This is a genomic window from Streptomyces cyaneofuscatus (assembly GCF_042718795.1).
Lineage (GTDB): Bacteria > Actinomycetota > Actinomycetes > Streptomycetales > Streptomycetaceae > Streptomyces > Streptomyces cyaneofuscatus_A.
Genome location: NZ_JBHXOX010000012.1, coordinates 1 through 115343 on the forward strand (window position 1 = coordinate 1; position 115343 = coordinate 115343).

The window sequence follows — 115343 nt, forward strand, 5'->3', positions numbered from 1 at the left end:
CGGAAGCTAAGCCTTTCAGCGCCGATGGTACTGCAGGGGGGACCCTGTGGGAGAGTAGGACGCCGCCGAACAATTTTTCCGGGAAAGCCCCGCACTGTATGGTGCGGGGCTTTTCTGCGTTCCAGGCCCGGACGCCGGCCCCTTGCCCCTTTCGACCGGCCGACCGCAGGGCCCTCAGGCTCGCAAACTCGTGCCGGCCGGGATTATGAACATCCTCGGATCCCGTGTATGGTTTACCTCGTTGCCACAGCGCAGCGAGGCCCCAATAGCTCAGTCGGTAGAGCGTCTCCATGGTAAGGAGAAGGTCTGCGGTTCGATTCCGCATTGGGGCTCAGAGAGAAAGCGAGAGGCCCCCGCCACTGGCGGGGGCCTCTCGCGTTTGTGGTCTCACATCAGGCGCGGGGTGGCTCCGGGACGCGCATGGCCAGGATGGCCATGTCGTCCGAGGCCGGTTCTGCGGCGAAGCGCTCCACGGCTCGCAGGATGCGTGCGGCGACCGCTCCGGCCGTCAGGCCCGTACAGGTCGACAGGACGTCCGCGAGGCCGTCGTCGCCGAGCATGCGGGTGCCCTCGCGGCGTTCGGTGACGCCGTCGGTGACGCAGAGAAGGACGTCGCCCGGGTTCAGGGTGACCTCCTGCTCGTACAGCTCCAGGTCCTCCAGGACGCCGAGCAGGGGCTGCGGTTCGGCCGCCGGCTCCACGGAGCCGTCCTGGCGCAGGCGGAGCGGCAGCGGGTGGCCGGCGCAGACCACCTTCAGGAGGGCGCTGCCGTCCTCCTGGGGCCACAGCTCGCCGTACAGGAGGGTCAGGAAGCGGCTGCGGGCGCCCTCGTCGAGGATCGCCGCGTTGAGGCGCTCCAGGACCGCCGGACCGGGGAAGCCCTCCTTGGCCAGCAGGCGCAGGGCGTGGCGGGCGAGGCCCGTGACGGCGGCCGCCTCGGGGCCCGTACCGCAGACGTCGCCGATGGCGAAGCCGTACGCACCGTCGTGGATCGGGAAGACGTCGTAGAAGTCTCCGCCTACCTCGTTGCCCTCGCCCGCGGCGCGGTAGATGACTTCGATCTCGACGTTCGGGACGTCGGGGAGGCCCGGGGGCAGCAGGCTGCGCTGGAGGGACTGGCTGATGGCCATGCGCTCCGAGTACAGGCGGGCGTTGTCCAAGGCCAGGGCAGCCCGGCGGGAGAGGTCTTCGGCCAGTTCCAGGATCTCCTGGCGGAAGTGGTCGTCCGAGGGCTTCCCGAGCGTCAGCATGCCGATCACGCGGTTGCGGGCGACCAGCGGCAGCACCACCGTCTCGCCGCCGACCGCCTGGGCCGTGGCGAGGATGGTGCGGGTGGCCGTCGACATGCTCAGCGGGGCGTCATGGGCCAGGCTGCGGGCGGAGGTGGACAGCGCCGCGCGGTGACCGGCCTCCGAAGGGGCCGCCCAGATGCGGGCGCCCGGCGTCGGGACCGGGTCGGGCGGGGCGATCTTGGAGAGCAGGGCCTTGAGGCCGTCGATGAGGTCCTCGTCCTCGTGGAGCACGTACGAGAGGTACGGGTCCGAGGACTGGTCCGCGATCGTGTAGACCGCGCACCAGGTGGCCAGGGTCGGGACCGTCATCTGGGCCATCAGCGCCAGCGTCTGGTCCCGGTCGAGCGTGCCGGCCAGCAGGTCGGAGGCCTCGACCAGGAAGGAGAGGGAGCCGCGGCGCAGCCGTTCCAGCTCGCCGAGGCGCGCGGACTCCACCGCCAGCGCGATGCGGTCGGCGGCGAACTGGAGGCGCAGGGCCTCCTCGTTCGAGTAGCGGCCCGAGGCCTCGGCCGCGACGCCCAGGGAGCCCGTCAGGCGGCCCTCGACCTTCAGCGGGACCGTGACGACCGAGCGCATCCCGGTGTCGGTGAGCAGCGGGACGGCGCCGGGGACGGCGGTGAGGTCCTCGTGGACGGCCGGCATCCGGGCGGAGCCGTACCGTCCTGTTCCGGCTTCGACGGGGACTCTCGCGAAGCGCTGGCGGGCCGAGGGCAGGCCCGTCGTGGCGCGGACCTCCAGCTCCGTCTCGTCGTCGGTGGCGAGCAGGAGGAAGGCCGCGTCGGCGTCGAGCATGTCGCGGGCGCGCTCCACCGTCCGCTGGAGCAGGCCGTCCAGGTCGTCGGGGGCGGGGGAGCCGATGAAGACCTCGAACGGGTCCGTGGAGCGGCTCTCGGACGAGGAGTCGGAGACCGGGGCGCGCACCGGGGACTGGAGGACCGCGCGTTCGTGGTCGCGGACGAGGAGACAGACCGTGGACGGTTCGCCGTCGGTGTCGCGGACCCGCAGGTGCGAGGCGTAGACGGGGGTGACGCGGCCGTCGGCGCAGCGGATTCCGTAGCTGCCCTCCCAGCGGGAGAGGCGCAGGGCGTCCGCGATGCCGGTGTTGGTGCCGGGCGTGTGCGGCCAGGCCACGAAGTCGGTGAGCTGCTTGCCGGACACCTCGTCCGCCCCGTGGCCGAAGAGGAAGGCCGCGTCGTCGTTCCATGCGGCGATCGAGCCGGAGTGGTCGATCTGGACGACGGCGACCCGTACACGCTGGTCCGCCACGGGCAGTAGCGCGGTAGGCAGGAGCGGTCCGGCGGACCGGATGCCGACCGGGCGCTCGGGGAGGTCCAGCTGAAACCAGACATGTTTGCGGGTGGGGGTGTATTCGACGCCCCAGCGGGAGGCCAGGGCGGCGCAGAGCAGCAGGCCCCGGCCGTTCTCGCGGTCCGGGGAGCCGAAGTCGAGTCCGCTGCTCTGGAGCGGGACCTCACGCTCCGGATAGTGGTCGGCGACCTCGACGCGTACGCCGTCCTCGGTACGGAGGCAGAGGACATCGGCCGCCGTCCCCGCGTGGACCACGGCGTTGGTGACGAGCTCGCTGGTGAGGACGACGGCGTCGTCGACGACATCGTTGTATCCCCACCCCTGGAGGGTGTCCCGGACAAAGGCGCGGGCGGTCGCGACCGAGCGCCCGACCGGTTCGAAGGTGGCGGCCGCGCGCGCGGTGATCACAGCACTCCCCATATTGGTGTCTCGTCGCTTCCCCGAGTCCTGTGCCCGTTTCTCGCCGCTTCGATTCGCTTGCCAGGCTAGACGTATCTCCAGGGTGCCGGGTACACGAGGGCCGAGATCGGGACAGGACGCCGCAGCAGTTGTGCGCGGGCGCACGAGTATGTCTTCCGGTAGGAGGGATGGGGTGCAAGCGGGGGAGGTTGCCCGCCGACCTGTTCCGGCCTGGTACGTTGCAACGATTTGACGTCCGCCCGGCCACCCGTTGACGGTGTGCCGTGGCGGTGGTCCACAGTGGAGCTGGGCAAGCTTCCGGATAGGCCCGAGCGAAACGGTCAACCCCTGCGGGAGGGACACGGTGGAGTCTGGCGTGGCGGCGCGGGGTTCAGAAACGCGTACAAAAGGCGGGCAGTCCGTGAAAAAGCAGCGCAATGGCACCGTCGAGGTCGACGCGGCAGCTCTGAACAGACTGCTGGCGGGACTCGCGGCGATGCGCGACGGCAATTTCCGCAGGCGGCTCACCGTCTCCGGCGACGGCGTGATGACGGAGATCGCGGCGGTCTTCAACGAGGTCGCCGACCGCAATCTCCACCTCACGGGTGAGCTGGCGCGGGTGCGGCGGGTGGTCGGGCGTGAGGGCAAGCTGACCGAGCGGCTGGAGACGGGCGCCTGCGAGGGCTCCTGGGCGGCCGCGATCGACGCCTCCAACGAGCTCGTCGACGATCTCGCGCGACCGGTCTCCGAGGTGGGCCGGGTGCTGTCGGCGGTCGCCGACGGTGACCTGGAGCAGCGGATGGAGCTGCGGTCGCACACGACGGACGAGACGGTACGGCCGCTGCGCGGCGAGTTCCTGAAGGTCGCGCGTACGGTCAACAACCTCGTCGACCAGCTCTCGGTCTTCACCGAGCAGGTGACCCGGGTCGCGGTCGAGGTGGGCACCGAGGGCAAGCTCGGGGGCCAGGCGCAGGTGCGCGGGATGTCCGGGTCCTGGAAGGACCTGACGGACTCCGTCAACACCATGGCGTACCGCCTCACCGCCCAGGTACGGGACATCGCGCTGGTGACGACGGCGGTCGCCAAGGGCGATCTGTCGCGGAAGGTCACCGTCCATGTGGCCGGCGAGATGCTCCAGCTGAAGAACACCGTCAACACGATGGTCGACCAGTTGTCCTCGTTCTCCTCCGAGGTGACGCGCGTCGCCCGTGAGGTGGGTACGGAAGGAGAGCTGGGCGGTCAGGCGACCGTGCCGGGCGTGGCCGGGGTCTGGAAGGACCTCACGGATTCCGTCAACACGATGGCGGGCAACCTCACCTCCCAGGTGCGCGGGATCGCCGAGGTGACGACGGCGGTCGCCAGCGGTGACCTGACGCAGAAGGTCACGGTGAGCGCGCGCGGCGAGGTCGCCCAGCTCGCCGAGACGATCAACCAGATGACCGAGACGCTGCGCACCTTCGCGGACGAAGTGACACGTGTGGCGAGCGAGGTCGGTGGCGAGGGGCTCCTCGGTGGCCAGGCGCAGGTGCCGGGCGCGGCGGGGACGTGGAAGGACCTCACCGATTCGGTGAACACGGTCTTCCGGAACCTGACCACGCAGGTGCGGGACATCGCTCAGGTGACGACGGCGGTGGCCAGTGGCGACATGTCGCAGAAGGTCACGGTCGACGTGGCCGGGGAGATGCTGGAGCTGAAGAACACCGTCAACACGATGGTGGACCAGCTCCAGTCGTTCGGTTCCGAGGTGACGCGCGTCGCGCGGGAGGTCGGCGTCGAGGGCCGGCTCGGCGGTCAGGCCGAGGTGCCGGGCGCCGCGGGGACCTGGAAGGACCTCACCGATTCGGTGAACACCGCCTTCCGTAACCTGACCGGCCAGGTCCGGGACATCGCCCAGGTGACCACGGCGGTCGCCAACGGTGACCTGTCGCAGAAGGTCACCGTGGACGTGGCCGGGGAGATGCTGGAGCTGAAGAACACCGTCAACACGATGGTGGCGCAGCTCTCCAGCTTCGCCGACCAGGTGACGCGGATGGCCCGGGACGTGGGTACCGAGGGCCGCCTCGGCGGTCAGGCACGGGTGGACGGCGTCTCGGGTACGTGGAAGGAGCTGACGGACTCCGTCAACTTCATGGCCGGGAACCTCACCTCCCAGGTGCGGCAGATCGCCCAGGTGACGACGGCGGTGGCCCGGGGTGACCTGTCGCAGAAGATCGACGTGGATGCCCGGGGCGAGATCCTGGAGCTCAAGAACACGATCAACACGATGGTGGACCAGCTCTCGGCCTTCGCCGACCAGGTGACCCGCGTCGCCCGTGAGGTGGGTACGGACGGCCGGCTGGGCGGCCAGGCGCAGGTGCCCGGTGTGGCCGGAGTGTGGCGCGATCTCACCGACTCGGTGAACGGCATGGCGGGCAACCTCACCGCCCAGGTCCGTAACATCGCGCAGGTCGCCACGGCGGTGGCGCGCGGTGACCTGTCGCAGAAGATCGACGTGGACGCGCGCGGCGAGATCCTGGAACTGAAGAACACCCTCAACACGATGGTGGACCAGCTCTCCAACTTCGCCGAGCAGGTGACGCGGGTCGCCCGCGAGGTGGGCACGGAGGGCATCCTCGGCGGTCAGGCCGAGGTGCAGGGCGTGTCCGGTACGTGGAAGGACCTCACCCAGTCCGTCAACGGCATGGCGAACAACCTGACCCTCCAGGTCCGTAACATCGCCGAGGTCACCACCGCGGTCGCCAAGGGCGACCTCTCCAAGAAGATCACCGTGGACGCCAAGGGCGAGATCCTCGAACTGGTCACTACCGTCAACACGATGGTCGACCAGCTCCTCAACTTCGCGGACGAGGTCACGCGTGTGGCCCGCGAGGTGGGTACCGAGGGCATCCTCGGCGGCCAGGCGCGGGTGCGCGGGGCGACCGGCATCTGGAAGGACCTCAGCGACAACGTCAACCTGATGGCCAACAACCTGACCAGCCAGGTACGGAACATCTCCCGGGTCTCCTCCGCGGTCGCCAACGGTGACCTGACGAAGAAGGTCACCGTGGAGGCGCGCGGCGAGGTCGCGGAGCTGGCCGACACCGTCAACACCATGGTGACGACGCTGTCCTCCTTCGCGGACGAGGTCACGCGCGTGGCCCGCGAGGTGGGTACGGAAGGTGAGCTGGGCGGTCAGGCCCGGGTGCCGGGAGTCTCGGGGACGTGGAAGGACCTCACCGAGTCCGTGAACTCGATGGCCTCCAACCTGACCGGCCAGGTGCGGCAGATCGCCACGGTCACCACGGCCATCGCCAAGGGCGACCTGACCAAGAAGATCGACATCGACGCCCGGGGCGAGATCCTGGAGCTGAAGAACACCATCAACACGATGGTCGACCAGCTCTCCTCGTTCGCCGACCAGGTGACCCGGGTCGCCCGCGAGGTGGGCACGGAAGGGCAACTGGGCGGTCAGGCGCGGGTCCGGGACGTGGACGGCACCTGGCGCGACCTCACCGAGTCGGTGAACGAGATGGCCGGGAACCTGACCCGTCAGGTGCGCGCCATCGCGGCCGTCGCCACGGCGGTGACCCGCGGCGATCTGAACCTGAAGATCGACGTGGACGCGGCCGGCGAGATCCAGGTCCTCCAGGACAACATCAACACGATGATCGCCAACCTGCGCGACACCACCCTCGCCAACAAGGAGCAGGACTGGCTGAAGGGCAACCTGGCCCGGATCTCCGGCCTGATGCAGGGCCGCCGCGATCTGGACGACGTGGCCTCGCTGATCATGAGCGAGCTGACGCCGGTGGTCTCGGCGCAGCACGGCGCGTTCTTCCTGGCCATGTCCCCGGGCGACTCGGACGAGGTGGGTCCGGACAACGCCGACGACAACGCGTACGAGCTGCGGATGCGGGGGAGTTACGGCTACTCCGCCGGGTCGATGCCGACCTCGTTCCGGCCCGGTGAGACGCTCATCGGGACGGCGGCCGAGGAGAAGCGGACCATCCAGGTCGACAACGTTCCGCCGGGCTACCTGAAGATCTCCTCCGGGCTCGGCGAGGCGCCGCCCGCGCATGTGATCGTGCTGCCGGTGCTCTTCGAGGGCAAGGTCCTCGGTGTGATCGAACTGGCCTCGTTCCAGCCGTTCACGCACATCCAGCGGGACTTCCTCAACCAGCTCGCCGAGATGATCGCGACGAGCGTCAACACGATCAGCGTCAACACCAAGACCGAGAAGCTCCTTGAGCAGTCCCAGGAGCTGACCGAGCAACTGCGCGACCGCTCGCAGGAGTTGGAGAACCGGCAGAAGGCCCTCCAGGCGTCCAACGCCGAACTGGAGGAGAAGGCCGAGCTGCTGGCGCAGCAGAACCGCGACATCGAGGTCAAGAACACCGAGATCGAGGAGGCCCGGCAGGTCCTGGAGGAGCGCGCCGAGCAGCTCGCGGTCTCGATGCGCTACAAGTCCGAGTTCCTGGCGAACATGTCGCACGAGCTGCGCACACCGCTCAACTCGCTGCTGATCCTCGCCAAGTTGCTGGCGGACAACGCCGAGGGCAACCTCTCGCCGAAGCAGGTCGAGTTCGCCGAGACGATCCACGGGGCCGGTTCCGACCTGCTCCAGCTGATCAACGACATCCTCGACCTGTCGAAGGTCGAGGCGGGCAAGATGGACGTCAGCCCGACCCGGATCGCCCTGGTTCAACTGGTCGACTACGTGGAGGCGACCTTCCGCCCGCTCACCGCGGAGAAGGGGCTCGACTTCTCCGTACGGGTCTCGCCGGAGCTTCCCGCGACGCTTCACACCGACGAGCAGCGCCTCCTCCAGGTGCTGCGCAACCTGCTCTCCAACGCGGTGAAGTTCACCGATACCGGTGCGGTGGAGCTGGTGATCCGGCCGGCCGGCGCCGATGTGCCGAACGCGATCCGGGAGCACCTGCTGGAGGCGGGCTCGCTGCGGGACGCGGACGCCGATCTGATCGCGTTCTCGGTCACCGACACCGGGATCGGGATCGCCTCCAGCAAGATGCTGGTGATCTTCGAGGCGTTCAAGCAGGCGGACGGGACGACGAGCCGCAAGTACGGCGGTACGGGCCTCGGCCTCTCCATCAGCCGGGAGATCGCGCGGCTGCTCGGCGGCGAGATCCACGCGGCGAGCGAGCCGGGCCGGGGCTCCACCTTCACGCTGTACCTGCCGCTGCACCGCGCCGAACTGCCGCCCCAGGGCTACCCGCAGGTGGGTTCCGGTTCGAGCGAGGGGCTGGGCGGCGGGTCCGAGAACGGGCAGGCTCCGCAGGGCGGTGACTCCGCCCCGTTCGGCGATCCGGCCAACTCCGCCGGGGTGTTCCGGCGGCGGCGCAAGGCCCTCGGGGACGCCGCCCGACGGCCCGCACTGCCCGCCGGGCGGCCGGTCGGCGAGAGCGCCCCGCAGGAGGAGTGGGTGCAGGGCAGCCCGGCCGGTACGGAGGAGGCTCCGGCGCCCCGGCGGACGTTCCGGTTCCGCGGGGAGAAGGTGCTCATCGTCGACGACGACATCCGTAACGTCTTCGCGCTCACCAGCGTGCTGGAGCAGCACGGTCTCGCCGTGCTGTACGCGGAGAACGGCCGCGAGGGGATCGAAGTCCTGGAGCAGCACGACGATGTGACGGTCGTGCTGATGGACATCATGATGCCCGAGATGGACGGGTACGCGACCACGACCGCGATCCGGCGGATGCCGCAGTTCGCCGGGCTACCGATCGTCGCGCTCACCGCGAAGGCGATGAAGGGCGACCGGGAGAAGGCGATCGACTGCGGGGCTTCCGACTATGTGACGAAGCCGGTCGATCCTGATCATCTGCTGGCGGTGATGGAGCAGTGGATGCACGGAGAGTGATGGAATGCTGAGCGAATCGGCGTGAGTTGTTGATCGGCTGTGCGCGAACGGGTGTGAACGCCCTGTATCCGGGGAACCTTCTGGTCTCCCACCGCGTTTGCGGTATGTGCACAGTGACATCGCGGTGACAGGGTGTGGTGACGGGCGGGGTGCGGCTACCATGACCGGCACAAGGACGGACGGCGTAAGGGAGTCGTCCTCTGGGGCGGCACCCGGTGCATTTCCGGGGCGAGGAGGACGGGCCATGGTGCAGAAGGCCAAGATCCTCCTGGTCGATGACCGGCCGGAGAATCTGCTGGCGCTGGAGGCCATCCTCTCTGCGCTCGATCAGACACTGGTGCGGGCATCGTCAGGGGAGGAGGCGCTCAAGGCGCTGCTGACGGACGACTTCGCGGTAATTCTGCTGGACGTCCAGATGCCGGGCATGGACGGTTTCGAGACCGCCGCCCACATCAAGCGGCGGGAGCGGACGCGGGACATCCCGATCATCTTCCTCACCGCGATCAACCACGGCCCGCACCACACCTTCCGGGGGTATGCGGCCGGCGCGGTGGACTACATCTCCAAGCCGTTCGACCCGTGGGTGCTGCGAGCGAAGGTCTCGGTCTTCGTCGAGCTGTACATGAAGAACTGCAAGCTCCGCGAGCAGGCAGCGCTCCTGCGGCTCCAGTTGGAGGGCGACGGCCACACGGGCGGCGAGCACGAGAAGGAGCCGGCCGGTCTGCTGGCCGAACTCTCCGCGCGGCTCGCGGCGGTCGAGGAGCAGGCGGAAGCCCTCTCCAAGCAGCTCGACGACGAGTCCGCCGACGCCGCGGCCGTCGCCACGGCGGCCCATCTCGAACGGAAGCTGACCGGCCTGCGCCGCGCGCTCGACGCGCTGGAGCCGGGCACGGGCGGCGGCGCCGGAATCCTGCCCGCTCAGCAGTAGGGCCTTCCGCCCGTCAGAACCAGGGCTTCCCGTCAGAACCAAGTCTTTTCCGTACGGATCCACGGATCAGGGGTGGATCGGGCCCGTGCGCGGAGGGCTCCTCGTCATGAGAGCGCGTCAGTTCCCGGTCATCCGGAGGCGACACGGTCGAGTGAACTGGTAGGCGAACGTGTTCACGGACGTCGACAACGGTAACCTCGGCACCATGGCCTCACGTACGTCCGGCAAGGGTTCCCAGGGCACGGCGGGCACCGCGAAGCGCGTCGGCCGTACACCGGGGCCGGCGAAGAAAGCCGCGCCCGCCAGGAAGACCGCCCCCAAGAAGTCGACCGCGCCCGCGAAGAGGGCACCCGCGAGGAAGGCGGCGGCCAAGAGGCCCGCGCCCAGACCCGCACCGTCCCCCACCAACGGCGTCTACCGGCTGGTGCGCGCCGTCTGGCTCGGCACGGCCCACGGCGTCGGCGCGGTGTTCCGCTCCATAGGGCGCGGTGCGAAGGGACTTGACCCCGCCCACCGCAAGGACGGCCTCGCACTCCTGCTCCTCGGCCTCGCGCTGATCGTCGCCGCGGGCACCTGGTCCAACCTCCAGGGGCCGGTCGGCGACCTGGTGGAGATGCTGGTGACCGGGGCGTTCGGCCGGCTCGATCTGCTCGCGCCGATACTGCTCGGTGCCATGGCCGTGCGGCTCATCCTGTATCCGGAGCGTCCCGACGCCAACGGCCGGATCGTCATCGGGCTCTCCGCCCTCGTCGTGGGCATCCTCGGCCAGGTCCACATCGCCTGCGGGTCGCCGGGCCGCGAGGACGGCACGGAGGCGATGCAGGACGCGGGCGGGCTGGTGGGCTGGGCCGCGTCGAAGCCGCTGATCTTCATGATGGGCGAGGTCCTCGCCGTACCGCTGCTCGTCCTGCTCACCGTCTTCGGCCTGCTCGTCGTCACCGCGACCCCGGTCAACGCCATCCCGCGCCGGCTGCGGCAGCTCGGCGTCCGCCTCGGCATCGTGGAACCGGCGTACGAGCCCGGCGAGGTGTACGAGGACGACGAGCGCTACGACGAGCAGTGGCGCGAGGCGCTGCCCGCCGGGACGCGGCGCGGCTCCGGACGCCGGCAGGCCCCGGACGCCGACGACGCCGTCTACGACCACGACCATGCCGAGGCCGACGCGCTCACCAAGCGCAGGCGGCCCCGCCGGCCCGCCGCTCAGCCCGCCATGAACCGGCCCCTGGACGCGGTGGACGTCGCCGCGGCCGCGGCCGCCGCGCTCGACGGCGCCGTGCTCAACGGCATTTCGCCCTCGCCGGTCGTCGCCGACCTGACCCAGGGCGTCTCGGGGGACCGGGACCGTACCGGCTCCACGCCCGTGCCCGGAGCGCGGGAGGCCGGACAGCACGGCGGCGCGGGCAAGGACCGGGCAGGAGCGGGCCAGGGCCGGGGGGATGCGGGCACGGCGGGGGCTTCCGCCTCCGGGCCCGTCGACCCCGGCGGCGTACCGGATCTGACCAAGCCCGCCCCCGAGCGGACCGGGGACCTGCCCGCCCGCGCCGAGCAGCTCCAGCTCTCCGGCGACATCACGTACTCGCTGCCCTCCCTCGACCTGCTGGAGCGCGGCGGCCCCGGCAAGACCCGCAGCGCCGCCAACGACGCCGTCGTCGCCTCGCTGACCAACGTGTTCACCGAGTTCAAGGTCGACGCCGTCGTCACCGGCTTCACCCGGGGGCCGACGGTCACCCGGTACGAGATCGAGCTCGGCCCCGCCGTGAAGGTCGAGAAGATCACGGCGCTCGCCAAGAACATCGCGTACGCCGTCGCCAGTCCGGACGTACGGATCATCTCGCCGATCCCCGGCAAGTCCGCCGTCGGCATCGAGATCCCCAACTCCGACCGGGAGATGGTCAACCTCGGCGACGTGCTGCGCCTCGCGGACGCGGCCGAGGACGACCACCCCATGCTGGTGGCGCTCGGCAAGAACGTCGAGGGCGGCTACGAGATGGCCAACCTGGCGAAAATGCCGCACGTCCTGGTCGCAGGCGCCACCGGATCGGGTAAGTCCTCCTGCATCAACTGCCTGATCACCTCGATCATGGTGCGCGCCACCCCGGAGGACGTCCGGATGGTCCTCGTCGACCCCAAGCGCGTCGAGCTCACCGCGTACGAGGGCATCCCGCACCTGATCACGCCGATCATCACCAACCCCAAGAAGGCCGCCGAGGCGCTCCAGTGGGTCGTGCGGGAGATGGACCTGCGCTACGACGACCTGGCCGCCTTCGGCTACCGGCACATCGACGACTTCAACCACGCCGTGCGCACCGGCAAGTGCAAGACGCCCGAGGGCAGCGAGCGGGAGCTGTCCCCGTACCCGTACCTCCTGGTGATCGTCGACGAGCTGGCCGACCTGATGATGGTCGCCCCGCGCGACGTCGAGGACTCCATCGTCCGCATCACCCAGCTGGCCCGCGCCGCCGGAATCCACCTGGTGCTCGCCACGCAGCGCCCCTCGGTCGACGTGGTGACCGGTCTGATCAAGGCGAACGTGCCCTCCCGGCTCGCCTTCGCCACCTCCTCCCTCGCCGACAGCCGGGTCATCCTCGACCAGCCCGGCGCGGAGAAGCTCATCGGCAAGGGCGACGGGCTCTTCCTCCCGATGGGCGCCAACAAGCCCACCCGTATGCAGGGCGCCTTCGTCACCGAGGACGAGGTCGCGGCCGTCGTCCAGCACTGCAAGGACCAGATGGCCCCGGTCTTCCGGGACGACGTCGTGGTGGGTACGAAGCAGAAGAAGGAGATCGACGAGGACATCGGCGACGACCTGGACCTGCTCTGCCAAGCCGCCGAGCTGGTCGTCTCCACCCAGTTCGGGTCCACCTCGATGCTCCAGCGCAAGCTGCGGGTCGGCTTCGCGAAGGCGGGGCGGCTGATGGACCTGATGGAGTCCCGGAACATCGTCGGCCCCAGCGAGGGATCCAAGGCGCGCGACGTCATGGTGAAACCGGACGAGCTCGACGGGGTGTTGGCCGTCATCCGGGGGGAATCCGCTCCGTAGGGGTAATCCACCCGTAAAGGTTTCGTGGGCAACCGTTTCGTGCGGTCGTACGTCAAGTTGGAGGGAGGGGAGGAACGATGCTCCTCCCTCCCGCCCAGCCCGTTGTCCCCCACCCTGTTCGGCCCACTCCAGGTTGCCCAGTCCTCGATCGGGGCACGGTCCCGTCCCCGCTCCGTCCGTGGAGCGGTCCCCGGGGCCGTCCGGCGAACCCGATGGCGTACAAAGCCGTCCCTCCCGGTTGCCCCTCCCTTTCGTACCCCCCCTAGACTGAACATCCAGCAGGTGGCTCACGCTCGAAAGGCGCCCCCGTGTCCATCGGCAACTCCCCCGAAGACGACCGGCCTTCGATCGGTCGTGCCCTTCAGCAGGCTCGTATCGCCGCAGGTCTGACGGTCGAGGAAGTCAGCAGCTCCACCCGGGTGCGCATCCCCATCGTGCACGCGATCGAGGAGGACGACTTCTCGCGCTGTGGCGGCGACGTCTACGCACGCGGCCACATCCGCAACATCGCCCGTGCCGTCGGCATCGACCCGGAACCCCTGGTCGAGCGTTTCGACGCCGACCACGGCGGCCGTCCCGCACCGACCCCCGCGGCTCCGCTGTTCGAAGCGGAGCGCATCCGTTCCGAACCGCGGCGGCCCAACTGGACCGCGGCCATGGTCGCGGCCATCGTCGCCGTCATCGGCTTCGTCGGCTTCACCTTCTTCAACGGCGGCGACGACAAGCCCTCGAACACCGCCCAGGTCGCGGAGGGCTCCAAGCCCGACAAGACCGCGGCCAAACCCACCACCACCAAGCCGGCTGCCCCCAAGCCCGTGCCGTCCGAGAGTGCCATCGCCGCCGCCCCCCGGGACAAGGTGACGGTCAAGCTCGACGCGAGCCAGGGCAAGAGCTGGATCTCCGTCAAGGACCACAACGGCCGGCTGCTCTTCGACGGGCTGCTGCTCGAAGGTGAGTCCAAGACCTTCCAGGACAAGGAGCGCATCGACCTCGTCCTCGGCAACGCCGGGGCGATCGAGCTCTTCGTGAACGGGAAGCAGCTCCAGGACCGTTTCGAGCCGGGTCAGGTCGAGCGGCTCACGTACACCAAGGGTGACCCCGAGGCCGGCTGACCCCGCGCCTCCCATCCCTTCGACGGGCGTCCGGCCTCGTGCCGGGCGCCCGTCGGCGTTCCCGGCGGGCTTTCCGCCTGTTACTCCCCGTAGCAGAAGAGAGCGCAGGCAACCCTGCTCGGCGGGAGGGCCACCGGGACGAAGTAGTCTTGAGTCCATGCCCGAACGCCGTACCGTCGCCCTTGTCACTCTTGGCTGCGCCCGTAACGAGGTGGACTCGGAGGAGCTTGCAGGCCGCTTGGCAGCGGACGGCTGGGACCTCGTCGAGGACGCCTCGGACGCGGATGTCGCAGTCGTCAACACCTGTGGGTTCGTCGAAGCCGCCAAGAAGGACTCCGTCGACGCCCTGCTCGAAGCCAACGATCTCAAGGACCACGGCCGCACCCAGGCCGTCGTCGCCGTCGGCTGCATGGCCGAGCGTTACGGCAAGGACCTCGCAGAGGCCCTGCCGGAGGCGGACGGCGTCCTCGGATTCGACGACTACGCCGACATCTCTGACCGGCTCCAGACCATCCTCAACGGCGGCATCCACGCCTCGCACACCCCGCGCGACCGCCGCAAGCTGCTCCCCATCAGCCCCGCCGAGCGGCAGTCCGCGGCGGTGTCCCTGCCAGGGCACGCCCAGGAGGCCGAACCCGCCCCCGCGCCCGCGGACCTCCCGGAAGGTGTCGCTCCGGTCTCCGGGCCGCGCGCACCGCTGCGCCGCCGGCTCGGCACCAGCCCCGTAGCCTCGGTGAAGCTCGCCTCCGGCTGCGACCGCCGCTGCTCCTTCTGCGCCATCCCCTCCTTCCGCGGCTCCTTCATCTCCCGCCGTCCCTCGGACGTGCTCCAGGAGACCCGCTGGCTGGCCGAGCAGGGCGTCAAGGAGGTCATGCTCGTCTCCGAGAACAACACCTCGTACGGCAAGGACCTCGGCGACATCCGCCTCCTGGAGACCCTGCTGCCCGAGCTGGCCGACGTGGACGGCATCGAGCGCATCCGCGTCAGCTACCTCCAGCCCGCCGAGATGCGCCCCGGTCTCATCGACGTCCTCACCTCGACGCCGAAGGTCGCCCCGTACTTCGACCTCTCCTTCCAGCACTCCTCCCCGAGCGTGCTGCGCACGATGCGCCGCTTCGGCGACACCGACCGCTTCCTGGAGCTCCTGGACACCATCCGGTCCAAGGCCCCCGAGGCCGGCGCCCGGTCCAACTTCATCGTCGGGTTCCCCGGTGAGACCGAGGCCGACCTCGCCGAGCTGGAACGCTTCCTCACCGGCGCCCGTCTCGACGCCATCGGCGTCTTCGGCTACTCCGACGAGGAGGGCACCGAGGCGGTCGGCTACGCGAACAAGCTGGACGCCGACACCATCGCGGAGCGGCTCGCCCACATCTCCCAGCTTGCCGAGGAGCTGACCTCGCAGCGGGCCGAGGAGCGCGTCGGCGAGACCCTCCAGGTGCTCGTGGAGTCCGTCGAGTCGGACGAGGACGGCGAGGTCGCGGTCGGCCGCGCCGCTCACCAGGCTCCGGAAACGGACGGCCAGGTGGTCTTCACCACACGCGAGGGACTCGTGCCGGGCCTTATGGTCGAGGCAAAGGCAGTGGGCACCGAGGGCGTCGACCTGGTGGCCGAACACCACGAGCTTGCGGAGGCGGCCAGATGACGGGAGCCCCGGCATCCGCGGCAGGCGGTCCCGGCGCGAAGCCGGTCCGCGGCGGCAAGCTGGGCACCGCGGCCGTCAACCAGGCCAGCCTCTGGAACATCGCCAACATCCTGACCATGGTGCGGCTGCTGCTCGTCCCCGGCTTCGTGCTGCTGCTGTTCCACAACGGCGGGTACGACCCGGTCTGGCGCTCCTTCGCCTGGGCGGCCTTCGCCGTCGCCATGATCACCGACCTGTTCGACGGTCATCTGGCGCGGGCGTACAACCTGGTCACCGACTTCGGGAAGATCGCCGACCCGATCGCGGACAAAGCGATCATGGGTGCCGCGCTGATCTCGCTGTCGATCCTGGGCGATCTGCCGTGGTGGATCACCGGGGTGATCCTCGCCCGTGAGCTGGGCATCACGCTGATGCGGTTCTGGGTGATCCGGCACGCGGTGATCCCGGCCAGCAGAGGCGGCAAGCTCAAGACCCTGGCGCAGGGGACGGCGGCCGGGATGTACGTCCTGGTGCTCACCGGACCCCTGGCCACCCTGCGCTTCTGGATGATGATGGTGGCCGTCGTCCTGACGGTCGTCACCGGTCTCGACTACGTACGCCAGGCCGTCGTCCTGCGCCGCAGGAGCATCGCCGCCGAGCGGGCCGCCGTGGGCCGGACCGCTGAGGCGCTGAACGAGGCGGCCGGGTCTCCTGGCGCCGGCGCCGGTGCCAGTGCTGGTACCGGTGCCCGTGTTGTGGACGCCGGTGCTTCCGGTGTGACGGATGCCGGTGCTCCTGGTGCGGCCGTGCGGGTGTCCGGTGGTTCGACGGCTGTGGAGCCCGCCGTGCGTGCGCGGGACGGCGCGGAGGCCGAGCGGTGACAGCCGCTGCCGCCGCTGCCGCCGCTGCCGCCCCCGCCGCCGCTGCCCGGGCGCTGGAGCTGCTCGTGGAGCGCGGTGAGACGCTCGCCGTCGCCGAATCGCTGACAGGCGGCCTGGTGGCGGCCGAACTCACCTCCGTACCCGGTGCCTCCCGGTCCTTCCGGGGATCGGTCACGGTGTACGCCACGGCCCTCAAGGGCGAGATCCTCGGCGTGGACGGGACCCTCCTGGCGGAGCGCGGGGCGGTCGATCCCGAGGTCGCGCGGCAGATGGCGGCCGGGGTGCGCCGTGCCCTGGGCGCGGACTGGGGCGTCTCCACGACCGGAGTCGCGGGCCCGGAACCGCAGGACGGGCAGCCCGTCGGGACGGTCTACGTGGCCGTCGCGGGACCTTCCGGCGTCGAGAAAGTGTCCGCTCTGCGATTGAATGGTTCCAGGGCGGACATCCGTAGAGAGAGTGTGCGAAGCGCCCTCGATCTGCTGGCCGGCGAACTCGGAGAGAATGCGCGGGCACAGGATACGGAACAGATCGGGGGGAATGGATGTTTGCAGCCCTGAGTGAACACGACATCGCTCCCCGCACGGCCGCAGCGCAAGGCGGTACGGTAGGGCGTGAAGGATGCGGCTACGCGGTCCGAGGAGGGAGCCACCGATGATTCTGCTCCGTCGCCTGCTGGGTGACGTGCTGCGTCGGCAGCGCCAGCGCCAAGGCCGTACTCTGCGCGAAGTCTCCTCGTCCGCCCGGGTCTCGCTCGGTTATCTGTCCGAGGTGGAGCGGGGGCAGAAGGAGGCATCCTCCGAGCTGCTCTCCGCGATTTGCGACGCGCTTGACGTACGGATGTCCGAGCTCATGCGAGAAGTGAGCGACGAGCTCTCGCTCGCCGAGTTGGCCGAGTCGGCAGCTGCCAGTGATCCGGTCCCAGTACCGGTTCGTCCCATGCTCAATTCCGTCTCCGTCTCGTCGGTCGCAGGAGTGCCGTCAGGACGGGTGACCATCAAGGCGCCCGCGGAAGCGGTGGACGTCGTCGCCGCCTGATCCGCGCGGCACAGTGCTCGACCGGAGTCCCGGTCGGCCCCACAGGGGTCGGCCGGGACTTTCGCGTATGCGGCGTTCGTCTGTCTCTTTGCGGCGCAGCCTTCGTGTGCCGCTTTCGTGTGTCGCTTTTGTGTGCCGCTTTGGTGTGTGAGGCGCGAGGAAGCGGGCAGACGGAGGTTGAGGCCAACATGACTGTTTTGTTTCTTTTGTGCCATCGTGAGTGGTGCGCCGAAACGGTCAGCGAAACGCCTGACGACGGTCAGCAGTACGCCTGACGGATGGGAGTTGTGCATGTCTGTGGTGAAGAGCCCGCTGTCCGAGAGTGATCTCAAGCTCGTCGGAGAAGCGCTGCAAGGCGCGCTGGTCGACCTGGTCGACCTCTCCCTCGTGGCGAAGCAGATCCACTGGAACGTGGTCGGCCCGCGTTTCCGGTCCGTACACCTCCAGCTCGACGACGTGGTGGCCACGGCCCGGCAGCACTCCGACACGGTCGCCGAGCGAGCCTCCGCGATCGGCGTCAACCCGGACGGCCGCTCCGCGACCGTCGCCAAGGAGACCGCCATCCGGCCCGTCTCCGAGGGCTGGATCAAGGACACCGACGCCGTGAAGGCGCTCGTCGACGCCCTGGGTGTGGTGATCGGCCGGATGCGGGAGCGCATCGAGGTGACCGACGCGCCGGATCCCGTCACCCAGGACATCCTGATCGCACTGACCGCAGAACTCGAGAAGCACGCCTGGATGTTCCAGGCCGAAAGTGCCTGAGCGGAAGGAATCGACATCGTGACCGGTGACAACGCCATGGACAAGCTCAAGGGCAAGGGCAAGGAGGCCGTCGGCAAGCTGACCGGCGACCGCCGCAAGGAGTCCGAAGGCAAGGCCGACCAGGCCAAGGCCTCGGCCAAGGACAAGGTCGACGAGGCCGGCGACCGCGCGAAGGGCGTCACGGACTCGCTCCGCGACGACAAGTAGCGGCCGTCGGCGCCTCGCGCCCCCTGCCCCCAGTGCCCCCGCCGGTCATCGGCGGGGGCACTCGGGGTTTGCGGGCAGGGCGCCCCTTCGGTCGTCCGTTCTGGATGCAGCGGGGTCGCTGCCAAGGGAAACTGCCCGAAAGGACGTCGGCCGCAGGAGGGCAGCGATGATACGGCGGTGGATACCGGCGCTGATCCTCGGGGGGTTGTGGTGGTGGGCGGTGCTGCGGCTGGTGCTGCAGCCGGAGCAGGCCGGTGCGGTGGAGGGGGCGGTGGCGGCGGGGGGCTGGGGGCTGAGCCTGCTGCCGGTCCACGTGGCGTCGGGGGTGTCGGGGCTTTCGGGGGCGTTCTCGGAGCGACCGTCGGGGGGTGGGCCGGCTCCGGGGCGGCTTGTGGCCGGGCTCACCAGGGCATGGCGACGCCGCCGTTCGGGCGGAGGATCTGGCCGGTCATGAAGGCCGACGCGTCGGATGCCAGGTGCAGCACGGTGTGGGCGACGTCCTCAGGTTCGCCGACCCGGCCCAGGGGCGAGATCCGGGCCATCGTGGCTTCTGTCCGTTGCTGCTGTCCGGCTCCGTGCCGGTCGGTCATCGGTGTACGGATCCAGCCCGGGGCCACCGCGTTCACCCGTATGGCGTACGGGCCCAGCTCGGTGGCGAGCGTCTTGGTGAGCTGGACGACGGCCGCCTTCGCCACGCTGTAGCAGAGCAGGCCCGCGCTCGCGGAGTCCACGGCGCCGGACGCCATCGTGATCAGCGAACCGGGCGCGGAGCGGGCGATCATGGTGCGGGCCACCTCCTGGCAGGCGTACAGCACCCCCCTGAAATTGACCGCCAGTACCCGGTCCAGGTCCGCGTCCTCTGTCTCCAGGACGCTGCTGGTGTGCATGATCCCGGCCACGGCGACCAGGGTGTCGATCTCTCCCGCCGACCGGACGGCCGCGCGGACCCCGTCCCGGTCGGTGACGTCGAGCGGGTGGGTGCGGGCCGCGCCGCCCGCGCTCGTGATCACCTCGTACGTCCTCCGCAGGCCGGTCTCGTCGCGGTCGGCGCAGTGGACCGTGGCTCCGGCCTCGGCCAGCAGCACGGCGCTCGCCCGGCCGATACCGCCGGCGGCGCCGGTGACGAATGCGGAGCGGCCCGTGAGGTCGTACGCGGCGTACGCGGAGAGGGGCATGACGGGACCGTACGACTGAATCTGACGGGGCGTCAACTAGTGTGCGGGCCTGGTGCTGTGCAGGGCGTCGGGCCCGATTGGCAGGCCGGGCACCAGTACGTGGGCCGGTCCTCCTGGTCGATCTTCCGGATCGGGGTGCCGCAGCGCAGGCAGGGGCGGCCTCCCCGGCCGTAGACGTAGAGGGGGTCCTGCACCCGGAGGGGCGGGAGCGGCCTTCCGGTGGGTGTGGGGGGCGGGGTGCTCGGGCGGGGGCGGCGTTCGGCTCGGATGGTGGTCGTGCGGGTGGGGCGGTCGCGGTTGGCGTCGAGGACGCGGTGGGCGAGGGCGACCAGCCGGGGGAGGGTTCCGTCGGGGAGGGCGCCCACGGGGAGCCAGGGCGTGACGCGGGCCAGGAAGCACAGCTCGCACTTGTAGACATTGCCGATGCCCGCGAGGTTGCGCTGGTCCAGGAGGGCTTCGCCGAGGGGGCGGTCCGGGGCGGCGAGGAGGTTTTCGACGGCACGGTCGAGGTTCCAGTCCGGGCCCAGCAGGTCCGGCCCGAGATGGCCGACGGCTTTGCCCTCCTCGCTGGTGCGGAGCAGTTCGAGGACGGGGAGGCGGTAGCCGACGGCGGTGTGGTCGGTGTTGGCCAGGACCGCGCGGATCTGGTGGCCGGGGCCGCCGCGCCAGCGCTCGCCCGGTGCGTAGATCCGCCAGGCCCCGTCCATCCGGAGGTGGCTGTGCAGGGTCAGCCCGCCTTCGACCCGGGTCAGCAGGTGCTTGCCGCGCGCGGTGACGTCGAGGACGGTGCGGCCGCTGAGGTCGGCGGTGGCGAACCGGGGGACGCGCAGGTCGGCGTGGGTCAGGACCCGCCCCGCCAGGGCTGCGTGCAGCCGGGCGGCGGTCTGCAGGACGGTGTCTCCTTCGGGCATACCTCCATGATGGGCCCGGCCGGCCCGCCTGGCTGCCGCCTGGCGGGTCAGGTTCTCCGGCCCTCACGCCCTCAGGCGCAGGCCTTTCGGGGTGGCGAGGAACCCGGCCGCTTCCAGGGTCCGGCCCAGGGGTGAGGTGAGGGAGGAGGCCCCGTTGGTCCGCTCCACCGTCACGGTGCCGAGCGCTCCGGCGCGGGCGGAGGTGGCCAGGGCCTCGGCGGCCGCCAGGAGCGCCGGGGACTCGGGGTCGGTGGGCCAGGCGAGCAGGGACTTGCCGCCGCGCTCCATGTAGAGCGTGAGCTCGCCGTCGACGAGGACCACCAGGGCCCCCGCCTTGCGGCCCGGCTTGTGCCCGGCGCCGTCCGGGGACTCCGGCCAGGGCAGGGCGGCGCCGTACGCGTTGGCCGGGTCGGCGGCGGCGAGCACCAGGGCCTGAGGGGCGGTGCCCGGGTCCCGGCGGTCGCGGGCCGTGGCGGCCGCGCGCAACCGGTCCACCGCCCCGTCCATCGCGAACTGGGCGGCTCCAAGACCCTCGACCACATAGCCCCGCCGGGCCTGGCCGCTGTCCTCGAAGGCGGCCAGGATGCGGTACGTCGCGGAGAAGCCGCCCTCCACCCCTTCGGCCTGCACCGCGCCGCGGGTGACCACGCCGTGCCGGTCGAGGAGGGTGCGGGCCAGGGCGTGGGCGCGGTGGGTCGGCTCCGGTTCGCGCGGGGGGAGCAGGGACCAGCGGCCCGAGACCGTCGGGGGGCCGGTGCGGGAGGCGGGGCGGGCGGCTGCGGTGAGGGATCCGTACCGCCCTCGGGGCACGTTGCGCCGGGCGCGGTGGGCGGTGGAGCCCGCTGTCCGGCCGGAGCCCAGGAGCGAGCGGAGGGGGGCGAGGGTGTCGTTGGTGAGCCGCCCGGACCAGGCCAGCTCCCAGAGGGCGTCGGCGAGCTGCTGGTCGGAGGCGTCCGGGTGGGTGGTGGCCCGGACCTGGTCGGCGATCTGCCGGAAGAAGAGGCCGTATCCGCCGGAGAGGGTGGTGAGCAGGGACTCGTGGAGGGCAGACAGCTCCAGGGGGTGCGGGGCGGGCAGGAGCAGGGGTGCGCTGTCGGCGGGGTAGAGGGAGAGCCAGCCGTCCTTGCCGGGCAGTGCTCCCGCTCCGGCCCAGACGATCTCGCCTGTCGTCGTCAGCTCGTCGAGCATCGCCGGGGTGTACCCCATGACCCGGCTCGGCAGGATCAGCTTCTCCAGGGCCGAGGCGGGGACGGGTGCTCCCTGGAGCTGTTCGACGGCACGGGCCAGCCCGTCGATGGACCGCAGGCGGTGGGAGCCGAAGTGCTGCCACTGGGGGAGGAAGGAGGCGAGTGCGGCGGGCTCCACCGGCTCCAGCTCCTGGCGGAGCGCGGCCAGCGAACGGCGGCGGAGCCGGCGCAGCACCGTGGCGTCGCACCACTCCTGGCCGATGCCCGCCGGGTGGAACTCGCCCTGGACGGTACGGCCGGAGGCGGCCAGCCGTTGCAGCGCGCCGTCCGTGACCGCTGTGCCGAGGCCGAACCGCTCGGCGGCCCGGGCGGCGGTGAACGGGCCGTGCGTCCGGGCGAAGCGGGCGAGGAGGTCGCCGAGGGGGTCCTTCACCGGCTCGGTGAACGCCTCGGGGACACCGACCGGCAGCGCGGTGCCCAGGGCGTCCCGCAGCCTCCCCGCGTCCTCGATCGCCGCCCAGTGGTCCGCCCCGGCGATCCGGACCTGGATGGCCCGGCGGGTCGTGGCCAACTCCGGTGCCCAGGAGGGGTCGGCGCCCCGCTCGGCCAGCTCGGCGTCGGTCAGGGGGCCGAGGACGCGCAGCAGATCCGCGACCCCTTCGACGTCCTTGATCCGGCGGTCCTCGGTGAGCCACTGGAGCTCCTGCTCCAGCTCGGTGAGGACCTCGGGGTCGAGCAGCTCGCGCAGCTCCGCCTGGCCCAGCAGCTCGGCCAGGAGGTGGGAGTCCAGGGAGAGCGCGGCGGCCCGCCGCTCGGCGAGCGGTGAGTCGCCCTCGTACAGGAACTGGGCGACGTATCCGAAGAGGAGGGAGCGGGCGAACGGGGAGGGCTCCTGGGTGGTGACCTCGACCAGGCGGACCCGGCGCGCTTCCAGGTCACCCATCAGTTCGGTGAGCCCGGGGACGTCGAAGACGTCCTGGAGGCACTCGCGGACGGCTTCCAGGACGATCGGGAACGAACCGAACTCGGAGGCCACCTGGAGCAGTTGCGAGGCGCGCTGGCGCTGCTGCCAGAGCGGGGTGCGCTTGCCGGGGGAGCGGCGGGGCAGCAGCAGGGCGCGGGCAGCGCACTCCCGGAAACGGGCGGCGAACAGGGCGGAGCCACCGACCTGGTCGGTGACGATCTGCTGCACCTCGCCCTGGTCGAAGACCACATCGGTGGCGCCGACCGGGGGCTGCTCGCTGTCGTACGAGAAAGGCTGCGGGGCCGGTCGGTCGTTCGCCGCGTCCGGCGCGTCCCCGGTGGGCGGGGCGTCGAAGTCGAGCAGGTCCAAGCCCATCATGTCCGCGTCGGGGAGCCGCAGCACGATCCCGTCGTCGGCGTGCATGACCTGGGCGTCCATCCCGTACCGCTCACCGAGGCGGGCGGAGAGCGCGAGCGCCCAGGGGGCGTGCACCTGGGCGCCGAAGGGGGAGTGCACGACGACCCGCCAGTCGCCCAGCTCGTCGCGGAACCGCTCGACCAGGATCGTCCGGTCGTCCGGGACATGGCCGCAGGCCCGGCGCTGCTCGTCCAGGTAGGCCAGGATGTTGTCCGCCGCCCAGGCATCGAGCCCGGCGGCGAGCAGCCGGAGCCGGGCGTCCTCCTCGGAGAGCCCGCCGATCTCGCGGAGGAACGCCCCCAGGGCGCGGCCGAGCTCCAGGGGGCGGCCCAGTTGGTCGCCCTTCCAGAACGGCAGCCTTCCCGGGACGCCGGGGGCGGGGGAGACGAGGACCCGGTCGCGGGTGATGTCCTCGATCCGCCAGGACGTGGTGCCCAGGGTGAAGACATCGCCGACGCGGGACTCGTAGACCATCTCCTCGTCCAGCTCGCCGACCCGGCCGCCGCCCTTCTTCGGGTCCGCGCCGGCCAGGAAGACCCCGAAGAGGCCGCGGTCCGGAATGGTGCCGCCCGAGGTGACGGCGAGCCGCTGCGCGCCCGGGCGGCCCGTGACCGTACCGCCGATCCGGTCCCAGACGACCCGGGGGCGCAGCTCCGCGAAGGCGTCGGAGGGATAGCGTCCGGCGAGCATGTCGAGGACGGCGGTGAACGCCGACTCGGGGAGCGAGGCGAAGGGGGCGGCCCGGCGGACCAGGGCCAGCAGGTCGTCCGCCTGCCAGCTGTCCAGCGCCACCATGGCGACCAACTGCTGGGCCAGGACGTCCAGCGGGTTGGACGGGATGCGGAGCGCCTCGATCGCCCCGGTCCGCATCCGCTCGGTGACGACGGCGGCCTGCACCAGGTCGCCGCGGTACTTCGGGAAGACGACGCCGGTGGAGACCGCACCCACCTGGTGCCCGGCCCGGCCGACCCGCTGGAGGCCGGAGGCGACGGAGGGCGGGGACTCGACCTGGACCACCAGGTCGACCGCGCCCATGTCGATGCCGAGCTCCAGGCTGGAGGTGGCCACCACGGCTGGCAGCCTCCCGGCCTTCAGGTCCTCCTCCACCTGGGCCCGCTGCTCCTTGGAGACCGACCCGTGGTGGGCGCGGGCCAGCAGGGCGGGGGCGCCGCGGCCGGCGCCGGACTGGGCCATGACCTCGGCGGGGGCGTGCGCCTCCGGCAGGGCGGCGACTTCCGGCAGATCGAGGGCGGGCCTGTCCGGGTTGTCCGGGTCGAAGGCGGTGCCGGTGGCCCGTTCGTACGCGATCTCGTTGAGCCGGTTGCACAGGCGCTCCGCCAGCCGGCGCGAGTTGGCGAAGACGATGGTGGAGCGGTGCGACTGGACGAGGTCGGCGATGCGCTCCTCGACATGCGGCCAGATCGAGGGCTTCTCCGCCTGCGCGGCGTCCCCGTCGGTGGCGGGGGAGCCGCCCAGCTCGCCCAGGTCCTCGACCGGGACGACCACCGAGAGGTCGAACTCCTTGGTGGACGGCGGCTGGACGATCTCCACCTTGCGCTGCGGCGACAGGAACCGGGCGACCTCGTCGACCGGCCGGACCGTCGCGGAAAGCCCGATCCGGCGGGCGGGCCGGGGCAGCAGCTCGTCCAGGCGCTCCAGGGAGAGCGCGAGATGGGCGCCGCGCTTCGTACCGGCGACCGCGTGCACCTCGTCCAGGATCACCGTCTCGACGCCCGCGAGCGCGTCCCGGGCGGAGGACGTGAGCATCAGGAACAGCGATTCGGGTGTGGTGATCAGGATGTCCGGCGGCCGGGACACCATCGAGCGCCGCTCGGCGGGCGGGGTGTCACCGGACCGGATGCCCACCCGCACCTCCGGCTCGGGCAGGCCGAGCCGCACCGACTCCTGGCGGATGCCGGTCAGCGGCGAGCGCAGGTTGCGCTCCACGTCGACCGCCAGCGCCTTGAGCGGGGACACGTACAGCACGCGGCAGCGCTTCTTCGCCTCGGCGGGCGGCGGACCGGCGGCCAGCCGGTCCAGCGAGGCGAGGAAGGCGGCCAGCGTCTTGCCGGAGCCGGTCGGTGCGACCACCAGCACATCGCTGCCTTCGCCGATGGCGCGCCAGGCACCCTCCTGCGCGGCGGTGGGCGCGCTGAAGGCACCGGCGAACCAGCTGCGGGTCGCGGGCGAGAAGGCGTCGAGAGCGGAGCCGGTCATGTCCCCCATCGTGCACCCCGCCACTGACAACGGGCCCGCGACACCGCCCGCAGCCGCCCCCTCACCCTGCGGCGCACCGCCGGGACCTGCGAGAATGTGGCCATGGCGGGAGCGGATCGGGCGACGGAGTGGGCACGGCACTGGACGTACGCGGAGCTGCCCGACCTCGACCTCCTGCGCGCCCGGTACGTCCGCCACACCTTCCCCCGGCACAGCCACGAGGGGTACGTCTTCGGCGCGGTCACCGGCGGGGTGGAGGACGTGGGGCTGCCGGGCGGCACGGTCCACGCGATTCCCGGCACCGTGGTGATGATCAACCCGGAGGTGCCGCACACCGCCCGCCCCGGGCAGCCCGAGGGCTGGGCGTACGACACGCTCTACCCCTCCGCCCAGGTGATCAACGACATCGCGGCCGAGGTGACGCCCCTGCGCGGCACGGTGGGGTTCGGCGAGACACGGGTGACCGACCCGTACGCCGCCCGGCTGATCACCCAGGTGCACCGGGCCGCGGAAGAAGGCAACGCGCTGGCCGCCGACAGTCTGCTGCGGGTCCTGGTCGTCCGCCTGCTCACCCGGCACGGCAGCTCGCTCCCCGGCGTGACGCCCCGGGCCGGAGGCGCGCGGGACGCCGAACGCGCCCGCCGCGCACTGGAGGGGCGGATGGACGCGCCGCCCACCCTGGAGACGCTCGCCGCCGAGCTGGGCACCAGCCCGTTCGCGCTGCTGAGGGCCTTCAAGAAGGAGTACGGGATGCCACCGCACACCTGGCTCACCGACGCCCGGGTGCGGCGGGCCCGCCGCCTCCTCGACGCGGGCATCGCCCCCGCCGAGGCCGCGGCGGCCGTCGGCTTCACCGACCAGCCGCACCTCAACCGGCACTTCACCCGGATCGTGGGGGTGCCGCCCGGCGCGTACCAGCGCGAGCGGGGTGTGTACCGGCGCGGGCGGGACGCCTCCTAGGACACGTGATGCCTCCTGGGACACGTACGGAGCTCCCCAGGGCGACGCGGGGTGCGCAAGAACGTACAAGACCGGCCCGGGACCGTCCCCGTAACGTGCGGCGCGTGGCAGAACAGACAGCACCCCCAGAGAGCACCGGCGCGATCGGTGCCATATCTGCCGGGCCGCCCGGTCCGACGGAGCCCGGCCCGACGGCGCCCGGCGCCCTGCCGGACGGACCGCCCGGGACCTCCACGCACAAGCCGGACGCGGCCGTCGTCCGGGACGCGCTCGCCGTCGGTATCGCCGTCGGGCTCTCCGGCTTCGCCTTCGGCGTCACCGCCGCCGGCTCCGGGCTCAGCCTGCTCCAGATCTGCGCCCTGAGCCTCTTCGTCTTCACCGGCGCCTCGCAGTTCGCCCTGGTCGGCGCGTTGGCCGCGGGCGGCAACCCGTACACCGCGGCGGCCGGCGCGTTCTTCCTGGGCGTCCGCAACGCCTTCTACGGTTTGCGGCTCTCCCAACTGCTGGCCCTCCCGCGCGCGGCGCGCCCCTTCGCCGCCCACTGGGTGATCGACGAGACGACCGCGGTGACCGTGGCCCAGCCCGACCGGCGGTCCGCGCGCCTGGGCTTCACGGTCACCGGGCTCACCCTCTACGTGCTGTGGAACCTCACCACCCTGGTGGGTGCGATGGGCGCCGAGGCGCTGGGCGACACCGAGGCCTGGGGTCTGGACGCGGCGAGCCCCGCCGTCTTCCTCGCCCTGCTCGCCCCGATGCTCAGGAGCACCACCGAGCGCGTCACGGCGGGCGTCGCCGTGCTGCTGGCTCTGACGCTGCTGCCCGTCCTGCCGGCCGGCGTGCCGGTCCTGCTGTCCGCGCTCGCGGCCCCCGTCGTCCTCTTCCTCATGGGACGGCGCAAGCGGGGACCCGGCAGGGCGACGCGGGACAGGACCACGGAGAAGGGCGGACGGGGCGCATGAACGTCTGGATAGCGATCGGACTGACGGCGGTGGGCTGCTACCTCGCCAAGTACGCGGGCCTGCTGGTCCCCGCCGGAGTGCTGGAGCGACCGCTCGTACGGCGGATGGCGGTCCTGCTGCCCGTGGCGCTGCTGGCGGCCCTCACCGCCCAGCAGACCTTCGGCGACGGGCAGCAGCTCGTCCTGGACGCCCGGGCCGCCGGACTCGCCGCCGCGGCGCTCGCGCTGGTCCTGCGCGCCCCCTTCCTGGTGGTCGTCGGCGTGGCCGTGGTCGTCACGGCGGGCGTCCGTGCTCTGGGGTGAGCGGGGCTCCGGTCAGCCCGGGGGGCGGCCGTAGGCCCGTAACGTCTCCAGGGCCCTGAGCGTCACCAGGGGCCGCCCCTCCAGGGCGGCGCCCGGTGCCCATTGCCGCCAGTTCACCGGCCAGCCGCCGTCCTCCCGCTGCTCGGCCGCCAGATGGTCGAGCGAGCGCTCCAGCTCCTCGTCGGTGAACCAGCGGCGGGCCAGTGACCCGGGCGTACGGGCGTAGTCGTGCGGGAAGTGGTGCTCGCCCGGCGCGTAGCCCGGCGCCACCGGGTACTCCGCCCGCCGGGCCGGATCGAGCACCGCGAGCCGCTGCCCGCGCACCAGCCGGCCCAGCCGGTCCGCCGCCCGCTCGGCGCGGGCCCGGTCCGGCACCCCGTCCAGGAAGGCGATCGCGGCCTCGATCTCGTACGGATGCGACTGCTCCAGCGCGTCGACGGCGTTCCAGCAGAAGTCCGTCGCCCGGAACAGCCACGCGTGCCACACCTCGTTGCGGTGCAGCAGTCCGACGATCGGACCGGTTGCGAGCAGTTCGGCGGGCGGGTCGTCGACCACGGGGACGAACGGTGCGGCGGGATATCCACGCTGGGTGGGGAGCAGCGCGGGAAGCGCCCCTTCTTTGGTCGACACGTCGCTCAGATAGCGGCAGATCCGCTCCACCCGCAGGCCGTCGCAGCGGCTGATGGAGTCGAGGACGCTGAGCGCGTGGGCGGTGTGCAGCGGCTGGCTGACCGGACCGCGGAGATCGGGTTCCAGCGCGTGGGCGTAGCCGCCGTCCTCGTTGCGGTAGGCGGCGAGGGCCGTCTCGACGGGGTCCGGGGCGCCGTCGAGGAAGCGGTGGGCGAACCTCCGCTGTTCGAGGACGCGGGCGGTGAGCCAGATGAAGTGCTCGGCGCGGACGAGGGGATGTGCTCCGGTTCCAGCCATGGACCGACCGTAGAGGGGAGAAGGGCACCGGCACATGCCCTGCGGACCGGCTGCACTCTCAGGAGCGCGATACTGAGGGCATGCGGTTGACGATTTTCTGGGAGCGGATGGCGGACCACTTCGGTGCCGTGTACGCGGACTCCTTCGCCCGTGACCATGTGATGGCCGAACTCGGCGGCCGTACGGTGCACCAGGCGCTGGACGCGGGCTGGGACGCGAAGGACGTCTGGCGCGCGGTCTGCACGTCGATGGACGTGCCCGCGGAGAAGCGCTGATACCCGCAGGCGTCCCCGTCCGCCGGAGCTGACCTACGCCGTTCCCCGGGCGTTCCCCGGCCGGGGGACCGGTTGTCGGTGGCGTAGGCGAGACTTGTCCCGTGTCATCGACAGACGAGACCGTTCCGCCCCGGCCGCCCGACGCCCCGCCCGCCGGCCCCCCCCGCGCCACCGTCCGGCCCGGGGCCCGCCCGGATGCCGGGCTGGCTGCCGCGCGCGATGGTCCTGGCCCTGGCGCTCTACGCCTGCTTCCAGCTCGGCAGCTGGGCGTTCGACCAGGTCATCGGGTTGCTGACCAACGTGCTGATCGCCTTCTTCCTCGCGCTCGCCATCGAGCCCGCGGTGGGCCGGATGTCGGCCCGCGGGATGCGCCGGGGGCTGGCCACGTTCCTCGTCTTCATCGGCCTGATGATCTTCAGTGCCGGGTTCGTCGTCCTCCTGGGGTCGATGCTGGCCGGCCAGATCGTGGACATGGTCGACGACTTCCCCGAGTACATCGACTCGGTCATCAACTGGGTCAACCAGACCTTCCACACCGAGCTCTCACGGGTCCAGGTCCAGGACAGCCTTCTGCACTCCGACTGGCTGCAGAAGTACGTCCAGAACAGCGCCACAGGGGTGCTCGACGTCTCCACCACGGTCCTCGGCGGGCTGTTCCGGCTGCTGACGATCTTCCTGTTCTCCTTCTACTTCGCGGCCGACGGCCCCCGGCTGCGCCGCGCACTCTGCTCCGTACTGCCGCCGGCCCGGCAGACCGAGGTGCTGCGCGCCTGGGAGATCGCGGTCGACAAGACCGGCGGCTACATCTACTCGCGCGGCCTGATGGCACTGATCTCCGGCGTCGCCCACTACATCCTGCTGGTCGTCCTCGGAGTGCCCTACGCTCCGGCGCTCGCGGTCTGGGTGGGGCTCGTCTCGCAGTTCATCCCCACCATCGGTACGTATCTGGCGGGTGCCCTGCCGATGCTGATCGCGTTCACGGTCAACCCCTGGTACGCGCTGTGGGTGCTGGGCTTCGTCGTGGTCTATCAGCAGTTCGAGAACTACGTCCTCCAGCCCAAGCTGACCGCCAAGACCGTCGACATCCACCCGGCGGTCGCGTTCGGTTCGGTGGTCGCGGGGACGGCCCTGCTGGGAGCCGTCGGCGCGCTGATCGCCATCCCCGCCGTCGCCACGCTCCAGGCGTTCCTGGGGGCCTACGTGAAGCGGTACGACGTCACCGACGACCCCCGGGTGCACGGCGGCCACCGACCGCGACGCGGGGGGCCCGCTCTCTCCCGGATACGCCGCGCGCTGGGCGGATCCGGCCGGACGGGCGGCGGAGGAGGAGCGGCCGGACAGAGCTGAGTCGGGTGACGGCCTGAGCCGGAGGTACGGCCTCGGTCAGAGGTACGAGGGGTGCGTCACCCGGTACCGGAAGGCGTGCCAGGTCCACGCCTGGGCGAAGGACCTGCCCGCGCCGGTCCGCCCGACGAACCGGTGCGCCCGGGCCCAGGGCCGCCCGGTCAGGCGCATGGTCAGCAGTGGCGTGGAGCGCGGGACGGTGACGGGCGGCGGTCAGCACTCAGCGGTCAGCGGTAGCCCGTGACGTCGGCGGGCAGCCCCTGGTCCTGGACCTCGGTCAGATACCGCCAGGCGTCGGGGCGGCTGCCGTCCGTGTCGGTGAAGCCGTACACCTGGGCGAGCTGCCCGCTGGAGAGCGACCGGCCGTTCCAGCGCGCCACCTCCGGGTCGCGGGCGAGGGCGGCGACGGCCCGGCCCACGTAGGCGGGGGACTCGGAGATCGCGAAGTGCGGCGCGTGCGCGATCGCGTCGCGCCAGGTGGCCTCGGTGACGCCGTGGGCCTGGAGCATCGCCTCGGAGCGCAGCCAGCCGGGGGTGAGCGCCACGGCGGTCGCACCGTGCGGCGCGAGCTCATGGGCGAGCGCGAAGGCCATCCGGTTCACGGCGGCCTTCGCGAGGTCGTAGAAGAAGGAGACGCGGTAGGTGTCCGCGTTGTACTCGTCCGTCCCGTCGGTCATCTCCACGACCAGACCGCCCGGGGTCTCGATCAGCAGCGGCAACGCGAAGTGACTGGTGATCGCGTGCGTGTCGACGGCCAGCCGCAGCGTGTGCAGCCCGGTGTCGAGCGACGACTCCCAGACCGACTTGTTCCACTCGATCTCGGCGCCCCAGATGTCGTTCACCAGGATGTGCAGGGCGCCCTGCTCGCCGGAGATGCGGGCGACGAGCGCGCTGACCTCGTCGGGGACCAGATGGTCGACCCGTACGGCGATCCCGCGGCCGCCCGCCGCGTCGACCAGGGCCGCGGTCTCCTCGATCGTCTCGGGCCGGTCCATCTCGGAGCGCTCGGAGCCGCTCGTACGCCCGGTGACGTAGACGGTCGCCCCGGCGGCGCCGAGCTGTACGGCGATGCCTCGGCCCGCCCCGCGGGTACCTCCGGCGACGAGCGCCACGCGGCCGGCGAGATCGGAGCCCGTAGCAGGTGCGCCGTCCGGTACGGGTGAACTGTCGGACGCTTCCGGTGGCGAAGAGGGGCCCATATCGCCTTAATGTAGGGCACTTGTTCCGTCAGGGCCCGAGCTGCGAGCCGATCTCGGTACGGGACGACACCCCCAGCTTCCGCAGGGCACGCGCCACGTGGTGCTCCACCGTCCGGTGCGAGAGGACCAGCTCGCGGGCGATCTCGCGGTTCGAGAGGCCGAGCGAGGCCAGCCGGGCCACCGCTCGCTCCCGGGGAGAGAGATGGTCGCCGTACCCCAGGGCGCCGGGCCTGCGCACGGTGACCTGGCCGTGTTCCCGCAGCCCGCGCTGGCAGCGCAGCACATCCCATACGGCGTCGATGTCCTGGTAGGCCGCGATCGCCTCGTGCAGCACCGTGCGCCCGCCCGCAGCACCGGCGGCCAGCAGCCGCAGCCCCCACGCCTCCCTGACGTACGCGGCTTCGTAGGGCCGCTCCAGAGCCGTCCAGGCGTCCGCGGCGGCCGCGTGCAGGGCGTCGGACCCGCCGGCCCCGGCATGTGGGCTGTCCGTCGCGGTGAGTAGCGCCCGGCAGGTCAGCAGGGCGGCCCGGGCGGCCGGCGCGTCCCGGCGGGCGATGCCGTCGGCCAGCTCCGCGACGAGGTGGTGGGCCTCCCCGTCCCGGCCGTCCCGGATCAGCGCCTGGACGGCCGGCGGCGCGAGGGCTGTCGCCCACACCCACGCACCGGTACGGCGGACGTGGTGCAGCACCCCCTCCACCGCCTGGACGGCCTGCGCGGGGCGGTCGGCGGCCAGATGGACCCGCACCACGGCGGCCGCGGCGGAGGTCAGCACGATGCCGGTGTCCAGCGCGGTCGTGCCGACGGCCCGGTCCAGGAGGCGACGCGCCACATCGGTCTGCCCCTTCGTGTGCAGGCGCAGCAGACCGCAGACCAGGAGCGCCTCCGCGTGGAAGTCGGGCACGTCCTGGTACTGCTCCTCGGCGCGCTCGGCCCGCTCCAGCAGCCCCGCCCACCGGCCGCTCGTGAAGGCGGCGAGCATGTCCGTGGTCTCGACGAACGCTTCGAGATAGGGGGCCTGATTCGTCCGGACGGCCTGCCACGCCCGGGCCTGGAAGGCGCGGGCGCGTTCCGGATGGCCGAGTGCGGTCGCGGCGCCCGCCAGATTGGCGTGCACCCTCGCCGCCGCCTCGCCGGTGATGGCCTCTGGCAGATCGGCCACCGCGCCCCACGCCGACGGGTCGCCCATCAGGGCCAGGGCGGTGGCGCGGTTGGCCAGCACGGCCGTGCGCAGGTCCTCCTCGTCGACCCGGGGCAGCAGCCGCTCCGCCTCGGCCAGCAGCCGCCGGTGCTCACCGACCGGCCAGCCCTTGAGGGAGGGGATCGCGATGATCGCCAGCGCCCGTGCGGCCTGGCCCGTCGACACGGCGAGAAGATCGGGAACGGCACGCGCTATCTCTTCCAGCGCCTCAAGACCGGAACCCGACTGGTTGCGCAGCAACAGACCCAGGAGGAGCCGGATCTCGCCGCTCGGCCCGGGGCCCAGGGAGCTCTGGTCGAGTACCTCCCGCAGGGCGGCCGGCACCTGCGGGCCGGTGCGGGCGTTCAGCGCGACGCGGGCCAGCTTCAGCGCGACCCGGTCGCGGACGACGGCGGAGGGGCCCCCGCGCAGGGCGTCGAGGTAGCCGTCCGTGGCCGTACCGGCGTCCCCGCCCCGGGCTGCGCGGTCCGCGGCCGCCTCCAGGCATCGCACCGCCTGGGTACGGAGGCCGGCGCACCGGTAGTGCTCGGCGACCCGCACCAGAGGGAGGGGGCCGGTACACCGGCCGAGGGCGCGGGCCGCGCGCAGGTGCAGTACGGGCCGCTCCGGTTCGGCGACCGCCTCGTACGCGGCTCTGCGCGCCAACTCGTAAGGGAAGGCGTAGGTGCCGTCCCCAGCCCGTACGACGCCTTCTTTCAGAGCCGCGGTGAGCGCACGACGGGTCTCCTGCTCGGCCAGCCCCGCGACCGCCCCCAGCAGGTGTACGGGCGCGGGGTCACCGAGAACCGCTGCCGCGGCGACCACCCGCCACGCGTCCGAAGGAAGGTGTCGCAGCCGCTCCACCACCACACGGCGCACGGACGCGGGCAGAGGAGGCTCACGCACCCCCGTCGTGGAGTCCGGCCACTCCCGCAGCACCTCCTCGATCACGTAGGGGAGGCCGCCCGTCCACCGGTGCAGACGCTCGGCGAACTCCTCCGGCACCGCCCGCGCGCCGAGCAGCCCCGCGGCCATCACGCCCGTCTCCGCCACCGACAACGGTGCGAGGTGCCGTTCGGCCACCACCACATGGGCCGGTGGGCGCAGCGGGAAGGGGAGCCCGTCGCCTCCCTCGGTGTCGGTGTGAGGAGGGGTGTGGCCGCGGGCGGTGAGCACGAGTCCCAGGTCCGGCGGCGGGTCGGAGACGACCGCACAGAGGAAGGCGACCGTGGACCCGTCGGCCCACTGGAGGTCCTCCACGGCCAGAACCACCCTCCCCAGGGATGCGGTCAACGCGCACAGGGCCCGCAGAACGCGGTGCTGTCCGGCGCGCGGATCGTCCGCAGGAGGCGGTGCGGGCGGCAGGAGGTCCGCGAGCTCGGGCAGCAGCCCGCGCAGAGCCCCGGTCACCGGCGGCAGGTCTTCCGGACGGGGCCGGCAGCGGCTGAGCGCCTCGATGAGCGGTGCGTACGGGAAGGGGGCGTCCGACTCCCGGCAGCGGGCGGTCAGAGCGGGGGTGCCCGACGACCGGGTCCGTGTGAGGAGTTCACGGACCAGCCGGCTCTTCCCCACCCCCGCCTCACCGGTGATCACCACGACGGAGGGTCGACGGCCGAGTACCGGGCGAAGGCCGTCCAGGAGCGCGGAACGCCCGGTCAGGGCGGCGGGGAGGGGGATCGGCGGGTCGGCGTTCACGGCTTCCTTCCGCACCCGTGGGCAGCATGGGGCTGACGGGCGGGCGGTTCGACCGGGCCGCCCGGCGGCCTCGTGATGGCTCTCCGCGCATGATGGCCCCTCATGAGGGTGGTGAAAAGGGGCGCGCGGGCGCTGAAAAAGGGGAGCGACGCCCGCGGCGCATGTGCGGGCGCCGCAGGCGTCACTCCCCGTCCGGCCGGTGAGGTTCGCGGAGAGGTCTCACCGGCCGGTTGTGCCGGGATCCACCAGGGTTCGGGACCGTGGATCACCGGCGGTTCGGTGGGGGTGTCACCGAAGCCGGGCGGTCAGAACGTCAGCGACCAGGAGTTCAGCGTGCCGGTGTCGTTGACCCAGTTGTCGCTCACCCGCAGCTTCCAGGACCCGTTGGCGGGCTTGGACGCGGCGTTCACGGTGAAGGTGCCGCGGACGTCGTCGGCGCCGTCGTTGGCGTTGTAGTCCTTGAGCCGGAAGACAGCACCGTCGGGGGCGACGAGGTCGACCCGCAGGTCACCGCGGAAGGTGTGCCGGATATCGACCGTGACGGAGAGCGTCGCGGGCGCGTTGCCCGTGATGCCGCTCACGGTGACCGGGGACTCGGCGGTCGCGTTGTCGCGGATCGGGTAGGCGGTGGTGTTCTCGAAGGTCTTGCCGGTGGGCGGAGGCGTGGTGCCGTCGTTCGGGACGTACAGCAGCCGGTTGGGCGAACCGGTCTTCGCGTCGGTGACCTTGTTCGGGGTGGCGTCGGCGATCAGCCGGTCGTGGACCTGCTTGGGCGTCCAGGACGGGTTGGCGGAGAGGATGAGGGCCGCCGCGCCCGCCACGTGCGGGGAGGCCATGGAGGTGCCGCCGTCGGAGCGGGAACCGGTGTCGTTGAGGTGGGAGGCCGAGACGATGTCGGAGCCGGGGCCGAACAGGTCCAGGCAGGTGCCGTGGTTGGAGGACTTGCCGCTCGGCCAGATCGACCGGGCGTCACGGCTGTCGGTGGCGCCGACCGTCACCGCGGTCGGCACGGCGGCCGGGGAGGTGTTGCAGGCGTTGGCCCCGTCGTTGCCCGCGGCGACGACGTAGGTGACACCGGAGGCGATCGACTTGGCCAGCGCGTCGTCGACCGAGGAGGTGCGCCCGCCGCCGATGCTCATGTTGGCGACGGCCGGCTTGGCCGCGTTCTTCGTCACCCAGTCGATGCCGGCCAGCACCGGGGCCCAGGTGGAGCCGGAGGAGCCCTGGCAGTTCAGGACCCGTACGCCCACCAGCTTCACCGCTTTGGCGACGCCGTATGTCGCGCCGCCGACCGTGCCTGCCACATGGGTGCCGTGCCCGTTGCAGTCCTGGGCTGTGGCGTCGTTGTCGATGAAGTCGTAGCCGTCGACCGCGCGGCCGCCGAACTCCCGGTGCGAGGTGCGTATCCCGGTGTCGAGCACATAGGCCGTCACATCGGAGGCGGTGTTGGGGTACGTGAACTTCCGGTCGCCCGGCAGGTCACGCTGGTCGATGCGGTCCAGGCCCCAGGTCGGGTCGTTCTGGGTGCCCAGGGCGTACGCGACTCCGTCGGCCTCCACCCGGGCGACGGAGGGATCGGCGGCCAGCTTCCGGGCCTGCTCCTCGCCCACCTTCACGGAGAAGCCGCGCAGGGCGGCGGTGTAGGTGTGGCCGATCGTGCCGCCGTGCCGTCCGGTGAGGGATTTCGCCGTCCTGTCGACATCGGCCCGCGCCACCGAGTCCTTGAACGTGACGATGTACGAGCCCTTCACCGCACCGGCCCGGTCGGCGCCCAGGATGCGGCCTTCGGAAGGCGGGGGCGTGGGGGCGGCCCCGGCCGTTCCGGCACCGGCTATCAGCGCGCCGACGGCACACGCGGCAGCGGCGACACGCCACACCGCAGCTTGAGACACCATGCGATTCCTCCTGAGGGGTTGGCCCGGACCGGCTCCGGTCCGGGCTGGGCCCGCGCACGGCGAACACCGGGCACGGGCGGAAGGAAGGGGCACGGCGGAGGCTCCGGACGATTGCGACGTCGGCCTCGTACGGCGGATGCCGAACTTGGGGGGCCGGCAGATGCACGAGGGGCGGAGCCACCGCCGCCTCAGGAAGAATCGATCCCTGGGGGCAGGTCGAACAATGCGTAGGTGTACCCAACCGTTCCGGCCGTCCGGGCCCGGCGTGGCGGATAGGTTCTGCTCGCGAGAACGCCATCGTGGCGAGCCGCTGGGCAGGAGGGCTACATGAGTCAGGGACCTGCGGAGAACGGGCTGCGCTGGATAGCGGACGCCTACGACGTCAGCTTCACCTTCACGCTCAGCGAGGGACTCTCACCGGAGGAACTGCTGCGCGTCGTGGGTGCCGAGGAACGGCATGTCGTCCCGCTGACCCGCCGCGCGGCGTACGAACTGCTGGTCAGGGACGAAGACGGCCACCTCAGCGACCTCGACTTCCTGGACTGGGAGGACGAGGCGGAGGTGGCCCGGCTGACGAGCGCGGGCTTCCTGCCCGCACCGCCGGAGACCATCGTGCGAGCCGGCTCGGTGGCGGGCTGGGCTTACGCCCTGGAGGAGTTCGGCTGCCATACGGGCACCTACATCGCGGCGCTGTCCGAGCGGGGCCGGGCGTTCGTCGTGCACCGCAACGCGAAGGGCTTCAGCCGCGTCGACTACGGGCTCCGCGGCAAGGCGGTGACGTCGTTCGAGCCGGGCCTGCCGGACCTGATGGACGGTGTTCCGGCGGAGGCGGCGCTCGGCTTCGTCCACGATGGTGCCGGGGCGGGCGATGTGGCGTTCCTGCGGTTCCTGGAGGACGAGCTCGGCATCTACCTTCCCTACGAGGAGACGCAGGCCGAGCTGTCGGCGGCGGCGATCACCGATCCTGCCCGGGGCTGATCACCGACACCGGCCGGGAATGATCACCGGCGCCGCTCGGGGCTGATCATCGACGCTCCTCGGCGACAGCGAGCCGCATCCCGGCCTCCCGGACCCCGCGTGGTGCGCTTGACACCAAAATCGAACATCCATTCTCATGGATTTCGGCCGGGTTTTTCCGGGCCCGACCGTGGAGTTGTCCACAGGCCGGGAGGACGTCGAGGCCCATTGTCAGTGGCAGGGGTTAGCGTCTTTGACGTGAAGCGATCGACTCAAGCAAATCGGGTGGAACCCATGGCAGGAACCGACCGCGAGAAGGCGCTGGACGCCGCACTCGCACAGATTGAACGACAGTTCGGCAAGGGCGCGGTGATGCGCCTCGGCGAGCGGCCCAACGAGCCCATCGAGGTCATCCCCACGGGATCGACCGCCCTCGACGTCGCGCTCGGCGTCGGCGGCCTGCCGCGTGGCCGTGTGGTGGAGGTGTACGGACCGGAGTCCTCCGGTAAGACGACGCTGACGCTGCACGCCGTGGCGAACGCGCAGAAGCTCGGCGGTTCGGTGGCGTTCATCGACGCCGAGCACGCGCTGGACCCGGAGTACGCCAAGAAGCTCGGCGTCGACATCGACAACCTCATCCTGTCCCAGCCGGACAACGGTGAGCAGGCGCTCGAGATCGTCGACATGCTGGTCCGCTCCGGCGCCCTGGACCTGATCGTCATCGACTCCGTCGCGGCCCTGGTGCCCCGTGCGGAGATCGAGGGCGAGATGGGTGACTCGCACGTGGGTCTCCAGGCCCGTCTGATGAGCCAGGCCCTCCGCAAGATCACCAGCGCGCTCAACCAGTCCAAGACCACGGCGATCTTCATCAACCAGCTCCGCGAGAAGATCGGTGTGATGTTCGGCTCGCCGGAGACCACGACCGGTGGCCGGGCGCTGAAGTTCTACGCCTCGGTGCGCCTGGACATCCGCCGGATCGAGACGCTCAAGGACGGCACCGACGCGGTCGGTAACCGGACCCGCGTCAAGGTCGTCAAGAACAAGGTCGCCCCGCCCTTCAAGCAGGCCGAGTTCGACATCCTCTACGGCCAGGGCATCAGCCGTGAGGGCGGCCTGATCGACATGGGCGTGGAGCACGGCTTCGTCCGCAAGGCCGGCGCCTGGTACACGTACGAGGGCGACCAGCTCGGCCAGGGCAAGGAGAACGCCCGCAACTTCCTCAAGGACAACCCCGACCTCGCCGACGAGATCGAGAAGAAGATCCTGGAGAAGCTGGGTGTCGGTGTCCGGCCGGAGGCCGAGTCCGCCGAGCCGGGTGCGGAAGGACCGGCGACCGCGGGAGCGGCGGCCGACGGCGCGGCGAAGCCGGTGACCGCTGCCGCGGCCACCAAGGCGAAGCCGGCCAAGACCGCGGCGGCCAAGAGCTAGGCCGTGACACGTCGTACGGAGTGGCCGGGAGGCCCCGCCGAGCCCGGAGACGGCCCCGAATTCGCCGGCGGACCCACGGACGGGTCCGCCTACGAGCCGGGGACCGGCCGCGGGGCGCGGTCCGGGCGCCGCTCACGCGGGGGAGCGGACGCGGGCGCCGGGTTCGGCGAAGGGGCGGGCCGCCGTGGCCGCTCCGGCACCAGGAGCAGCGGCTCCCCCTCCTTGTCGAGGGCCGAGCGGGGGGAGCCGCGTGATCAGCGGGACACGGGGGAGACGCGCGACCGGCGGGACAAGGGGGAGCCGCGCGACCCGGTCGAGCAGGCGCGCAACATCTGTCTGCGCCTGCTCACCGGGACGCCGCGCACGCGCAAGCAGCTCGCGGACGCCTTGCGCAAGCGGGAGATCCCGGACGAGGCCGCCGAGGAAGTCCTCGCACGCTTCGAGGACGTCGGGCTGATCGACGACGCGGCCTTCGCCGGGGCCTGGGTGGAGTCCCGGCACCACGGCCGGGGGCTCGCCCGCCGCGCCCTCGTCCGCGAGCTGCGCACGAAGGGCGTCGACTCCACCGTGATCGACGAGGCGGTCGGCCGGCTCGACCCGGACCAGGAGGAGGAGACGGCGCGGGAGCTGGTGGCCCGCAAGCTCCGCTCCACCCGCGGCCTGGACCGCGACAAGCGGCTGCGCCGCCTCGCGGGCATGCTCGCCCGCAAGGGATACGGGGAGGGCATGGCCCTGCGGGTGGTGCGCCAGGCGCTGGAGGAGGAGGGCGAGGACACGGAGGGGATGGACGAGCCGTTCTGAGAGGACTTCCCGAGAGCGCATCCTGAGAGGATTTCCGCAGAGGACTTCCTGAGAGGAGCGGCCGCCCCGAGACGAGCGGGGGACGGGGTACGGGGGACGCGGCAGGGCCCGTCGGCCGGTCAGTGTCCGGCCGCGGCCGCTCGGCGGGCGGCCGCGTCGACGAGGGCCAGCGCGTCCGCCGCGGTGCGGCCCGGCGCGCGGTTCCACGGGCCGATCAGTCCGGGCCATCCCTGGGAGCGGAGCTCGGTGATCAGCCAGGCGCCGGCCCGGTTCACGGTGGAGGGGGAGCCGTAGCCGAGCCGGTGCGCGGTGAGCAACGCCCCACAGACACAGCGGGCTCCACGGGCGTTGCGCAGTCGGTACGGGGTGTTCTGCCAGCCCCATTCGGCCAGGATCTGCCGGGCGTAGCCGAGGTGGACGGAAGGCCGCAGATCTCCCTGGCCGACCCGCCGCCAGGCGTGGACACGATCGGGCAGGACCGCCCCCAGTCGGCCGGGGAGCGGGCGCTCGGGCGGAGGCGCCGCCGGCAGCGTCCGCAAGGCGTCGTCGATGAGCCGGTCCACGGGGACGGAGAGCAGGCTTCGCCAGTCGGAAGGTTGTCGGTCCGTAACTGGAGCCGGAGCCGGAGCCGGAGCCGGAGCCGGAGCCGGAGCCGGAGCAGGTGCCGGAGCCGGAGCAGGTGCCTGGGGCGCCGCGGGTTCGGGGGCGGTGAGGTCCCACCCCGAGACGATGCCCTGCCATGCCTGCGTGTCGTGCAGCCGGGACGCCTGGGCGTCCAGTTGGTCGGGGGTGAGAACCGAGATCGCCATAAGTGCGTCATCTCCGTACATTTCGCCTCTGTGTGAAGCGAATGTCGGTCGCGCACGGCGATAGCTCTAGCGGAATGTGGCGTTCGGGTGAATCCGCCCCGCCCGGAGACCAGACATGAGTGAGGGAGGGGGCGGCCACGTCACGCCCGGGGCCGCCCCCTCCCTCACCAGCTCGGCATCAGCCGTCGGCGGCGCCCGGAGTGACGGGGAGGCCCGCCGCGCGCCACGCCTGGAAGCCGCCGACCAGATCGGTGGTCCGGTGCAGCCCGAGTTGCCGCAGCGACGCCACCGCGAGGCTCGACGCGTACCCCTCGTTGCAGATGACGACCACCGGGAGGTCGTGGCTCACCGCCTCGGCGGCGCGGTGGCTGCCCTGCGGGTCGAGCCGCCACTCCAGTTCGTTGCGCTCCACGACCAGCGCGCCGGGGATGAGCCCGTCCCGGTCCCGGAGGGCCGCGTACCGGATGTCCACCAGCAGCGCCCCGTCCGTCGCCGCCGCGGCGGCCTCCTGAGGGCCGATCCGGTCGTAACCGGCCCGGACCCGCTCCAGCAGCTCGTCGATGCCCACGCGCCCGGCCTCGGCCCTGTCCCCGCTCACTGCCAGTCCTCCGGGCTCTCGGTCTGCTCCAGCCGGAGCACCGCGCCGGTGCGGCTGAACCGGCGGATCCGCGGCAGCGGCGGGTAGTACGCGTGGACGGAGACGGCATGCCCGCTGTCGGACTCGTTGAGGACCTCGTGCACGTGGTTCTGGCCGAAGGCCCGCCCCTGACCGGCCGCCAGCTCCCGTGACCGGTCCACCCCCTCGTTCAGCTCCAGGGTCTTCCAGCCGTCGGTGGGCAGCCGTACGGCCAACGAGTGCTCCTTGAGGGTGCCGGACGCGGTGGTGAAGGCCCCGACCGAGTCGGCGTGGTCGTGCCAGCCCGTCCCGGTCCCCGGCGGCCAGCCGATCAGCCAGGCCTCACTGCCACCGGGCCCGTCGAGCCGGACCCAGGTGCGGCCCTCCGGATCGAGCGGCAGTGAGGCGATGAGCGCGGTGTCCTCGGCGGTGCGGCGCACGAAGTCGAGCAGTTCGGCGACCGTCGGGCCGGAGGAGACGGCACGGGCCGAGCCGACCCGCGCGGAGACAGCGGGGGCGGCGGACACCGGAGCGGCGGCCACCGGAGCGGTGGCGGGGGAGGGTACGGAAGCAGCCGTGGGTACGGCAGGCAAGAGGGAAGACACAGGGACCGTCCTGAAAGTTCGCGCGAGGTCCCGGCCGTGCGGAAAGCGGCACGGACCGGCAGAGGCAGGCGATTCAGCAGGACGGGCGACACACGCAGCCCGCGTAACGGAGGAGGTCCATATGGACCCTCCGCCACAGGCGCACATCGGTGTCGGTCATGATCTGGAGTACACCATGTGCGCCCGTGACGGTCAATCGATCCTGGCGGACCGGTCGGCCTGAACCCGCTCGCGAGGCCGCGGCGCGCGCGCCGCGGCTCCTCCCTCGTCGTCGCCGCTCTCGCCGTTCTCCTCGCTCTCCCCGCCCCCGGCTCCCGGCGCCCCGCCCAGCGCCGCCAGCGCCGCGGCCAACAGCTCCGCGGGCCGGACGCCGGCGAAGGCGGCCACCAGATGGCCGTCGGGCCGGACCAGCAGCACGGTGTGGGCCGAGGCGCCGGGATAGCTCTCCGTGACCAGCAGTTCCGCCGGGGACGGCAGCGCCTCCACGGCTTCCACGAGGCGCGGCATGATGCCGGCGGTCAGCCAGTGCCGCCGGTCCCACACGCCGGTCCCCGGGGCCACCAGGATCACCAGCGGATGCCCCTGCCCGAGCCGCTCCCGGAGCCGTACGGCCGTCCCGTCCGGCGCCGTCACCCGTACATCGGCGACCGGCGCGCCGGGGGGCGTACCCACGGTGGTGTGCGCCTCCGCATGCGGTGGTGCGAGGGGGGAGTGCGAGTACGAAGGGGGCGCACCGAGGGCTCCACGGCCCAGGTGCCCGTCGGCGAGCAGGGTGTCGTGGCCGCGGACCGCCCCCGGTACGAGTGTTCGCAGCCCGCCGCCGCCCCGCAGTATCGGCAGGGACTGGTCGGCGGCGCGCAGCCGGGCGGCGACCGCGGCCCGGCGCTCGGCCTGGTAGCTGTCGAGCAGCAGGTCGCCGCCGCGGTGGTGCCAGGCGTGGGCGAGCTTCCAGGCCAGGTTCTCGGCGTCCCGGATCCCCTCGTCCAGCCCCTGGGTGCCGAGCGCCCCCAGCAGATGGGCCGCGTCGCCGGCGAGGAAGGCCCGCTGTACCCGCCAGCGCCGGGCGAGGCGGTGGTGGAGTGTGTGGACGCCGGTGTCGAGCAGCTCGTACGGCGGGGTCTCGCCGCACCAGCCGGCCAGGGTGTCCCGGACCCGGGTGATCAGGGCCTCCGGGGTGACCAGCTCACCGCGCGACGGAAGCAGCCAGTCCAGCCGCCAGACCCCGCCCGGCAGTGGCCGCGCGCTGACCTCCGCGCCCCCGCCGCGCCACGGCGGCTGCCGGTGCAGCACGGCCTCGCCCGGCCAGGGCAGTTCGGCCCGGAGTGCGGCGACGGCGTGCCGTTCCACCGCCGTACGGCCGGGAAACCTGATGTCCAGGAGCTTGCGCACCGTCGAACGGGCGCCGTCGCAGCCGACCAGATAGCTGCCGCGCCACCAGGTCGTACCGGGCCCCTTGGTGTGCACCGTGACGCCGTCCCGGTCCTGCTCCAGGGTGTCGACGCGGCTCTGCGGTACCAGCTTCACCAGCGGCGCCGCCGCGACCGCCGCGCGCAGGGCGGAGGCCAGCGCGTGCTGCGGAACGTGCAGAGGGGCCGGGAGGGACGGCCCGCCCCGGACATCCATGTCACCGGCGTCAGCGACGTCACGGAGGTCTCCGGAGTCTCCGGGGTCGGGGGAGTCAGCGGGCCCCGTGCCCAGCGGTACGTCGCGGACCAACTGCTTCCGGCGCATCGAACGCCACCCGCTCCACCGCAGCCCGTCCTTCTCCAGGTGGGTGGCGCCGAGGCGTTCCACCAGGTCGGCGGTGTCCTCACGCAGCACGACCGTGCGGGCGAGACGGACCTCCTCGGTGCCCGGCCCCTCGTCCAGGAGCACGCACGGGACGCCCTGGGCGGCGAGGGCCAGCGACAGCGTCAGACCGACGGGTCCGGCGCCGACGACGATCACCGGGTCCACGGCGCGTGTCCTCCGGCCCGTACGGTCATGCGGAACGTGGCAGTGGAAGCCGGGTACGTGATCACAGAACGTATGCAACCCACTGGGGGTGCTTGCGTCAAGTGACCGAGGCAGCGACGCGTGCGCCGCTGCCTCGAATGCTTCTGCCGGGAGAGACCGGTGGGAGTCAGTCCTTCGTCACTCCAGCCCCACCGGCACCGTCGATACCGGTGCCCGCGCCCCCTGCGCCCCCTGCATCCGGGCCGAACGTACCGGCCGTCGCGTCGATGGTTCCGGGGGCCTGGACGGCCGGCGCCACCACGATGCCGGTCTTGGCGCGGCGACCGCGCTTCTCGATCCAGGTGGCCAGCGACGAGAGCAGCAGACACAGCACGATGTAGATCGTGCCGATGACCGTGATCGTCGAGACGTACGGGTACTGGCCGTTGACCAGGGTGTTGGAGGCGATCAGACGCGCGGTCTGGAGCAGCTCCGGGTACAGGATGATGAAGCCGAGCGAGGTGTCCTTGAGCGTCACCACGAGCTGGCTGATGATCGTCGGCAGCATCGACCGGACGGCCTGCGGCATCAGCACGGTGACCATGACCTGCGTCTTGCGCATGCCGAGCGCGTACGCGGCCTCGCTCTGGCCGCGCGGGACGGCGTTGACGCCGGCGCGCAGCACCTCGGCCTGGACGCAGCCGTTGTAGACGGACAGACCGGCCGCCAGCGCCCACATCGAGTAGTCGGTGAGGAAGCCGACCCAGATGGCGTAGATCGTGATCAGCAGCGGGAGCGAGCGGAACAGCTCGATGAAGGTGGTCGCCGCCCAGCGGACCGGTTTGTGGTCGGAGAGGCGTCCCACCGCGAGCAGTACGCCGAGGACGAGCGAGCCGACCGCTGCCAGGCCGAATGCCTTGAGGGTGGCGATGAGGGCGTCGGCGATGTTCTGCCGGATGCCCGCGTAGTTGAAGATGTCCCACATCGCGGGGGCCAGGTGGCCCTTGTCGGCCAGCCGCAGCACGCTGACACCGATCAGCCCCAGGATGGCCAGGGTGCCGACGACGGCGTAGATGCGGTTGCGGACGACGGCCTTGGGACCCGGGGCGTCGTAGAGAACGCTGGCGCTCATCGGGCGACCTCCATGCGACGCTCCAGCAGCCGGAAGAGGCCGCTGATGGTAAACGTGACCACCAGGTAGCCGAGGGCCACCCAGATGAAGACGGGGACGATGTCGTAACCCTTGTCGCTCATCAGCTTCTGCCAGCCGAAGAGCTCGGCGACGCTGAAGGCACCGGCGATCGCGGAGTTCTTGGTGAGCGCGATGAAGATGCTGCTCAGCGGCGGGATGACGGTACGCGTCGCCTGCGGGAGCACCACGATGCTCAGGGTCTGGGAGAACGTCATGCCGATCGAGCGCGCGGCCTCGGCCTGGCCCAGCGGCACGGTGTTGATACCGGAGCGGACCGCCTCGCAGACGAACGAGGAGGTGTAGAAGCCGAGCGCCAGCGAGCCGAGGACGAAGGGGCTCATCCCCGGGAAGAGGATCTCCGGGACGACGAAGAAGAAGATCAGGAAGAGCAGCGTCAGCGGGGTGTTGCGCATCAGCGTCACCCAGGCGGTGCCGAAGAACCGCAGCGGTGGCACCGGCGAGACCCGGAACCCGGCGATGACGACACCGAGGACCAAGGCGATAACCGAGCTGACGGCGGTGATCGACACGGTTCCTATGAAGCCGTCGCGGAACTCTGGGAAATTGTCGAGCAGTACGTTCATGAGGTCTCCGCGTCGGCGGTCAGCGGCATCAGGGCAGGGGAAGGGGCGCCCCGTACGCCCGCCCCGTGCCCCTGAGGGGCAGCGGCGGCGTACGGGACGCCTCCTGAGTCACACGCGGTGCGTCAGTGACGGGGCGTCAGCCGTGGGACGGCGGACGGCGTCAGTAGCGCTCGAGCGCCGGCGGCTCGGTGTAGGCCGAACCGGACAGGCCCAGCGTGGCCTCGTAGATCTTCTTGTACGTGCCGTCCTTGACGTGCTTGTCCAGCGAGTCGTTGATCGCGTCGCGCAGCACCTTGTCGTCCTTGTTCAGGCCGACGCCGTAGGGCTCGTCGGTGAACGGCTTGCCGACGACCTTGAGCTTGCCGGGGTTGGCGGCCGCGTAACCCTTGAGGATCGAGTCGTCCGTGGTGAGGGCGTCGACCTGCTTGGTCAGCACCTGCTGCACGCAGTCGGAGTACTTGGCCAGCTCGACGACGTCCGCGCCGTACTCCGGCTTCTTGATCTCCTGGAGCGGGGTGGAGCCGACGATCGAGCAGACCTTCTTGCCCTTCACCGACTCCTTGCCGGTGATGGAGTTGTCGTCCTTGCGGACCAGGAGGTCGGCGCCCGCCTTGTAGTACGGACCGGCGAAGCCGACCTGCTTCTTGCGCTCGTCGTTGATCGTGTACGTGCCGACGAAGTAGTCGACCTGGCCCTTGGAGATCGCCGTCTCACGGATGCCGGAGTCGACGGTCTTCCACTCGATCTGCTTGTCCGTGAAACCGAGGTCCGCCGCGATCATCTTGGCGATCTCGATGTCGAAGCCGGAGCGCTCCTTGGTCGACTGGTCCTCGAAGCCGAGGTAGGGCTGGTCGGCCTTGGCACCGATGATCAGCTTGCCGCGCTGCTTCGCCTTCTTGAAGACCGGCGAGTCCAGGGCGACGTCCTTGGCGACGGTGTACGTGGGCAGCGCGGGAGCCTCGGAGGAACCGGGCTTGGTGCCGCCCGGTTTGTCACCGGCGGAACCCTCCTTGCCACCACACGCGGTCGCGGTCAGGGCGAGGACGGCGATGGCCGCGACGGCGGCCGACTTGCGGAGCTTCATGTGAGTTTTCCTTATGCCGTAGGTCGTTGTCGTCAGTCGTCAGTCGTCGGTCGTCAGTGGTGAAGGATCTTCGACAGGAAGTCCTTGGCCCGGTCGCTGCGAGGGTTGCTGAAGAACTGCTCGGGCGTGGCCTCTTCGACGATGCGGCCGTCCGCCATGAACACCACGCGGTTGGCGGCCGAGCGGGCGAAGCCCATCTCGTGGGTGACGACGATCATCGTCATCCCGTCCCGGGCCAGCTGCTGCATGACTTCGAGGACCTCGTTGATCATCTCCGGGTCGAGAGCCGACGTGGGCTCGTCGAAGAGCATGACCTTCGGGTCCATCGCCAACGCCCGCGCGATCGCGACGCGCTGCTGCTGGCCACCGGAGAGCTGTGCCGGGTACTTGTCGGCCTGTACGCCGACGCCGACCCGGTCGAGAAGGGTCCGGGCCTTCTCCTCCGCGGCCTTCTTGTCGGCCTTGCGGACCTTGGTCTGGCCCAGCATGACGTTCTCCAGCACCGTCTTGTGTGCGAAGAGATTGAACGACTGGAAGACCATGCCCACGTCGGCGCGCAACCGCGCCAGCTCCTTGCCCTCCTGGGGCAGGGGCTTGCCGTCGATCGAGATCGCACCCGAATCGATCGTCTCCAAGCGGTTGATCGTGCGGCACAGCGTGGACTTCCCGGACCCGGAGGGCCCGATGACGACCACGACCTCGCCACGGGCGATGGTCAGGTCGATGTCCTGGAGCACATGCAGCGCGCCGAAGTGCTTGTTGACGTCGCTCAGTACGACAAGGTCGTCGCCCGCAGGCGCGGCATTCTCGGCGGCCTTGGTCACTGAAACTCCGCTCATCGGCTTCTTGCTCCGTCCTCCTCGGGTGCCAAGGACACTAATGACGCGGTGCGACCAGCGTCATTACATCTGAGCGGAAATTGAGCATAACGATCCGGCGGCAACCGGACACTCCGTGTGAAGGGGACGCCACGCGCAGCGCCGGGGCGTACCGGGTGCATAACGGAAACCCTGCTGTAACCGGCAACCCCTTGACTGACATACCCGTCATCGGAGTGGATGCCCTGTGCGGCAGAAGAACGTGAAGCGCCGCTGAACGGAATGTTTCGGCCAAAGTCCCTGGAGCCAGGGAGACGGAGAGGAGGGCCATGAGACTGCTGCTCGTCGAGGACGACGACCATGTCGCGGCGGCCCTGTCCGCCGTGCTCGCCCGGCACGGGTTCCAGGTCGTGCACGCCCGCAACGGCGAGGAGGCCCTGCGCGCGCTGCTGCCCGCGGAGAAGGAGCCCTTCGGGGTCATCCTCCTCGACCTCGGCCTGCCCGACCAGGACGGCTACGAGGTGTGCGGCAAGATCCGCAAGCGCACCGCGACCCCGGTGATCATGGTGACCGCCCGGGCCGACGTCCGCTCCCGCATCCACGGGCTCAACCTCGGCGCCGACGACTACGTCACCAAGCCGTACGACACCGGTGAGCTGCTCGCCCGTATCCATGCGGTCGCCCGGCGCACCACCAGCGGCGAGGACACCGCGCCGACGCCCGTCGCCGCCCTGCGTCTGGGGCCCGTGGCGATCGAGCTGCCCACCCGCCGCGTCAGCGTCGACGGCGCCGAGGTCCAGCTCACCCGCAAGGAGTTCGACCTCCTGGCCCTCCTCGCGCAGCGGCCCGGCGTGGTCTTCCGCCGCGAGCAGATCATCAGCGAGGTCTGGCGCACCAGTTGGGAGGGGACCGGGCGCACCCTGGAGGTGCACGTGGCTTCGCTGCGCTCCAAGCTGCGGCTGCCCGCCCTCATCGAGACCGTGCGGGGCGTCGGCTACCGGCTCGTCGCGCCGTCCGCGTAACGGGCCGGTACGTCCCCGGTGCGCACCCGTCTCCTTCCGCTGCTCATCACCCTCATGGCGGCCGTCCTGCTCACCCTCGGCTTCCCGCTCGCGGTGAGCGTGGCCGCCGCCGAACAGCAGCGCCTGGTCATCGACCGGATCGACGACACCGCCCGCTTCGCCGCCCTCGCCCAGCCCATCACCGACACCGTCCCGGCCTACGACGAGCGCCGGCTGACGCTCGCCACCGACCTGGAGGTCTACGCCTCGGTGTACGGGATCCGGGCCGGCGTCTTCTACCGCAACGACCTGGCCCTGGCGAAGGCCCCGGAGGGCTGGATGCTGCCCGCCGAGGGGGAGGGGCGCACCGCGTTCAACGAGGCGCTGCTCGGACGCCGTTCGCACGACCCCCCGCAGGTCTGGCCCTGGCAGGACGGCCGGGTCGTCGTCGCCTCGCCCGTGGTGCGCGACGGTGACGTCGTCGCCGTGGTCGTCATCGACTCGCCCACCGACGAGATGCGCTCCCGGATCCTGCGGACCTGGCTGCTGATCGCCCTCGGCGAGGCCCTGGCCATGCTGGTCGCGGTCGGCGCCGCCGTCCGGCTCACCGGCTGGGTGCTGCTGCCGGTACGGGTCCTGGACGCGGCCACCCACGACATCGCCGTCGGCCGGATGCGCTCCCGGGTCGCGGCCGCCGGCGGGCCCCCGGAGCTGCGGCGGCTGGCCCGGTCCTTCAACGAGATGGCCGACAACGTCGAGGACGTCCTGGAACAGCAGCGCGCCTTCGTCGCCGACGCCTCGCACCAGCTCCGCAACCCGCTCGCCGCGCTCCTGCTGCGCATCGAGCTCCTCGCCCTGGAGCTGCCCGAGGGCAACGAGGAGATCGCCGCCGTACGCACCGAGGGCAAGCGGCTGGCCCGGGTCCTGGACGACCTGCTCGACCTGGCGCTGGCCGAGCACGCCGAGGCGGACCTCCGGCTGACCGACATCGTCCCGCTCACCGCCGAGCGCGTCGCCTCCTGGCGCCCGATGGCGGAGGGGAAGGGCGTGCGCCTCACCCTGGACGGGGCCCCGGCCGCCACCGCCTGGGCCGACCCCGTGGCCCTCTCCAGCGCGCTGGACGCGGTCATCGACAACGCCCTGAAGTTCACCCCGGCCGGTCAGGACGTACGGGTCACGGTCACCCCGGGAACCTCCGCGACGACCGTCGTGGTCGCCGACCGGGGGCCCGGCCTCACCGATCAGGAGCTGGAGCGCGTCGGTGACCGCTTCTGGCGCTCCACCCGCCACCAGAACGTGAGCGGGTCGGGGCTCGGCCTCTCCATCTCCCGCGTGCTGCTCGCGGCGGGCGGCGGCTCGATCACGTACGAGCGCCACGAGCCGCACGGCCTGCGGGTCACCGTCTCCGTGCCGCGCGAACTGCCGCTCACCCCCTGAGGGCCTCGGCTGCTGCCGGCGGACCCGGCTCGCTCAGGGCTTCACCGAGCGGTAGTAGCGTTTGGCGCCCTCGTGGACCGCCAGCGGGTCCGTGTAGATCGCCGTACGCAGGTCGACCAACTGCGCGGCGTGCACCTCGCGGCCGATCCGGTCCCGGCTGTTGATCACGGTACGGGTGAACGCCTCGGTCATGGCCGGATCCGTACGGTCCGTGGTGATGAGCAGATTGGCGACCGCGACCGTGGGGACCGATACGCCGCGCTGGGCGAAGCGGTACGCGTCGGCGGGCATCGTGGCCGACCGGTAGTAGCGGGCCGAGCCGCCGTTCGACTGCAACTCCTTGACCAGGTCCTCGTCCAGCGGGACCAGCTTGACCGCGAACCGCTGCGAAAGCTCGTGCACGGCCCCCGTCGGGAGCCCGCCGGACCAGAAGAAGGCGTCGAGCTCCCCGGCGACCAGCCGGTCCGGCATGGTGTTGATCCCCGCCGGCACAGCGGTCACGTCCTGCGTCGGATGGATGCCCGCGGCGTTCAGCAGCCGGTCCGCGACCAGCCGCACACCGGAGCCCGGCTGGCCGACGCCGACCCGCTTGCCCCGCAGATCGGCCACGCTCCCGATGTCGGAGTCGCGCGGGACGACGAGCTGGACGTAGTCGTCGTAGAGCCGCACACAGCCCCGCAGCAGATGGGCGCCGGGCCTGCCGTCACGCACATAGGTGGCCACGGCGTCGGCGGTGGCGATGGTGAAGTCCGCCTCCCCCGTCGCCACCCGCGCGAGGTTCTGCTGGGACCCCTCACTGGTGAGGAGCTTTATAGACACCTCGGGCATGTCCTTGGCAAGGGCACCTTCCAGCCGTTCCCCGTACCGCTGGTAGACGCCGCTCGGTACCCCGGTGGAGAAGGTCAGCGATCCGCTCGGGGTCTGTTCGCGCAGGGGGAGGAGCCACCACGCGAGCAGCCCGAGCACGACCGCGAGCACGGCGCCCGCCTGAAGGGTGCGGTGCCGGCCGAATCGGGACAGAGCGTGGAGCATGCGGGCGATCCTGCCAGCTCACCGCCCCTCTGACCAGGCCCGGCCGGGCAGGGACGAAGGCGCGCCCGGCCACCGCCTACCCTGGTCACATGAGCAGCGGCAACCGGAGCGAAGAAGCAGTGGACGTCCAGAAGAGCTACGAGGTGCGCACCTACGGGTGCCAGATGAACGTCCACGACTCCGAACGGCTGTCGGGTCTCCTGGAGGACGCCGGTTACGTACGGGCGCCCGAGGGCGCCGACGGCGACGCCGACGTCGTCGTCTTCAACACCTGCGCGGTGCGCGAGAACGCCGACAACAAGCTCTACGGCAACCTCGGCCGGCTCGCCCCGATGAAGACCAAGCGCCCCGGGATGCAGATCGCCGTCGGCGGCTGCCTCGCCCAGAAGGACCGCGACACCATCGTCAAGCGGGCCCCCTGGGTGGACGTCGTCTTCGGCACGCACAACATCGGGAAGCTGCCCGTGCTGCTGGAGCGCGCCCGGATCCAGGAGGAGGCGCAGATCGAGATCGCCGAATCCCTGGAGGCCTTCCCCTCCACGCTCCCCACCCGCCGCGAGTCCGCCTACGCCGCGTGGGTCTCCATCTCCGTCGGCTGCAACAACACCTGCACCTTCTGCATCGTCCCGGCGCTGCGCGGCAAGGAGAAGGACCGCCGCACCGGCGACATCCTGGCCGAGATCGAAGCCCTGGTCGCCGAGGGCGTGTCCGAGATCACCCTGCTCGGCCAGAACGTCAACGCGTACGGCTCCGACATCGGCGACCGCGAGGCGTTCTCCAAGCTGCTGCGCGCCTGCGGGAAGATCGAGGGCCTGGAGCGCGTCCGCTTCACCTCGCCCCACCCCCGCGACTTCACCGACGACGTCATCGCTGCCATGGCCGAGACGCCGAACGTGATGCCGCAGCTCCACATGCCGATGCAGTCCGGTTCCGACCGCGTACTGAAGGCGATGCGTCGCTCCTACCGTCAGGAGCGCTTCCTCGGCATCATCGAGAAGGTGCGCGCCGCGATGCCGGACGCCGCCATCTCCACCGACATCATCGTGGGCTTCCCCGGCGAGACCGAGGAGGACTTCGAGCAGACCATGCACGCGGTCCGCGAGGCCCGTTTCGCCAACGCGTTCACCTTCCAGTACTCCAAGCGCCCCGGGACCCCGGCCGCCGACATGGACGGCCAGATCCCCAAGGAGGTCGTGCAGGAGCGGTACATGCGCCTGTCCGCCCTCCAGGAGCAGATCTCCTGGGACGAGAACAAGAAACAGGTCGGCCGCACCCTGGAGGTCATGGTCGCCGAGGGCGAGGGCCGCAAGGACGGCGCCACCCACCGCCTCTCCGGCCGCGCCCCCGACAACCGCCTCGTCCACTTCACCAAGCCCGCCCAGGACGTGCGCCCCGGCGACGTGGTGACCGTGGAGATCACCTACGCCGCCCCGCACCACCTGCTCGCCGAGGGCACCCCGCTCGCGGTACGGGGCACCCGCGCGGGCGACGCCTGGGAGAAGCGCACCACGGCGGCCGCCGCCAAGCCGGCCGGCGTGATGCTCGGCCTGCCGTCCGTCGGCGCCCCGGCCCCGCTCCCGGCCGCGGCGGCCCCGGCCTGCGGCATCGGCTGATCCGTACGCGGGACGACGGGGCGCGGCGGGCCGCACCCCGGGACAGCACGGCTCCGGACTCCGTCGGCATCCCGGGACAGCAAGGCTCCGGACTCCGTCGGCACCCCCGGACAGCACGGCTCCGGCTGGGGCCGACCGGTCCGTACGACGAGGGGTCCGCGTCCCGGCAAGTACGCTGACCGGCATGCTTGTCGCCGCCGCCGTGTGCCCCTGCCCGCCGCTCCTGGTGCCCGAGGTCGCCGCCGGAGCCGCACCCGAACTCGACCCCGCGCGCGCCGCGTGCCTGGACGCCGTGGGGGTGCTCGCCGCCTCCCGCCCCGACCTGCTCGTGGTCGTGGGCCCGGGGGACGGCCGGACCGCCGGGGCGTACCCGGCAGGCGCGCACGGCTCCTTCCGGGGCTTCGGCGTCGCCCTCGACGTCACCCTGGGCACGCCGGACCCGGTCGCGCAGGGACCGGCGCTCGCGGACTCCCTCGCCGTCGGCGCATGGCTGCTGGACCGGGCCCGCTGGGCCGGCGCACCGGTCGAGGGGCTCGCCGTGGACGGGCGCAGCCCCGCCGCCGAGTGCGCCCGGGCCGGGCAGCAGCTGGCCGCCCGCGCCGACCGCGTCGCGCTCCTCGTGATGGGCGACGGCAGCGCCTGCCGCACGCTCAAGGCGCCCGGCTACCTCGACGAGCGGGCCGAGGCCTTCGACGCCCGGGCGGCCGAGGCCCTGGGCTCCGCGGACCTCGCCGCACTGGACGCGCTGGACGAGACACTCGCGTACGAGCTGAAGGCGGCCGGCCGGGCCCCCTGGCAGTTGCTCAGCGGCGCCGCACGGGGAGCGGGCCTCGGCGGCCGGCTGCTGTACGAGGACGCGCCCTACGGGGTGGGCTACACCGTCGCCGCCTGGTCCTGAACCGAACGCACCGACGGCGGCACCGGAAGGATCCGGTGCCGCCGTCGGTGGCCTTGCCGCCGTCCGCTCAGTGGGCGGGCGGCGGGGGAGGCGGGGTCGTGCCGGGAGTGCCGGGCGTACCCGGAGTGCCAGGGGCGCCGGGCGTGCCGTAGGTGCCGGGCGCACCAGGCGTGCCGTGGTGGCCGGGCGTGCCGTGGGCGCCGGGCGTGCCGCCGTCCTTCTGGCCCAGCTTGTCCACGGCCTCCTTGGCCTTGCGCGTACCCGTGTCGATCTTGTCGCTGTACTTGCCCTTGGTCTTCTGGTCGACCGTGCGCGCCGCCTTGTCGAGGCCCTGCTCGATCTTGCCCCCGTGCTGCTGCGCGAGGTCGCCGACCTTTTCCTTGGCCGGTCCCAGCTTGGCCTTCAGGTTGTCCAGGAACCCCATTGGGTCACCTTCCGTGCAGTGAGGACGGTCTGCGGGAGCGTTCTCCCTCTCCCATTGTCCGTCACCTCTCCCTTCCTGCCGACTTTACTCGCCCTTTAGCGTTTCTCTGATGCTCTTCCACGCTTTCGGCGGTGTGCGGGAGGACCCCGGATATTTGGGAGACTGTCCCGGTGAACCGTCCCGCTTCAGCCCCCCGTGTCATCACCGTCGTCGGCCCCACCGCGGCCGGAAAATCCGATCTGGGGGTCTTCCTCGCCCAGGAGCTCGGCGGCGAGGTGGTCAACGCCGACTCCATGCAGCTCTACCGGGGCATGGACATCGGTACGGCGAAGATGACACCCGCCGAGCGTGCGGGCATCCCGCACCACCTGCTGGACATCTGGGACGTCACCGAGGCCGCCAGCGTCGCCGAGTACCAGCGACTGGCGAGGCTGGAGATCGACCGGCTGCTCGCCGAAGGCCGTACGCCGATCCTCGTGGGCGGCTCCGGGCTGTACGTGAAGGGCGCCATCGACGCCCTGGAGTTCCCCGGTACGGACCCCGAGGTGCGCGCCCGGCTCGAAGCGGAGCTGGCCGAGCGCGGCTCCGGCCCCCTGCACCAGCGGCTCGCCGCCGCGGACCCCGACGCCGCCCGGTCCATCCTCCCGAGCAACGGCCGCCGTATCGTCCGCGCCCTCGAAGTCATCGAGATCACCGGCAAGCCCTTCACCGCCAACCTCCCCGGCGACGAGCCGGTCTACGACGCCGTGCAGATCGGCGTCGACGTCGAGCGCCCCGAACTGGACGAGCGCATCGCCCGGCGCGTCGACCGGATGTGGGAGGCCGGTCTCGTGGACGAGGTGCGCGCCCTGGAGGCGTCCGGACTCCGCGAAGGACTCACCGCCTCACGGGCGCTCGGCTACCAGCAGGTCCTCGCGGCGCTCGCGGGGGAGTGCACCGAGGACGAGGCGCGAGCCGCGACCGTACGCGCCACCAAACGCTTCGCGCGCCGGCAGGACTCCTGGTTCCGCCGCGACCCGCGCGTCCACTGGCTCGGTGGCGGACACCGTGACCGGGCAGAACTCCCGCACCGGACGCTGACGTTGATCGAACGAGCGGTCACAGCCTGATCACGTGATGGCATCGGGACGCTCAGGCCGTCAATGCGGCACCCGCGCCCGTGCCATCATCGAGCATCGATCCACCAGCGGAGTCCGAGTAGGGAGGGCGCGTGGCGATGGAGGCCGGCCCTCGCGACACGGAGCAGCACGACGTACCGCCACCGCGGGAGATCGCGGGGCGGCTGAGTCCCGACGGGCCCGACGAGCAGGACGTGGTCTCCGAGGTCGAGGTCGAGCTGCGCCCCACCCGCAAACTGCGGATCTGGCAGCTCGCACCCATCGTCACGCTGGCCGCCGTCGGCTCCCTGATGTTCGCCTTCCCGCTCGCCTTCGAGTTCGGTGACGGGGGTGCCGTGGTCGCCATGCTGGGGCTCCTGATCAGCTGCTGCGCGGCCGGCTGGGGCATGATGGCGGCCCGCCGCGTCGGCCACACCTGGCCCGGCCTGCCGGCCAGGGGCTCGGGCGACCGCCTCGACTGGCGGGTGATCACGCTGTACGTCGCCACGTGCGCCGCTCTGGTCGCCCTCGCCGTCTGGCGCGTGGCCCGCCTGCGCTGAAGCCACCCGCCGAAGCCTCCCGGGGGACACCCGGCGGGTCCGGCCTCGCGGATTGTCGGTGGTGACTCGTACAGTTGCCCTGTGAGCACTTCGCAGATCACCTTCCTCAAGGGTCACGGCACCGAGAACGACTTCGTGATCGTCCCCGACCCGGACAACGCCCTCGCGCTGCCCGCGTCCGTCGTCGCCCGGATCTGCGACCGCCGGGCCGGTATCGGCGCCGACGGCGTGCTCCACGTGGTCCGCTCGGCCGCCCACCCCGAGGCCCAGGACATGGCCGCCGAGGCCGAGTGGTTCATGGACTACCGCAACGGTGACGGTTCGATCGCCGAGATGTGCGGCAACGGGGTGCGCGTCTTCGCCCACTACCTCCAGCGCGCCGGCCTCGTCGAGCAGGGCGGCCTCGCCGTCGCCACCCGGGGCGGCGTCAAGCAGGTCCACCTCGCCAAGGACGGCGACATCACCGTCTCCATGGGGCGCGCCCTGCTGTCCGAGGCGAGCGCCACGGTCGCCGTCGGGGAGCGCAGCTGGCCCTCTCGCAACGTCAACATGGGCAACCCGCACGCCGTCGCCTTCGTCGACGACCTCGCCCACGCCGGCGACCTGCTCTCCGCCCCTCCGGTCAGCCCCGCCGCGGTCTACCCGGACGGGGTCAACGTCGAGTTCGTCGTCGACCGGGGCCCCCGCCACGTCGCCATGCGCGTCCACGAGCGCGGCTCCGGCGAGACCCGCTCCTGCGGCACCGGCGCCTGCGCGGTGGCCGTCGCCACCGCCCGCCGGGACGGCAGGGACCCGGCGGTGACCGGGTTCCCCGCGACGTACCGGGTGGACCTCCCCGGTGGCACCCTGACCATCACCGAGCACCCGGACGGTTCGGTCGACATGACCGGCGCCGCCGTGATCGTCGCCGAGGGCACCATCGACCCGGCCTGGCTGGAAACGGTCGGCGGCTGACCGGCAAGCACGACCCAGGGTCCCCTCCTCGAAACGGTGATCGGACCGAGCTTCGCTCGAATGGGTGATCCGTTTCACGCTGGGCGAGAGGCGGACTGCGCCACGTGGTGGGGTCGATAGCATCAAGCACCGGCCCGGAGAAGCGACCGCCTCTCCCCACCGCCGGTCGACGCCGCCGGAGGTGCCCCATGAGTGCAGAGGCCGCCGATCCCGCCGCTGTGCCGCGCAGGCGGAGCCGGCCCCGGATCGATCTGCGCAGGCTGGGCCGGGTGGCGCTGCTCGGCCCTGTCCCCCGCGACCGGCTGCCCGACGCCATCGGCCATGTCGCCGAGGCGCACCGCGCCCACCACCCCGACGCCGACCTGGCCATCCTCCACCGCGCCTACGTCCTCGCGGAGTCCTCCCACCGGGGTCAGATGCGCAAGAGCGGCGAGCCGTACATCACGCACCCGCTCGCCGTCACCCTGATCCTCGCCGAACTCGGCGCCGAGACCACCACGCTGACCGCCTCCCTCCTCCACGACACTGTCGAGGACACCGAGGTGACCCTCGATCAGGTACGGGAGCAGTTCGGCGAAGAGGTCTGCTATCTCGTCGATGGCGTCACCAAACTCGAGAAGGTCGACTACGGCGCCGCCGCCGAGCCGGAGACCTTCCGCAAGATGCTCGTCGCCACCGGCAACGACGTCCGGGTCATGTCGATCAAGCTCGCGGACCGGCTCCACAACATGCGCACCCTCACCGTGATGCGCCCCGAGAAGCAGGCCCGGATCGCCAAGGTCACCCGCGACGTCCTCATCCCGCTCGCCGAACGGCTCGGCGTCCAGGCGCTCAAGACCGAGCTGGAGGACCTGGTCTTCGCGATCCTGAACCCCGAGGAGTACGAGGACACCCGCGCCCTCATCGCCGGGATGACGGGCGGGAGCGACCCCCTGGCCCCCATCGCCGACAGCGTCCGGGCGACGCTCCGCGAAGCGGGCATCAGCGCCGAAGTCCTCATCAGGCCACGCCACTTCGTCTCCGTGCACCGGGTCCGCAGGAAACGCGGTGAGCTGCGCCCCACCGACTTCGGCCGACTGCTCGTCCTGGTCGGTGAGGACGCCGACTGCTACGCGGTCCTCGGTGAGCTGCACACCTGCTTCACCCCGGTGATCTCCGAGTTCAAGGACTTCATCGCCGCCCCCAAGTTCAACCTGTACCAGTCGCTGCACACCGCCGTCGTCGGCCCCGAGGGCGCCGTCGCCGAAGTCCTCATCCGTACGCACCGGATGCACAAGGTCGCCGAGGCGGGCGTCGTCGCCCTGGGCAACCCGTACGCCCACGACGCGACCGCCGCCCACGACCCCACCGCCGCCCAGCAGGCCGAACCGTCCGACGAGCGCGCCGACCCGACCCGGCCCGGCTGGCTCTCCCGGCTGCTGGACTGGCAGGAGTCCGCCACCGACCCCGACACCTTCTGGACCACCCTGCGCGCCGACCTCGCCCAGGACCGCGAGATCACCGTGTTCGGCACCGACGGCCGGACCCTCGGCCTGCCCGCCGGGGCCAGTTGCGTCGACGCCGCGTACGCCCAGCACGGGGAGCGGGCGCACACCTGCATCGGAGCCCGGGTCAACGGCCGCCTCGCCACCCTCTCCACCGTCCTCAGCGACGGCGACACCGTGCAGTTGCTGCTCGCCCAGGACACCGCGTCCGGCCCGTCGCCCGAGTGGCTGGACCACGCCCGGAGCCCCGCCGCCCGTATCGCGATCACCGGCTGGCTCTCCGCCCACCCCGAGGCCCTGGGCCCCGATGCCCTGGGACCCGATGCCCCGGGCTCCGAGGCCGGGGGAGCGGATGATGCCGACGGCCGTGTGGAGCGGGCGGCCGACGGCCCGCAGCCCACCGCACCCGCCCGCACCCGGTCCGGCGGGCGCGCCGCCAATGTCGTTGTCGACGGCCCGGAGAGCCCCACCCGCCTGGCCGGCTGCTGTACGCCGGTGCCCCCGGACGAGGTGGTCGGCATCGTGGTCCGGGGCGGCGCCGTCACCGTGCACCGCCAGGAGTGCCCCGCCGTCGCCCGGATGCGCGAGATCGGCCGCGCACCCGTCGCGGCCCGCTGGCGCGAGGAGGGCGGGGAGCGTGACACCGCCGCCTGCCGGGTCACGCTCGTCGCCGAGTCCTTCGGCCGGCCCCGGCTCCTCGCCGACCTCACCGAGGCGATCGCCACGGCCGACGCGGCCATCGTCTCCGCCACCGTGGAACCCCCCAGCGAACAGCGCGTCCGGCACACCTACACCCTCCAGCTCCCCGACGCCGCCGGACTGCCCGCCCTGATGCGGGCGATGCGCGACGTCGCCGGGGTGTACGACGTCAGCCGCGCCCAGCACCCGGCCGCCACCGGCTGATCTCCCTTGCGGGGAGACCGCCCCGTTCGAGTGGTGCGGCGCGCGGCACCCCCGGGAGAGCGCCCGGCGCTGATAGCGGTAGTCCATGCCGCACCTCTCCCGCCGCCTGCGGGCCGCCCTCCTGGCCACCGCGTCGCTCACCCTCGTCGCCGCCGCCCTGCCCGCCCCCGAGCCGCTCGGCATCGGTGACCGGCTCTTCCCCGAGCTGGGCAACCCCGGCTACGACGTCCTCACGTACGACATCGCCTTCACCTATCACGGCAGCAACACCAAGCCCCTGGACGCCGTCACCACGATCAGGGCCCGCACCACCGCACCGCTGGAGCGGATCAACCTCGACTTCGCCCGGGGCACCGTCCAGGGCGTCGAGGTCGACGGGCAGGCCGCCGACTTCGGCAGCAAGAACGAGGACCTGGTGATCCAGGCCCCCCGCCGCCTCCCCGCAGGCGCCCCCCTGAACATCACCGTCCGGCACACCAGCGACCCGTCCGGGACCTCGGGCAACGGCGGCTGGATCCGGACCGCCGACGGCCTCGCCATGGCCAACCAGGCCGACGCCGCCCACCGGGTCTTCCCCAGCAACGACCACCCCTCGGACAAGGCGCACTTCACCTTCCGCATCACCGCCCCCAAAGCCCTCACGGCCGTCGCCAACGGGTTGCCCGCCGGCCACACCCGTAACGGCGCCACCACCACCTGGACCTACCGCACCCGGCACCCCATGGCCACCGAGCTCGCCCAGGTCTCCATCGGCCGCTCCCACGTCCACCACCACACCGGACCGCACGGACTGCCGCTGCGCGACGTCGTCCCGGCCGACGAGCGCGAGAAGGTGGAGCCCTGGCTGCGGAAGACCCCCGCCCAACTGGAGTGGATGGAGCGGCGCGTCGGCCGCTACCCCTTCGAGTCGTACGGCGTCCTCGTCGCCGACAGCCGCATCGGCTTCGCGCTGGAGACCCAGACCCTCTCGCTCTTCGGGAAGTCCTTCTTCACCGAGCCCGCCTACCCCGAGTGGTACGTCGACTCCGTGATGGTCCACGAGCTGGCCCACCAGTGGTTCGGCAACAGCGTCTCGCCCGCCACCTGGTCCGACCTCTGGCTCAACGAGGGGCACGCCACCTGGTACGAGGCCCTGTACGCGGAGGAGAACGGCGGCGTGACGCTGGAGCGGCGGATGCGCGAGGCCTACAAGCGCTCCGACGGCTGGCGGGCGGACGGCGGCCCGCCGGCGCACCCGGACACCCCCGCCGAGGGCGAGAAGCTGAGCCTCTTCCGCCCGGTCGTCTACGACGGCAGCGCCCTGGTCCTCTACGCGCTGCGCCAGGAGATGGGCGCGGCCGCCTTCGACCGGCTCCAGCGCGCCTGGGTCCGGATCCACCGGGACGGTACGGCGACCACCGCGGACTTCACCCGGCTGGCGTCCGGCATCGCGGGGCGGGACCTGACGGCCTTCTTCGAGGACTGGCTGTACGGGAAGAAGACCCCGGCGATGCCCGGCCACCCCGACTGGCGCGCGGCCGAGCCCGCCGCCACCCCCTGAGGGCGGGGGAAAACCCCGGTGACGGGCCCGGTGGGGCCGTGCCACTATCGACACGTCGGCACGGCGGACCGCACCGGGACCCGACAGGGACCCGACCGGAACCTCCGATCGGAACCCCCGGCGGGAGTGATCGGGAATCATCCGGACAGGTCACACGTTGTGACTGACGTAAAGACTTCTATCGACGTAAGGATCCAATGACCTCCTCTTCTTCCCTTCCCCAGGACGCGCAGGACGCGCAGAGCGCCACGGAGAACATCCCCGAGAGCCTCACCGAGAGCCTTCGGGCCGACGCCCTGATGGAAGAGGACGTCGCCTGGAGCCAGGAGATCGACGGAGCGCGCGACGGCGACCAGCTCGACCGCTCCGAGCGGGCCGCCCTGCGGCGTGTCGCCGGTCTCTCCACGGAGCTCGAGGACGTCACCGAGGTCGAGTACCGACAGCTGCGCCTGGAGCGCGTCGTGCTGGTCGGTGTCTGGACCTCGGGGACGGTGCGTGACGCGGAGATCTCCCTCGCGGAGCTCGCCGCCCTCGCCGAGACGGCGGGCGCACAGGTCCTGGACGCGGTGTACCAGCGGCGCGACAAGCCCGACCCGGCGACCTACATCGGTTCCGGCAAGGCACTGGAGCTGCGGGACATCGTCCTCGAATCCGGGGCGGACACCGTCATCTGCGACGGTGAGCTCAGCCCGGGCCAGCTGATCCATCTGGAAGACGTCGTCAAGGTGAAGGTGGTCGACCGGACCGCTCTCATCCTCGACATCTTCGCCCAGCACGCCAAGTCCCGTGAGGGCAAGGCGCAGGTCTCGCTGGCGCAGATGCAGTACATGCTGCCGCGCCTGCGCGGCTGGGGTCAGTCGCTCTCCCGTCAGATGGGTGGCGCCGGCTCCGGCGGCGGTGGCGGTATGGCCACCCGTGGTCCCGGTGAGACCAAGATCGAGACGGACCGGCGGCGGATCCGCGAGAAGATGGCGAAGATGCGCCGGGAGATCGCGGAGATGAAGACCGGCCGCGAGATCAAGCGGCAGGAGCGCAAGCGCAACAAGGTGCCCTCCGTCGCCATCGCCGGATACACCAACGCCGGAAAGTCCTCGCTGCTCAACCGCCTCACCGGAGCCGGTGTCCTGGTGGAGAACGCCCTGTTCGCCACCCTGGACCCGACCGTGCGCCGGGCCGAGACGCCGAGCGGCCGGATCTACACCCTCGCCGACACCGTCGGGTTCGTACGGCACCTGCCGCACCACCTCGTCGAGGCGTTCCGCTCCACCATGGAGGAGGTCGGCGAGTCCGATCTCATCCTGCACGTGGTGGACGGCTCGCACCCGGTGCCCGAGGAGCAGCTCGCGGCGGTCCGCGAGGTGATCCGGGACGTCGGCGCGGTGAACGTGCGCGAGATCGTCGTGATCAACAAGGCGGACGCGGCGGACCCGCTGGTCCTCCAGCGGCTGCTGCGCAACGAGAAGTACGCCATCGCGGTCTCGGCCCGGACCGGCACCGGGATCGACGAGCTGCTCGCGCTCATCGACGCCGAGCTGCCGCGCCCGTCCGTCGAGATCGAGGTGCTCGTGCCGTACATCCAGGGGGCGCTGGTCTCCCGGGTGCACGCCGAAGGTGAGGTCCTCTCCGAGGAGCACACCGCCGAGGGCACCCTGCTCAAGGCCCAGGTCCACGAGGAACTGGCGGCGGAGCTGGGGACGTTCGTCCCCGCCGCGCACTGATCACCGCGGGGCGCAGGGCTGTGATCACCGCACGACGCCGGCCGTGATCACCGCGAGACGCGGGCCGTGAGTACCGCACGGCACAGGCTGTGACCAAGACGCCCGACCGGGACCTCCCGGCCGGGCGTCAGCCGTTTCCGGGCTCCTCGCGCCCCGCTCCACCCGAGGCCTCGTACCCCGGGGGCACGAAGCACGCGGTCACGGTCTTGCCGGCCCGCTGCGGATGGTGCTCCCAGCTGTCGGCCAGCGCGTCCACGATGGCCATACCGCGGCCGCCGAGCGCGTCGGGGTCGGCGTCGCGCGGTGTGGGCGGCTGCGGACTGGAGTCGTGGACGCTGACGTGCAGGCACGAGCTGTCCCACGTCAGGACGAGCTGGGCGTCACTATGGGCGTGCTTGTGCGCATTGGTGATGAGTTCGGAGACGGCGATGAGCACCGAATCCACGGTGTCGGGGTCGTTCTTGGCCCACTCCAGGCTCTGCAGGTGCTCGCGCGCCCAGTGACGCCCCGCTCGCACTCCCTTGGAGATGGGGAAGGACTGCGCCCAGCCCACCGCCCTCAATGTGGAATCGGTCATCGCCATGCCTTTCGGTCGTGGCCGTACGGGGGTCCGGCGCTCGGTAGTCCTCCGTCTACCCGCCGGAGCGCGGAACACCGTCCCGCTCGGGCCGCGAAGCCGTCGGGACCCGGAGGTGATTGGACGGCCGGGCATCGGGCACACGACGGCAGCACCCACCTAACAAGGAGGAAATTATGATGATCGTCGGAATAGTCGCCGTCTGTGTCGTCCTGGCCGTGCTGGCCTTCCTGGTCCCCAGGTTCTCCCGCCACCCGGAGCGCGGCACCCAGCGCACGCTCGGCCTGGGCTCCCGCGCGGGCGGCAAGGCGCCGGGCGTCCTGGGCCGGATCTTCAGCAAGCCGTTCCGCAGCAGCTCCAAGGCGGTCGGCCGCAGCGGTTCGGCCGGTCGGCGTGCCCGTGGCCACATGCCGTTCTGACCGCATGTGCCCGCACGCCCTCACGCCGGTAGCCGTGCCCGTCGGGCACCATGGCCGGATGGACGCCGATCAGCCGGAGCGGACCCCCGACGGCCGGTACATCGTGGTGAAGGGCCGCCGGTGGCGGGCGACGGACCCGGAGATCCCCGAGGACGTCGCCGCCGGTCTGCGCCGTCACCTCATGGCGGCCCGGCGAGCGGTGGCCGCCTCACACCGGAACCACGACCCGGCCGCCGAGAGGCTGGCCCGAAGCCGGGTGCACACCGCCAAGGTGGCCCTCGGCGAACGAGGCACCCCGTGGTGGGAGCAGCCCCTCGCCGAGCGGCGCCGCCGCTGGGAGGACGGGGCCGCGGAACTCGACGCCGCCAGGAAGCCCGGACAGCGAACCGCCCGGCCGGCCGACGGATGAGTCGGCCGCCCGGGCGGAAAAGGGGCCTGGCCGGCCCTCGTACGATGTCCTGCTGACCCGCGTACGCGTGTCCTTTGTACGTCTGTCCCTCGTATGTCGCGTCCTACTGGCCCGCGTACTTCTCGCTGACCGCGCGGTAGATGCCCTCGGCCTCCTTGCCGAGCCGGGGACCGGCCAGCCAGCCCGCCGAGACCGGGCCGATCGAGGTGTTGGACACCAGGGCCGGTCGGCCGTCCGAGCCGGTCGCGACCCAGCCGCCACCGGAGGAACCCCCGGTCATCGTGCAGCCGATGCGGTACATCGTGGGCTCGTCCTGGCGGACCGAGAGGCGGCCCGGCCTGTCCTTGCACCGGAGCAGCTTCTGACCGTCGAACGGCGGCGCGGCCGGGTAGCCGGTGGCCGTCATGTCCGCGATCTGCGGTACGGCGGGGGCGTTGAAGTCGACCGCCAGCGCCGAACCGACCGTCTCCTCCAGCGACTTGCCCGTCGACCCCTTCTCCGGCGTGACATGCAGCACCGCGAAGTCGTACGGGGCGCCCTGCCCGCCGGTCGCCGCACCCTGGGCGATCCACTGCTCGGAGGTCTGGGCCCACTTGCCCCACCACACGCCGTAGGGAGCCACCTTCTCCTTGGGCGCGGTCTCCAGCTCCGCCGCGGAGAGGTTGTCGTTGTTGTACGACGGGACGAAGGCGATGTTGCGGTACCAGCCGCCCGCCTTGCCGGCGTGCACACAGTGCCCGGCGGTCCACACCATGTTGGACTTGCCGGGGTTCGCCGGGTCCTTCACCACGGTCGCGGAACAGACCATCGGGCCCTTGGGGCCGTCGAAGAGCAGCTTCCCGGCCTCCGGCGCGTTGTCGTGGTACGGCGTCGCGACATCGGCCGCCCGGACGGGGGCGGGCGTCGGGTCCGTCACACCGTCGTCACCGGAGATGTCGTTGTCGACCGGGTTCTCCGGGGGCTTGTCGGCCTCCCGCATCCGGTCCGGGTCCCAGAGGTCCTCGATGATCGGGTTGACGAAGTCCTGGGCCTCACGCAGCCACTGGTCCTTGTCCCAGTTCTTCCACTCGCCGTCCCGCCACTTGTCCGGGTCGATCCCGTGCTCCTTGAGCCGGTCCTTGAGATCGTCCGGGATCGTGATCTTGCCGTCGGCCCGGCCGGCCGGGGCGCTGGGCGTCGTACCGCCCGCGTTGTCCTCCTCCGGACCGCAGGCGGTGGCGGTGAGCGTCAGGACGGCGACGGCCGCCGTCGCGGCGAGCACTCCGGAAGGCATGCGCCGTACGCGCCTGCCGCGGCGTGCGGTGTCGGTCGGGCGAATGGGTCGCATCTGGTGATCCCCCTGGGACTTCGTCACTCGGTACTCCGTGCGGCTTTCGGACACTTCGGGGCAGCGGAACACCCTTCTCCGGCCCTCGGTGCGGCCCCCACTATGCCGGTGCCGATGGGGACGGTTCGCGGCAGGTCCACGGTTCCGTTCCCGCAAGGACGTTCCGGTGTACCCGTGATCCCTTGCGGCCGGCGTCGTTGGTACGTACGGGGGACACCAGGACAGCGTTCACCCCCGCACTCCGTCCGCGCGAAAACGTACCGACGTGCAACGCAACTGTTACCGCAGGAGGATCAAGAGCCGTGTCCGTGACCGAACCCGCTCCGGTGGCACCGCCCCCCGCGCCTCCCGTGCACGAGGGCATCCTCCGCCGCCAGTCACTGCGCGAGTCGGCCGCCCGCACCTATGCGCGGTCCCTGCCGATCGTCCCGGTCAGGGCGCGCGGGCTCACCATCGAGGGCGCGGACGGACGCCGGTATCTGGACTGTCTGTCGGGCGCGGGCACCCTGGCGCTCGGCCACAACCACCCGGTCGTGCTCGAAGCCATCCGGAAGGTCATCGACTCCGGCGCCCCGCTGCATGTGCTCGACCTCGCCACCCCGGTCAAGGACGCCTTCACCACCGAGCTGTTCGCCACCCTGCCGCGCGAGTTCGCCGACAACGCCCGCATCCAGTTCTGCGGCCCGGCCGGCACGGACGCCGTCGAGGCCGCGTTCAAGCTGGTCCGCGCCGCGACCGGACGCGAGACCCTGCTGACCTTCACCGGCGCCTACCACGGCATGACGGCCGGGGCGCTGGAAGCCTCCGGCGGCGCCCGGGACGTGCGGGTGACCCGGCTGCCCTTCCCGCAGGACTACCGCTGCCCGTTCGGGATCGGCGGCGCGCGCGGGGCCGCCCTCGGCGCGCGGTGGACGGAGCACCTGCTGGACGACGAGAAGGGCGGCGTCCCGGCCCCGGCGGGGATGATCCTGGAGCCGGTCCAGGGCGAGGGCGGCGTCAACCCCGCCCCGGACGCCTGGCTGCGCAGGATGCGCGAGATCACCCGGGCCCGGGGTATCCCGCTGATCGCCGACGAGGTGCAGACCGGCGTCGGCAGGACCGGCGCCTTCTGGGCCGTCGAGCACAGCGGCATCGTCCCGGACGTCATGGTCCTCTCCAAGGCGATCGGGGGCTCCCTCCCGCTCGCGGTCATCGTCTACCGCTCTGAGCTGGACCTCTGGCAGCCGGGCGCCCACGCGGGTACGTTTCGTGGCAACCAGCTCGCCATGGCGGCGGGCGCGGCCACCCTCGCGTACGTCCGGGAGAACGGGCTGGCGGAGCGGGCGGCGGCCTTGGGCGCCCGCATGCTCGACAGCCTGCGAAAGTTGCGGGCGGACCATCCGGGGATCGGCGACGTACGGGGGCGCGGACTGATGATCGGCCTGGAGCTGGTGGACCCCGAGGCCGCGCCCCTGCCGGCCGAGGCCGACGACCCCGCCCCGGCCCCGCCGCCGGACCCGGCCCTCGCCCGCGCCGTCCAGCAGGAGTGCCTGGACCGCGGCCTCATCGTCGAACTGGGCGGCCGGCACAGCGCCGTGGTCCGCCTCCTTCCCCCACTCACCCTCACCGACGAGCAGGCGAGCGCTGTTGTCGACCGTCTCGCCGACGCGCTGGCGGCCGCGGAGCGTTCGCCGCACCGCAGGGCCGCAGCCGGGCCGACCACCTGATCCCCGGAACCACACAAGGAAGACCGCCGTGAACCCCACCCCCGCCTCCGAGGCCGACGGCCCCGGAACCCCCCAGCACCGAGGGCAGGACGGACCGGCCGCCCCCGGCACGGTCGAGGCGACGACCGTGCCCCGTCAGAAAGCGGCGCAGGGCGGTGACGTGAGCGATCCGGCGTACGCCCCCGCGGAGCCCGGCGCCCCGGAAGCCTCGCACGACGGACCTCTGGCCGACGCAGCCCCGCACGACGGACTCCTGGCCGACGCAGCCCCGCATGACGGACTCCTGGACGGCCAGGACCCGTTGGACCACCCCGACCCGCTGCGGGCCGCCGACGCCGCCGGCACCGAGAGCCTCCTGCGGTGCTGGACCCGCGAGAACGACCTGCCCCGCCCCGAAGGCGACACCCTGCGCGTCGCCTTCCCCGCCACCGGCACCGCCCTGCTCGTCCCCGTGCACTACTGGTCCGCCACCGGAGCCCACCGCTTCGGCGCCCCGGTCCTGGAAGGCGCGCCCGAGAAGGCCCCGCCCGCCGACGCCGTCACCGTCGCCGTCCTCATCGGCCGGGAAGCCGACCGCAACGGCTCCGCCGACCTGGTGGCCAGGGTCGCCGACTCCGTACGCCACACCGCCGGCTTCGTCGAACAGCGCCGCCGCACGCCGGCCGACCCCGCCGACGCCGACCTCTTCCTCACCGCCGAGCAGTCCCTCCTCCTCGGCCACCCGCTCCACCCCACCCCCAAGAGCCGCGAAGGGCTCTCCGAGGCGGAGTCCCGGCGCTACTCGCCCGAACTCCACGGCTCCTTCCCGCTTCACTGGTTCGCCGTGGACCGCACCCTGACCGCCACCGACTCCGCCTGGACCGACGGCGGCCCGGCGTCCGCCGAGGAGTTGCTCGCCCCGCACCGCGACGGGCTGCGCCTGCCGTCCGGCACCGCCGCCGTGCCGCTGCACCCCTGGCAGGCCGCCGACCTGCTGAGCCGCCCGCAGGTCGCCGCCCTCCAGGAGACCGGGCTGCTGCACGACCTCGGCCCGCACGGCGAGCACTGGCACCCCACCTCCTCCATCCGCACCGTGCACCGCCCCGGCGCCCGGGTGATGCTCAAGCTCTCCCTCGGCGTACGCATCACCAACTCCCGCCGCGAGAACCTCCGCAAGGAGCTGCACCGGGGCGTCGAGGTCCACCGCCTCCTGACCACCGGCCTCGCCGAGAGCTGGCAGCGCGAGCACCCCGGCTTCGACATCGTCCGCGACCCCGCCTGGCTCGCCGTCGACGACCCCGAGGGCACCCCCGTCACCGGCCTCGACGTGATGCTCCGGCAGAACCCCTTCGGCCCGGGCGACGACGCCGTCTGCATCGCCGGGCTCACCGCTCAGCGGCCCCGGCCCGGGCAGCCCCTGATGCGCTCCCGGCTCGCCGAGGCCGTCGCCGTCCTGGCCGCCCGGACCGGCCGCCCGGTCGCGGACGTCTCGGCGGAGTGGTTCCGGCGCTACCTGGACCGCGTCGTACGCCCCGTCCTCTGGCTCGACGCCCACGCCGGCGTCGCCCTGGAGGCCCACCAGCAGAACACCCTGGTCCTGCTCGACCCGGACGGCTGGCCGGTCGGCGGCCGCTACCGGGACAACCAGGGCTACTACTTCCGCGACTCCCGCCGCGACGAGCTGGAGCGGCGGCTCCCGGGCATCGGCACCGTCAGCGACACCTTCGTCTCCGACCCGGTCACCGACGAGCGGTTCGCCTACTACCTGGGCATCAACAATGTCCTCGGCCTCATCGGCGCGTTCGGCGCGCAACGCCTCGCCGACGAACAGACACTCCTCACCGTCCTCCGCCAATTCCTCACCGAGAACGCGGAACTGGGCTCGCCCCTGCCCGCGTATCTTCTCCAGCACCGCCAACTGCGCTGCAAGGCGAACCTGCTGACCCGGCTGCACGGCCTGGACGAGCTGGTCGGCCCGGTCGACACCCAGTCCGTCTACGTCACCATCGCCAACCCGCTGCACGCCTGAGGGGCCCCGGCCCCCGCTCCAGAGACCTGAGGGGCCCCGGCCCCCGCTCCCGAGACCCGAGGGGCCCCGGCCCCCGCTCCAGAGAGGAGAGTGTCACCGTGCCTCCCGCCGACGCGCCCGCCGAATCCGACGCGGCGCCTGAGGAACCGGGCTCCGGGCCCGGCGACCGGGAAACCACCGCCGCGCCCACCGGCACGGAAGACACCCTCGATCTGAAGCTCACCGAGGAACTCCTCGCCCTCATCGCGGAGGACCGGAACAAGGCAGCTCGCCGGCGCGACCCCGTCGGCGAGCTGCTCGGCGACCCGGCCACCTGGCCCGGCGCGACCACCGAGGCCGGGGTCTTCCACCTGGTCCCGGTGGTCCTGGAGCGCGATCTCGCCGTCCTCAGCCGCTGGATGAACGACCCCGCCGTCGCCCCCTTCTGGGAGCTCGCCGGGCCCGAATCCGTCACCGCCGACCATCTGCGGCCGCAGCTCGAAGGGGACGGCCGCTCCCTCCCCTGCCTCGGCGTCCTCGACGGAACGCCCATGAGCTACTGGGAGATCTACCGCGCCGACCTGGACCCGCTGGCCCGCCACTACCCCGCCCGCCTCCACGACACCGGTATCCACCTCCTCATCGGGGGCGTGGGCGACCGGGGGAGGGGCGTGGGCACGACGCTGCTGCGCGCGGTCGCCGACCTCGTGCTGGACAACCTTCCGCGCTGCGGCCGGGTCGTCGCCGAGCCGGACCTCCGTAACACCCCGTCCGTATCGGCATTCCTGAACGCTGGATTCCGCTTCTCCGCAGAGGTGGACCTCCCCGACAAACGTGCCGCTCTCATGATCCGCGACCGAACGTACCGTGATCACCTGTGAACACCGCGCCGCACCGTATCCACCGCTCGAACCCCATCGGTCCCACCCGGAGGAGTCCCCGTGCCGACATATCCCGCGAGCCCTGACGCAGTCGAGCCCCACCCACTCCTCAGCCCCCCGGAGCTGAACCGGCAGATCTGGGACCGGGCCGCGGCGCGGCTGCTCGCCAAGATGCTCGGCGAGTTCGCGTACGAGGAGATCATCGAGCCCGAGCGCCGGCCCGGCGACGGCCATCTGTACGCTCTCTCGCTCGACGACGGCACCGAACTCCGCTTCTCGGCCCGCCGCGGCGTCTACGGAAGCTGGCGCGTCGACCCCGACTCCGTCGAGACGGCCCATCCGCCCGCAAGCCCCCTCTCCAACGGCGCTTCCTCCAGCCACGCCGCCGCCAACGGCACTTCGGACGGTACGGCCCGCCCGTTCCGCGACCCGCTGCGGTTCCTCGCCCGCGCCCGCGGCCTCCTCGGCCTCGACGGCGCCACGCTCGGCCACCTCATCCGGGAGCTGACCCTCACGCTCTCCGCCGACGCCCGCCTCGACCACACCGCCCTCACCGCGCGGGAGCTCGCTGACCTCGGCTACGCCGAACTCGAAGGCCACCAGACCGGCCACCCCTGGCTGGTGGCGAGCAAGGGGCGGCTCGGCTTCTCCGCCTCCGACGCGGCCCGCTTCACGCCCGAGACCCGCAGCCCCCTCCGGCTGCCGTGGATCGCCGTGAGCACCCGCATCGCGCAGTACCGGGGCGTCGGCCGACTCACCACCCCCGAGCACCTCTACGCCCAGGAGCTCGACCCCTCCGTACGCGCCGCGTTCGCCGCCGAACTGGACGCCCGGGGGCTCGACCCGGCGAGCTACCTCCACCTCCCCGTACACCCCTGGCAGTGGGACGAGTGGATCGTGCCGCTCTTCGCCCACGCCATCGCCGACGGGGACATCGTGGCGCTGCACACCGACGGCGACGCACGCCTCGCCCAGCAGTCCGTCCGTACGTTCGCCAACGTGTCCCGCCCCGACCGGCACACGGTGAAGCTGCCGCTTTCCATCCTCAACACGCTCGTCTGGCGCGGCCTGCCCACCGAGCGGACCCTCGCCGCCCCCGCCGTCACCGCCTGGGTCCAGGGCCTGTGCGAGGCCGATCCGTTCCTCCGCGACACCTGTCGGGTCATCCTCCTCGGCGAGGTCGCCTCCGTCGCCGTGGAACACCCGCTCTACGACCACCTCCCCGAAGCCCCGTACCAGTACAAGGAGCTCCTCGGCGCCATCTGGCGGGAGCCCCTGCCGCCCCGCCTCGACCCGGGCGAACGCGCCCGCACGCTCGCCTCCCTCCTGCATACGGATCCGGCGGGCCGCGCGTTCACCGCCGAACTCGTCGAGCGCTCCGGGCTCGCCCCGGAGGCCTGGCTCACCCGCCTCTTCGCCGCCCTGCTGCCGCCGCTGCTGCACTTCCTCTACCGCTACGGGACGGTCTTCTCCCCGCACGGCGAGAACGCCATCGTCGTCTTCGACGAGAACGACGTGCCCGTACGGCTGGCGATCAAGGACTTCGTCGACGACGTCAACGTCAGCGCCCACCCGCTGCCGGAGCACGACACCATGCCCGAAGAGGTCCGCACGGTCCTCCTCACCGAGGCGCCGTCCTTCCTCACCCAGTTCATCCACTCCGGCCTCTTCGTCGGCGTCTTCCGCTATCTGTCCCCGCTCTGCGAGGAGCAGCTCGGGGTGAGCGAGGACGCGTTCTGGTCACTCGTCCGGGCGGAGATCGTCCGCCACCACGCCCGCTTCCCCGAGCTCAAGGAGCGGTTCGAGCTGTTCGACATGCTCACCCCCGAGATCGAACGTCTCTGTCTCAACCGCAACCGCCTGCACGTGGACGGCTACCGCGACCGCTCCAGCCGCCCGCACGCGGCGATCCACGGCACGGTTCCCAACCCGCTGCACCCCTCCGCCCGGATCCGGGAGTGACCACCGTTGTCAGTGGCGCGCCGTAGGGTGGTCGGGCTATGACGAAGCCACTCCTCCCCGAGCTCCTGCACGCCGCCGTCACCGCCGTCGGCGGTACGGAGCGCCCCGGCCAGGCCGCCATGGCCGAGGCCGTCGCCGCGGCGGTCGACGACCAATCCCACCTGCTGGTCCAGGCCGGCACCGGCACCGGCAAGTCCCTCGGCTACCTGGTGCCCGCGCTGGCGCACGGGGAGCGGGTCGTCGTGGCCACGGCCACCCTCGCCCTCCAGCGGCAGTTGGTGGAGCGGGACCTTCCGCGCACGGTGGACGCCCTGCACCCGCTGCTGCGCCGGCGCCCGCAGTACGCGATGCTCAAGGGCCGGTCGAACTACCTCTGCCTGCACCGGCTCCACGAGGGGGTCCCGCAGGACGAGGAGGAGGGGCTGTTCGACCAGTTCGAGGCGGCGGCGCCCTCCAGCAAGCTGGGCCAGGACCTGCTGCGGCTGCGGGACTGGTCGAGCGATACGGAGACCGGCGACCGGGACGACCTCACCCCCGGCGTCTCGGACCGGGCCTGGGCGCAGATCTCGGTCTCCTCGCGCGAGTGCCTCGGCGCGTCGAAATGCGCGTACGGAGCGGAGTGCTTCGCGGAGGCGGCCCGGGAGCGCGCCAAGCTCGCCGATGTGGTCGTCACCAACCACGCGCTGCTCGCGATCGACGCCATCGAGGGCGCCCCGGTGCTGCCCTCCCACGAGGTGCTGATCGTGGACGAGGCGCACGAGCTGGTCTCCCGGGTCACCGGGGTGGCCACCGGGGAGCTGACCCCGGCCCAGGTCAACCGGGCGGTCCGCCGGGCGGCGAAGCTGGTCAACGAGAAGGCCGCCGACGCGCTCCAGACCGCCGCCGAGGGGTTCGAGCGGGTGATGGAGCTGGCCCTCCCGGGGCGCCTTGAGGAGGTGCCCGAGGACCTCGGGTACGCGCTGATGGCGCTGCGGGACGCGGCTCGTACGGTGATCTCCGCGATCGGCGCCACCCGGGACAAGTCGGTCGAGGACGAGAACGCCGTCCGCAAGCAGGCCCTGGCCTCGGTCGAGTCGATCCACGGGGTCGCCGAGCGCATCACCCAGGGCTCGGAGTACGACGTCGTCTGGTACGAGCAGCACGACCGGTTCGGCGCCTCCGTGCGGGTGGCTCCGCTCTCCGTCTCCGGGCTGCTGCGCGAGAAGCTCTTCGCCGAGCGTTCCGTGATCCTGACCTCGGCCACGCTGAAGCTCGGCGGGGACTTCAACGGGGTGGGCGCTTCCCTGGGGCTGGCTCCCGAGGGCATGGCGGGCGACGACATCCCGTCGTGGAAGGGGCTGGACGTCGGCTCCCCGTTCGACTACCCGAAGCAGGGCATCCTCTACGTCGCCCGCCATCTGAACACTCCGGGCCGCGAAGGCTCCCGTACGGACATGCTGGACGAGCTGGCGGAGCTGGTGGAGGCGGCGGGCGGCCGCACGCTGGGGCTGTTCTCCTCCATGCGGGGGGCCAAGGCAGCCGCCGAGGAGCTGCGGGGCCGGCTGGACAAGCCGATCCTGCTCCAGGGCGAGGAGACCCTCGGCGAGCTGATCAAGAACTTCGCCGCCGACCCGGAGACCTGCCTCTTCGGCACCCTTTCGCTCTGGCAGGGCGTCGATGTGCCGGGGCCGAGCTGTCAGCTGGTGGTCATGGACCGGATCCCGTTCCCCCGTCCCGACGACCCGCTGATGAGCGCACGCCAGAAGGCGGTCGAGGAGGCCGGCGGCAACGGGTTCATGGCGGTGGCCGCGACGCACTCCGCGCTGCTCATGGCCCAGGGCGCGGGCCGCCTAGTCCGGGCCACGGGGGACAAGGGCGTCGTCGCCGTGCTGGACCCGCGCCTCGCCAACGCGCGGTACGGCAGCTATCTCCGCGCCTCGCTGCCGGACTTCTGGTACACGACGGACCGCAACCAGGCCCGCCGCTCACTCGCCGCGATCGACGCCCTGGCCAAGGCGGACGGCAAGTAGCGGACGGCACGTAGGACACGTGGATGATGAAGCCCCGGGACGCCTTGCGGCGGTCCCGGGGCTTCATCATCTACGTGAGGTCGACGACCGGTGCGTCTTCACACCCGCCGCAGCACCGCCACCACCTTGCCGAGGATCGTCGCCTCGTCACCGGGGATCGGCTGGTACGCGGCGTTGTGCGGGAGCAGCCACACATGGCCGTCCTCGCGGCGGAAGCGCTTGACCGTCGCCTCACCGTCCAGCATCGCGGCGACGATGTCACCGTTCTCCGCGACGGGCTGGCGGCGCACGGTGACCCAGTCGCCGTCACAGATCGCCGCTTCGATCATCGAGTCACCGACGACCTTGAGGACGAACAGCTCGCCGTCGCCGACGAGCTGGCGCGGCAGCGGGAAGACGTCCTCGACCGACTCCTCGGCGAGGATCGGCCCACCGGCGGCGATCCGGCCCACCAGAGGGACGTACGACGCGGCGGGCTTCCCCGTCGTGTCGGTCGGCTGGGTGCTGGGCTGGTCCGATCCGCGTACCTCGTAGGCGCGGGGCCGGTGCGGGTCCCGCCGGAGGAACCCCTTGCGCTCCAGGGCCATCAGCTGATGGGCGACGGACGACGTGCTGGACAGGCCCACCGCCTGACCGATCTCCCGCATGGAGGGCGGGTAGCCCCGCCGCTGCACGGAGTCCCGGATGACCTCGATGACCCGCCGCTGCCGGTCCGTGAGCCCCGAGCTGTCCGCCCTGATCCCTGGCGGCCTCCCGGGCAAGGAGCGCCCGGGTCGCGCGGGCTCGGGCCCGTCCGTGTTCGTGACTGAGTCATTCATGGCATGCACCGGCTCAAGTCGGCTCTGGGAGCGGTGGTCCCGGGCGGTGATGGTGGCACTGTCTGCGGTCGTGGTCACGTCGGCCCCTCTCGAATGGTCTCCCTAGCTGGACAACGGTAGTAGCTTTCGAAAGGTTGCGCCAAACACACGTTCGAGTGAAAAACGAATAAAGGGCTGCCGCGATGCTTCCCGGAGGTGTATGAGCAGGGAGCGGAGGGCTCGTACGGGTCCGGCCGAGGTCCGCGCCCAGTCTTTCATCCCGCATCCGCGCTCCCGGCCCCCGGCGGTTCGCGCACCGCGCGATTCCCGTAGCCTCTTCCCTGGCCCGCGCTTCCTCCGGACACGTCCGGGGCGCGACACGCGGTAGGGCCGAAATTGCGACGCAACCCTAGATCTAGTGGTTGGATCGTCCCGGCCGCCCAGAAGTTGTGGTCCCGGGTTCATTCGGACCAGGGCCATCGCCTATGCTGGGGACTGCCTCCGAGGGGCCCGCGAGGGCCGGCCGGAGAGGCTATTCAGTCGCGCTGTGAAGGAGGGTTGGGAGCCATGCACTGCCCCTTCTGCAGGCACCCCGACAGCCGGGTCGTCGACAGTCGCACCACCGACGACGGGACGTCGATCCGTCGCCGCCGCCAGTGCCCCGACTGCTCCCGCCGCTTCACCACGGTGGAGACGTGCTCGCTGATGGTGGTCAAGCGCAGCGGCGTGACCGAACCCTTCAGTCGCACCAAGGTCATCTCCGGCGTCCGCAAGGCATGCCAGGGCCGGCCCGTCACGGAGGACGCCCTCGCCAAACTCGGCCAGCGGGTCGAGGAGGCGGTGCGCGCCACCGGCAGTGCCGAGCTGACCACCCACGACGTGGGTCTGGCCATACTCGGCCCCCTGCAGGAACTCGACCTCGTCGCGTACCTGCGCTTCGCGTCCGTCTACCGGGCGTTCGATTCCTTGGAAGACTTCGAGGCCGCCATCGTGGAATTGCGCGCGCAGCGGCCCACCGCGGAGGACTGCGGGAGCGGCGAGACCCTTGAGGTCCCCGCCCCTGCCATTGCCGCCGACTGAGCGGCACCTGCCCGTCACCGTCCGGAGTCATGTCCTCCGGCTGGTGACCGGGCGCTTCAGAACCTGTTCCCGCGGCCCTACGTGGCCCGCAGGACGACGGACACACACTGTGCCTGGGAAGAACTGGGCACTTCAGGGCGTTTTTGCCCACATATGGGAGGCGGCATGACAGAGACGGCGAGCGGCCCGGCACGAGGTTCCCGCACCAAGGGCACCAAGGCGAGCAAGGGTCTGCGTATCGAGCGCATCCACACCACCCCCGGCGTGCACCCGTACGACGAGGTGGCGTGGGAGCGCCGGGACGTCGTCATGACCAATTGGCGCGACGGCTCGATCAACTTCGAGCAGCGTGGCGTCGAGTTCCCCGACTTCTGGTCGGTGAACGCGGTCAACATCGTCACCAGCAAGTACTTCCGCGGCGCGGTCGGCACCCCGCAGCGCGAGACCGGTCTCAAGCAGTTGATCGACCGGATCGTGAAGACGTACCGGAAGGCCGGCGAGGAGAACAGCTACTTCGCCTCTCCCGCGGACGCCGAGATCTTCGAGCACGAGCTGGCGTACGCCCTCCTGCACCAGGTCTTCAGCTTCAACTCCCCGGTCTGGTTCAACGTCGGAACGCCCCAGCCGCAGCAGGTCTCCGCCTGCTTCATCCTGGCCGTCGACGACTCCATGGAGTCGATCCTCGACTGGTACAAGGAAGAGGGCATGATCTTCAAGGGCGGCTCCGGCGCCGGCCTGAACCTCTCCCGTATCCGCTCCTCCAAGGAGCTCCTCTCCTCCGGCGGCAACGCGTCGGGACCGGTCTCCTTCATGCGCGGCGCCGACGCGTCCGCCGGAACCATCAAGTCCGGTGGCGCCACCCGCCGTGCGGCCAAGATGGTCATCCTCGACGTCGACCACCCCGACATCGAGGCCTTCATCGAGACCAAGGTGAAGGAGGAGGAGAAGATCCGCGCCCTGCGTGACGCGGGCTTCGACATGGACCTGGGCGGCGACGACATCACGTCCGTCCAGTACCAGAACGCCAACAACTCGGTCCGGGTGAACGACGAGTTCATGAAGGCCGTCGAGGCGGGCTCCAAGTTCGGGCTGCGCTCCCGGATGACCGGCGACGTCATCGAAGAGGTCGAGGCCAAGTCCCTCTTCCGCAAGATGGCCGAGGCCGCCTGGGCCTGTGCCGACCCGGGCATCCAGTACGACGACACCATCAACGCCTGGCACACCTGCCCGGAGTCCGGCCGGATCAACGGCTCGAACCCGTGCAGCGAGTACATGCACCTGGACAACACCTCGTGCAACCTCGCCTCCCTCAACCTGATGAAGTTCCTCAAGGACGACGGCCTGGGCAACCAGTCCTTCGAGTCCGAGCGCTTCTCCCAGGTCGTCGAGCTGGTCATCACCGCGATGGACATCTCGATCTGCTTCGCGGACTTCCCGACGCAGAAGATCGGCGAGAACACCCGCGCCTACCGCCAGCTCGGCATCGGTTACGCCAACCTCGGCGCCCTCCTGATGGCGACCGGCCACGCGTACGACAGCGACGGCGGCCGCGCCCTGGCCGGGGCCATCACCTCGCTGATGACCAGCACCTCGTACAAGCGCTCCGCCGAGCTGGCCGCGGTCGTCGGCCCGTACGACGGCTACGCCCGTAACGCCGAGCCGCACCAGCGCGTCATGAAGCAGCACGCCGACGCCAACGCCAAGGCCGTCCACGTCGACGACCTGGACTCGCCGGTCTGGGCCGCCGCGACGGAAGCCTGGCAGGACGTGATCCGGCTCGGAGCGAAGAACGGTTTCCGCAACGCGCAGGCCTCGGTCATCGCGCCCACCGGCACCATCGGTCTCGCGATGTCCTGCGACACCACCGGCCTGGAGCCCGACCTCGCCCTGGTCAAGTTCAAGAAGCTGGTCGGCGGCGGCTCGATGCAGATCGTCAACGGCACGGTGCCGCAGGCGCTGCGCCGTCTCGGCTACCAGCCGGAGCAGATCGAGGCGATCGTCGCCCACATCGCCGAGAACGGCAACGTGATCGACGCGCCGGGCCTCAAGCCCGAGCACTACGAGGTCTTCGACTGCGCGATGGGCGAGCGTTCCATCTCCGCGATGGGCCACGTCCGGATGATGGCGGCCATCCAGCCGTGGATCTCCGGCGCGCTCTCCAAGACCGTCAACCTGCCCGAGACGGCCACCGTCGAGGACGTCGAAGAGGTCTACTTCGAGGCGTGGAAGATGGGCGTCAAGGCGCTCGCGATCTACCGCGACAACTGCAAGGTCGGCCAGCCCCTCTCCGCCAAGACCAAGGACAAGGAGAAGGAAGAGGTCACCGCGAAGGCCGAGGAGACCATCCGTACGGCGGTCGAGAAGGTCGTCGAGTACCGCCCGGTCCGCAAGCGCCTCCCCAAGGGCCGTCCCGGCATCACCACCTCCTTCACGGTGGGCGGCGCCGAGGGCTACATGACCGCCAACTCCTACCCGGACGACGGTCTCGGTGAGGTCTTCCTGAAGATGTCCAAGCAGGGCTCGACCCTCGCGGGCATGATGGACGCCTTCTCCATCGCCGTATCGGTCGGCCTGCAGTACGGCGTCCCGCTGGAGACGTACGTCTCGAAGTTCACGAACATGCGCTTCGAGCCGGCCGGCATGACGGACGACCCGGACGTGCGGATGGCGCAGTCGATCGTCGACTACATCTTCCGCCGCCTGGCGCTCGACTTCCTGCCCTTCGAGACCCGCTCCGCCCTCGGCATCCACTCCGCCGAGGAGCGCCAGCGCCACCTCGACACCGGTTCGTACGAGCAGTCCTTCGAGGCGGACGTGGACACCGAGGCCCTCGCCCAGTCGGCCCCGGTGCAGCCCGAGCTGAAGGCGGTGACGGCTCCCCGCGAGTCCGCCGAGAAGCCGGCTCCGGCGACGGCGCACACCTCGGCCGAGCTGGTCGAGATGCAGCTCGGCATCAGCGCGGACGCCCCGCTCTGCTTCTCCTGCGGGACGAAGATGCAGCGCGCCGGCTCCTGCTACATCTGCGAGGGCTGCGGCTCGACCAGCGGTTGCAGCTGACACCCGGCTGAGCGGTGACGTGTGAAGGGGACCGGCCCCGGGCCGGTCCCCTTCGGCGTTCGGGCAGCTCTCCTGGGGAGGGGTGTGGTGTGCGAGAGCGCCACCATTCGAACGTGACGAAGGCCCAGGAGTACCTGACCGCCGTGCGGTGATGCCGCGGGCCCTGTGCTCAGGACCCGCGGCCTCGCGAAGTCGTCCTCACCCTGGTTGGTCCTCACCCTGGTTGGCCGAAAGACGTCGGCGTGGAGAGGTGTGCGTCGAGGCATCGCGTCAGGCCCCGGCGTCGCGGTCCCCCATCACCGCGGCGAACGTGTTCGGGTCGGCGTCGAAGCCACGTACCTCCGCACGGAACGTCCACTGCCCGGAACCGGTACGGGAGAACTCCCCGACGACGGCCGCCGTCGACGACGCCACCCGCGCGAAGTCGTCCTCGACCAGGCTCGTGTAGCCCTCCCGGATCTCCACCACCGTGCTGCCGACCTCGCCGAAGGTCGTGCGGCCCTCGCGCTGCTGGATGGCGACGCCGACCACGACCCGGCCGTACCGGTCCGCCAGCCGGCCCAGCTCGATCGTCATGACCTCGTCGAAGCCGAACCCCTGGCCGGTCCTGCTGTCCCGGTTCAGCGTGATGGTCCCGTCCGGCGAGCGGCTGTCGAAGTGCACCAGGTACGCGGGGCTGCCGTACGGCGCGTCCGCCGGGTAGGTGGCCGCGATGATGTCGAGGTCGACGTCCGGTTGACCGTGCGGGCTGGGGTCCCACTTGATCCGTACTTCGACCTTCTCGATGTCCTTGTTCGGAGTGCTCACCGGACTTCCCCTCCTGGCCGACGGTCCACGGACCGTTCTCATCATCCGATTCACCCGATCATGTACGGAACGGGCCGCGCCGCCAACTGCCCGCGTGGCGGGCGACCGGATCGGGCCATGTGCTCGGGGACGGCCTTGCGGGGGACCGTGACCCGTGCCACGTTCCGCGCCGTACGATGGCGCGGTGCTGGTGAAGTGGATTCGCTGTTCCGTGGTGGACCGTCATGGTTTCGAGCGGGGACAGCGGAAGTGGGCGGGGCTGCTCGGCGAGCCGGGGTTCAGGGGGCAGAGCGGCGGGTGGAGCCGAACGCGCCCCGGTGTCGCCCATGTCTTCGCGTTCTGGGAGAACCGCGTCTTCTACGACTCGTTCATGGCCCGTGGACACGACCGCCCGGCGACCGGGCAGGCCGGCACCTTCCGCGACATGCAGGTCATGCTCTTCGAGCGCCGGTTCGACGTGAAGACGGGTTTCGAGCCGGACTTCACGGACGCGGATGTCGTCAGGGTCGCGCACAGCAGCGTGCACGAGAACCGGGCCGAGCACTTCGTGCTGATGCAGAAGCAGGTGTGGAACCCGGCGATGGCCGGTTCCCCCGGCATGCTGCGCGGGGTCTTCGGGGAGGCGCCCGGCAACGAGTTCCTCGTGCTGTCCCTGTGGAAGTCGGCTGCCGAGCGGGGCAAGTACCGCGCCGACGGGGCGGAGCGCCTGGCGGCCCGAGCGCAGACCGAGACGGACGTGGCCGCGCTGACGGGGGACGTCGTCGAGCTGGAACCCTCCTGGACGGTCTGACATCGGCGCCTGAGGATCACGCGTGATCTGTACGGATCACGCGGAATCGCCGTACACCCCCTAGGGTCGGTGCATGGCACGACCGCAGCGCATCGTCCTCGTCCGGCACGGCGAGTCCGAGGGCAACGCCGACGACACGGTGTACGAGCGGGAGCCCGACCACGCGCTCCGGCTCACCGCGACGGGCCTGCGGCAGGCCGAGGAGACCGGGGCGCGGCTGCGTGAGCAGTTCGGCGAGGAGCGGGTGAGCGTCTACATCTCCCCCTACCGGCGCACCCACGAGACGTTCCGGGTCTTCGGTCTTGATCCCGCCCTGGTCAGGGTCCGCGAGGAGCCCCGGCTGCGCGAGCAGGACTGGGGCAACTGGCAGGACCGGGACGACGTACGGCTCCAGAAGGCCTACCGGGACGCCTACGGGCACTTCTTCTACCGCTTCGCCCAGGGGGAGTCCGGCGCCGACGTCTACGACCGGGTCGGCGCGTTCCTGGAGAGCCTGCACCGCAGCTTCGAGGAGCCGGACCACCCGGAGAACGTCCTGCTGGTCACCCACGGGCTGACGATGCGGCTGTTCTGCATGCGCTGGTTCCACTGGTCGGTCGCCGAGTTCGAATCGCTCTCCAACCCGGGCAACGGCGAGGCGCGAACCCTGCTCCTCGGCGAGAACGGCCGCTACACCCTGGACCGGCCCTTCCAGCACTGGCGCACCCCTGAGCCGTACGGCCGCACCGGATAGAGTGGCAGGGCGATGACCGTTGATTCTGCTTCCGAGCGGCGCTTCGAACGCGCCCTGGCCAGCCTGCGTGGCCTGTCCGTGGGAGACGCCCTGGGCTCCCAGTTCTTCGTCCCGGTCAACTACCCGCTGCTCAAACAGCGCCTGTTGCCGCCCGGCCCCTGGCAGTGGACCGACGACACCGAGATGGCCGCCTCGGTCCTGGCCGTGCTCGCCGCCCACGGCCGTATCGACCAGGACGCGCTCGCGCACTCCTTCGCCGAGCACCACGACTTCGACCGGGGCTACGGCCCCGCCGTGAACCGGCTGCTCCGGCTCGTACGGGAGGGCGGCGACTGGCGCGAGCTGGCCTCGGGGCTCTTCAAGGGGCAGGGGTCGTGGGGCAACGGTTCGGCCATGCGGATCGCCCCGCTCGGCGCCTGGTACGCGGACGACCCGGAGCAGGCCACCCACCAGGCCGAGATCTCCTCGTACACCACCCACCAGCACCGTGAGGCCGTCGTCGGCGCGATGGCCGTCGCGGCGGCCGCCTCGCTCGCCGCGGCCCCGGGCGGGCCGCCGAAGCCCGAGGAGCTCCTCGACGGTGTCATCGCGCTCGTGCCCCGCAGCGCGGTCGGCGCAGGGCTGCGCCGGGCCCGCGACATGCTCGACTACCAGGACGCCGGCACGGTCGCCGCGGTCCTCGGCAACGGCCGCAGGACCAGCGCCCACGACACCGTGCCGTTCGCCCTCTGGTCGGCGGCCAGGAGCCTCGGAGACTTCGAGGAGGCCTTCTGGCTGACGGCTCAGGCGGGCGGCGACGTCGACACGACCTGCGCCATCGTCGGGGGCGTCGTCGCCGCCTGTACCGCCGGGGCGCCGCCCGCCGACTGGCTGGCGCAGACGGAGGCACCGCCCGGCTGGCTACTCCCGGCGCGGCACTGACTGTTTGACAGGGGACTGTCACGGTCCTGCCACAGGCCTCACTCTGAGTGTTCGCGAACACCGGTTCGGGACTAATCTTTCGGCCACGCCGCCCCCTGGTCGATCTTCACCGATCGACCTTCTTGGGCGTGCGCCGAATGAGATGCCGGGACCACGCGCCCCTATGGGGTGTGCGCGGGTGCTCGGTGGGGGAGGGGTCCCATGTCCGAACAACCGTCCGAGGCATCCGGGGTGTCCGGGGCGCCTCAGGCGTCCGAGTCGCCCAAGGCGTCAGGCCCCCCGGCCGACCCCTCACCGACTCCGCAGCCGCAGCCGCAGCCGCAGCCGCAGCCGCAGTTGCGGTCATCGTCATCCTCGCCGTCCCCGGCCCAGGCCGTCGAGCCGCCGGCCACCCCCGCGTACCTCCACGCCCAGCGGCAGCGGGCCCAGGGGGCGCAGCAGACCTGGCAGCCCGGCCGCCCCTGGCAGCCCCCCGTCAAGCGCCCCGGCGCGACGGCCAAGCTGCGCCCGGCCGCGCCCCCGCCGATCCCGCCCGCCGTCCTGTGGGCCGCCCTGGCCACCGCCGTACTCAGCGCGCTCCTGCTCGGCGACGGCCTCGGGGTGAACCTGCTGATCGTCGCCGTGCCCGCCGCCCTCGCCGCCGGGTTCGCCGCCCGGGCAGCGGGGCGCCGGCTGCGGCCCTGGACCGCCACCTGGGCCGTCGGCGGTCTCGCCCTGCTCGCGGTGCCCGCCCTCCGGGACGCGGGCTGGCCGACCTTCCTGGCCGTCGTGTCGGCCTTCGCCCTGGGCTCGCTCGCGCTGCACGGCAGCCGGAGCTGGCTCGGCGTGCTGATCGGCTCCGTGGGCCTCGTGGACTCGGCCGCGGCCGGGGTCCGGTGGGGCTGGCGCGGGATACGGGAGCGGGCCGACGACTCCCGGGGACGCTGGGGCACCGCCGTACGCACCACGGCTGTGGCCGTCGGGCTCCTCGTGGTGTTCGGGACGCTCTTCGCCAGCGCCGACGCCGCCTTCGCCGACCTGCTGGGCCGGCTCACCCCCGATGTGTCGATCGTCGACGGCCCGTTGCGGACGTTCCTCTTCCTCGTCGGCCTCGTGGGCGCGCTGGCCGCCGCCCGCACCGCCGCCGCCCCCGTGCGCTGGGACGGGCTCATCGTCCAGGCGGGCAAACCCCGGGGACGTACGGAGTGGGCGCTTCCGCTCATCGTCCTGAACCTGCTCTTCGCCGCGTTCATCACCCTCCAGCTCGTCGTCCTCCTCGGGGGTTACGACAAGGTGCGGGAGAAGACCGGGCTCGACCACGCCGAGTACGCCCGCCAGGGCTTCTGGCAGTTGCTCTGGGCCACCCTGCTCACCCTCGTCGTGATCGCCCTGGCCCTGCGCTGGGCACCGCGCGGCGGCAGCCGGGACCGGACACTGGTACGCGCCGTGCTGGGCACCCTCTGTGTGCTCACCCTGGTCGTCGTCGCCTCGGCGCTGCGCCGCATGGACCTGTACGTCGAGGAGTACGGGCTCACCCGGCTGCGGATCTCCGTGGCCGCGATGGAACTCTGGCTCGGCGTCGTGTTCGTCCTGATCCTGGCCGCGGGGGTGTTCGGCGCCCGGTTCCTGCCGCGCGCGATCGCGGTCAGCGCCGCGGCCGCCGTCCTGGCCTTCGGGGCGATCTCCCCGGACGCGGTGGTCGCCGAGCAGAACGTCCAGCGCTTCGAGGACGACGGCACCTCGATCGACCTCGACTACCTCAAGGACCTCTCCGCCGACGCCGTACCCGCTCTCGACAAGCTGCCGGAGCCGCAGCGCTCCTGCGCCCTCCGGGTCGTCCAGCGCGAGCTGCACACCTCCGACTCCCCCTGGTACGCCACCAGCTGGGGCGAGGCGAGGGCCGAGGAGATCCTCCGCGAGCGCCCGGCCACCGCCGACCACCGCACCTGCTACGGCCTGGGCACGGACGGCGTACGGGAAGGCGAGCGCGACGGCTACGAGCAGGACCCCGACGGCTACGACCCCTACTGATCCCACCCCGGAGCGACGCCCCCCGGCCGAATCTCGGTGTCCCCGGTGCCCCGGGGTGTCGCTGCCGTCGCTCTCGGCGTACGCTGTCTGGCGCCATGCCGTACGAACCACCCACGCACACCGTCGAGCGCTCGCTTCGCGCTACCACCGGTGCCAGGACCGTTGCCGGTGTCGACGAGGTCGGACGCGGGGCGTGGGCCGGACCCGTCACCGTGTGTGCCGCGGTCACCGGTCTGCGCCGACCGCCCGAAGGCCTCACCGATTCCAAGCTCTTGACGCCGCTGCGGCGTGCCCAGCTCGCCCCCGTGCTGGAGAGCTGGGTCACCGCCCACGCCCTGGGCCACGCCTCCCCGCAGGAGATCGACGACCTCGGCATGACCGCGGCGCTGCGGCTCGCCGCCGTACGGGCCCTGGAGGGGCTGCCGGTGCGGCCCGACGCGGTGATACTCGACGGCAAGCACGACTACCTGGGCGCCCCCTGGAAGGTCCGTACGGTCATCAAGGGCGACCAGTCCTGCATCGCGGTGGCGGCCGCCTCGGTCATCGCCAAGGTGTACCGCGACCGGATGATGGCCGAACTGGGCGGGGAGTCCGAGGAGTACACAGACTTCGCCTTCGGTGCCAACGCGGGGTATCCCTCGCCGGTGCACCGGGCCGCACTGGAGGAGCGGGGGCCCACGCCCCATCACCGTCTCTCCTGGGCGTACCTGGACGCGCTGCCCCGGTGGCAGCACCTGAAGAAGGTCCGTTTTTCCGCCGAGGCGGCCGCACTCGAAAGCGGGGGCCAGCTCGGCTTCGAATTCTGATCGCGCGCAGGCGCCCACCGCGATGCCGACCGACCACGTCGGCCCGACCAACCACCTTTCCTGCCTCTCTTCCCTCATCCTTCAGGAGCCTCAGATTCACGAGAGTGCCCAGGGTCCCCGCGTCGCTCCGGCCGCCGGCCGTACCGCGCCGACCCCCCGCCCCGTACCAGGTCCGCGTTCCGCGGCCACGCCGCGTCCCGGTCGTCCGGTCCCCGGCCCCGCGCGCCCCACGCCTCCGGCACAGCGCGCACACCCCGTATCCGTACCCGCGACCGCACCGGCTCCCGCACCGGCTCCCGTAGCGCCGACGAGCGCTCCGAGCCGGCCGGAGAATCGTTCCGCGCCCCAGCTCCAGCTGATCCCGGCCCCGGCCGGCGGGGCCCTCGACGCGGCCGAGGAAGCGGTCGACCTGCTGCTGGAGTCCGGCCGCGCGCCGGGCGACATCCTGGTGCTCACCACCGGTGAGCAGCACCCGTGGGCCGCCCACGAGCTGTCCTTCGGCGACGCCGCGTACTGGTCCCACCAGGACGCCGGTGACGACGTCTTCTTCGCGGACGCCTCCGCGGTCGACCGGGCGAAGCCGCGGCCCGTCGTCGTCGTGGCGGTCAACGGGGGCGCCGGTGACACCGTCACCCGCGCGCTGCCCGTCGCCCGTGACCGCGCCGCCGCGCTGCTGATCGTCTGCGGAGACCCGCAGACGATCAACTCCGCACTCGGCGCGGGTGTCTGAACCGTCGTACCAGTCGTCACCGTCGTACCGGTCGTAACCCGTCGTACCGGTGCGCAGCAGCCCCGGCCGCCGTCACGGGCGGCCGGGGCTCAGCTTCCGGTGTGTTCTGCGGTCACCGGGCGGCCGAGCGGCGCAGCGCCTGGGCGGAGCCGCCACCCGTCCGCGTCAGCGCGGGCTGCTGTTCGGTGACGAGGTCGGACAGCGGAGCCGGCTCCGACAGGGAGCTGGGCCGCCGTCCGCCCCGCCCTTCGCCGAGCACCTGCCAGCCCCCGCCGGTCAGCGTGATGTAAGCACCGCACCGGAGCCCGTGCAGGGTACAGGCGTCCCGCAGGCCCCACATCCACGCGCCGTCCTCCTCGGTCCACCGCTCGTCGCCGTCGCGGCAGTAGAGAAGCACGGCCGTACGCACCGGAGTACGCCGGCGCAGATCGTGCGGGATCACGCGCCGCAGATGGGCGAGCAGGGCGTTGCGGAAGTCCCAGCCGTCCGCCGCCGCTGTGTCCCGGCGGGTGAAAGAGGCGCTCGCCGTGAGCCGTTCCTCATGGTCGAGGACCGCCACGACGGCGGTGGCGGGCGTCGGCCGGTGCCGGGAGTGCAGCCCGCTGACGACCTCGCGCGGACTGCGCAGCAGCGGTATCCCCGCCGAGGCCCACTCGGCGGGTTCGAGCATCCGGGCAAGGCGGTTGACGGAGTCCGCTCCACCCGGTGGGGTCGAGAACGCCGATATCGAAGTGGCTGAGGACGGGGCGAATCCGAAGGTCATGATCCTCCCTTCGCTACGCGCCCATGGTGCGGGCAGGGTCGAGTGAGGGCGCGCCGCGGCACAGCCCTTCCGGGCCCGACGAGAACTGTGCGGGGAGCAGTCCCAATTCTTCCTGGCGTATCGGCAGGCGGCAACGAGCAATTGGCGCGGCTGACGGGAATCAGCCGGAATGACACTGATATCCCTGCCCAGCCCCGACCCGGATGACGCGTCCCGTCACCCCTGAACCGCGAGGACCAGCGGGCACACCCCCCGGGCTCCGGCCCGCCGCAGCAGCCGCGCGGCGACGGCCAGCGTCCAGCCGGTGTCGGACAGGTCGTCCACGAGCAGGACCGGGCCGTCGGCGGACCGCAGCGCCTGCGCCAGCTCCGGCTCGACGCTCAGGGCCTCGTGCAGGGCCCGCACCCGCTGTGCGCTGTTGGTCTGCGACATCGTCAGCTCCTCGGTGCCCGGCGCGTACGTCACCGTCCCGAGCAGCGGCATCCGGCCGATCTCGGCGATGCGCCGGCCGAGCGACTCCACCAACTGCGGTCGGCGGCGCGAGGCGACGGTGACCACGCCGACCGGCCGGGGAGCGGCGTCGGGCGCCCCGGAGGCCCAGCCGCCGGAGCCCCTGGCCCAGTCCGCGAGCACGGTGACCACGGCGTCCGTGACATCGTCCGGCACCGGCGCGTCCGGTGCCTGCGCCGCCAGCATCGGGCGCAGCCGATTGCCCCAGCCGATGTCGGAGAGCCTGCCCAGCGCCCGTCCGGCGGAGGAGAGTTCACCGGCGGGGATACGTCCCTTGAGGTCGACGCCCACCGCGGACAGACCGGTGGGCCACATCTTGCGGGGGGCGACCTCCACCCCCGGCCGGCCCAGCTCGCTGCGGGCGCCGTCCAGGGCCGCGGGGGAGACCTTGTCGTCGAAGCGGGCGCCCGCGCAGTTGTCGCAGCGCCCGCAGGCGGTGGCTTCCTCGTCGTCGAGCCGCAGCCGCAGGAACTCCATCCGGCACGCCGTCGTCGTGGCGTAGTCGCGCATGGCCTGCTGCTCGTCGGCCCGCTGCCGGGCGACCCAGGCGTAGCGCTCGGAGTCGTAGACCCACGGCTCGCCGGTGGAGGTCCAGCCGCCCTTGACCCGCTTCACCGCACCGTCGACGTCCAGCACCTTGAGCATCGTCTCCAGGCGGGTCCGCCGGAGGTCGACCAGAGGTTCCAGCGCGGGCAGGGAGAGCGGCCGCTCCGACCGGGCCAGGACATCCAGGGTGCGGCGCACCTGCTCCTCGGGAGGGAAGGCGACCGAGGCGAAGTACTGCCAGATCGCCTCGTCCTCCTTGCCGGGGAGCAACAGCACCTCGGCGTGCTCGACCCCGCGCCCCGCGCGCCCGACCTGCTGGTAGTACGCGATGGGGGAGGACGGCGAGCCCAGGTGCACGACGAAGCCGAGGTCGGGCTTGTCGAACCCCATGCCCAGCGCGGAGGTGGCGACCAGTGCCTTGACCCGGTTGGCCAGCAGGTCGTCCTCCGCCTGCTGGCGGTCCGCGTTCTCGGTCCGCCCCGTGTAGGAGGTGACCGGATGGCCGTTCTGCCGCAGGTAGGCCGTGACCTCCTCGGCCGCCGCGACCGTCAGCGTGTAGATGATCCCGGAACCGGGAAGCTCCCCGAGGTGGTCGCCCAGCCAGGCCAGCCGGTGCGCCGCGTTGGGCAGTTGGAGCACACCCAGGCTCAGGCTCTCCCGGTCCAGCGGACCCCGCAGCACCAGCGCGTCCGTGCCCGCGCCCGTGCCCAGTTGTTCCGCGACGTCCGCCGTCACGCGGGCGTTGGCCGTGGCGGTGGTGGCCAGCACCGGCACACCGGCGGGGAGATCGGCGAGCATGGTCCGCAGCCGCCGGTAGTCAGGCCGGAAGTCGTGCCCCCAGTCGGAGATGCAGTGAGCCTCGTCGACCACCAGGAGACCCGTCGCGGCGGAGAGCTGAGGCAGCACCTGGTCCCGGAAGTCGGGGTTGTTCAGCCGCTCGGGGGAGACCAGGAGGACGTCGACCTCACCGGCCGCCACCTCGGCCTGGACGCTCTCCCACTCCTCCGTGTTGGACGAATTGATCGTGCGGGCGCTGATCCCCGCCCGCGCGGCCGCCGCGACCTGGTTGCGCATCAGTGCCAGCAGCGGCGACACGATCACGGTCGGGCCGCTGCCCTGCGCGCGCAGCAGCGAGGTCGCCACGAAGTAGACGGCGGACTTGCCCCATCCGGTGCGCTGCACGACCAGCGCCCGGCGCTTGTCGGCGACGAGCGCTTCGATCGCCAGCCACTGGTCCTCGCGCAGCCTGGCCGCACCCGTGGCATCCCCGACGAGGCGGGCGAGGACGGAGTCGGCCGAAGCTCTGAGCGCTGCACGGTCTGCGTTGGTCATCCCTCCATGCAACCCGATGACGACCACAAACCGCGAACGCCGGGCCACCCCTGTGGATAACGTTATCCACAGGGGTCGCGGGATCCGGCGGACCGCGGGACCGTCGAGCCATGAACAAGCACCACGAATCCACCGGCCCGTCCGACGGTCAGCAGATCACCCTGCGAGGCCCTGCCGAACTCGCCGACGCCCTCCCGTATCTGATGGGTTTCCACCCCAGCGACAGCGTCGTGATGGTGGCGCTGCACGGTGGCCGGGGCCGGTTCGGCGGCCGGCTCCGGCTCGGCATTCCACGGGCGCCCGGTGAATGGGGACCGGTCGCCGAACAGTTGGCGGAGAGCCTGATCTCGGGGAGCGAGCGCCGTGACGGACGGCCCGACGCGATCGTGATCTTCCTCTGCCAGGACTCGCCGGACGGGGAGAGCGGCCGCCTGACGATGGAGCGCCTGCGGCCGTTCGCCCAGAGCCTGCGTACGGCGTGCGGAGCGCTGGACGTGCCCGTGCTCGAAGCGCTCTGCCTCTCGGACGGCCGGTACTGGTCCTACTGCTGCCCCGACGGCCGGTGCTGCCCGCCCCAGGGAAAGCCCCTGGCCATGCCCGGTACGACGGTGATGGCCGCCGCTGCCGCCTATGCGGGGATCCGGGTACGGGGGACGTTGCGCGACATGGAGGCGCGGCTCGCTCCGTGGCAGACGCCGGACGAGGTGTCCGCACAGCTGCGGGCGCTGGACCGGGCCGCGCCCTCGCTGGCGCCCCGGATCCTGGACGAGCGGGCGAAGGCCGAGGTGGCGAAGGAGACCCTCACGCTCGCCCGCACCCTGATGGACCGCCTCGGGCGGACGCCGCCCGCTCCGGAAGCCGTCTCCGACCTCGGGGACGACCAGCTGATCGACGAGGACGAGGCCGCCGCGGTCATCCTTGGCCTCCAGGACCGGGAGACCCGGGACAAGGCCGCGGTCTGGATGGAAGGCCCCGAAGGGCACCGCGCGCTGAGGCTGTGGCGGACCCTCGCCCGGCGCTGCGTCGGACCGTACGGCGAGCACGCGGCGGCTCCGCTGACCCTGGCGGGCTGGGTCTCCTGGTCCACCGGCGACGAGCCCGGCGCCCGGGTCGCGCTGGCCATGGCGCTCCGCGCGGACCCGGAGTACACGTTCGCGCAGCTCCTGCACCGGGCGTGCAACGAAGGGCTGGACCCGGAGACCCTGCGCCGCTGCCTGCGCGGTGACGGCGCCGATGGTGAAGGGCCGGAGGCGGCGGTCGCGGGTGCCGGGGACGCCGGGGCGGTGGTGGGGGCCGGGGGCACGAGGGGGCCCGCCCTGCATGTCCGGAGGGTCAGGCCGGCGGCGAACCGGGCCCGGCGGCGCGCGAGCGGGCGCCGGGCGACGACGGACACCGGGGCGACCCCACCGGTGCCCGCTGCGACCAGGCCTGGGGCGTCCCGGCCCGGTGCGGCCGTGCCCGGGCCCGGGCCGATGGTCGCCGGACGCCGCGTGCGCGACGTCCGGCGGTACGGCAGGCGCGGCGCCGGGACGCGTCGCTGAGGGCGGCGGGCCCGGCAGTGCGGTGAGCCGGGCGGGCCGCTGCCTGCCCGACGGCACCGCCCGCTCTACGGCACCGCTCTGCGGAGACCTTCTCGACGGGTGCGGCCGGATCCGGCCGCACCCGGGATCTCCCTGATCACCGGAGTACCGAAGGGAGTGTTTATCGTCAGGCAGACGACTATGATCACGGCATGCCGCCCTACGACCCGTCGACCTTCCCGCCCTTCGCCGTCACCGTGGACCTGGTCGTGCTCACGGTGCGCCGTCACGCGCTCTGCGCACTGGTGGTCCGCCGTGGGGAGACGCCCTTCCAGGGCCGGTGGGCGTTGCCCGGCGGTTTCGTCAGGGCCGACGAGGATCTCGTGTCCGCGGCGGCGCGTGAGCTCGTCGAGGAGACGGGGCTGTCCGCCCATGATCCGGCGAAGCCCGCCGTGGGCAACGGCGCGCACCTCGAACAGCTGGCCACCTACGGGGACCCGGCGCGGGACCCCCGGATGCGGGTCGTCAGCGTCGCGCACCTCGCGCTCGCCCCGGATCTGCCCGCGCCCCGGGCGGGCGGGGACGCCAACAGCGCCCGCTGGGCACCTGTGGAGGACCTGCTCCGGGAGGGCGAGCAGGCGACACCGCTCGCCTTCGACCACGCGCGGATCCTCGCCGACGGTGTGGAGCGCGCCCGCTCCAAGATCGAGTACTCCTCGCTGGCCACGGCGTTCTGCCCGCCGGAGTTCACGGTCGGGGAGCTGCGCCGGGTCTACGAGGCGGTGTGGGGCGTGGTCCTCGACCCGCGCAACTTCCACCGCAAGGTCACGGGCACCCCCGGCTTCCTGGTGCCCTCCGGCGGGACCACCACACGGCAGGGCGGCCGGCCCGCGCAGCTGTTCCGGGCCGGTGCGGCCACGGTGCTCAACCCGCCGATGCTGCGGCCGGAGGTCTGACGGCGGGGCCTGTCGGCAGCCGGGGGAGTGCGGAACACCCGCGGGTCCACTGCTGCACGAAAAGTCGGAAATGTCGCGTTATGTTGCTGCGGTACCCCTCTGCCGCCGAGCGGTCTCACCTTCCGTGAGAGAACGCGAGAGAAGCGATGCTCCAGGCCATCGGACTCACCAGCACCCCCCGTCGCGACGCTCCGCCCGCCGTGGACGACCTGACCTTCGAGGCCCCGCCCGGCCGCGTCACCGCCCTGCTGGGCGCTCCCGGTTCGGGCAAGACCGCGACCCTGCGGCTGATGCTCGAACTCGACTCCGGCCGGGGCGTCGCCTACTTCCGCGGCAGGCCGCTGCACCGCATCGCCCACCCGGCGCGCGAAGTGGGCGTGCTGCTCGGCGACGTACCGGGGCACCCCTCCCGTACGGCCCGCGGCCAGCTCCGGATGCTCTGCGCCGCCGCCGGGACGCCCGCGGCCCGGGCCGACGAGATGCTCGAAGTCGTGGGCCTCGCCGGGCTCGGGGACCAGCGGCTCGGCACCCTGTCGGTGGGGATGGACCGACGCCTCGGCCTCGCCTCCGCCCTGCTCGGTGACCCGCACACCCTGGTCCTGGACGAACCCGCCGAAGGCCTCTCCCCGCGCGAGAACAGTTGGCTGTACGGGCTGCTGCGCGCCCACGCGGCCCAGGGCGGAACGGTCCTGTACGCCACCGCCGACCCCAAGGAGGCCGCCCGCACCGCCGATCACGTCGTCACCGTCGACGGCGGCCGCCTCGTCGCGGACCAGGAGGTCGCCGACTTCGCCCGCACCCGGCTCCGCCCCCGCGTCGCCGTCCGCACCCCGCACGCGGCCCGGCTCGCGGCGGTCGTCAGCAGGGAGGCCCGGGCCGGACAGCGCTCGGTCGAGGTGGTCCCCGAGCCGAACGGACGGCTGACCGTGTACGGCTCCACCTGCGCCGAGGTCGGGGACGCCGCGTTCCGGCACGGGGTCCCGGTCCACCAACTCGCCGACGAGATCGGCGACACCGGACCCGCCGCCGCCCCGCCGCCCCACGACGACGAGGCCCGGCAGCCCTCCGCCGCCGCCCTCTCCGAACTGCCGCCGCCGATCCGGGTCCGCCCCGCCCGCGGGCCCCTGCGCCCGCTCCGCTACGAACTGCGGCGCTCCCTCGGCGTCCGGACGACGACCGTGATCATGGCGTCCGTGCTGCTGGCCTCCGCCGCGCTCTCCGTCCTCCTGGCGCGTACCGGCGGCACACCCCTGCCGCGCGCGCTCGCCGCCTGGCCCGAGCTGCTGCCGCTGCCTCCCGCCGCCCTGGGCGCGGGCATCCTGGGCGCGCTCTCCTTCGGCGACGAGTTCCGCTACCCGGCGCTCGCCGCCGGCCGCGGCACCGTGCCCCGGCGGATCGGCCTGCTGGTGGCCAAGCTGACGGTCACCGCCGGATTCGCCCTCCTGCTTGCCTCGCTCACCGTCGTCTGCGGCGCGCAGGGCCTCCGGCTCTTCTACGGCCCGGAGTTGCTCGCCGTCCCGGCCAATGCCGTGGTACTCGGCGCGAGTTGGGCGTGCCTGGTCGTGGGCTGCGCCTGGGCCGGGCTGCTGGCGGCGGGTGTCTTCCGGGTGGCCGGGGCCGGGATCGCCGCCGTACTGGCCGTTCCGGTGCTGGTGGTTCCCCTGGTGCAGAAGGTGTTCGAGGCACCGTCCGCGCGTTCGGTCACCGGACTTCCGGGCCGGCTGCGCGAACTGGCCTGGTGGCAACTGCCGCAGGAGGCGGACCGCTGGGTCCTGGCCGTCGCGCGGGTGGTGGCCCAGCCCGTGGGTGCCGCGCTCACCCTGTCGTTGTCGGCCCTGATCTGCGCGTATCTGTTCACCAGCCTTCGCGGAAAGGTGCGTTGGTGATCACCCCGGCTCGGCGGCGAGAAGAGGAGCCCGCAACTCCCTAGGAAATGCCTGGTTCATACGCGTATGGCGTCAATTGCGGCGCGGGCGCCGATCACCCTTTCGTGTGCTTTTCACCAAAGACCTCAAGGGGTGGACGAGCCACGCCGACAAAGGATGCGTGAGTACCCTTGCGCACACCATGATGACCGCCGCCCGCTCCGCCGATTCCGGCCTGGCCGGTGCGGGCGAACTCGATCGCTATCCCTACACGGAAGCGCCGGCCGGCGAGCGCGCCGCGCCCCGGCCCTGGGGCGGTTCCGATTCCGAGTTGGGGCGGGCAAGCCGGCGGGGAGCGGCGAGCCGTGGACGCGGCCTGCACGGCCAACTCGTCCAGCAGCTGGGCCAGATGATCGTCTCCGGCGACCTCGGCGCGGACCGTCCGCTCGTTCCCGAGGAGATCGGCCAGCGCTTCGAGGTCTCCCGTACCGTCGTACGCGAGTCCCTGCGCGTCCTGGAGGCCAAGGGGCTCGTCAGCGCGCGCCCCAATGTGGGTACGCGGGTCCGCCCGGTCAGCGACTGGAACCTGCTGGACCCCGACATCATCGAGTGGCGCGCCTTCGGTCCGCAGCGCGACGACCAGCGCCGCGAGCTGGCCGAACTCCGCTGGACCATCGAGCCCCTCGCCGCCCGTCTCGCCGCCGGGCACGGCCGGGAGGACCTTCAGCAGCGCCTCGCCGACATGGTGGAGATCATGGGGCACGCGATGGGGCAGGGGGACGCCATCACCTTCTCCCGGGCCGATGCCGAGTTCCACGCCCTGCTCATCCAGGCCGCGGGCAACCGGATGCTCGAACACCTCTCCGGCATCGTCTCGGCCGCCCTGCACGTCTCCGGCGGTCCGGTCACCGGCTGCGACCGCCCGGGCGATGCCTCGCTCGGCCACCACGCACGCATCGTCGACGCCCTGGCCTCGGGCGACTCGGCGGGGGCCGAGACGGCCATGCGCCAGCTCCTCGTCGTCCACCCCGACGTGGAGCGGGTGGTTCCCGCGCCCCGCGAGCAGCACTGACCGGTCCACGGCCGGGGTGGCAGGCCCTGTGCCGCCGGACCGCACGGGTCCGGCGGCACAATTGTGGGGAGATGCCTGTCCTGGCTCGGTTCGTCGCGAATGGGGTGTGACTCGGGCCACGCGGATTGGGCGTAACACTCCTCGAAGCAGCGCGATGACTTAAGAGGTGACCGCCGCGGAAGGAATACAGCAGCCCTTGGGCGCGCTGTTCAGTTCTGAGGCCGAACCCGCGCCGTCGACGACATCCCCAGTCGGCGGTCGTCGGTTCCAGCCCTCTCCAGGGCAGGGCCGGAAGCCGTTTCCATCGTTCCGAGAGGTTGTTCGTGTCGGCCAGCACATCCCGTACGCTCCCGCCCGAGATCGCCGAGTCCGAGTCTGTCATGGCGCTCATCGAGCGAGGGAAGGCTGATGGGCAGATCGCCGGCGATGACGTGCGTCGGGCCTTCGAGGCTGACCAGATTCCGCCAACCCAGTGGAAGAACGTTCTGCGCAGCCTCAACCAGATCCTCGAGGAAGAGGGTGTGACGCTGATGGTCAGTGCCGCGGAGTCGCCGAAGCGCGCCCGCAAGAGCGTCGCAGCGAAGAGCCCGGTCAAGCGCACCGCCACCAAGACTGTCGCGGCGAAGACCACCGTGACGAGGACCGTCGCGGCCACCGCCGCCCCGGCGGCCGAGAGTGCGGACGCGGTGGCCGACGACGCCGTCGCGGCCGCCCCCGCGAAGAAGGCGGCAGCCAAGAAGACGGCTGCCAAGAAGACCGCCGTGAAGAAGACGGCGGCCAAGAAGACAGCGGCGAAGAAGTCCGGCAAGCAGGACGACGAGCTGCTCGACGGTGACGAGGCCGTCGAAGAGGTCAAGGCCGGCAAGGGCGAGGAGGAGGAGGGCGAGGGCGAGAACAAGGGCTTCGTCCTCTCCGACGACGACGAGGACGACGCGCCTGCCCAGCAGGTCGCCGTCGCCGGTGCCACCGCCGACCCGGTCAAGGACTACCTCAAGCAGATCGGCAAGGTCCCCCTCCTCAACGCCGAGCAGGAGGTCGAGCTCGCCAAGCGCATCGAGGCCGGTCTCTTCGCCGAGGACAAGCTCGCCAACGCCGACAAGCTCGCGCCGAAGCTCAAGCGCGAGCTGGAGATCATCGCCGAGGACGGCCGCCGCGCCAAGAACCACCTCCTGGAGGCCAACCTCCGTCTGGTGGTCTCCCTGGCCAAGCGTTACACCGGCCGCGGCATGCTCTTCCTGGACCTGATCCAGGAGGGCAACCTCGGTCTGATCCGCGCGGTCGAGAAGTTCGACTACACCAAGGGCTACAAGTTCTCCACGTACGCCACCTGGTGGATCCGTCAGGCGATCACCCGCGCCATGGCCGACCAGGCCCGCACCATCCGTATCCCGGTGCACATGGTCGAGGTCATCAACAAGCTCGCGCGCGTCCAGCGCCAGATGCTCCAGGACCTGGGCCGTGAGCCCACCCCGGAGGAGCTGGCCAAGGAACTCGACATGACCCCGGAGAAGGTCATCGAGGTCCAGAAGTACGGCCGTGAGCCGATCTCGCTGCACACCCCGCTCGGCGAGGACGGCGACAGCGAGTTCGGTGACCTGATCGAGGACTCCGAGGCCGTCGTCCCGGCGGACGCGGTCAGCTTCACGCTCCTCCAGGAGCAGCTGCACTCGGTGCTCGACACGCTCTCCGAGCGTGAGGCCGGTGTGGTCTCGATGCGCTTCGGTCTCACCGACGGTCAGCCGAAGACGCTGGACGAGATCGGCAAGGTCTACGGCGTGACGCGTGAGCGCATCCGTCAGATCGAGTCGAAGACGATGTCGAAGCTCCGCCACCCGTCGCGTTCGCAGGTCCTGCGCGACTACCTGGACTAGAACACAGGGCGGAACATTCACCGGCCGGAGGGCCCGGATCCCAGGGATCCGGGCCCTCCGGCGTGTCCGCGGGTGCGCAGGCGGACGGGCTCGATCACGCTGGGTGGGTCGTTGCCACCTCAGTGTCAGGAGCCTTCATGCCCCGTCCCCTCGCCCGTGCCCTGACCGGGGTCCTCGCCCTGACCGCCGCGGCCGCCGTGGCCCCGCTCGCCTCGCCGCTCCCGGCGGCCGCGGACAGCATCGTCGTCGGCGGGCAGCCCGCCCCCGTGGCGGACAGCCCCTGGGCGGTGGCCCTCTCCAGCCGTGACCGGTTCGGAGGAGCGCGCTCGGGCCAGTTCTGCGGCGGCGTCGCCGTGGCACCCACGAAGGTCCTGACGGTCGCCCACTGTCTGGGTGAAGAGGCGCTCGGCGGACCGGTGAGCCGGGTCAAGGACCTCCGTGTCATCGCCGGGCGGGACCGGCTGAGCGGCACGAGCGGCGAGGAGATCCCGGTCCGGGGGGTCTGGGTCAATCCGGCGTACGACCCCGACACCAACGCCGGCGACCTCGCGGTGCTCACGCTGGCCCGGCCGCTGCCGAAGGGCGGCGTCATCCCGATGGCCCGGGCCGGGGACGAGGCGTACCGGGCCGGGACGGCCGCAGCGGTCTACGGGTGGGGGGACACGACCGGTGCCGGTACGTACGCCTCCGTGCTGCGCTCCGCCCGGGTCCAGGTCCTGCCGGACCGTGAGTGCGCGCGGGCCTACCCGGGCGGCCGGGAAGGCACGTACGACGCCTCAGGGATGCTCTGTGCGGGAGATCCGGCGGGTGGGCGGGACGCGTGCCAGGGCGACAGCGGCGGGCCGCTGGTGGCCCGTGGGCGGCTCATCGGCCTGGTGTCCTGGGGGAGCGGCTGCGGGCGCGTCGGCAGCCCCGGGGTGTACACCCGGGTCTCCGCCGCCCTGAGGTGGGCCGAGGGCCGTATCTGAGCGCCTGGGCGGGCCCCTCAGGGACCCGCTCGCCCGGTCCCGCGAACGCCCGGCCTTCTGTGAACGCCGGACCCCGCGGACGAACGAGAACGGGCGGCGCCCCCTTTGGGTGGGGGAGCCGCCCGTCGGCCGGTCCTGGACCGGCCCCTGGCTCGTCGTGGATGCGAGGTGTCAGTGCTGGTCCTCGTCGGCGGTCGCCTGCACGGCGGTGAGCCGATCCGTCTCATCCTGTATTTCCGCGGCGATCTTCTTGAGTTCCGGCTCGAACTTGCGCCCGTGGTGGGCGCAGAAGAGCAGTTCACCGCCGCTGATCAGGACGACGCGCAGATATGCCTGGGCGCCGCAACGGTCACAGCGGTCTGCTGCGGTCAGCGGGCTCGCGGGGGTCAGAACAGTAGTCACGTCGCCTCTTCTCTAGCTCGACGAGCTGTCGTACCAGGGTCAACATCCAACCAGGCCGAAAACGTTCCCGCTCGTGGCTTTTCTTCGAAACTTCTTCTCGGGATGGCTGTCAGTTGCCGGTTGGCGGCGAATGTGCCGTATGCGGAGCGCTACGGTTTCGCATTGCTTGTCTTGGGGGTGGGTCCCGCCGGCCGGCTTGCCGGTGTGTTCATGAGGACGTGCCCGGAGCCTAAATGGTTCATGCCTCGAAGGGAACGTGATGTGCACGTCACTCCGACGAATGATCGAACATCCATGCGAGCCCGGATGGAGCTCGTCTAGCATGAGGATTCCCCGAGGGTGGCGTTACAACCGCTCTACCAGGCCTCTGTAGGCTCTCAGCGGCAACCGAAGCCGACCGTGATACCCACCAGAGGCCCAGATGAAATTCAGCGAGGAGCGAACCGCGTGACCGCCGAAACGTCCGTGCCGTCCACCGCGATGCTGACCGCAGCAGGCGGCGACCGGGACAGCTCCAACTACACCGCGCGGCACCTTCTCGTCCTCGAAGGACTTGAGGCGGTCCGCAAGCGCCCCGGGATGTACATCGGGTCCACCGACAGCCGTGGCCTCATGCACTGCCTCTGGGAGATCATCGACAACTCCGTCGACGAGGCCCTGGGCGGTCACTGCGACCAGATCGAGGTCATCCTCCACGACGACTCCTCGGTCGAGGTCCGGGACAACGGCCGCGGCATCCCCGTGGACGTGGAGCCCAAGACCGGGCTCTCCGGCATCGAGGTCGTCATGACCAAGCTGCACGCCGGAGGCAAGTTCGGCGGCGGCTCCTACGCGGCCTCCGGCGGCCTCCACGGCGTCGGCGCCTCCGTGGTCAACGCCCTCTCCGCCCGCCTGGACGTCGAGGTCGACCGCAACAGCGCGACCCACTCCATCAGCTTCCGGCGCGGCGTCCCGGGCATGTTCACCGAGCAGGGCCCCGACAGCCCCTTCGACCCGGCCAACGGCCTCCGTAAGGGCAAGCGGGTCCCGAAGACCCGTACCGGTACCCGGGTCAGGTACTGGGCGGACCGGCAGATCTTCCTCAAGGACGCCAAGCTCAACCTGGAGACGCTCTACCAGCGGGCCCGCCAGACGGCCTTCCTCGTCCCCGGCCTCACCATCGTCGTCCGCGACGAGCGGGGGACCGACGGCGAGGGCAAGACCGAGGAGACGTTCCGCTTCGACGGCGGCATCAGCGAGTTCTGCGAGTACCTGGCGCAGGACAAGGCCGTCTGCGACGTCCAGCGGCTGACCGGCACCGGCACCTTCAAGGAGACCGTCCCGGTCCTCGACGACCGCGGCCACATGACCGCGACCGAGGTCACCCGGGAGCTCGGCGTCGACATCGCGCTGCGCTGGGGCACCGGCTACGACACCACCGTCCGCTCCTTCGTCAACATCATCGCCACCCCCAAGGGCGGCACCCACGTCAGCGGCTTCGAACGCTCCCTCACCAAGACGGTGAACGAGGCGCTCCGCTCCGCGAAGATGCTGCGGGTCGCCGAGGACGACGTGGTCAAGGACGACGCCCTCGAAGGGCTCACCGCCGTCGTCACCGTACGGCTGGCGGAGCCGCAGTTCGAGGGGCAGACCAAGGAGGTGCTCGGCACCTCGGCGGCCAACCGGATCGTCGCGGCCGTGGTCGCCAAGGAGCTCAAGGCGTTCCTGACCTCCACCAAGCGGGACGCCAAGGCCCAGGCCCGCGCGGTCCTGGAGAAGGCCGTCGCCGCCGCCCGTACGCGGATCGCGGCCCGCCAGCACAAGGACGCCCAGCGCCGTAAGACCGCGCTGGAGTCCTCCTCGCTGCCCGCCAAGCTCGCCGACTGCCGCAGCGACGACGTCGAGCGCAGCGAGCTCTTCATCGTCGAGGGGGACTCGGCGCTCGGCACCGCGAAGCTGGCGCGGAACAGCGAGTTCCAGGCGCTCCTGCCGATCCGCGGCAAGATCCTCAACGTCCAGAAGTCGTCCGTGTCGGACATGTTGAAGAACGCCGAGTGCGGCGCCATCATCCAGGTCATAGGAGCCGGGTCCGGCCGGACCTTCGACATCGACGCCGCCCGCTACGGCAAGGTCATCATGATGACCGACGCCGATGTGGACGGCTCCCACATCCGTACCCTGCTGCTGACCCTCTTCCAGCGCTACATGCGCCCGATGGTCGAGGCCGGACGGGTCTTCGCCGCCGTGCCGCCGCTGCACCGGATCGAGCTGGTCCAGCCCAAGAAGGGGCAGGACAAGTACGTGTACACGTACTCGGACAGCGAGCTGCGCCAGACGCTGCTGGAGTTCCAGCGCAAGAACGTGCGCATCAAGGAGTCCATCCAGCGTTACAAGGGCCTCGGTGAGATGGACGCCGACCAGCTCGCCGAGACCACGATGGACCCGCGCCACCGCACGCTGCGCCGGATCAACATCGGTGACCTGGAATCCTCCGAGCAGGTCTTCGACCTCCTGATGGGCAACGAGGTCGCCCCCCGCAAGGAGTTCATCACCAGCTCGGCGGCGACCCTGGACCGTTCACGCATCGACGCGTAGGGAGCCGTATCGACTCCTGAGGCCCCCGCCCCGCCGGACTACCGGAAGGGTGGGGGCCGCTTGCGTTCGGGACTTCTGTCACCTGAAGAGGTGAATTCGGGCGAATGGCCTGCCCGCGAGCTTCCTCCACCACCCATCGTGGGCCACGCGGCCGAAAAGGTCCGTGGACAAGGGAGTTGCTCGGTGGAGAAGGAAGCAGGGCCGTCGGCCGCGGGAGTGCGGCTCGACGACCCGTGGTACGAGGCGTCGGCCGCGGGCTGGGACGAGGCGGACGGCGTGGAAGGCGCGGCGGTGGACGGCCGGCCAGGGTCCGGCCCCGGAGAACCCCGGCCCAGCGCGGCCGAGATCTACCTGGAGGTGCACCGCAGCGCGGCCTTCCGCGAGGTGCGCCGCCGCTACCGCCGCTTTGTGCTGCCCGCCGCCCTGGCCTTCCTCCTCTGGTACCTCGCGTACGTCGTCGCGGCCACCACCGCGCCCGCGCTGATGGCCCGTCCGGTCGCCGGAGCGGTCAACGTGGCGATGGTGGCGGGCCTCGGCCAGTTCCTCACCACCTTCCTCCTGACCTGGGCGTACGCCCGCCACGCGCGGCTGCGCAGGGACCGGGCCGCGCTCGATCTGCGGTGGGACACCCAGGAGATGACGCGGGGAGTCGGACAGCCCGCGGCAGGAGGGCCGGTCCGTTGAGAGGCGACCACCAGACACTCGCCCTGCTGCTGTTCTGCGCGTTCATCGCGGTGACGCTCTTCATCACCACCTGGGCCGGCCGCAACCGGCAGGGCTCCGCCGAGGAGTTCTACGCCGGCGGGCGCCTGTTCTCGCCCATGGAGAACGGTTTCGCCATCGCCGGCGACTACATGTCGGCCGCCTCCTTCCTCGGCATCTCCGGGCTGATCGCCCTGTTCGGCTACGACGGCATGCTCTACTCGGTCGGCTTCCTGGTGGCCTGGCTGGTCGTCCTGCTGCTGGTGGCCGAACTCGTCCGCAACTGCGGCCGGTTCACCCTCGCCGACGTGGTCGCCGCCCGCATGGCCGAGCGCCCGGTGCGTATCGCGCTCGGCACCTCGTCCGTCACCGTCTCCGTGCTCTACCTGGTCGCCCAGATGGTCGGTGCGGGCTCCCTGGTGGCCCTCCTGCTCGGCGGGACGAGCGACGCGGCCCGAACGTGGACCGTGGTCGGGGTCGGCGCGCTGATGGTCGTCTACGTGTCGTTCGGCGGGATGCGCGCCACCACCTGGATCCAGATCGTCAAGGCCGTGCTGCTGATGGGCGGGGCCGTCGCCCTCACCGTGCTCGTCCTGGTCCGGTTCCGCTTCGACGTCAACGGTCTGCTCACCACCGCCGCCGAACGCAGCGGCCACGGCAAGGACTTCCTCGCCCCCGGCCTGCGCTACGGCGGCGACTGGATCGCGCGCTTCGACTTCATCAGCCTGGGCGTCGCCCTCGTCCTCGGCACGGCGGGACTGCCGCACATCCTGTCGCGCTTCTACACCGTGCCCACCGCCCGCGCGGCACGCCGCTCCGTCGTCTGGTCCATCGGCCTCATCGGCAGCTTCTACCTGATGACGATCGTGCTCGGCTTCGGCGCCGCGGCCCTGGTCGGCTCCGCCGAGGTCCGCTCCTCGAACACCGCGGGCAACACCGCCGTACCGCTGCTGGCCCTCGACCTCGGCGGAGGTGAGGGTTCCACCGGCGGAACGGTTCTCTTCGCCGTCGTCGCCGCGATCGCCTTCGCCACCATCCTCGCCGTCGTCGCGGGCATCACGCTCGCCTCCTCGGCCTCCGTCGCCCACGACCTGTACGCCTCGCTCCGCCGCCCGGGCCGCAAGCAGTACGGCGAAGTGGCCGTCGCGCGGGTCGCCGCCGCCGGGATCGGGGCGGTCGCCATCGCACTCGGCCTGCTCGCGCAGAACCTCAACGTGGCGTTCCTGGTCGGCCTCGCCTTCGCCGTGGCCGCGTCGGCCAACCTCCCGGCGCTGCTCTACTCGCTGTTCTGGCGGAACTTCACCACGCGGGGAGCCGTTTGGGCGGTGTACGGGGGCCTCGTCCCCGCCGTCGTCCTGGTCCTGGTCTCACCGGTCGTATCGGGCAGCCCCACGTCGCTGTTCCCGGGCGTCGACTTCCAGCTCTTCCCGCTGGATAACCCGGGGCTCGTCTCGATCCCGCTCGGCTTCCTGGCGGGCTGGCTCGGCACCGTCACCTCGCGCGAGAAGCCGGACGAGGCCAAGCACGCCGAGAGCGAGGTCCGGGCGCTGACGGGGGCGGGGGCGGCGTAGGAGCTTTGCGTACGGGGGCGGGGGCGGCCTGATCCGAAAGGGGCGGGCCTGATCCGAAGGAGAGGCCCCTAGGCCCAGGCGTACCGGTGTTCCGGGCGGCCCGTCTCGCCGTACCGCAATGTCAGCCGGACCTTCCCCGTCCGCTCCAGCAGCTTCAGATAGCGCTGCGCCGTCTGCCGGCTCATCCCCGCGCTCTCCGCGATCTCCTGGGCGGAGAGCGGGCCGTCCGCGTCGCGCAGCGCCCGCCGGACCAGCTCGGCGGTGGTGGGGGAGTGGCCCTTGGGCAGGTCCGGCTCGCCCGCCGCCCACAGGGCGCCGAAGAGCCGGTCCACCTCCGCCTGCTCGGCCTGGCCGCCGCCGTCGAGGGTGTGGCGGAGCGCCGCGTACGCGGTCAGCTTCGAGCGCAGACCGGCGTACGTGAACGGCTTGACCAGGTACTGGAGCGCGCCGTGCCGCATCGCGTCCTGCACCGTCGCCACGTCACGGGCGGCGGTCACCATGATCACGTCGACCTGACGGCCCAGCCGGCGCAGCTCCCGTACGACGGCGAGGCCGTTGCGGTCCGGGAGGTAGTGGTCCAGCAGGATCAGGTCCACGGGCACCTCCTCGACCACGGCCAGCGCCTGGGCCGCCGAGTGGGCCTGCGCGGCCACCCGGAATCCGGCGACCTTGGCGACGTACGCGGCATTGATCTCCGCCACCCGGACGTCGTCGTCCACGATCAGGACCTGGATCACCGTTTCCCTCCCGTCGTGGGCGCCGCTGCGCCGAGCGCCTCCGGCAGGACCACCGTGAAGACCGCCCCGCCCCCGTCGGCCCGGGAGACCGTCACACTGCCTCCCTGGCGCTCCGCGAGCCGGCGGACCAGCGGGAGTCCGAGGCCGCGCTTGCCGTGGGCCGGAAGGTCCTTGGTGGACCAGCCCTCGGTGAAGATCGACGCGTACCGCTCCGGGGCGATCCCGGGGCCGCTGTCCCGTACCCGCAGTTCCACCGTACGGCCCTCGGCCCGCAGTCCGACCTCGATCCGGGCGTCCTCGGACCCCGCCGCCGCGTCCGTGGCGTTGTCGACCAGGTTGCCGACCACCGTGACCAGGCCGCGCGGGTCCACCACCCGGTCCGGCAGCAGTGTGCCGGGGGCCAGCCGCAGCGAGACACCGCGCTCGGCGGCGACCGTCGCCTTGCCGACGAGCAGCGCGGCCAGCAGCGGATCCCGCACCTTCTCCGTGACCTGCTCCGCCGTCGCCCGGTGGACGCCCACCACCTCCGTGACGAACTCCATGGCGTCCTCGTGCATCTCCAGCTCCAGCAGCCCCAGCAGGGTGTGCAGCCGGTTGGCGTGCTCGTGGTCCTGGGCGCGCAGCGCGTCGATCAGCCCGGTGGTGGAGTCCAGCTCGCGGCCGAGGTGTTCCAGCTCGGTCCGGTCCCGCAGGGTGACCACGGCCCCGCCGTCGTCCGTCTCCATCCGGTTGGCCAGCAGCACCCGGCTGCCCTGGACGGCCAGCAGGTCATCGCCCACCACCCGCCCCGCCAGCACGTCCACGGTCCGGCCGGGGGCCAGCACCTCCTCCAGCGGCCGTCCCGCCGCCTCGGGGCCGAGCCCCAGCAGCCGCTGCGCCTCGTCGTTGAGCAGCCGGATCCGGCCCGCGCCGTCGAGCGCGAGCACCCCTTCGCGGATGGAGTGCAGCATCGCCTCGCGCTCGGTCAGCAGCGCGGAGATGTCCGAGAACGCCAGGTCATGGGTCTGCCGTTGCAGCCGACGGGAGATCAGGTACGCGGCGAGCGCGCCGACGGCCAGGGCCGTTCCGGCGTACGCCAGGAGCCCCGGGATCGCGCCGAGGAGACGGGCGCGCACGCTGTCGTACTCGATCCCGACCGAGACCGCGCCGACCACCTCCAACGAGCCGGAGGCGTCGCGCAACGGCACCTTGCCCCGGGCCGAGCGGCCGAGGGTCCCGCTGTCGATCTCCATGACCTCCCGGCCGCGGAGCGCGTCCCCGGGGTCGGTGGAGACCACCTCGCCGATCCGGTCCGCCTCCGGGTGCGACCAGCGCACGCCCCGGCGGTCCATCACGACGACGTACTCCGCGCCGGTGGCCCGCCTGATCCGCTCCGCGGCGGACTGTACGGGGCCGAGCTCGGACGGCTCCGTGGTGCGCAGGTCCTCGGCGATCCCGGGCCGGGCGGCCGTGCTCTGGGCGATGGCCAGGGCACGGCGCATCGCCTCGTCGTCCAGTTGGGCGCTGAGGGGGGCCAGGAACAGGCCGGTGACCAGCACGGTGACGCCCGTGATGATGGCCAGCTGCATCAGCAGGACCTGGGAGAAGACCCGCTGCGGCCAGCCGAACCTGCGCGGTCCCCGGTCGGAGTGCGGTGGGGCGTTCATCGTAGAGACGGTAAAGGGCGCGGGGGCCGGGCGGAAATCCGTTCGGTTCCCCGGGCTGTCCCCCTTGCCTGGCGGCGCGGCTTCTGTGAGCGTGAGCCTTCTCGTACGGGGCTGACGGGGGGCGTTCTCGTACGGGCGTTCCGGGAGCGTTTCGGCGAGTTCGGCAGTTGCGGCGAGTTCGTCAGGAGCGCAATCCACTTGCACTTCTTGCGCTAATCTTGCGCTCATGACGCGACGACTTGCTCAAGTGGCCCAGAAGGTGGGAGTCAGTGAGGCGACGGTCAGCCGGGTGCTGAACGGCAAGCCGGGCGTCTCCGACGCCACCAGGCAGGCCGTCCTCTCCGCGCTGGACGTCCTCGGTTACGAGCGGCCCACCCAGTTGCGGGGAGAGCGGGCGCGGCTGGTCGGGCTGGTCCTGCCCGAGCTGCAGAACCCGATCTTCCCGGCCTTCGCCGAGGTGGTCGGCGGCGCGCTCGCCCAGCAGGGGCTCACCCCGGTGCTCTGCACGCAGACCAAGGGCGGCGTCTCGGAGGCCGACTACGTCGAACTCCTCCTCCAGCAGCAGGTCTCCGGCGTGGTCTTCGCGGGCGGCCTCTACCACCAGGAGGACGCCCCGCACGACCACTACAAGGTGCTCGCCGACCGCAAGATCCCGGTCGTCCTGATCAACGCGGCCATCGACCGCCTCGGCTTCCCGGGCGTCTCCTGCGACGACTCCGTCGCCGTCGAGCAGGCCTGGCGCCACCTCGTCTCGCTCGGCCACGAGCGCATCGGCCTCGTCCTCGGCCCCTCCGACCACGTGCCCTCGCAGCGCAAGCTCGCCGCGGCCCGGGTGCTCGCGGAGGAGACCGGCACGTCCATCCCCGACGAGTGGGTGGCGCGGGCGATGTTCTCGCTGGAGGGCGGGCAGGCCGCCGCCATGCGCCTCCTTGAGCGGGGCGTCACCGGCATCATCTGCGCCAGCGACCCGCTGGCCCTGGGCGCGGTCCGGGCCGCCCGCCGCCGGGGGCTCTCGGTGCCCGGCGACGTCTCGGTCGTGGGCTACGACGACTCGGCGTTCATGAACTGCACCGAGCCCCCGCTGACCACCGTCCGCCAGCCCATCGAGGCCATGGGGCGCGCGGCCGTGGAGCTGCTCTCGGTGCAGATCGGCGGCCGGACCGTGCCCTCGGACGAGCTGCTCTTCGAGCCCGAACTGGTGGTGCGTGGATCCACCGCCCAGCCGCCGCGCGAGAATTCCCGCTGATCCGTAGCCCTTTTGCACTAGTGGGGACCTGGTCCGCCTAAGGGGTGGGCCGGGGTGGCCGGGGGCCGGTGTACTGCCCGCTCGGGCGGATCCGCAGCGGGCGCTCCCCGTACTCCTCCAGCGCGTGTGCGATCCAGCCCGCCGTACGGGCGACCGCGAACACCGTCTCGCCCGCCTCCGCCGCCATCCCGCAGCCCACCGAGAGGACGGCGAGCGCCAGGTCGATGTTGGCGTGCAGCGGCGCGTGGCGGGCCGTCGTGGCGACCACCTCCCGGGCCGCCGCCAGCGGACCGGCCGCCTGCTCCACGTCCTCCAGCAGCGCGAACAGGGTGCGGGCCCGGGGGTCCTCGCCCCGGTACAACCGGTGGCCCAGGCCCGGCACCCGGCGCCCGGTCCGCAGGTGGTCGGCGACCACCGGGACCGCGCTGCCCCGGTCCACGGCCTCCTGGAGCATGCGGTGGGCCAGGCCGCTGGCGGCGCCGTGCAGCGGGCCCTCCAGGACCCCGAGGCCGGCGGAGACCACGGCGTACGGATGGGCGTGCGCCGAGGCGGCGACCCGGGCGGCCAGGGTGGAGGCCGCGAGGTCGTGGTCGATCAGGAGGACCAGGGCCGCGTCCAGGACGGCGAGGGCCGGGGCGTCGGCCGGCCGCGCGGTCAGCCGGGGCCACAGCTGCCGGGCCAGGGAGCCCGAGGAGCCGAGAGAGCCCGAGGAGCCCCCCTCGGCCTCCGGCGCGCCGCCGGCCACCGGCAACGCCCCCACCAGCGTCGGGATCAGGCTCCGCGCACTGCTCAGCACCGCCTCCGGCGACAGGTCGAACCGCAGCGGATCCGTGGCGGCGGCAGCGGTCACCGCCACCCGCAGCCGGTCCGCCGACCCGCTGTGCGCGGGCAGCGCGCCGACGGCCCGGCGGGCGGCCGCCAGGGTCTCGGGCGGCGCCTCGAAGCGGGCACCCGGCCGCAGCTCACCGGTCCACAGCCACTCCGCGACCTCCTCGTAGCCGTGGTCCCGGGCCAGCTCCGTCGCGTCGACGCCCCGGAAGTAGTACCGGTCCTCCTCGATCAGCGTGATGCCGGTACGGAACACGAGGTCGCCCCCGGCCGGTGACGGCTCGCGCCGCCCCGAGCGCCGGGCCAGGGCCCGCACCTCCTCGGCGTCGAACGTGCTGCCCCGGCCCCCGGCCGCCCGCACGCTGCTGAGCTGGCCCCGGCTGACGTACGCGTACACCGTCTCGGGCTTCACCCCCAGCAGCTCGGCGGCCTCGCGGGTGGTCAGCCGGGGTGCGTCCTGGCGGCCGGGCTCTGGTTGATCCGTCATGGGGACCACCGTATCCACCACCCCTTCATATTGACTCAATCAACATTGACAGATTTCCAGTCAAGCATGGACAGTCGAATCAATGTTGCATGCACGGAGGAGAGAACGGCCATGACCACCACCCCTGTCCCCGCCGTCCCCCGCGGTCTCGCCGGCGTCGTCGTCACGGACACCGCCCTCGGCGATGTCCGCGGCCGGGAGGGCTTCTACCACTACCGCCAGTACTCGGCGATCGAGCTCGCGCAGACCCGCAGCTTCGAGGACGTCTGGTACCTGATGTTCCACGGCGAGCTGCCCGACCGGGCGCAGGCCGCCGACTTCGCCGCCCGTACGGCGGGCCTGCGCGCGCTCCCCGCCGACGTGACCGAGGCACTGCCCGCCATCGCCCGCGCGGGCGCCGTGTCCGGACCGCTCGCCGGACTCCGTACGGCCCTGTCGCTGCTCGGCGCCGCCGGCGGATTCCGCCCGGTCTACGACCTGGACACCGACCGCCGCCGCACGGACGCGCTGGCCGCCTGCGCCGCCGTACCCACGATCCTGACCGCGCTCCAGCGCCTCGGCGAGGGCCTCGAACCCGTCGAACCCCGCGAGGATCTGCCCTACGCGGCCAACTACCTGTACATGCTCACCGGCACCGAGCCGGAGCCCGAGCGGGTCCGGGCCGTCGAGCAGTACCTGATCTCCACCGTCGACCACGGCTTCAACGCCTCCACGTTCACCGCCCGCGTCGTCGCCTCCACCGGCGCCGACCTGGCCGCCTGCCTGGTCGCCGCCGTCGGCGCGCTCTCCGGACCGCTGCACGGCGGGGCGCCGAGCCGCGCGCTGGACACCCTGGACGCCATCGGCACCCCGGACCGCATCGACGGCTGGATCCGCGAGCAGGTCCTCTCCGGCCGCCGCATCATGGGCTTCGGCCACCCCGTCTACCGCACCGAGGACCCGCGCTCCCGGATGCTCAAGTCGATCGCGCAGGGCTTCGGCGGGCCGCTCGTCGACTTCGCCGTGGAGGTCGAACGGCAGGTGGAGGCCATCCTCGCCGAGCTCAAGCCGGGGCGGGAGCTGCACACCAACGTGGAGTTCTACGCCGGCGTCGTCATGGAGCTCTGCGGGCTGCCGCGCACGATGTTCACGCCCACGTTCGCCGCGGCGCGGGTGATCGGCTGGAGCGCCAATATCCTGGAGCAGGCGGAGGACTCGAAGATCACCCGCCCGGCGGCCCGCTACATCGGCACACCCCCGCCGCAGCCGGTCCCCGCGCCCTGACCGCCCCTCCGAGGAAGGCCCCCGTTGACCCCGCCCCGCACCCAGCAGATCCCGGTCGTCGTCCTCGCGGGCTTTCTCGGCTCCGGCAAGACCACGCTCCTGAACCACCTCCTCCGCAACCGCGCGGGCACCCGGATCGGCGTGATCGTCAACGATTTCGGGTCCATCGAGATCGACGCCATGACGGTCGCGGGGCAGGTCGGCTCGACGGTCTCCCTGGGCAACGGCTGCCTGTGCTGCGCGGTCGACGCGAGCGAACTCGACACCTTCCTGGAGACGCTCACCCGCCCGTCCGCCCGGCTGGACCTGATCGTCATCGAGGCGAGCGGCCTCGCCGAACCCCAGGAGCTCGTACGGATGCTGCTGGCCAGCGAGAACCCGCACATCCTGTACGGGGGTCTGGTCGAGGTCGTCGACGCCGCCGAGTTCGACGGGGTCCGGGAGCGCCATCCGGAGATCGACCGCCATCTCGCCGTCGCGGACCTCGTCGTCCTGAACAAGACCGACCGGGTGGGGGAGGCCGAACAGGAGCGGCTGCGAGCGGCGGTCGCGGAGCTGAGCAGGCCCGCCGCCGTGATCTCCGCCGTGCACGGCCGGATCGACCCGGAGCTGCTCTTCGATCCGGCGCTGCGGCCGGACGGCGAGGAGAGGATCCGTCAGCTCACCTTCGAGGATCTGCTGCGGGAGGAGGCGGGCGGCGACCACGACGACCATGCCGGCCATCTGCACGCGGCCTACGAGAGCGTCGACTTCACCTCGGACGTCCCTCTGGACCCGCGCCGGTTCATCGCGTTCCTCGACTCCCGGCCCGAAGGCCTCTACCGGATCAAGGGGTTCGCGGACTTCGGCGCGGGGGACCGGGACAACCGGTACGCGCTGCACGCGGTCGGCCGGTTCCTGCGCTTCGTACCGCAGCCGTGGGCGCGGGGGGAGCAGCGGCTCACCCAGCTCGTCATGATCGGCGCCGGGATCGACGCCGAGGCGCTGCGGGCCGGGCTCACCGCCTGCCGCGCGGAACCGGGTCCCGAAACCCCGGACACCGAGACCGAACGCGCCATGTGGGGCGTGCTCCGGTACGTACAACAGGAGCCGGAGCCCGAGGACGTACGGGAGGAAGCGGCCGCGGAGACGTGACACCTCCGCAGCCGCTGCCCGCCGACCAGGCCTACAGCGGCGGCCCCGCGATCACGGCCACCTTCTCCAGCAGCGGTGTGCCCGAGCCGTCCCGCCTCGGGTCCGGCTCCGGCAGCTTCGCCGGGGTACCGTTCTTCTGCGCGGCCCGGGCCGGGGTGGCGCCCGCCCAGGCGAAGACCAGGACGTCCTCGCCCTTCAGGAACCGCTGGCAGCGCACCCCGCCGGTCGCCCGGCCCTTGCGCGGATACTGGTCGAACGGGGTCAGCTTCGACGTCAGCACCGAGTCGTCCAGCGTCCCGTGCGAACCGGCCACCGTGAACACGATCGCGTCCGCCGCCGGGTCCACCGCCGTGAACGACAGCACCTCGGCCCCCGCCCCCAGCTTGACGCCCGCCATGCCTCCGGCGGCCCGCCCCTGCGGGCGCACCGAGGCCGCCGGGTAGCGCAGGAGCTGGGCGTCGGAGGTGATGAAGACCAGGTCCTCCTCGCCCGTACGCAGCTCGGCCGCGCCCACGATGCGGTCACCGTCCTTGAGGGTGATGACCTCCAGCTCGTCCTTGTTGGCCGGATAGTCCGGCACGACGCGCTTCACCACGCCCTGGAGCGTGCCGATCGCCAGCCCCGGCGACGCCTCGTCGAGCGTCGTGAGGCAGACCAGCTCCTCGTCCGCCTCCAGGTTGAGGAACTCCGAGATCATCGCCCCACCAGAGAGGTTGGGCTCCGCGTGGGTGTCGGGAAGCTGGGGCAGGTCGATCACCGAGAGCCGCAGCAGCCGCCCGGTGGAGGTCACCGCCCCCACATCACCGCGTGCCGTCGCCGCGACCGCCGAGACGATCACGTCGTGCTTCGTGCGCCGGGCGTCCTCGGAGATCTCGACCGGCTCCGCGTTCGCCGTACGGGCCAGCAGCCCCGTCGAGGAGAGCAGCACCCGGCACGGGTCGTCGGCGACCTCCAGCGGCACGGACGCGATCTGCGAAGCGGCCGACTCCAGCAGCACCGTGCGCCGGTCCGTGCCGAACTTCTTCGCCACGGCGGCCAGCTCCGAGGAGACCAGCTTGCGCAGCTCCGCGTCCGACTCCAGGATCGCGGTCAGCGCCTCGATCTCGCCGTTGAGCTTGTCGCGCTCGCTCTCCAGCTCGATCCGGTCGAAGCGGGTGAGCCGGCGCAGCGGGGTGTCCAGGATGTACTGCGTCTGGATCTCGCTCAGCGAGAAGTGCGCCATCAGGCGCTCCTTCGCCTGCGCGGAGTTGTCGCTGTCCCGGATGATCCGGATGACCTCGTCGATGTCGAGAAGGGCGACGATCAGACCCTCGACCAGGTGCAGCCGGTCGCGGCGCTTGGTGCGGCGGAACTCGCTGCGCCGGCGCACGACCTCGAAGCGGTGGTCGAGATAGACCTCCAGCAGCTCCTTGAGGCCGAGCGTGAGTGGCTGCCCGTCGACCAGGGCCACGTTGTTGATGCCGAAGGACTCCTCCATCGGCGTCAGCTTGTAGAGCTGCTCCAGCACCGCTTCCGGTACGAAGCCGTTCTTCACCTCGATGACCAGACGCAGGCCGTGCGCCCGGTCGGTGAGGTCCTTGACGTCGGCGATGCCCTGGAGCTTCTTCGCCGAGACCAGGTCCTTGATCTTGGCGATCACCTTCTCCGGGCCGACGGTGAAGGGCAGTTCGGTGACGACGAGGCCCTTACGGCGTGCCGTCACGTCCTCCACGGCGACGGTGGCACGGATCTTGAACGTGCCACGGCCGTTCGTGTACGCGTCCTTGATGCCGCCGAGACCGACGATGCGGCCGCCGGTGGGCAGGTCGGGGCCGGGAACGAAACGCATCAGCGTCTCGACGTCGGCGCCCGGGTGCCTGATCAGATGGCGGGCGGCGGCGATGACCTCGCCCAGGTTGTGCGGGGGCATGTTGGTCGCCATGCCGACCGCGATGCCCGAGACCCCGTTGACCAGGAGGTTGGGGTAGGCCGCCGGGAGGACGACCGGCTCGCGCTCCTGGCCGTCGTAGTTCGACTGGAAATCGACGGTGTCCTCGTCGATCGCCTCGGTCATCAGGGAGGTGGCGTCGGCCATCCGGCACTCGGTGTACCGCATCGCGGCCGGCGGGTCGTCGTTGCCGAGGGAACCGAAGTTGCCGTGGCCGTCGACCAGGGGCAGCCGCATGGAGAAGGGCTGTGCCATCCGCACCAGGGCGTCGTAGATCGACGCGTCACCGTGGGGGTGCAGCTTGCCCATGACCTCGCCGACGACGCGCGCGCACTTCACATAGCCGCGGTCCGGGCGCAGTCCCATCTCGTTCATCTGGGACACGATGCGCCGGTGCACCGGCTTCATGCCGTCGCGGGCGTCGGGCAGGGCCCTGGAGTAGATCACCGAGTACGCGTACTCGAGGAAGGAGCCCTGCATTTCGTCGACGACGTCGATGTCGAGGATCTTCTCCTCGAAGTCGTCCGGCGGCGGGGTCTTCGTGCTACGGCGGGCCATCGCGGCTGCGACTCCTTCTCGGATTCACGGATTCTGATCGGACAACCTGGGGTACTGATGCGGACCATTGTGGACCTCCGCACTGACAACGCGGACCTCGACCCGTCCGAAGGCGTCCCGGGCGGGCGGCCGGGGACACCATCGACGGAAACTTCCGCGGAACGGGAACTTCGCCAGGTGCCGGTGCGCTTGCTTAGAGTGGCAGGTCTGGCAGGAAGTACCGGTCAGGAAGTCCAGTATCGCGATCGAAGGGACGTACATGCCCATGGGTCACACGGCCACCGCTCAGGCCGGCTCCGGCGGCCTGACAGCGACCGAGCACCGCCTGGCCAACGGCCTGCGTGTGGTGCTCTCCGAGGACCATCTGACCCCGGTCGCCGCGGTCTGCCTCTGGTACGACGTCGGTTCGCGCCACGAGGTCAAGGGACGCACCGGTCTGGCTCACCTCTTCGAGCACCTGATGTTCCAGGGCTCGGGACAGGTCAAGGGGAACGGTCACTTCGAGCTCGTCCAGGGGGCCGGCGGCTCGCTCAACGGGACGACCAGCTTCGAGCGGACCAACTACTTCGAGACCATGCCCACCCATCAGGTGGAGCTGGCCCTCTGGCTGGAAGCCGACCGTATGGGCTCCCTCCTCGCCGCGCTCGACGAGGAGTCCATGGAGAACCAGCGCGACGTCGTCAAGAACGAGCGCCGTCAGCGCTACGACAACGTGCCCTACGGCACCGCGTTCGAGAAGCTCACCGCCCTCTCCTACCCCGAGGGCCACCCCTACCACCACACCCCGATCGGCTCCATGGCCGACCTGGACGCGGCAACCCTGGAGGACGCCCGCGCGTTCTTCCGTACGTACTACGCGCCCAACAACGCGGTGCTCTCCATCGTCGGGGACATCGACCCCGAGCAGACCCTCGCCTGGGTCGAGAAGTACTTCGGCTCCATCCCGTCCCACGACGGCAAGCAGCCGCCGCGCGACGGCACCCTGCCCGAGATCATCGGCGAGCAGCTACGCGAAGTGGTCCACGAGGAGGTCCCGGCGCGGGCGCTGATGGCCGCCTACCGCCTCCCGCACGACGGCACCCGCGCCTGTGACGCGGCCGACCTGGCGCTGACCGTGCTCGGCGGCGGCGAGTCCTCCCGGCTGCACAACCGCCTGGTCCGCCGCGACCGTACGGCGGTGGCGGCGGGCTTCGGGCTGCTGCGGCTCGCCGGGGCGCCCTCGCTGGGCTGGCTGGACGTGAAGACCTCCGGCGGTGTCGAGGTGGAGACGATCGAGGCCGCCGTCGACGAGGAGCTGGCCCGGTTCGCCGAGGCGGGCCCCACCCCGGAGGAAATGGAGCGCGCGCAGGCCCAGTTGGAGCGCGAGTGGCTGGACCGGCTGGGGACGGTCGCGGGCCGCGCGGACGAACTGTGCCGGTACGCGGTCCTGTTCGGCGACCCGCAGCTCGCCCTGACCGCCGTGGGACGCGTCCTGGACATCACCGCGGAGGAGGTGCGCGAGGCGGCAGCGGCGGCCCTGCGCCCCGACAACCGGGCGGTGCTGGTCTACGAGCCCATCGAGCCGGCCGAGGATGCCGACGAGGCCACCGACGCGCCCGAGGGGGCGGACAAGTGAGCGACGCCGCCGTGACTGGAGTAGCCATGGAGTACCACCCGCAGCCGACCCCGGGCACCGCCCGGCCGTGGGCCTTCCCCGCCCCCGAGCGCGGCGCCCTGCCCAACGGGCTGACCGTGCTGCGCTGCCACCGCCCCGGCCAGCAGGTCGTGGCCGTGGAGATCTTCCTGGACGCGCCGCTGGACGCCGAGCCCGAGGGCCTGGACGGCGTGGCCACGATCATGTCGCGCGCGCTCTCCGAGGGCACCGACAAGCACAGCGCCGAGGAGTTCGCCGCCGAGCTGGAGCGGTGCGGCGCCACCCTGGACGCGCACGCCGACCACCCCGGCGTCCGGGTCTCCCTGGAGGTCCCGGCCTCCCGGCTGGCCAAGGCGCTCGGCCTGGTCGCCGAGGCCCTGCGCGCCCCGGCCTTCGCCGAGAGCGAGATCGAGCGGCTCGTCGGCAACCGGCTGGACGAGATCCCGCACGAGCAGGCCAACCCGTCCCGGCGCGCCGCCAAGCAGCTCTCCAAGGAGCTCTTCCCGGCCACCGCCCGGATGTCCCGCCCGCGGCTCGGCACCGAGGAGACGGTGCGGCGGATCGACGCCGCCGCCGTGCGCGCCTTCTTCGACGCCCACATCCGCCCGGCCACCGCGACGGCCGTGATCGTCGGCGACCTCACCGGCATCGACCTGGACGCCCTGCTCGCCGACACCCTCGGCGACTGGTCGGGCGACGCGGGCCAGGCTCGCCCGGTCGCGCCGATCACCGCCGACGACACCGGCCGCGTGGTCATCGTGGACCGGCCCGGCGCCGTCCAGACCCAGCTGCTGATCGGCCGCATCGGCGCCGACCGGCACGAGCGTGTCTGGCCCGCCCAGGTGCTCGGCACGTACTGCCTGGGCGGCACGCTCACCTCCCGGCTGGACCGGGTGCTGCGCGAGGAGAAGGGCTACACCTACGGTGTCCGCGCCTTCGCCCAGGTCCTGCGCTCCACCGGCCCTGACTCGGGCGGCGCGGCGATGCTCGCCATCAGCGGTTCGGTGGACACCGAGTCCACCGGACCGGCGCTGGAGGACCTCTGGACGGTCCTGCGGACACTGGCCGCCGAGGGGCTGACCGACGCCGAGCGCGAGACGGCCGTACAGAACCTGGTGGGCGTCGCCCCGCTGAAGTTCGAGACGGCCGCCTCGGTCGCGAGCACCCTGGCCGACCAGGTCGAGCAGCACCTGCCCGACGACTACCAGGCCCAGCTGTACGCCCGCCTCGCCGAGACGGGCACCGTGGAGGCGACCGCGGCCGTGGTCAGCGCCTTCCCGGTGGACCGGCTGGTCACGGTCCTCGTCGGCGACGCGGCCCAGATCGCGGAGCCGGTGAAGGCGCTCGGGATCGGAGAGGTGACTGTCGCCAGCGGCTGACGCACCGTCGGCACACACCAGGGCGGAGAGGACCCCGGCGGAGAGTGATTCGCCGGGATCCTCCCATTTGTCCGTTAAGGGCTACTCACGCCCTTCGCTAGAGAGCATGCGCATATGCCCTGTGGGATGTGCGACAAATCCCCCTGTCCGTTTGGTGACGGGAAGCCGCCCCGCCTAGCGTCGGCCCGGCTGTCCGTCACCCGTATGCCGCACCCGCGGCGCCGGGCAGTCATCGCCGAGTCCCCGTCAGGCGCGAGCCTGGGGAGCCGGGGACCCACACGTAGTCCCTGGGGTGAATCGGAACCCCGTGCCGTGACCCGGCGCGGAGCTCCGTAGGAGACCTTCCTGCTCCGAACCCGTCAGCTAACCCGGTAGGCGAGAAGGAAGGAAAGGATCAGCCCCTCCATGGCGTTCACCCGTGCCACCGGGAAGCACCGTGCCCCGAGCCGCCTGACGCGCCGTAGCGCCCAGGTCGCCGGCATCGCGGCCCTGGCCACCACCGGAGTCCTCGGCTCGCTGGCCTCCCCGGCCGCCGCAGCGGACTCCGAGGCCCCCAAGGCCGCCGAGACCGGACTCACCCAGGCCGTCGCCCTCGACGCCACGCTCGCCGAGCAGATCGACGCCCAGGCCCGGGTGCAGCACCAGCAGGCCGAGGCCGTCGCCAAGGCGAAGGCCAAGGCGGCCGCAGAAGCCAAGGCCAAGGCCGCGAAGGCCAAGGCGAAGGCGGAGGCCCAGCGCAAGGCCGAGGCCCGCGCCAAGGAGATCCGCGAGGAGAAGGCCCGGGCCGCCCGCGCCGCCGAGCGCGCCCGCCTCAACGCCTTCCACCTCCCGGTCGCCGGCTCGTCCGTCACCACCGGCTACAAGTCGGGCGGCGCGCTCTGGTCCTCCGGCAGCCACTCCGGCGTGGACTTCCGCGCCGCCTCCGGCAGCTCCGTGGTGGCGGTCGGCGCCGGTACGGTCGTCGAGGCCGGCTGGGGCGGCGCGTACGGCAACAACATCGTGCTCCGGATGACGGACGGCACGTACACTCAGTACGGCCACCTCTCCTCGATCGGCGTCTCCGTCGGCCAGAGCGTCACCTCCGGCCAGCAGATCGGCCTCTCCGGCTCCACCGGCAACTCCACCGGCCCGCACCTCCACTTCGAGGCCCGGACCACCCCGGAGTACGGCTCGGACATGGACCCGGTCGGCTACCTGCGCTCGCACGGCGTCAACGTCTGACCCCACCTCGCGCGACTCCCTGACTCCCGAAGGCCCCGGTTCCCCGCCGGGGCCTTCGGCGTGCGCCGGGAAGCCCTTCGTGTCGAAGGCC

90 protein-coding genes, 1 tRNA gene, 1 rRNA gene and 1 riboswitch are annotated in these 115343 nt (G+C 71.8%); of the genes, 61 read left to right on the top strand and 31 right to left on the bottom strand.

All coding sequences use genetic code 11. The features are described 5' to 3' along the window. A 5S ribosomal RNA gene (gene rrf, locus ACFWRT_RS37640) occupies positions 1–71 on the top strand; the annotation flags it as partial. Between the two features lie 188 nt (positions 72–259). Then, positions 260–332: transfer RNA gene (locus tag ACFWRT_RS15600), tRNA-Thr, on the top strand. Between the two features lie 60 nt (positions 333–392). Here the strand turns inward: ACFWRT_RS15600 and ACFWRT_RS15605 are convergent. Then, on the bottom strand, positions 393–3020 hold the full coding sequence (locus ACFWRT_RS15605; RefSeq protein ID WP_380949917.1) for a SpoIIE family protein phosphatase: 2628 nt from the start codon (positions 3018–3020) through the stop codon (positions 393–395). A 400-nt stretch (positions 3021–3420) separates the two neighbouring features. Between ACFWRT_RS15605 and ACFWRT_RS15610 the strand changes: the two genes are divergently transcribed. The 11 genes from ACFWRT_RS15610 to ACFWRT_RS15660 all read left to right on the top strand — a co-directional run bounded on the left by ACFWRT_RS15610 (position 3421) and on the right by ACFWRT_RS15660 (position 18893). Further along, positions 3421–8853, top strand: a complete 5433-nt coding sequence (locus tag ACFWRT_RS15610) for a HAMP domain-containing protein (protein WP_380949916.1) — start codon at positions 3421–3423, stop codon at positions 8851–8853. A 244-nt stretch (positions 8854–9097) separates the two neighbouring features. Continuing rightward, complete coding sequence (locus tag ACFWRT_RS15615) at positions 9098–9781, top strand: response regulator (protein WP_380949915.1); 684 nt, start codon at positions 9098–9100, stop codon at positions 9779–9781. Positions 9782–9986: 205 nt separating this feature from the next. Continuing rightward, a complete protein-coding gene (locus ACFWRT_RS15620) occupies positions 9987–12821 on the top strand; it encodes a DNA translocase FtsK (RefSeq protein ID WP_380949914.1) in 2835 nt (944 codons plus the stop codon). Positions 12822–13129: 308 nt separating this feature from the next. Next, positions 13130–13933, top strand: coding sequence for a helix-turn-helix domain-containing protein (locus ACFWRT_RS15625; RefSeq protein ID WP_380949913.1), 804 nt, complete (start codon positions 13130–13132; stop codon positions 13931–13933). Between the two features lie 157 nt (positions 13934–14090). Continuing rightward, complete coding sequence (rimO, locus tag ACFWRT_RS15630) at positions 14091–15575, top strand: 30S ribosomal protein S12 methylthiotransferase RimO (RefSeq protein ID WP_380949912.1); 1485 nt, start codon at positions 14091–14093, stop codon at positions 15573–15575. Then, positions 15572–16435 (top strand): CDP-diacylglycerol--glycerol-3-phosphate 3-phosphatidyltransferase, encoded by an 864-nt coding sequence (pgsA, locus tag ACFWRT_RS15635; RefSeq protein WP_380949911.1) that lies wholly within the window; start codon positions 15572–15574, stop codon positions 16433–16435. Before rimO ends, pgsA begins: the two co-directional genes overlap by 4 nt. Then, complete coding sequence (locus ACFWRT_RS15640; RefSeq protein ID WP_380949910.1) at positions 16432–16992, top strand: CinA family protein; 561 nt, start codon at positions 16432–16434, stop codon at positions 16990–16992. The genes pgsA and ACFWRT_RS15640 overlap by 4 nt, the downstream gene beginning before the upstream one ends. Before the next feature lie 94 nt (positions 16993–17086). After that, positions 17087–17470 (top strand): helix-turn-helix domain-containing protein, encoded by a 384-nt coding sequence (locus tag ACFWRT_RS15645; RefSeq protein WP_003965837.1) that lies wholly within the window; start codon positions 17087–17089, stop codon positions 17468–17470. 291 nt (positions 17471–17761) lie between these two features. After that, complete coding sequence (locus tag ACFWRT_RS15650) at positions 17762–18232, top strand: Dps family protein (RefSeq protein ID WP_380949909.1); 471 nt, start codon at positions 17762–17764, stop codon at positions 18230–18232. A gap of 36 nt (positions 18233–18268) precedes the next feature. After that, positions 18269–18439 carry a CsbD family protein gene (locus tag ACFWRT_RS15655; protein ID WP_076968953.1) on the top strand — a complete coding sequence of 57 codons (171 nt, stop codon included), beginning with the start codon at positions 18269–18271 and terminating at the stop codon, positions 18437–18439. 166 nt (positions 18440–18605) lie between these two features. Continuing rightward, complete coding sequence (locus ACFWRT_RS15660; RefSeq protein WP_380949908.1) at positions 18606–18893, top strand: hypothetical protein; 288 nt, start codon at positions 18606–18608, stop codon at positions 18891–18893. Here ACFWRT_RS15660 and ACFWRT_RS15665 read toward each other — a convergent pair. The 3 genes from ACFWRT_RS15665 to ACFWRT_RS15675 all read right to left on the bottom strand — a co-directional run bounded on the left by ACFWRT_RS15665 (position 18841) and on the right by ACFWRT_RS15675 (position 25310). After that, positions 18841–19614 (bottom strand): SDR family NAD(P)-dependent oxidoreductase, encoded by a 774-nt coding sequence (locus ACFWRT_RS15665; protein WP_380949907.1) that lies wholly within the window; start codon positions 19612–19614, stop codon positions 18841–18843. The genes ACFWRT_RS15660 and ACFWRT_RS15665 overlap by 53 nt on opposite strands. A gap of 32 nt (positions 19615–19646) precedes the next feature. Next, the gene (locus ACFWRT_RS15670) at positions 19647–20525 is read right to left on the bottom strand and encodes an Fpg/Nei family DNA glycosylase (RefSeq protein ID WP_380949906.1); all 879 of its coding nucleotides are present in this window, start codon (positions 20523–20525) and stop codon (positions 19647–19649) included. A gap of 63 nt (positions 20526–20588) precedes the next feature. Next, the gene (locus tag ACFWRT_RS15675; RefSeq protein WP_380949905.1) at positions 20589–25310 is read right to left on the bottom strand and encodes an Lhr family helicase; all 4722 of its coding nucleotides are present in this window, start codon (positions 25308–25310) and stop codon (positions 20589–20591) included. A gap of 102 nt (positions 25311–25412) precedes the next feature. Here ACFWRT_RS15675 and ACFWRT_RS15680 point away from each other — a divergent pair, with 102 nt between their 5' ends. From ACFWRT_RS15680 to ACFWRT_RS15690, 3 genes are all read left to right on the top strand, one after another. Beyond that, positions 25413–26270 (top strand): AraC family transcriptional regulator, encoded by an 858-nt coding sequence (locus ACFWRT_RS15680; protein WP_380949904.1) that lies wholly within the window; start codon positions 25413–25415, stop codon positions 26268–26270. A gap of 104 nt (positions 26271–26374) precedes the next feature. Beyond that, positions 26375–27229, top strand: coding sequence for an AzlC family ABC transporter permease (locus ACFWRT_RS15685; RefSeq protein ID WP_380949903.1), 855 nt, complete (start codon positions 26375–26377; stop codon positions 27227–27229). Next, on the top strand, positions 27226–27531 hold the full coding sequence (locus ACFWRT_RS15690; RefSeq protein WP_380949902.1) for an AzlD domain-containing protein: 306 nt from the start codon (positions 27226–27228) through the stop codon (positions 27529–27531). The genes ACFWRT_RS15685 and ACFWRT_RS15690 overlap by 4 nt, the downstream gene beginning before the upstream one ends. Positions 27532–27543: 12 nt before the next feature. Here the strand turns inward: ACFWRT_RS15690 and ACFWRT_RS15695 are convergent, their stop codons facing one another. Further along, positions 27544–28458: a hypothetical protein gene (locus ACFWRT_RS15695; RefSeq protein WP_380949901.1), complete on the bottom strand. Its 915-nt coding sequence runs from the start codon at positions 28456–28458 to the stop codon at positions 27544–27546. Positions 28459–28538: 80 nt separating this feature from the next. On the opposite strand from ACFWRT_RS15695, the gene ACFWRT_RS15700 reads away from it, so the two are divergent. Both ACFWRT_RS15700 and ACFWRT_RS15705 read left to right on the top strand, forming a co-directional pair. Continuing rightward, a complete protein-coding gene (locus ACFWRT_RS15700; RefSeq protein WP_326703166.1) occupies positions 28539–28733 on the top strand; it encodes a DUF3046 domain-containing protein in 195 nt (64 codons plus the stop codon). 195 nt (positions 28734–28928) lie between these two features. Beyond that, on the top strand, positions 28929–30080 hold the full coding sequence (locus tag ACFWRT_RS15705; protein WP_380949900.1) for an AI-2E family transporter: 1152 nt from the start codon (positions 28929–28931) through the stop codon (positions 30078–30080). 36 nt (positions 30081–30116) lie between these two features. Here ACFWRT_RS15705 and ACFWRT_RS15710 read toward each other — a convergent pair whose 3' ends face one another. The 4 genes from ACFWRT_RS15710 to ACFWRT_RS15725 form a co-directional block, all read right to left on the bottom strand. Continuing rightward, on the bottom strand, positions 30117–30248 hold the full coding sequence (locus ACFWRT_RS15710; protein WP_380949899.1) for a hypothetical protein: 132 nt from the start codon (positions 30246–30248) through the stop codon (positions 30117–30119). A 56-nt stretch (positions 30249–30304) separates the two neighbouring features. Then, positions 30305–31276, bottom strand: coding sequence for an SDR family oxidoreductase (locus ACFWRT_RS15715; RefSeq protein ID WP_380949898.1), 972 nt, complete (start codon positions 31274–31276; stop codon positions 30305–30307). 28 nt (positions 31277–31304) lie between these two features. After that, complete coding sequence (locus ACFWRT_RS15720; protein ID WP_380949897.1) at positions 31305–34148, bottom strand: ATP-binding protein; 2844 nt, start codon at positions 34146–34148, stop codon at positions 31305–31307. 305 nt (positions 34149–34453) lie between these two features. Further along, positions 34454–36043 (bottom strand): S8 family peptidase, encoded by a 1590-nt coding sequence (locus ACFWRT_RS15725; protein WP_380949896.1) that lies wholly within the window; start codon positions 36041–36043, stop codon positions 34454–34456. 327 nt (positions 36044–36370) lie between these two features. Between ACFWRT_RS15725 and ACFWRT_RS15730 the strand changes: the two genes are divergently transcribed. The 3 genes from ACFWRT_RS15730 (at position 36371) to recX (ending at position 39229) form a co-directional block, all read left to right on the top strand. Beyond that, entirely contained in the window at positions 36371–37021 is a 651-nt protein-coding gene (locus tag ACFWRT_RS15730) for a DUF6461 domain-containing protein (protein ID WP_380949895.1), read from the top strand. Between the two features lie 273 nt (positions 37022–37294). Then, the gene (gene recA / locus ACFWRT_RS15735) at positions 37295–38428 is read left to right on the top strand and encodes a recombinase RecA (RefSeq protein ID WP_380949894.1); all 1134 of its coding nucleotides are present in this window, start codon (positions 37295–37297) and stop codon (positions 38426–38428) included. 3 nt (positions 38429–38431) lie between these two features. Then, positions 38432–39229 (top strand): recombination regulator RecX, encoded by a 798-nt coding sequence (gene recX, locus ACFWRT_RS15740; protein WP_380949893.1) that lies wholly within the window; start codon positions 38432–38434, stop codon positions 39227–39229. A 119-nt stretch (positions 39230–39348) separates the two neighbouring features. Here the strand turns inward: recX and ACFWRT_RS15745 are convergent, their stop codons facing one another. From ACFWRT_RS15745 to ACFWRT_RS15785, 9 genes are all read right to left on the bottom strand, one after another. Then, a complete protein-coding gene (locus ACFWRT_RS15745; protein ID WP_380949892.1) occupies positions 39349–40038 on the bottom strand; it encodes a DUF6197 family protein in 690 nt (229 codons plus the stop codon). A 178-nt stretch (positions 40039–40216) separates the two neighbouring features. Beyond that, the gene (locus ACFWRT_RS15750; RefSeq protein ID WP_380949925.1) at positions 40217–40642 is read right to left on the bottom strand and encodes a rhodanese-like domain-containing protein; all 426 of its coding nucleotides are present in this window, start codon (positions 40640–40642) and stop codon (positions 40217–40219) included. After that, a complete protein-coding gene (locus tag ACFWRT_RS15755) occupies positions 40633–41259 on the bottom strand; it encodes a cupin domain-containing protein (protein ID WP_380949891.1) in 627 nt (208 codons plus the stop codon). Before ACFWRT_RS15755 ends, ACFWRT_RS15750 begins: the two co-directional genes overlap by 10 nt. A gap of 73 nt (positions 41260–41332) precedes the next feature. After that, complete coding sequence (locus tag ACFWRT_RS15760) at positions 41333–41419, bottom strand: putative leader peptide (RefSeq protein WP_311307652.1); 87 nt, start codon at positions 41417–41419, stop codon at positions 41333–41335. A gap of 32 nt (positions 41420–41451) precedes the next feature. Next, entirely contained in the window at positions 41452–43215 is a 1764-nt protein-coding gene (locus tag ACFWRT_RS15765) for an FAD-dependent monooxygenase (protein WP_380949890.1), read from the bottom strand. Positions 43216–43381: 166 nt separating this feature from the next. Then, positions 43382–44326, bottom strand: coding sequence for an amino acid ABC transporter permease (locus tag ACFWRT_RS15770; RefSeq protein WP_380949889.1), 945 nt, complete (start codon positions 44324–44326; stop codon positions 43382–43384). After that, a complete protein-coding gene (locus ACFWRT_RS15775) occupies positions 44323–44970 on the bottom strand; it encodes an amino acid ABC transporter permease (RefSeq protein ID WP_317817031.1) in 648 nt (215 codons plus the stop codon). The genes ACFWRT_RS15770 and ACFWRT_RS15775 overlap by 4 nt, the downstream gene beginning before the upstream one ends. Before the next feature lie 160 nt (positions 44971–45130). After that, positions 45131–46054, bottom strand: coding sequence for a glutamate ABC transporter substrate-binding protein (locus ACFWRT_RS15780; protein WP_380949888.1), 924 nt, complete (start codon positions 46052–46054; stop codon positions 45131–45133). Positions 46055–46107: 53 nt separating this feature from the next. Beyond that, positions 46108–46893 (bottom strand): amino acid ABC transporter ATP-binding protein, encoded by a 786-nt coding sequence (locus ACFWRT_RS15785; protein ID WP_380949887.1) that lies wholly within the window; start codon positions 46891–46893, stop codon positions 46108–46110. A gap of 308 nt (positions 46894–47201) precedes the next feature. Between ACFWRT_RS15785 and ACFWRT_RS15790 the strand changes: the two genes are divergently transcribed. Both ACFWRT_RS15790 and ACFWRT_RS15795 read left to right on the top strand, forming a co-directional pair. Further along, positions 47202–47894 carry a response regulator transcription factor gene (locus ACFWRT_RS15790; RefSeq protein WP_003965809.1) on the top strand — a complete coding sequence of 231 codons (693 nt, stop codon included), beginning with the start codon at positions 47202–47204 and terminating at the stop codon, positions 47892–47894. An 18-nt stretch (positions 47895–47912) separates the two neighbouring features. Beyond that, the gene (locus ACFWRT_RS15795; protein WP_380949886.1) at positions 47913–49310 is read left to right on the top strand and encodes a sensor histidine kinase; all 1398 of its coding nucleotides are present in this window, start codon (positions 47913–47915) and stop codon (positions 49308–49310) included. Between the two features lie 33 nt (positions 49311–49343). Here the strand turns inward: ACFWRT_RS15795 and ACFWRT_RS15800 are convergent, their stop codons facing one another. Then, positions 49344–50342, bottom strand: a complete 999-nt coding sequence (locus ACFWRT_RS15800) for a TAXI family TRAP transporter solute-binding subunit (RefSeq protein WP_380949885.1) — start codon at positions 50340–50342, stop codon at positions 49344–49346. Between the two features lie 89 nt (positions 50343–50431). Between ACFWRT_RS15800 and miaB the strand changes: the two genes are divergently transcribed. Continuing rightward, the gene (gene miaB, locus ACFWRT_RS15805; protein WP_380949884.1) at positions 50432–51955 is read left to right on the top strand and encodes a tRNA (N6-isopentenyl adenosine(37)-C2)-methylthiotransferase MiaB; all 1524 of its coding nucleotides are present in this window, start codon (positions 50432–50434) and stop codon (positions 51953–51955) included. A gap of 184 nt (positions 51956–52139) precedes the next feature. Further along, complete coding sequence (locus ACFWRT_RS15810; protein ID WP_380949883.1) at positions 52140–52853, top strand: class III extradiol dioxygenase subunit B-like domain-containing protein; 714 nt, start codon at positions 52140–52142, stop codon at positions 52851–52853. Between the two features lie 67 nt (positions 52854–52920). On the opposite strand, the gene ACFWRT_RS15815 is transcribed toward ACFWRT_RS15810, so the two are convergent. Further along, positions 52921–53277 carry an antitoxin gene (locus ACFWRT_RS15815; RefSeq protein WP_380949882.1) on the bottom strand — a complete coding sequence of 119 codons (357 nt, stop codon included), beginning with the start codon at positions 53275–53277 and terminating at the stop codon, positions 52921–52923. A gap of 170 nt (positions 53278–53447) precedes the next feature. Between ACFWRT_RS15815 and miaA the strand changes: the two genes are divergently transcribed. From miaA to hflX, 6 genes are all read left to right on the top strand, one after another. Beyond that, complete coding sequence (gene miaA, locus ACFWRT_RS15820; protein WP_380949881.1) at positions 53448–54386, top strand: tRNA (adenosine(37)-N6)-dimethylallyltransferase MiaA; 939 nt, start codon at positions 53448–53450, stop codon at positions 54384–54386. Positions 54387–54493: 107 nt separating this feature from the next. Next, on the top strand, positions 54494–54934 hold the full coding sequence (locus tag ACFWRT_RS15825; protein ID WP_380949924.1) for a hypothetical protein: 441 nt from the start codon (positions 54494–54496) through the stop codon (positions 54932–54934). An 81-nt stretch (positions 54935–55015) separates the two neighbouring features. Then, complete coding sequence (gene dapF / locus ACFWRT_RS15830; protein ID WP_380949880.1) at positions 55016–55888, top strand: diaminopimelate epimerase; 873 nt, start codon at positions 55016–55018, stop codon at positions 55886–55888. A 188-nt stretch (positions 55889–56076) separates the two neighbouring features. Next, positions 56077–58275 (top strand): RelA/SpoT family protein, encoded by a 2199-nt coding sequence (locus ACFWRT_RS15835; protein ID WP_380949879.1) that lies wholly within the window; start codon positions 56077–56079, stop codon positions 58273–58275. An 85-nt stretch (positions 58276–58360) separates the two neighbouring features. Then, positions 58361–59815 carry a M1 family metallopeptidase gene (locus tag ACFWRT_RS15840; RefSeq protein WP_380949878.1) on the top strand — a complete coding sequence of 485 codons (1455 nt, stop codon included), beginning with the start codon at positions 58361–58363 and terminating at the stop codon, positions 59813–59815. Positions 59816–60012: 197 nt separating this feature from the next. Beyond that, the gene (gene hflX / locus ACFWRT_RS15845) at positions 60013–61533 is read left to right on the top strand and encodes a GTPase HflX (protein ID WP_380949877.1); all 1521 of its coding nucleotides are present in this window, start codon (positions 60013–60015) and stop codon (positions 61531–61533) included. Between the two features lie 127 nt (positions 61534–61660). On the opposite strand, the gene ACFWRT_RS15850 is transcribed toward hflX, so the two are convergent. Next, on the bottom strand, positions 61661–62110 hold the full coding sequence (locus tag ACFWRT_RS15850) for an ATP-binding protein (protein WP_380949876.1): 450 nt from the start codon (positions 62108–62110) through the stop codon (positions 61661–61663). A gap of 176 nt (positions 62111–62286) precedes the next feature. On the opposite strand from ACFWRT_RS15850, the gene ACFWRT_RS15855 reads away from it, so the two are divergent. Together ACFWRT_RS15855 and ACFWRT_RS15860 are read left to right on the top strand one after the other, a co-directional pair. Beyond that, positions 62287–62529: a DUF6411 family protein gene (locus ACFWRT_RS15855; RefSeq protein WP_380949875.1), complete on the top strand. Its 243-nt coding sequence runs from the start codon at positions 62287–62289 to the stop codon at positions 62527–62529. Positions 62530–62587: 58 nt separating this feature from the next. Then, positions 62588–62938 (top strand): hypothetical protein, encoded by a 351-nt coding sequence (locus ACFWRT_RS15860; protein ID WP_380949874.1) that lies wholly within the window; start codon positions 62588–62590, stop codon positions 62936–62938. A gap of 103 nt (positions 62939–63041) precedes the next feature. Here ACFWRT_RS15860 and ACFWRT_RS15865 read toward each other — a convergent pair whose 3' ends face one another. Next, positions 63042–64211: a trypsin-like serine peptidase gene (locus ACFWRT_RS15865; protein WP_380949873.1), complete on the bottom strand. Its 1170-nt coding sequence runs from the start codon at positions 64209–64211 to the stop codon at positions 63042–63044. Between the two features lie 356 nt (positions 64212–64567). On the opposite strand from ACFWRT_RS15865, the gene ACFWRT_RS15870 reads away from it, so the two are divergent. The 5 genes from ACFWRT_RS15870 to ACFWRT_RS15890 all read left to right on the top strand — a co-directional run bounded on the left by ACFWRT_RS15870 (position 64568) and on the right by ACFWRT_RS15890 (position 72810). Further along, complete coding sequence (locus ACFWRT_RS15870; protein WP_380949872.1) at positions 64568–65971, top strand: diaminobutyrate--2-oxoglutarate transaminase family protein; 1404 nt, start codon at positions 64568–64570, stop codon at positions 65969–65971. A 28-nt stretch (positions 65972–65999) separates the two neighbouring features. Then, a complete protein-coding gene (locus ACFWRT_RS15875; protein ID WP_380949871.1) occupies positions 66000–67979 on the top strand; it encodes an IucA/IucC family protein in 1980 nt (659 codons plus the stop codon). 98 nt (positions 67980–68077) lie between these two features. Then, entirely contained in the window at positions 68078–68839 is a 762-nt protein-coding gene (locus ACFWRT_RS15880; protein WP_380949870.1) for a GNAT family N-acetyltransferase, read from the top strand. 60 nt (positions 68840–68899) lie between these two features. After that, positions 68900–70801, top strand: coding sequence for an IucA/IucC family protein (locus ACFWRT_RS15885; RefSeq protein ID WP_380949869.1), 1902 nt, complete (start codon positions 68900–68902; stop codon positions 70799–70801). Between the two features lie 38 nt (positions 70802–70839). Then, positions 70840–72810, top strand: a complete 1971-nt coding sequence (locus ACFWRT_RS15890) for an ATP-dependent DNA helicase (protein ID WP_380949868.1) — start codon at positions 70840–70842, stop codon at positions 72808–72810. 98 nt (positions 72811–72908) lie between these two features. On the opposite strand, the gene lexA is transcribed toward ACFWRT_RS15890, so the two are convergent. After that, positions 72909–73706, bottom strand: coding sequence for a transcriptional repressor LexA (gene lexA / locus ACFWRT_RS15895; RefSeq protein WP_026242273.1), 798 nt, complete (start codon positions 73704–73706; stop codon positions 72909–72911). A 468-nt stretch (positions 73707–74174) separates the two neighbouring features. On the opposite strand from lexA, the gene nrdR reads away from it, so the two are divergent. Then, positions 74175–74687: a transcriptional regulator NrdR gene (gene nrdR / locus ACFWRT_RS15900; protein ID WP_128844588.1), complete on the top strand. Its 513-nt coding sequence runs from the start codon at positions 74175–74177 to the stop codon at positions 74685–74687. 165 nt (positions 74688–74852) lie between these two features. Beyond that, the gene (locus ACFWRT_RS15905; protein WP_380949867.1) at positions 74853–77744 is read left to right on the top strand and encodes a vitamin B12-dependent ribonucleotide reductase; all 2892 of its coding nucleotides are present in this window, start codon (positions 74853–74855) and stop codon (positions 77742–77744) included. 270 nt (positions 77745–78014) lie between these two features. On the opposite strand, the gene ACFWRT_RS15910 is transcribed toward ACFWRT_RS15905, so the two are convergent. Next, positions 78015–78551 (bottom strand): TerD family protein, encoded by a 537-nt coding sequence (locus tag ACFWRT_RS15910; protein WP_380949866.1) that lies wholly within the window; start codon positions 78549–78551, stop codon positions 78015–78017. A 184-nt stretch (positions 78552–78735) separates the two neighbouring features. Between ACFWRT_RS15910 and ACFWRT_RS15915 the strand changes: the two genes are divergently transcribed. From ACFWRT_RS15915 to ACFWRT_RS15940, 6 genes are all read left to right on the top strand, one after another. Next, on the top strand, positions 78736–79341 hold the full coding sequence (locus ACFWRT_RS15915; RefSeq protein ID WP_380949865.1) for a YdbC family protein: 606 nt from the start codon (positions 78736–78738) through the stop codon (positions 79339–79341). Positions 79342–79414: 73 nt separating this feature from the next. Beyond that, positions 79415–80074: a histidine phosphatase family protein gene (locus ACFWRT_RS15920; protein ID WP_380949864.1), complete on the top strand. Its 660-nt coding sequence runs from the start codon at positions 79415–79417 to the stop codon at positions 80072–80074. Between the two features lie 12 nt (positions 80075–80086). After that, entirely contained in the window at positions 80087–80995 is a 909-nt protein-coding gene (locus tag ACFWRT_RS15925) for an ADP-ribosylglycohydrolase family protein (protein WP_380949863.1), read from the top strand. 201 nt (positions 80996–81196) lie between these two features. Continuing rightward, a complete protein-coding gene (locus ACFWRT_RS15930; RefSeq protein WP_380949862.1) occupies positions 81197–83005 on the top strand; it encodes a DUF4153 domain-containing protein in 1809 nt (602 codons plus the stop codon). Positions 83006–83100: 95 nt separating this feature from the next. Next, on the top strand, positions 83101–83811 hold the full coding sequence (locus tag ACFWRT_RS15935; protein ID WP_026242271.1) for a ribonuclease HII: 711 nt from the start codon (positions 83101–83103) through the stop codon (positions 83809–83811). A 22-nt stretch (positions 83812–83833) separates the two neighbouring features. Further along, positions 83834–84541, top strand: a complete 708-nt coding sequence (locus ACFWRT_RS15940) for a hypothetical protein (RefSeq protein WP_380949861.1) — start codon at positions 83834–83836, stop codon at positions 84539–84541. A 112-nt stretch (positions 84542–84653) separates the two neighbouring features. Here the strand turns inward: ACFWRT_RS15940 and ACFWRT_RS15945 are convergent, their stop codons facing one another. Together ACFWRT_RS15945 and ACFWRT_RS15950 are read right to left on the bottom strand one after the other, a co-directional pair. Then, positions 84654–85304, bottom strand: a complete 651-nt coding sequence (locus ACFWRT_RS15945) for a hypothetical protein (RefSeq protein ID WP_350682983.1) — start codon at positions 85302–85304, stop codon at positions 84654–84656. Positions 85305–85520: 216 nt separating this feature from the next. Then, positions 85521–87692 (bottom strand): RecQ family ATP-dependent DNA helicase, encoded by a 2172-nt coding sequence (locus ACFWRT_RS15950; RefSeq protein ID WP_380949860.1) that lies wholly within the window; start codon positions 87690–87692, stop codon positions 85521–85523. A gap of 110 nt (positions 87693–87802) precedes the next feature. Here ACFWRT_RS15950 and ACFWRT_RS15955 point away from each other — a divergent pair, with 110 nt between their 5' ends. From ACFWRT_RS15955 to ACFWRT_RS15980, 6 genes are all read left to right on the top strand, one after another. After that, the gene (locus ACFWRT_RS15955) at positions 87803–89233 is read left to right on the top strand and encodes a DUF4192 domain-containing protein (RefSeq protein ID WP_380949859.1); all 1431 of its coding nucleotides are present in this window, start codon (positions 87803–87805) and stop codon (positions 89231–89233) included. 191 nt (positions 89234–89424) lie between these two features. After that, entirely contained in the window at positions 89425–90168 is a 744-nt protein-coding gene (locus tag ACFWRT_RS15960; protein ID WP_380949858.1) for an NUDIX hydrolase, read from the top strand. Between the two features lie 146 nt (positions 90169–90314). Next, positions 90315–92054 carry an ATP-binding cassette domain-containing protein gene (locus ACFWRT_RS15965; RefSeq protein ID WP_380949857.1) on the top strand — a complete coding sequence of 580 codons (1740 nt, stop codon included), beginning with the start codon at positions 90315–90317 and terminating at the stop codon, positions 92052–92054. A 160-nt stretch (positions 92055–92214) separates the two neighbouring features. Beyond that, positions 92215–93105 carry a FadR/GntR family transcriptional regulator gene (locus ACFWRT_RS15970; protein WP_380949856.1) on the top strand — a complete coding sequence of 297 codons (891 nt, stop codon included), beginning with the start codon at positions 92215–92217 and terminating at the stop codon, positions 93103–93105. A gap of 323 nt (positions 93106–93428) precedes the next feature. Further along, positions 93429–94976: an RNA polymerase sigma factor gene (locus ACFWRT_RS15975; protein ID WP_018516292.1), complete on the top strand. Its 1548-nt coding sequence runs from the start codon at positions 93429–93431 to the stop codon at positions 94974–94976. Between the two features lie 137 nt (positions 94977–95113). After that, positions 95114–95944 (top strand): S1 family peptidase, encoded by an 831-nt coding sequence (locus tag ACFWRT_RS15980; RefSeq protein ID WP_380949855.1) that lies wholly within the window; start codon positions 95114–95116, stop codon positions 95942–95944. 171 nt (positions 95945–96115) lie between these two features. Here ACFWRT_RS15980 and ACFWRT_RS15985 read toward each other — a convergent pair whose 3' ends face one another. After that, positions 96116–96346 carry a DUF7455 domain-containing protein gene (locus tag ACFWRT_RS15985; protein WP_018516290.1) on the bottom strand — a complete coding sequence of 77 codons (231 nt, stop codon included), beginning with the start codon at positions 96344–96346 and terminating at the stop codon, positions 96116–96118. Positions 96347–96793: 447 nt separating this feature from the next. Here ACFWRT_RS15985 and ACFWRT_RS15990 point away from each other — a divergent pair, with 447 nt between their 5' ends. From ACFWRT_RS15990 to ACFWRT_RS16000, 3 genes are all read left to right on the top strand, one after another. Next, positions 96794–98920, top strand: coding sequence for a DNA gyrase/topoisomerase IV subunit B (locus ACFWRT_RS15990; RefSeq protein ID WP_380949853.1), 2127 nt, complete (start codon positions 96794–96796; stop codon positions 98918–98920). A 276-nt stretch (positions 98921–99196) separates the two neighbouring features. Continuing rightward, on the top strand, positions 99197–99604 hold the full coding sequence (locus ACFWRT_RS15995) for a DUF485 domain-containing protein (RefSeq protein WP_380949923.1): 408 nt from the start codon (positions 99197–99199) through the stop codon (positions 99602–99604). Beyond that, on the top strand, positions 99601–101193 hold the full coding sequence (locus tag ACFWRT_RS16000) for a solute symporter family protein (RefSeq protein ID WP_380949852.1): 1593 nt from the start codon (positions 99601–99603) through the stop codon (positions 101191–101193). The genes ACFWRT_RS15995 and ACFWRT_RS16000 overlap by 4 nt, the downstream gene beginning before the upstream one ends. 68 nt (positions 101194–101261) lie before the next feature. On the opposite strand, the gene ACFWRT_RS16005 is transcribed toward ACFWRT_RS16000, so the two are convergent. Together ACFWRT_RS16005 and ACFWRT_RS16010 are read right to left on the bottom strand one after the other, a co-directional pair. Further along, a complete protein-coding gene (locus ACFWRT_RS16005; protein ID WP_018516286.1) occupies positions 101262–101930 on the bottom strand; it encodes a response regulator in 669 nt (222 codons plus the stop codon). Then, positions 101927–103576 carry an ATP-binding protein gene (locus ACFWRT_RS16010; protein WP_380949851.1) on the bottom strand — a complete coding sequence of 550 codons (1650 nt, stop codon included), beginning with the start codon at positions 103574–103576 and terminating at the stop codon, positions 101927–101929. Before ACFWRT_RS16010 ends, ACFWRT_RS16005 begins: the two co-directional genes overlap by 4 nt. A 226-nt stretch (positions 103577–103802) precedes the next feature. Here ACFWRT_RS16010 and ACFWRT_RS16015 point away from each other — a divergent pair, with 226 nt between their 5' ends. Beyond that, positions 103803–104822 (top strand): LacI family DNA-binding transcriptional regulator, encoded by a 1020-nt coding sequence (locus ACFWRT_RS16015; RefSeq protein WP_237328296.1) that lies wholly within the window; start codon positions 103803–103805, stop codon positions 104820–104822. 37 nt (positions 104823–104859) lie between these two features. Here ACFWRT_RS16015 and ACFWRT_RS16020 read toward each other — a convergent pair whose 3' ends face one another. Next, positions 104860–106137: a citrate synthase gene (locus tag ACFWRT_RS16020; protein WP_380949850.1), complete on the bottom strand. Its 1278-nt coding sequence runs from the start codon at positions 106135–106137 to the stop codon at positions 104860–104862. A gap of 111 nt (positions 106138–106248) precedes the next feature. Between ACFWRT_RS16020 and ACFWRT_RS16025 the strand changes: the two genes are divergently transcribed. Together ACFWRT_RS16025 and ACFWRT_RS16030 are read left to right on the top strand one after the other, a co-directional pair. Continuing rightward, positions 106249–107400, top strand: coding sequence for a citrate synthase (locus ACFWRT_RS16025; protein ID WP_380949849.1), 1152 nt, complete (start codon positions 106249–106251; stop codon positions 107398–107400). A gap of 24 nt (positions 107401–107424) precedes the next feature. Continuing rightward, positions 107425–108534, top strand: coding sequence for a CobW family GTP-binding protein (locus tag ACFWRT_RS16030; protein WP_380949848.1), 1110 nt, complete (start codon positions 107425–107427; stop codon positions 108532–108534). Positions 108535–108565: 31 nt separating this feature from the next. Here the strand turns inward: ACFWRT_RS16030 and ACFWRT_RS16035 are convergent, their stop codons facing one another. Further along, a complete protein-coding gene (locus ACFWRT_RS16035) occupies positions 108566–111019 on the bottom strand; it encodes a DNA gyrase/topoisomerase IV subunit A (protein ID WP_380949847.1) in 2454 nt (817 codons plus the stop codon). A gap of 259 nt (positions 111020–111278) precedes the next feature. Between ACFWRT_RS16035 and ACFWRT_RS16040 the strand changes: the two genes are divergently transcribed. From ACFWRT_RS16040 to ACFWRT_RS16050, 3 genes are all read left to right on the top strand, one after another. After that, complete coding sequence (locus ACFWRT_RS16040) at positions 111279–112634, top strand: M16 family metallopeptidase (RefSeq protein ID WP_380949846.1); 1356 nt, start codon at positions 111279–111281, stop codon at positions 112632–112634. 26 nt (positions 112635–112660) lie between these two features. Beyond that, positions 112661–114031: a M16 family metallopeptidase gene (locus ACFWRT_RS16045; RefSeq protein ID WP_380949845.1), complete on the top strand. Its 1371-nt coding sequence runs from the start codon at positions 112661–112663 to the stop codon at positions 114029–114031. A gap of 223 nt (positions 114032–114254) precedes the next feature. Continuing rightward, positions 114255–114423: riboswitch (cyclic di-AMP (ydaO/yuaA leader) on the top strand. 13 nt (positions 114424–114436) lie between these two features. Continuing rightward, positions 114437–115252: a M23 family metallopeptidase gene (locus ACFWRT_RS16050; protein ID WP_380949844.1), complete on the top strand. Its 816-nt coding sequence runs from the start codon at positions 114437–114439 to the stop codon at positions 115250–115252. Positions 115253–115343 lie beyond the last annotated feature (91 nt).

Coding starts and splice junctions, on each gene's coding strand:
- ACFWRT_RS15605 (WP_380949917.1), bottom strand. CDS start 3,020: ATGGGGAGTGCTGTGATCACCGCGCGCGCGGCCGCCACCTTCGAACCG.
- ACFWRT_RS15615 (WP_380949915.1), top strand. CDS start 9,098: ATGGTGCAGAAGGCCAAGATCCTCCTGGTCGATGACCGGCCGGAGAAT.
- ACFWRT_RS15620 (WP_380949914.1), top strand. CDS start 9,987: ATGGCCTCACGTACGTCCGGCAAGGGTTCCCAGGGCACGGCGGGCACC.
- rimO (WP_380949912.1), top strand. CDS start 14,091: ATGCCCGAACGCCGTACCGTCGCCCTTGTCACTCTTGGCTGCGCCCGT.
- pgsA (WP_380949911.1), top strand. CDS start 15,572: ATGACGGGAGCCCCGGCATCCGCGGCAGGCGGTCCCGGCGCGAAGCCG.
- ACFWRT_RS15645 (WP_003965837.1), top strand. CDS start 17,087: ATGATTCTGCTCCGTCGCCTGCTGGGTGACGTGCTGCGTCGGCAGCGC.
- ACFWRT_RS15650 (WP_380949909.1), top strand. CDS start 17,762: ATGTCTGTGGTGAAGAGCCCGCTGTCCGAGAGTGATCTCAAGCTCGTC.
- ACFWRT_RS15655 (WP_076968953.1), top strand. CDS start 18,269: ATGGACAAGCTCAAGGGCAAGGGCAAGGAGGCCGTCGGCAAGCTGACC.
- ACFWRT_RS15660 (WP_380949908.1), top strand. CDS start 18,606: ATGATACGGCGGTGGATACCGGCGCTGATCCTCGGGGGGTTGTGGTGG.
- ACFWRT_RS15665 (WP_380949907.1), bottom strand. CDS start 19,614: ATGCCCCTCTCCGCGTACGCCGCGTACGACCTCACGGGCCGCTCCGCA.
- ACFWRT_RS15670 (WP_380949906.1), bottom strand. CDS start 20,525: ATGCCCGAAGGAGACACCGTCCTGCAGACCGCCGCCCGGCTGCACGCA.
- ACFWRT_RS15675 (WP_380949905.1), bottom strand. CDS start 25,310: ATGACCGGCTCCGCTCTCGACGCCTTCTCGCCCGCGACCCGCAGCTGG.
- ACFWRT_RS15680 (WP_380949904.1), top strand. CDS start 25,413: ATGGCGGGAGCGGATCGGGCGACGGAGTGGGCACGGCACTGGACGTAC.
- ACFWRT_RS15690 (WP_380949902.1), top strand. CDS start 27,226: ATGAACGTCTGGATAGCGATCGGACTGACGGCGGTGGGCTGCTACCTC.
- ACFWRT_RS15695 (WP_380949901.1), bottom strand. CDS start 28,458: ATGGCTGGAACCGGAGCACATCCCCTCGTCCGCGCCGAGCACTTCATC.
- ACFWRT_RS15700 (WP_326703166.1), top strand. CDS start 28,539: ATGCGGTTGACGATTTTCTGGGAGCGGATGGCGGACCACTTCGGTGCC.
- ACFWRT_RS15705 (WP_380949900.1), top strand. CDS start 28,929: ATGCCGGGCTGGCTGCCGCGCGCGATGGTCCTGGCCCTGGCGCTCTAC.
- ACFWRT_RS15710 (WP_380949899.1), bottom strand. CDS start 30,248: ATGCGCCTGACCGGGCGGCCCTGGGCCCGGGCGCACCGGTTCGTCGGG.
- ACFWRT_RS15715 (WP_380949898.1), bottom strand. CDS start 31,276: ATGGGCCCCTCTTCGCCACCGGAAGCGTCCGACAGTTCACCCGTACCG.
- ACFWRT_RS15725 (WP_380949896.1), bottom strand. CDS start 36,043: ATGGTGTCTCAAGCTGCGGTGTGGCGTGTCGCCGCTGCCGCGTGTGCC.
- ACFWRT_RS15730 (WP_380949895.1), top strand. CDS start 36,371: ATGAGTCAGGGACCTGCGGAGAACGGGCTGCGCTGGATAGCGGACGCC.
- recA (WP_380949894.1), top strand. CDS start 37,295: ATGGCAGGAACCGACCGCGAGAAGGCGCTGGACGCCGCACTCGCACAG.
- ACFWRT_RS15745 (WP_380949892.1), bottom strand. CDS start 40,038: ATGGCGATCTCGGTTCTCACCCCCGACCAACTGGACGCCCAGGCGTCC.
- ACFWRT_RS15760 (WP_311307652.1), bottom strand. CDS start 41,419: ATGACCGACACCGATGTGCGCCTGTGGCGGAGGGTCCATATGGACCTC.
- ACFWRT_RS15770 (WP_380949889.1), bottom strand. CDS start 44,326: ATGAGCGCCAGCGTTCTCTACGACGCCCCGGGTCCCAAGGCCGTCGTC.
- ACFWRT_RS15775 (WP_317817031.1), bottom strand. CDS start 44,970: ATGAACGTACTGCTCGACAATTTCCCAGAGTTCCGCGACGGCTTCATA.
- ACFWRT_RS15780 (WP_380949888.1), bottom strand. CDS start 46,054: ATGAAGCTCCGCAAGTCGGCCGCCGTCGCGGCCATCGCCGTCCTCGCC.
- ACFWRT_RS15785 (WP_380949887.1), bottom strand. CDS start 46,893: ATGAGCGGAGTTTCAGTGACCAAGGCCGCCGAGAATGCCGCGCCTGCG.
- ACFWRT_RS15790 (WP_003965809.1), top strand. CDS start 47,202: ATGAGACTGCTGCTCGTCGAGGACGACGACCATGTCGCGGCGGCCCTG.
- ACFWRT_RS15800 (WP_380949885.1), bottom strand. CDS start 50,342: ATGCTCCACGCTCTGTCCCGATTCGGCCGGCACCGCACCCTTCAGGCG.
- miaB (WP_380949884.1), top strand. CDS start 50,432: ATGAGCAGCGGCAACCGGAGCGAAGAAGCAGTGGACGTCCAGAAGAGC.
- ACFWRT_RS15810 (WP_380949883.1), top strand. CDS start 52,140: ATGCTTGTCGCCGCCGCCGTGTGCCCCTGCCCGCCGCTCCTGGTGCCC.
- ACFWRT_RS15815 (WP_380949882.1), bottom strand. CDS start 53,277: ATGGGGTTCCTGGACAACCTGAAGGCCAAGCTGGGACCGGCCAAGGAA.
- ACFWRT_RS15825 (WP_380949924.1), top strand. CDS start 54,494: ATGGAGGCCGGCCCTCGCGACACGGAGCAGCACGACGTACCGCCACCG.
- ACFWRT_RS15835 (WP_380949879.1), top strand. CDS start 56,077: ATGAGTGCAGAGGCCGCCGATCCCGCCGCTGTGCCGCGCAGGCGGAGC.
- ACFWRT_RS15840 (WP_380949878.1), top strand. CDS start 58,361: ATGCCGCACCTCTCCCGCCGCCTGCGGGCCGCCCTCCTGGCCACCGCG.
- hflX (WP_380949877.1), top strand. CDS start 60,013: ATGACCTCCTCTTCTTCCCTTCCCCAGGACGCGCAGGACGCGCAGAGC.
- ACFWRT_RS15850 (WP_380949876.1), bottom strand. CDS start 62,110: ATGACCGATTCCACATTGAGGGCGGTGGGCTGGGCGCAGTCCTTCCCC.
- ACFWRT_RS15855 (WP_380949875.1), top strand. CDS start 62,287: ATGATGATCGTCGGAATAGTCGCCGTCTGTGTCGTCCTGGCCGTGCTG.
- ACFWRT_RS15860 (WP_380949874.1), top strand. CDS start 62,588: ATGGACGCCGATCAGCCGGAGCGGACCCCCGACGGCCGGTACATCGTG.
- ACFWRT_RS15865 (WP_380949873.1), bottom strand. CDS start 64,211: ATGCCTTCCGGAGTGCTCGCCGCGACGGCGGCCGTCGCCGTCCTGACG.
- ACFWRT_RS15890 (WP_380949868.1), top strand. CDS start 70,840: ATGACGAAGCCACTCCTCCCCGAGCTCCTGCACGCCGCCGTCACCGCC.
- nrdR (WP_128844588.1), top strand. CDS start 74,175: ATGCACTGCCCCTTCTGCAGGCACCCCGACAGCCGGGTCGTCGACAGT.
- ACFWRT_RS15905 (WP_380949867.1), top strand. CDS start 74,853: ATGACAGAGACGGCGAGCGGCCCGGCACGAGGTTCCCGCACCAAGGGC.
- ACFWRT_RS15920 (WP_380949864.1), top strand. CDS start 79,415: ATGGCACGACCGCAGCGCATCGTCCTCGTCCGGCACGGCGAGTCCGAG.
- ACFWRT_RS15925 (WP_380949863.1), top strand. CDS start 80,087: ATGACCGTTGATTCTGCTTCCGAGCGGCGCTTCGAACGCGCCCTGGCC.
- ACFWRT_RS15930 (WP_380949862.1), top strand. CDS start 81,197: ATGTCCGAACAACCGTCCGAGGCATCCGGGGTGTCCGGGGCGCCTCAG.
- ACFWRT_RS15935 (WP_026242271.1), top strand. CDS start 83,101: ATGCCGTACGAACCACCCACGCACACCGTCGAGCGCTCGCTTCGCGCT.
- ACFWRT_RS15940 (WP_380949861.1), top strand. CDS start 83,834: ATGCCGACCGACCACGTCGGCCCGACCAACCACCTTTCCTGCCTCTCT.
- ACFWRT_RS15945 (WP_350682983.1), bottom strand. CDS start 85,304: ATGACCTTCGGATTCGCCCCGTCCTCAGCCACTTCGATATCGGCGTTC.
- ACFWRT_RS15950 (WP_380949860.1), bottom strand. CDS start 87,692: ATGACCAACGCAGACCGTGCAGCGCTCAGAGCTTCGGCCGACTCCGTC.
- ACFWRT_RS15955 (WP_380949859.1), top strand. CDS start 87,803: ATGAACAAGCACCACGAATCCACCGGCCCGTCCGACGGTCAGCAGATC.
- ACFWRT_RS15960 (WP_380949858.1), top strand. CDS start 89,425: ATGCCGCCCTACGACCCGTCGACCTTCCCGCCCTTCGCCGTCACCGTG.
- ACFWRT_RS15965 (WP_380949857.1), top strand. CDS start 90,315: ATGCTCCAGGCCATCGGACTCACCAGCACCCCCCGTCGCGACGCTCCG.
- ACFWRT_RS15980 (WP_380949855.1), top strand. CDS start 95,114: ATGCCCCGTCCCCTCGCCCGTGCCCTGACCGGGGTCCTCGCCCTGACC.
- ACFWRT_RS16010 (WP_380949851.1), bottom strand. CDS start 103,576: ATGAACGCCCCACCGCACTCCGACCGGGGACCGCGCAGGTTCGGCTGG.
- ACFWRT_RS16015 (WP_237328296.1), top strand. CDS start 103,803: ATGACGCGACGACTTGCTCAAGTGGCCCAGAAGGTGGGAGTCAGTGAG.
- ACFWRT_RS16020 (WP_380949850.1), bottom strand. CDS start 106,137: ATGACGGATCAACCAGAGCCCGGCCGCCAGGACGCACCCCGGCTGACC.
- ACFWRT_RS16025 (WP_380949849.1), top strand. CDS start 106,249: ATGACCACCACCCCTGTCCCCGCCGTCCCCCGCGGTCTCGCCGGCGTC.
- ACFWRT_RS16035 (WP_380949847.1), bottom strand. CDS start 111,019: ATGGCCCGCCGTAGCACGAAGACCCCGCCGCCGGACGACTTCGAGGAG.
- ACFWRT_RS16040 (WP_380949846.1), top strand. CDS start 111,279: ATGCCCATGGGTCACACGGCCACCGCTCAGGCCGGCTCCGGCGGCCTG.
- ACFWRT_RS16045 (WP_380949845.1), top strand. CDS start 112,661: ATGGAGTACCACCCGCAGCCGACCCCGGGCACCGCCCGGCCGTGGGCC.
- ACFWRT_RS16050 (WP_380949844.1), top strand. CDS start 114,437: ATGGCGTTCACCCGTGCCACCGGGAAGCACCGTGCCCCGAGCCGCCTG.